The sequence below is a fragment of the Myxococcales bacterium genome, assembly GCA_022184915.1.
Lineage (GTDB): Bacteria > Myxococcota_A > Polyangia > Fen-1088 > Fen-1088 > JAGTJU01.
The window spans coordinates 1-115,343 of sequence record JAGTJU010000005.1; the positions used below are offsets into that span (position 1 = coordinate 1).

Genomic DNA, 115,343 nt, shown 5'->3' on the forward strand with positions numbered 1-115,343 from the left:
CGGCGCTGAGTGCGGGTGCTGCACGCATGCCCTGGCAGCGTTTTTTTCTCGCCTGCATCACGGGCGACGCGCTCTACGCCTTCGCCCTGGTCGCAAGTGGTGCGCACTTTTTGCCGAAGGGCGCTTGGGCCCCCGCAGTGCTCGCGCCGATCGGGATCCCCGTGGCCGGCACCCTGCTATGGCGGCGGTTTTCGCGGCGAAAAGCACCTCCTTCGCGCTTGGCCTCGGCAGCGGCAGGGCTAAACTCGAACGGTGGAGACGCTCAGCCCCGAAGCCATCACCGCCCTCGTGAACCGCTATGATCGGCCCGGGCCCCGCTACACGAGCTATCCCGCCGTCCCTGCCTGGAACGAAGGGTTTGGCCCCAGCGACTACGCGGCACGCCTCGATGACTGGGCAGCGGCACAGCGCCAGGGCGTAGCGGCGCCCCTGTCGCTCTACGTGCACTTGCCATTCTGCCGGCAGCGCTGCCTCTACTGCGGCTGCAACGTGGTCATCAGCAGCAAACACGAGATCGTCGTGCCCTACCTCGACACGCTCGAGCGGGAGATCGAGCTCGTGGCGCGCCACCTCGGCCCGTCTCGCAACGTCGTACAGCTTCACCTCGGGGGCGGCACGCCGACGTACCTTGCCCCCGCCGAGCTCGAACGGCTCGGCGAGGTCGTCGCGCGCACCTTCTCGTTCGCAGACGACGCCGAGCGATCGGTCGAAGTGGACCCGCGGGTCACCACACCGGAGCACCTCGGCACCCTGCGCGCCCTGGGCTTCGATCGGATCTCACTGGGCGTCCAGGATCTCGATCCCGACGTGCAAGAGGCCATCGGCAGAGTGCAGCCCGAGGAACAAACCGCGGCGTTCTTCGAGACCTGTCGCAAGGCAGGGTTCTCCTCGATCAACGTCGATCTCATCTACGGCCTGCCCCTGCAGACCGCCGAGAGCTTCGCCGCCACGATCGATGCGGTGGTGGCCTTGGGACCCGATCGCGTCGCACTGTTCAGCTACGCCCACGTCCCGCATCTGCGGCCCCATCAAGCCAAGATGCCCGTGGCCTTGCTTCCTGCACCGGCCCACAAGCTGGCGCTTTACGTGGAGGCCGCCCGCCGCTTCGAGGCAGCCGGATACACCTTCGTCGGCCTCGATCACTTCGCCAAGCCCGAGGACGAACTGGCGCGCGCCCACGAGCGGCACACGCTTCGTCGTAACTTCATGGGGTTCACCACGAAGCCCGAAACCGACGTGGTGGCGTTCGGCATGTCGGCCATCAGCGATGTGTCCCATGCCTATGCGCAAAACGACTCTCACCTGCCCGCGTACCGGCGCCGCATCGAGGCCGGTGAGCTGGCCACCACGCGCGGGGTGGTGCTGACCCCGGACGATCGCGTGCGGCGTGACATCATCATGTCGCTCATGTGCAACGGCCGCACCGACGCCCGCGCCCTGTCTGCCCGCCACGGCCTCGACTTCGCCACCGCCTTTGCCCCCGAGCTCGCCGCGCTGGCGCCGCTGGTGGACGACGGTCTTTTGACGATCGACGCCCACCATGACTTGGTGGTCACCGCGCGCGGGCGCTGGGTCATGCGGAACATCTGCATGGTCTTCGACGCCCATCTGCCCACTCTGCCCGCACAGGCCGCCCACGCCCCGGCGCGCTTTTCGCGCACGATCTGAGCGGCGCGGGGGTACCGGACGCGACCTGGAAAAAGCCGTGTCGCGACGGGGCTCTTCGAGATAGGCCCGCTTCAGGCTGCGCGAAACGCGCTATGGTTGGGGGTATGCCGTCGCGGCCTCGACACAAAGATTTCACTCTTGGACCCGTGCGCATGCCGCGCGCCGTCGCCCTGCTGATTGCACTCGTGCTGGTGGTGTCGGTGGCGGCCGCGGTGACCAGCCGCAACGCCAGCGTGTCGCTCGGGGCGCTCTTGGTGCTGCTGCCCTCGGCCGTTGTGCAGGGGCAGCTCTGGCGGCTCGTCACCTGGCCCTTTTTGGAAGGCGACCCGCTCGGCCTGCTGTTCTCCTGCTACGCGCTTTATTGGGTGGGACGCGACCTCACCGAACAGTGGGGGCAAAGTCGCTTTTTGCTGCGCGCGCTTGGGCTGACCCTGGTCACGGGCGTGCTCACCACAGGGCTGGCTTTGCTGTGGCCGGGGCTGGGCGCCGCAGGGGCGTGGCCGGTGCTGTCGGGGTTGATCGTGATGTGGGGCCTTGTGTTTCGCACCCGCTCCTTGCATTTTCTGGGCGGTTTTTCGCTGACAGGCCTTCGCGTGGCTCAAGTGGCCGTGGGCATTACCGTGCTCTACGCATTGTTCGTGGGGCTGGCCCCCTTCGTCCCCCACTTCATCGCGGAAGCGCTGGGGTTCGTGGTGATGAGCGGCTGGCGCCTGCGGCGGGGATCTCCGCCGGCGACGAAAAAACAACGAGGGCCCGCCCAGGTGTTCTCGTTCGCAGACTGGCACGCCGAAAACGAAAAGAACCGAAAGAACTGAACGAGGCCGCGCGTCGAAGCGGCCGTCACGCGCTCACATCACGGCGCCAAGGGGCCAGGGCGCAAACTCTGCCTCACCATAGCCGAGAAGCTCGCTCTTCGTCTTTTCGCCGCTCGCCACGCGGACGATCTGCTGGAAAATGCGTTCGCCGCAGGCCTCGAGGGTTTCGGTGCCGTCCACGATGCTCCCGCAGTTGATGTCCATGTCCTCTTCCATGTAGGTAAAAAGAGCGGTGTTCGTGGCCAGCTTCAACGAGGGCGTGGGCACGCAGCCATAGGCCGAGCCGCGCCCCGTGGTGAAGCACACCACGTTCGCACCCGAAGCCACTTCACCTGTGGACGAAACGGGATCGTAGCCGGGGCTGTCCATGAAGTTCAGCCCGGGTTTTTTCACGGATTCGGCGTACCTGAGCACGTCCACCAGGTTCGTGGTGCCCGCCTTGGCTGCCGCCCCCAGCGACTTTTCCAGGATGGTGGTGATGCCGCCGGTTTTGTTGCCCGGCGAAGGGTTGTTGTCGAGATCGCCGCCGTTGCGTTCCGCGTAGTCGCGCCACCAGGCCATGAGGTCGACCAGCTTCTGGCCCACCTCGGGCGATACGGCACGGCGGGTGAGCAGATGTTCGGCGCCATAGGTCTCGGGGGTCTCCGCCAAAATCACGCTGCCGCCGTGTTGCACCACCCGGTCCGAAGCCACACCCAGCGCCGGGTTGGCCGTGACGCCCGAAAGCCCGTCGGAGCCGCCACACTGCAGACCCACGGTCAGGTGCGACAGCGGCACGGGGCGGCGCCGGTGCTGGTTCGCCTCGGGCAAGAGTTCGCGCACGAGAGCCACCCCACGGGCCACCGACTTGCGGGTGCCCCCCTCCGCTTGAATCGTGAACACGGGCAAACGGGGCCTCACCTCCCCCACCTTGCCCACCCGTACCAGCTCGGGCGCCTGGTTGACCTCGCAGCCGAGCCCCACCACGATCACCGCCGCGAAGTTCGGGTGGCGCGCAAAGCCGGCGATCGTGCGCCGCAAGACATCCAGCCCTTCACCCGTGCCCATGCCGCACCCGAGTTTGTGCGTGAGCGCCACCACGCCATCCACGAACGGAAACGCCGCGAGCGGGTTGTCCCCACCCCGAGGCGCGGGCCGAAACTCATCGGCGATCATGCGGGCCACGGTGGCCGAACAATTGACGGAGGTGAGAATCCCCACGTAGTTCCGGGTGCCCACGCGGCCATCGGCGCGGACGAAGCCGTCGAAGGTGGCCCCGGCAGGGGCAAACGCGGTCGGCGCCACATCGACACCAAACGCGTGCTGCTGGTCGAGGTCACGAAAGCCCAAGTTGTGCAGGTGGACATGCTCACCAGGCTCGATGCGCTGGGTGGCAAAGCCAATCACTTGGCCGTACCGCCGGACGGGCCCTCCCGCAGGGATGGCGGCAGTGGCGAGCTTGTGTCCTGCCGGAACCTCGGTGGTGATACGAAGCACGGCCCCCCCCTCTTCGACCTCGGTCCCGGGCGGCAGCGTGCGCCGCGCAATCACGACCTGGTCTTCGGGGTGCAAACGCAAAACGGGACTGAGTGACGAAACCTTCATGCGTGTGCTGCACTCTAACAACGCGACAAGTGCGTGGCGAGCCACCGCCCACGCGTTATGATTTGGCCCCGAGGCGCCCCTTGCAAACGATCTTCGCGACTGCTCTGGTTCTGGGCCTGCTGATGGCACTCATGGCCATAGGCGTCATGCTCAAGGGCAAGGCGCTGCGTGGCTCGTGCGGTGGCTCCACGGGCGCCTGCGGGTGCAGCCCCGCCAAACAAGCCCGCTGTGCGGCCGAGGGCAAAGGCCCCCACCCTCACGAGGCGCTTGCGGCCGACGACGACCTCGACGAGCCCGGGACGGCCGCTGCGCCGGCCCGCGCACGCACCCACCTGCCCGTGCTCGACCCCCGGTCCGATTCCTGAGCGGCCCGCCGGCAGGCCCCGCTCTTTTTTGCGAAGAGGAGAGCCATGAACCCCACGTCCGTCCCTCCCGAGGGTGAGCCCTCCCCCGCCTCGCCTGCGCCTGACCCGGCACGAGCCCGGCGCCCCTTCGGAATCTACCCGAGCCCGCCGCTTCACTGGGTGGGGGACGGCTTTCGCGTGGCCGGATACTTTTCGCTCATCCCCGACGCCGCCCGCCGCCTCGACCCCTTCTTGATGCTCGATTATCACCCCCCCTACACCTACGAGCCTGCGGCGCGGGCCCGCGGTGTGGGCGTGCACCCGCACCGCGGCTTCGAAACGGTCACCCTGGCCTGGCAGGGACGAGTGGCCCACCACGACAGCAGCGGCGGCGGGGGTGTCATCGGCCCTGGCGACGTGCAGTGGATGACGGCAGCCTCGGGTGTGCTCCACAAGGAGTACCACGAGGAAAGCTTCGCGCGGCAAGGCGGCACCTTCCACATGGCCCAGCTCTGGGTGAACCTGCCCGCGAAGCACAAGATGGATCCTCCGCGCTACCAGGCCCTCACCGCCAGCCAGATGGGGCAGGTGGCGTTGCCGAACGCGGCCGGCCACGTACGCATCATCGCGGGCGAATATGCGGGCACGCGGGGCCCCGCCCTGACGTTTTCCCCCATGAGCGTGCTCGACGTTCACGTGAACGCAGCCGCCCCCTTCCACCTGCCGATCCCGCCGTCGTGGAACGCGGCAGCGCTCGTGATGAAAGGCGACGTCACGCTCCCCGGGGGGGAACGAGCGGCGCAAAACGACTTCATCGTCTTTGGCAAGGGGGGGGACCACATCGAGATGGAGGCCGGCACCGACACGCAGCTGCTCGTGCTGTGTGGCGAGCCCCTCGCCGAGCCCATCGTTCAGTACGGTCCCTTCGTGATGAACACGAAGCGCGAGATCGAACAGGCCTTCTTGGACCTGCAGCAGGGCAAGTTCGGCCAGCTCGAGGACTGAGAACGCCCCGCAGGGGCCAAGACCGTGCCCCTTTGCCCCTTACGAGCGGCCTCGGCTCGGATCTGCCAGCAGCGACATACGAAACAGCTTGCCCTTCACTTTGACCTTGCCCTGACCCGCCTTCAGCTTCGCCTGGAGCTCGGACGTGAACGCCGGCGCGAGGGAGATGTACGCACGTTCCTTGACCACATCGATCTTGCCCACGGCGTCCCCGGTCAGCGCGAACTCCGCCACGAAGGCTCCCAACAGATCGCCAGGACGCAGTTTGTCTTGGCGCCCGCCCTCGACGACCCAGGTGACCCGAGGGGCCGCGGGCGGGGTTCGGTTTTCCGGCAGCGGGGGCAAGGGCTCCCACGACAGAGCCTGCTTGTGCGGAAGAGCGATCGCCGCCGCACGGTCGCGCTCGCCAGGCGCACACAAAGCCAAAGCCAGCCCTTCCTGCCCCGCGCGCCCCGTGCGGCCGATGCGGTGCACGTGGATGTGGGGATCGAGGGGCAGCTCCCAGGAGATCACCAGGGGAAGCCCCTTGATGTCGAGACCGCGCGCCGCCACGTCGGTGGCCACCAAGATCGTGCAGCTTCGATGCGCAAAGCGCAGCAACACCTCATCGCGTTCACGCTGCTCGAGCTCACCATGAAGAGCCAGCGCCGCAAACCCATCGGCGCGCAGCGCGGCCGCGACCTCACGCGTGTCCTTGCGGGTATGGCAGAACACCAGCGCGGACTCTCCGGCAGCTGCCAGCAGCAACGAGCGCAAGGCCGTCAGGCGCTCTTCCGGTGAGACTTCATGAAACACCTGGCGAACGGCGGGGGCGGCTTCATGAGCAGCCACCGTGATCTCGGCGGGCTTCGTTTGAAAGCGCCGGCTGACCTGACGAACCTCGTCCGTATAGGTCGCCGAAAACAAGAAGGTTTGGCGTGTCCGCGGTGCGGCTTTGACCACGTCGTCGATGGCATCGAGAAAGCCCATGTCCAACATGCGATCCGCCTCATCCAAAACGAGAACCTGCAAACCTGACAAATCGAGGGTGTCGCGCCGGAGATGATCGAGGAGCCTGCCGGGGGTCCCCACCACGATCTGCGGGGCGGGCACGAGGGAGGGCGTTTGCGTGCGCACGGGCACACCCCCGCACAGGGTCACGAGCTTCACATTCGGAATGAACCTTGCCAAGCGGCGCAACTCGCCGCTGACTTGCTCGGCAAGCTCGCGCGTGGGGCACAACACCAGGGCCTGTACCCGTGCGTCTTCAGGCCGCACCCGTGCCAGCACACCCAAGCCAAACGCCACCGTTTTGCCGCTCCCGGTCGTGGCCTGCGCGATCACGTCCTGGCCGGCCAGCATCACGGGCACACTGTGCGCCTGGATGGGCGTCAAGGTATCGAAACCCAAAACGGTCGTGGCGCGGGCGAGAGGCTCGGGTAACCCCAGATCGGCAAAGCTAGGCATGCGCGCATAGCTAGCGCATTTGGCAGCCCTTGGAGCGGCGATCGTGTGATGGGCAGCGCCTGCCGGCGTTCCTACAGGACCACGATCGTCTCGCCGGGGCAGCCGAAGTAAACATCCAGAGTGTCTTTCGTGCTGGCACGGACCGCATCGCACGCGGCCCCCCAAAGCTCGATGGTCTTGCCGTCGGGCGAAAACGACCACCCGTTCGCTTGCTTGTCGTCGCGCGTGACGTCCTGGCCCCCGAACCGGACCAAAACGTTGCCCGCATCTGGCGGCAACGACGAAAGAGGAAACCGACAAGACATGGCCATGTTGGCGATCGAGCCAAAGCTCTCGGTGACCGCCAAACCCTTTTCGGGTGCGTAAAACTTCAAGCCGCTCGGCCGTGCCCGGCCGCCCGCTTCGGCCATCTGGTTGAAGAACTCGACGGCGGTATCATCAGGCCCGCCACCGTCCAACACGGCGGCCACGCCCATGACAAAGGTCTGGATCCCTTTCATTCGGGCCGCGAGCACAGCATCAACGGCCTCCTGCTTCACGATCGCACGGCTCTCGTAGTTGCCTTCGGTGTTCCGGCACGTAGGGGGCTGGGATGCCACCAGAATCATGAACTGATCCTGGGGCCCCTTTGCCTCGAGCAGAATGTTTGTACCGCGCGTGACCGCCAACGCGACGGGACGCCAGAAATCGCCGCCGTTGGGGACGGGATCCCCTCTCTTGACGCGTTCTACCTTCGCCAGGGCGTCGGCGAAGGCAACGCTATCGAGTGACCCCAGGGGAATGGCGGGTGTCGATGCCACCGACTCGGTGGCGCATCCCGACTGCAGGACGCCCGAGAGGGTGGCGGGGATCTCAGCGGACGTCACCGGATACACCAGTGCGCCCCACCGCAGGCCCACAGGCTGAGAGACGACCGTTTTCTGCAAGGCCGAGATCACTTCGTCCCAAAGGGGACGAAACGTGGGAGCGTCCGTATCTCCCCGCAGGTCAACGGATTCGCCGTCCGTCTTCGCCGAGAACATGAAATGGGAGCGATCGAGAACGACCAAGACGTCCGAGGCTTTTCGTGCGACGGCCTGTTTGACGACACCACAGTTATTGGACTCGTCAGGAGGCTTGGGGGCGTTGTCTCCCGAAGGCGGCGACAACGTGGGTGGAAGCTCGAAGTCGATGACCGGTGGGGAGGGGGCTCCACCCGCACCGTCTGGAGGCGGCAGCTTGCCTCCGGTGGGGCCGCAGCCCGCAAGCAACGTAAGCACCATCGCCGGCAGACGGAAACATCGCATGGTCTCGAAATTAGACCCGGCGCCCGCGGCATCGGCAAGCGCGGGCAACATCATCCTCGCCCTCCGTCTAGAATTGTGAAGGCATACCGCTTTTTCTTGTCAGGCCACCGCGGGCTGCCGTCACTAAGAAAAACGGCGCCGCTTGCCATACGCCGAAAACCCGCTGTTTTGCCGCCTCATGCGACCCCCGGCCGGGCGCACGACGGCTACGAGGCAGGTGATGCTTATCGTTCCGTCAGCGCCTGGCGTACGAGATCGGGAGCCACGCGTGTGGGGGGCACACGTCGGGCCCGACGATCGGAAGGGTCGCGGAACCAGGACCGAACGTCCGCATCGAAGCCCAGGCCATGCATGTAGTTGTAGAGGGCCTTGCGCAGCCCTCGGCCGAGAAAGTCGTGATCCGTCCCGGTCGGATCCACGAACGCCAGTTCGTTGCGTGCAAAACGAACCTCAGGCTGGGGATGCAGGCGAATGCCGAAGCGCTCGGGCGCAAGACCGATGGGGCTATGGGCCGTGGCAGCCAGGCGGTGCCAATACGCCGATTGAATGCACCCCTCCTCGAAGAGCTGGCGCACACGCTCGAGCGCATCGATGGTCTCCTGTTCGGTTTGGCTCGGGAACCCGTACATCAGGTAGGCGTGAACCATGACACCGGCCTCCGTGAACGCGCGCGTGACCCGCGCCACCTGCGCCACGGTCACCCCTTTTTGCATGAGCTTCAACAACCGGTCGGAGGCCACTTCAAGTCCACCGCTGACTGCCACGCAGCCCGAGCGCGCCAGAAGCTCGACCAGCTCGGGTGTGAACGTCTTTTCGAAGCGAATGTTGCCCCACCACGTGATCACCACCCGCCGCTCCAACAGCCGCTGCGCCAGCGCGCGTAAGCCTGCAGGCGGGGCGGCTTCGTCGACGAAGTGAAAACCCGTTTGTCCGGTTTCGTCGATCAAGGCCTCGATGCGATCCACGAGGACATCGGCGCTGGCGGGATCGTAGCGCCCGATGTAATCGAGCGAGATGTCACAGAAGCTGCACTTTTTCCAATAGCAGCCATGAGCCACCGTCAGCTTGTTCCAGCGGCCATCCGACCAGAGCCGGTGCATGGGGTTCAGCATCTCGAAGAGCGAAACGTACTCACGCAGGGGCAGGCCCTCGTAGGTGGGTGTGCCGATGTCGCGATGGGAAACGTCGTGCATCTCTTCGTTGCTTCGCAACACCACCTCGTTCCCTTCACGCGCGAACGTGCGAAACAGGGGTGGGCGCGGGGACGCAGCCGCCTGCAGATGAGCGATGAGCGCGAGCAAGGGCCGTTCTCCGTCATCGAGGGTGATGTAGTCGACGTAGTCGAAGACACGGGGCTCGCGAAGCGTGCGCAGCTCCGTGTTCACGTAGCCACCGCCCAGCACCACCCGAAGCTTGGGCATGAGGGCTTTCGCGGCCCGGGCGATGCGAAACGCACCATACACGTTTCCCGGAAAGGGCACGGTCAACCCCAAGAGCTCCGGCTCGTGTTCCGAAACGAGCGCGCGTGTGATTTCATCGAGCCACGTATCGATCAACGTGGGCGGCCCTTCGAGCGCCTGCCGCAGAGGCTCGAAGGTGGGGGTGCTATCCGCCAGGGATTCGGCGTAGCGAGACAGCTCGAACCTGGGATCGATGCCGGTGCGCATGACGTCGGCCAGGTCATCCACGAACAAGCTGGCAAGGTGCTTGGCCTGGTCGACGGTCCCCAAGGTTCCGAACGCCCACGCCAGTTGGTCATCACCTCCGCCTTCGAGCGCGCCAAAGCGCGGGCCTTCCGGCAAGAAGTCACGCCCGCCGATACGCAGAGCCAAGGTGGGATCGCGGCCTTGCAAGAACTTGATGGCGGCATCCACGGTGTCGATGTAGCGCTCGGCGTTCTCCAGGAAAAAGCTCACCGACGGCGAGGGGGGAGAGCTGCCGGCTTGGCGCTCGAGCTCTGCCCGCACAGCCGTCAGGCCTTGCCGGCTGAAGACACGCAAAAACAAAGCCAGCGCGGCATCAGCCTGCGCGACCACGACCCCGGGAACCTCACTCTGGTGACGCAGAAACCCCGTGAGGTACGCCGTGGCGGGATACGGCGTGTTCAGCTGAATCATGGGCGGGGTGATCAAGAGAATGCGCATGGGCTGCGGCAATTTACCACCTGCGGTCAAGCCAGCGTCGTCTTCGCCGCCGACTCCGGGCGGAGGTCACCACCCCCGAAGCCGCGCCGAGAGGCGATAGCGGGCCGTGACGACGGGGTAGGATTGCCCCAGCAGCGGCATGGACGCGGTGTGCGCGCCGGGCGCCCAGATGTTGATGACGGAGGGTGAAGCCCGCGCCCCCGACACGATGCCGACGTGATCGTAGGGCGAGCCATTGGCGATGCCCGTCTCGAAGAACACGATTTCGCCAGGCGCAAACGGAGTCTCTTCGAGCGGCACGGGTTCGGCGAAGCGATCGAAAAAGGTCACCAGGTTCTTCACGCGCCGATGATCGATCGACCAATCGGGAGCCCGGGTGCGCGGGTAGGCGGCGGCCCGCAGCAGACGATCCTCGTACACGAGCGCTTGCAGATCGAGCCCTGCCGCGCGCATCGCCCTCACGACGATGTCACTGCAGACGGCATGGTCTGGCGGAATGTCCCCCCCGGGATACGCAAGCCGCGCATAGCTCATGGCCCGCTCGGTGTAGAGCGCGGGTCGTGTCAGCTGCTCCCGGGCTCCCGCTTCGATCCGCGCCGCCAGGTGCGTTCGGGCCTCTTCGGCCGCTTGGCGTGAAGAAAAGACGTCAACCCGTGTGCCCTGCGCGGTCAGAGCAAACAGGCGTTTGACGTGCTCGTCCGAAAGCGCAATGCACCCCAAGGTCCAATCGGGACGGGAGCCACCGCCGTGGATTCGTATCGAACCCCCTAGACGCGTGGTCTGCTGTGGGGTGTGGCCCGCACGCAGCTGCGTCAGGATCCGCTTGTACGAGGGCACGTCGATGAGCCCCGCGCCCACGCCCTTGCGTGCATGGGAGGCCGCGGGATAGCTGAGCAGCATCGAACGCGCGCCGTAGCGCTCGGGTGAAGGGGCCTCTTCGCGCAGACTGATGAAGAAGCGCCCCTCGGGCGTCGCGCGGTCACCTCGTTGCGCTTTGTCGCCGGAAGGGGCGTCGGCCCCCAGCGCGATCGGAAAGCTCTCCACCACCGTGGTTCCCTTCAGCAAAACCGCGCGCCGCTCTGCCTTGTACACCTCGACGACCACGTCGGAGAGGACGTCCCGAGGAACGAAGCCACGCGCCTGGCCCACCTTCACCTCGGCCATCGGGGGCCCCACCCCGTCCCTGAGGTTCGGGTCAATCACCCACACGGTCTCGTTGGCGAAAAGACGGGCAACGACCGGCGCCCGCAGCGAGGGCGCCCGACGCACCTCCACGGGGGCGAGCGTGTAAAAGCGCGTGGCCAGGCTGTTTGCCTCTTGCGGCAGCGCTTCGCCTCGCGCGGCAGCCGCCCACGACAAAGCGGTGAACACGAGACCTGCGACAAAACCTGCAAAGCGCATCAAGGCGAGAGCCTCCGGCGAGCGTAAGGGCGGCCAAACCGAGCATAGCGCTCCTGATGACGCGGATCGCATGCGGTTGGCGCGGAAGGTGCCTTCCCCATTTCCTTAGGGGACCTCATCCTCGCGGCATGTACGCTTTACATGCTAGCATGTACAGATGGCGGACATAACAAAGGTATCCGAGCGCGGCCAGAGCGCCATTCCCGCGCGCTTGCGTCGCGAGCACGGGGTCTCGCCGGGAACCGAACTCGTGTGGGAGGCCGTTGGCCCCGACGAGTGGCGCGTCCGCATCCGGCGCGCGCCCCCGGCGTCCCCCAACCCCTCGGCGATGCGAGGATTCGCAAGGCGGTTTCGAGCGGTCAGAACGACCAAGAGTTGGATGGACGAGCTTCGCGAGGGTGAAGAGTAGTGCTGGTGGTTGATACCTGCGTTCTCATCGACATCGCCGATGACGATCCGACTTTCGGGGAGCGCTCGGCGCGGTGCTTGGAGGCGCACCTGGCGAGCGGCTTGCTGCTATCGCCCGTTTCGTTCATCGAACTCGCTCCGGTGTTCGACGGCTCCCTTCGCTTGCTCGATGAATTCCTCAGAGGCGTTGGCGTGACCGTGGCCGACGAGTTTGGTGAACAGGAGCGCCTGGCGGCTTTCAGGGGATGGGCGCACCACGTTTCGCAGAAGCGGACCGGCAACGTCAAACGTAGACCGGTGGCGGATGCCCTGATTGGCGCGCTGGCGCTGAGGCACGAGGGGATCATCACACGCAATCCTCGTGACTTCCGCTCGTTTTATCCCACCATCGCCGTCGTGGAGCCCTAGCCGCCACGCTGACGCGCCCACCACGTCGCCGGTGGCGATTGTGTTGGCGACGATAGCAACATCAAGGGGCGACCGTTTGCGAACGCCGTCAGGTTATGCCATGATGGTCATCATGCGATATCCGGCGGGGCATAAGGACGAAGTCCGGGCGCGCATTGTACGCGTCGCGTCGCGTGCGCTTCGCCGCCACGGCTTGAGCGGCGTCAGCATTCCGGACCTGATGAAAGACGCCGGCATGACCCACGGCGGCTTTTACACGCATTTCAAAGATCGCGACGACCTGCTGGCGGCGGCCGTACGCGCTGCCGCAGACGAGACCGCCACGGGCGTGCTTGCGGCCGATCATCCCCTTTCGGAGAGCCTCGGCCGCTATCTCTCGCAGGCGCACCTCGACCATCCCGAATCCGGCTGCGTCCTGGCCGCGCTTGGCACGGAGGCCGCCAAACAGCCCCCGCGCGTGCGTAAGGCCTTCGCGGAGATCGCGCGGGGCTTCGTCAGGCTGTGGGAGCGCCCGCGCGCCGCCCCCAAAGCCGCCACCCTCGAGGTGAGCGACGAGGCCTTGGTGCGCGCCGCCACCATCGTGGGCGCCGTGGTCCTCGGTCGGCTCTTCGACGAACGCTCTCTTTCCGAACGCTTGCTGAAAGCAGCGCACCAAGCGGTGACTCGCTAGGCGAGCGCACAAGAACCAGACACGAGCGTGAAGCCACACCCAAAGGAATGATGATCATCATGCAATGCCTTGAAGATACGAACGACGAAGTCAAATCGGCCCCGCGCATCAGGACGCGCGGATCCCTCGCCGTCTTGCTGGTCATGCTGGCCGCTTGTGCCAGCGTGCCCCCGGTCGGGCAAGGCGCGAACCAGATTGCCACGACGGACGATCCGGCAGAGATCCACTGGCCCCAGAGCTACCAGCCAGAGGACGCCACCTTCTTCGTTCACAACGAGACCGAGGTGCTGGCACCACCCGAGGTCGTCTGGGACATCCTCGTTCAAGCCGAGGCCTGGCCCACGTGGTACGAAGGCGCTCAGGACGTCAAGGTCCGCTCTTCCCGCGGGCGTTTGCATGAAGCCGCGTCCTTCACGTGGACGACGATGGGCCTCGACTTCACCTCCACCGTCGAAGAGTGGCATCCGCCCACGCGCCTGAGCTGGGAATCCCGCAAGCGCTCGATCAAGGGCTACCACGCCTGGCTTTTGGTGCCCACCGAGACCGGATGCCGTTTGGTCACGGACGAAGCGCAGTTTGGGTTCCTGGCCTTCATGCAGAAGATCTTCATTCCCAACAAACTGCACCGGCTCCATGACGTGTGGCTTGCCGAGATCAAAAGGAAAGCTGAAGCCGCCCACGCACGGGACGCGACCGGGCCGGGCAAGGCAGGCCCTCTTGCCGCCGGTCAGGAAGGAACGCCATGACGTCTCTGCAGCGGCGGCTCCGCGAACAGTACGGGCCCTGGGCCGTCGTGACAGGTGCCTCTGACGGCATCGGCCGGGCGTTTGCGCACAGCTTGGCATCGGCCGGCATGTCCTTGGTTCTCGTGGCCCGCCGCGAGCCGGTCCTTCAGGCCCTTGCTGAGGAGCTGTCACGGGAGCACCCGATTCAAACGCGGGTGCTGGCCGCGGACCTCGGGAGCCCCGCAGGCCTCGCCGCCGTGATTTCCGGCACCCAGGATCTGGACGTGGGTTTGCTCATCGCCGCGGCGGGGTTTGGGACGGGAGGTCCGTTTCTGGATGCCGATCTCGACAATGAGCTGAACATGCTCGCCGTCAACTGCCACGCGGTCACGGCGCTTTGCCACGCATTTGGTCGACGCTTCGTCACGCGGGGGCGGGGCGGCCTCGTGCTCATGAGCTCGCTGGTGGCGTTTCAGGGTGTACCCCGCGCCGCGCATTACGCAGCAACCAAGGCGTACGTGCAGTCACTCGCTGAAGGGCTGCGGCTGGAGCTCAGCCCCCGGGGCGTTGACGTCGTCGCCAGCGCCCCGGGCCCCGTCCACAGCGGCTTTGCGGCGCGGGCGCACATGACCATGGGGTTCGCACAAACACCAACCCAGGTGGCCGCTGGCACGCTTGCAGCGCTTGGGCGGCGGACCACGGTGCGCCCGGGGTGGCTGGCCAAGCTGCTCGAAGCGTCTTTGGCCCTCTTGCCGAGGTGGGGCCGCGTGCGGGTGATGGCGGCCGTGATGGCCTCGATGACCAAAACGCCCGAGGGTCAGCGGCCCCAATGAGAGCGCGCCGGCGTTGCGAAGCAAGCGCGCCGCACTATACACTCCGCCCATGGCACGCAAACGCAACGCACCCCTCCTGACGGGGCTTTGGGTCCTTGGATTCCTCGGCGCCGGGGCCTGTGGCGGCGATGATGAGCCCACCACAGCAAAAACCTTTGCGGCCACCTACGTGAACGACTGGGCAACCTACTGCACGCGCGTGGGGTTGTGCAGCGCCGAAGCGGGGCAGGTCTGTGCGGAAAGCATCCTCGAGCCCGCTGCGGTCGAAGCCGCCGTGGACGAGGTCAGTTGGACGAGCCGCGACATGGACACCTGTGCGCAGGCGCTGCGCACAGCTGACGATTGCCGGCTTGCGGGTTCGTGCGATCAGCTCCTGGGCACCCCACAAAGCGGCACCGCTTCCCTGTGCGGTGTGGGCGAGGACTTGGACTTTTGCTGCTTTGGGCCCGATGGCGAGGAGATCGACTGCACCCCTGCGCTCGTGCCCTGCCGGGAGGAACTGATCGCGGCAGCCAAAGCCTGCCAGAAGATAGAGTCCGTGCTGTTTGCAGGCGACGAATAGGAACGCCCGGCCCCTTCACGCCAACTGCGCGGCGTGATGCTGCAGGTGGTCTGCGATGAAGGTCTGAATGAAGAAGTAGCCGTGGTCGTAGCCCTCGTGGCGGCGCAACGTGAGCGCTTGGCCCACGTGCCGGGCGGCCGCCTCGAACACCTCCGGTTGCAGGCGATCGAGAAACGGATCTGCCAAGCCCTGGTCGATGAGGATGGGTGTGTTCACCGGTCCGTGTTTCAGCAGCAGCTCGGACGCGTCGTGCGCTCTCCAGATCGCGCGATCGTCGCCCAGATAGTGACTAAACGCCTTTTTGGACCACGCCGATTGGGAAGCCGCGCAGATCGGCGCCAGCGCCGAGAGCGACCTGAAGCGCCCCGCGTGTTTCAGGAACAAAGTCAGCGCGCCATGCCCCCCCATCGAGTGGCCACACAAGCCCATGCGGCCCTCGTCCACGGGAAAGTGCTGGATCAACAGCTGCGGCAGCTCGTGCACGATGTAGCTCTCCATGCGGTAGTTGCGCGCCCAGAGGGCAGCCGTTGCGTCCACGTAGAAGCTTGCGCCCATACCCAGGTCGCCGCCCGCGCCCGCGGGCACACCTTCCCCCCGGGGCGACGTATCGGGAGCCACCACGGTAAGGCCAAGCTCGGCCGCCATACGGTAGGCCCCCGCCTTCACGGTGAAGTTTTCCTCCGTGCAGGTGAGACCCGAAAGAAAAAACAACACGGGCCGTCGGGCCGCTTCATCGAGCGACGGCGGGACAAACACCGAAAAGCGCATGTCGCATGCGGTGCTGGTGGCGGCGTGCCGGTGATAGCTCAGCGTGCCGCCGAAGCATTTGTGACGTGACAGAGTCTCCATGGCGATCCTTTAGAACGTGACCACGCTACGGATGCTTTTTCCTGCGTGCATCAGGTCAAACGCCTCGTTGATCCTTGCGAGAGGCATCGTGTGCGTGATCAGGCTATCGATGTCGATTTTGCCGTTCATGTACCATTCGACGATCTTGGGCACGTCGGTCCGGCCTCGGGCGCCGCCGAAGGCAGAGCCCCGCCACACGCGCCCAGTGACCAACTGAAACGGCCGCGTGGAGATCTCCTTGCCCGCCCCCGCCACGCCGATGATCACGCTTTCGCCCCAGCCCTTGTGGCAACACTCCAGGGCCTGCCGCATGGTGGTGGTGTTGCCGATGCACTCGAAGCTGTAGTCGGCGCCGCCTCCCGTGAGCTCGATGATGGCGTCCACGATGTTGGGCACCTCGAGGGGGTTGAGGAAGTGGGTCATGCCGAAGGTCTTGGCGATGGCCATTCTTTCGGGGTTGATGTCGATCCCCACGATCTGGTCGGCGCCCACCATGCGTGCGCCTTGCACCACGTTGAGCCCGATGCCCCCAAGACCAAACACCACCACCTTCGAGCCTGGTTCCACCTTCGCGTCGAACACCACCGCCCCCACGCCCGTGGTGACGCCACACCCGATGTAACAAACCTTGTCGAAGGGCGCGTCGGGCCGAATCTTCGCCACCGCAATTTCTGGCAACACCGTGAAGTTCGAGAACGTGGAGCAGCCCATGTAGTGGAGCAGGGGCACACCGTCCAAGGAGAACCGGGAGGTGCCATCGGGCATGAGACCTTTGCCCTGGGTGCCTCGAATCTTTTGGCAGAGGTTGGTTTTAGGGTGAAGGCAATACTCACACTCCCGACACTCGGGCGTGTAAAGCGGAATGACGTGATCACCTGGCGCGAGCGACCTGACGCCGGGCCCCACGTCCACCACGACGCCTGCGCCTTCGTGGCCCAGGATCACGGGAAACGCGCCCTCCGGATCGTCTCCCGAAAGGGTGAAGGCATCCGTGTGACAAACGCCCGTGGCCTTGATCTCCAGCAGAACCTCACCCGCCTGCGGCCCCTGCAGGTCCACGTGTTCCACACTCAGGCCTTTGCCCGCCCCAAACGCAACCGCCGCTCTGGTCTTCATGCGGGGCAGTTTAGTCGAATCCCCGCTTCGGCGAGAGCCGCCCCGCCCCGAACAGGCAAACGAGCACACCCGGCCCCGTTCCGTTACCCTGATCCCGTGACCAAGGACGTTCGCACGTTCACACCAGGGCTGGGGCGTTACGTTTTCGTTGGGCTCGGGGCGCTCGTGGGGCTCGGGCTCGGCCCTGCCCCTGTGGCCGCGGCCACGGTGACCCCCACGGCGCCGGCGGCCCGCAACTACTTCGCGCCCCACCAAACCACCCGGCTACGACAGGAACTTGCTCAACAAATCCTGCGCGACCTGACGATTGCGGCCAAACAGCGAAACGCCCCCCCGCCCGAGGTGGACCTGCGCTTGATGCGTCTTTCGGCCGATCTGCTTCCGCACCTCGACCACAACCAGATGCCGAGCGTGGGGCTGCAGGAGTTTTTGATGAGCCACCACGGCATTGGTGAAATGCCGCCCCACCTGGTGGTGTTGAAGGTCGTGGCCCGTAACAGCCAGGTCCGCAAACGTCTGGTGGCCGAGCTGGCCGCGGAGCTGGGGCCCGGGCCCCCGGTTCGGGTGGGGGTGGCGGTTGACGACGGCATGTTCGAGACGGGCGCCGTGCTGGCGCTGTCGCGTCCCTCCGTGCAGATGCTGCCCGTGCCGCGCCAGCTCGCACCCGAGGCCAGCGCTCTCATCGCCGGTACCCTGTCGTCAGGTTTTGCGAGCCCCGAGGTGCACATCGCCACGCCGGACGGCCGGGTGCGCGCGCCCGAGGTGCGCGTGTTCAAAGCAAGCTTTCGCTCGCAGGTGGCGTGCGACGCCGGCGCGGGCGTTTACCGCGTGGAAGTGGCCGCGCGGGCCGCGCAAGGAAAGCAGATGCTGGCCAACTTTCCCGTTCACTGTGGCGTGTCCCCCCCGACGCAGCACGAGTTGGTGCTGGCAGGTCGCCCCGAAACCACGGACCCCGAAGCGGCGCAGGCCTTGGTTCTCGAGGCTGTCAACCAGGCGCGGGCCGCGTTCGGCAAGCCCCCGGTCACGCGCGACGGGCGTCTGGCGGGCGCCGCCCTGGAACACAGCCGCACCATGGCCCGCAGAGGGACCGTGCAGCACAGCCGCACCTCCACGAGCCGCGGGGTCGACGTGGCTGGCACGGGCGCCCTGGTCGTTCTCGAGAACGTGGCCAGCGGCCCCTCCCTGGCCGACATTCACGCCAGCCTGATGAGCAGCCCCGCCCACCGCGCCAACATCTTGGACGACCAGGTCACGCGCCTCGGGATTGGCGTCGTCACCGTCACCCAGCCCGATACGCGCGCGGTGCTTTACCTCACCCAGCTCTTCGCACGCTGACACACCCCTGGGTTCGCCGTTACCCCCGCGGCAAGCGTCGGGCCAGCTCCGCCTGCTGACGAACCACACGCGCGTTGCGCGCCGCCAGCGCGCGGAACGACGGCGAGATGGCGTCATGCCGCTCTACCGCGCGCCAGAAATCCTCGGCGGCTTCGCATACCGAGGCCCAGACAGCGCCATCATCGGGCCCCGGAAACACCGGTGCGAGAGGGGCAAGCTCCGGCAGTTCCGACTGCCGGGGCGCGTACCGAGCCGGGCTCATGTCGTAGGCGGGTGCGAGGGCGTGCACCTTCAGGGCCTGCATGAAGAACATCAAGTTGCCCGCGTGCATGTCCGTGTTGCCAATCAACTCCCCGAAACGCTGTCGCCAGCGAACGGTCAGCACCGCATCCGTTGGCACGACCCCCAAAACGGAGAGTCGCTCCGCGGTGGAGATCCATCCATCCAAGGCGCCAAGGAACTGAGCGTCGAGGGCGAACAGCGAGATGACACCCCGCCGGCCATGCCCTGGCAGGCGGTCGAAACGCTCGCTTTCGAGAAACGTTCGGCCGCCCGCAAACAGAAGCTCCGTGCGCGCGGCATCCTGTCCGTACGTGCGCATGCTCTCGAGGGCGAGGTGTTCGGCGACGAGCAGATCCGAAATGCGTTCGGCCAGCCCGTTGGTCGTGGGAGGAGAAAACTTCACGAGCGCGGCGCGTCCGTTTTGGGAACGCGCTACGAGGAACTTGGGTTGCTCACCTGCGGCCGACGATCCCGCCTGTCCCGTACCCAGCACATCATCGGCCATGCTCGGATAGCGGCGCATGCGCTCCCCATCTGCCACGTAGGCGACATCTGCCCGGGTGCTTTCCAAGAACTTCTTCCAGGCGGGCTCACCCAAGACCAGGTTCCCGGGAAGGTCCCAGCCCATGCGGCTACAGTAGGCCACCACGTTGTCCGCCGTCCAAAGCCCGATGTCGAGCGGAAAGCCGAGTTCAGGGTGCAGGCGGGGGATCAAGCGCCCGAGAAACCCGGCCGGACGCATTTCGTGCAACACGTAGGGCAGATCCTCGAAGTAGCCTTCCGATGCGGCCTGCGTGGACGCGAGCCAAAAAGCCCGCGGAAGAACGCCGTGCAGCACGGCCACCCGTAAAGACGTCCCGTCCGGCTGTATCTCGGTGACCGGCACCGCCTGTCCCGCATCAAGGATCTCGCGTACGCCCAGATACCGGGTGGCCCGGGCGCGCCCTGACACCAAGAGGCGGGAGGCCCAGGTGCGCGTGAGCCGCGAAAAGGTGGGGCGGCTCACATCGAGCACGCGCATCGCATCCGTGGGCCGACAGGGGCCCCGCATGAGGAGGGCTCGAAAGGCCCCCCAACGCGCCTCTTCCGCGTCATATGACATGATAATGAAACGATTTTCTACATTTACTTTTCTTTGAATATCAACTGCTTAATACGAAAATATAGCAGAGACTGAAACGATTCATGAAACGATAAAGAGCAAATACGAAGACTGACGCCCAGGGGCCAGTCGGGCCCACGCCCGCCCCCGGTCAGGCCTTCTTTTTGAAGAGGTCGCCCAGGGTGCCAAAGCGGCCGCCTGACGCGCTCTGGAACGCGGCCAGAGCGTCCGGATCCACCGCGTCCTCGCGCGTACCCGTGCCCAACGAAATGCGGCGCTTGTCCGCGTCCACGGCCAGCACCGTCAGCTCCAACACGTCGCCCACCTTCACGGCGTCGCGCGCGTGGCGCAGCGAACGGTCCCTACCCAGCTCGCTGATGTGAACGAGGCCCTCCACACCGGGCGCCACCTCTGCGAAAGCTCCGAAAGCCTCGAGCCGGGTGACCGTGCCCTGCACCCGCGCGCCCGGCTTCAGCACGGCTTCGTGAAAGGGATCCGGAGCCAGGGCCTTGAGAGACAACGACACCTTCTCGGGCCGCTTGCCGTCCCCCGTCTCCTCGACACGCAGCACCTGAACCTCGATCACCTGCCCCACCGCGAGCACGTCGGAGGGCTTGGTCCCCCGCTTGTACCCAATCTCCGAAGCCGGCAGCAGGCCGTCGATGCCGCCGAGATCCACGAAAGCCCCGAAGTCACGCAGCGACGTCACGGTGCCGGTCATCACGGCGCCTGGGGTCAGCTTGGCCCGGGTCTCCTTGGCGCGCTCCCGGTTTTCCACCTCGAGAAGCGCCCGCCGGGACAAGACCAAGTTCACGCCGCGCGCGTCGGTTTCGTACTTGCTGATCGCAAACCGCAGCTTTTGGCCCACGTAGGGCGTGGGATCTTCCACGTGGCGCAGCTCGAGCTGCGAGATCGGACAGAAGCCGCGCACGCCGGCCACCTGCACCTCCACGCCGCCCTTGTTGACGCCCGTGACGGTGCCGTCCACCGCCAACCCCAGCCGCGCCGCCTGCTGAAGCTCCGCCGAGCCCACGGCCCCCTTGGCCATCGAGCGGCGCAACACGGGGCAGCCGGTTTTTCCCTCGAGCTCCACCACGCGGGCCGACACCTCGTCGCCCACCTGCACGGTGAGATGCCCCGCTTCGTCGCGAATTTCGTCGTAGGGCAAGAGGGCCTCGGACAAACCCACCCCCATGTCCACGAACGCACCCGCAGGCCCCACGGAGACCACCCGCCCGGTGACCGTGTCACCCAGCTTCACGCGCCGGGGGCGCTTGTCCTGCTTGCGCTCGTCCGCAGCAAAGAGCGCCGCAAAATCCTCGTCCTCGCCTGCGCCCTTTTCGGGGCTGTCGTCGTGCTTCATGAAGAGCTGCCTGCTCTACCGCAACGGCAGCCTGGCGGCAACAACAGGTCGCGCAGCGCTCAGGGCGCTTGCAGGGGGGCCGCGTCGCTCGGCGCCTCCACGAGCGGAGACTCGACACGTCCCCGTACCGCGGCGTGCCCCCGCCAAAACGCCGGCAACACCAGCAGCACGGCGGCCACGGCGATCACCTCCCCCAGCACGGCGGCCCAGCCGAAGGTGCGCAGGGCCCCGGAGTGGGCCAGGAGCAACGATCCGTAGCCAACGATGGTGGTGAGCGAGCAGAGCAAGATCGCGCCGCCCATGCGCGCGCAGGCGCCGCGGGCGTCGAGCTTCAAGCTATCCATCGCCCCATAGAGGTTCAGCAAATAATCGGCGCCCACGCCGATCGTGATCGGCACGGCGGCGAAGTTCAACATGTTCACACGCACCCCTGCGGCCAGCACCATCGCCTGCGAGAGCAGCGCCACCGGCCCCACGATGGCCGCGGCCAGCAGCACCCGTCCCGGGCGCCGCCGGTAAAGCGGGATGAGTAAAGCCAAGACCAAAACGAACACCGCCAACACCACCCGCGGCGCTTCGGCGTGGACCAGCTCGAAGATGGACGCCATGAACAAAAACGGCCCGCCCACCAAGGCCCCTGCCGGCAACGGGACCTCGCGGATGTGACGTTCGAGCCAGATCATGTTGCGCCCGTCTCCGTAGTCGACGGTGGTGCTGGGGTAAAGCAACACGGTGCGGTCGTCCTGCCCCTGGCGCTCCCGCAGGTTGCGGAGCAGCGTGGCGGGGATCTCGTGCCGCGCGATGGGGGCCAAAGCCGCGGGGGCGAACCAGGTGTCGAGGTAGGGCTTGACCGCGCCTTCCACCGCATCGGGGGGCAAGGCCGCGATGCGCGTCTGCAGGTCGCGCAGACGTTCGAGGCGGCGCTGCTGCTCGGCCTCGGGAGGGAAAAACGATGCGATCGTCTCGACCCGATCGATGGCCGGGGGCTGCGTGGCCCCAAGATGCATGCGCAACGCCCGCGCCACGCCCTCCCGGTCTTCGGGCCGCTGCACCAAAGCCACGACGGGATTCACCCAGCTGCCGAAAAGCTCGGTCATCTTGGCTTCCCACGACGCGCTACCCGACGCGATCGAGCGCCGATCGCGGAGCACCTCGAGGTGCATCTCGTACACCCCTTCCTTGATGCCCCGGGCGATGCCCAGCCCCGCCCACCCGAGGCCCGCCACCAGGAACAAGGCGGCCACGACCTGGGGCGTGCGCCCCCGCGCGAAGTACCGCAGAAGCGCGCTTTGCACCCGGGTGGCTTCCAAGCCCCGGCGCGGGGGCGGCAGCCAGGCGACGGCCACCGGCATCGCCAAAAAGGCCCACAGCCACGTGGTCACCATGCCAAGCCCCCCCAGGTAGCCGAACTGGGAAAAGCCTCGGAAACTCGAGAGCGCAAGCCCCCCGTACGCCGCCGAGGCCGTGGCCGCCGCGCCCAGCGTGCCTGGCAACGCCGCCCAGGCCGCCTCCACGAGTGACGTCGAAAGGGGTTCGTCGGCACGCCGGGCCCGAAAATACGAGAGCAGGACGAGCGGATAGTTGATCCCGTTGCCCGCGATGATCGAGCCCAAAAACGCCGTGTTCGAGTTGAGGTGCCCCACGAGCAGGCTTCCCAGGCCGAAGGCAAAGAGCAGGCCCGGGGTCAACGCGGCCAGCACGACCACCACGCTGCGCAGCGACCGAAAATAAAGCGCGATCAACGCCGTCACCAGCACGAGCACCACGGCGGACGTCAGCGACAGATCCGCCAAAATCGCTTCGTGCTCCTCGATGAAGTTGGCCGCGTCGCCCGTGTACGCCACACCGAGCGCCGCGGGGAAGCTGGGGCGCAAGGCGCTGACCTCCGCTTTCACCACGGCCATCAGGCGCTTGGCCGCGTCGATGTCCACGTCCGAGTCCCGCATCCACACCACCGCCACCACCGTTTTTCCATCGGGCAGCTCCAAATAGCCACGCGGGAAACGATCGTGCGCGCCCACCTCACGGTCGAGCCGCGCTTCGAGCGCACGCCAGTCATCGTCGGCGGTGTCGCCGTCGAGCTCGACGAAGAGCGGGTTCGACTCGGCTTTTTTCCGTTCGATCAGGCGGGAGACGTCGTCGATGAGACCATCGAAGGTCGGCGCGGGCATGAGCAAGGGCGCCCGCTGCCGCAGCCAGGCACGCTCGGCACGCACGTCGGCCTGCACCCGCGCGATGAGCGGGGACGCCAGAGCCCGGAGCCGTTCAGCCAGCGCGTCGATGAAAGCGCGGTTCGCTGCGGGATCGTCGCCATGGGCCACCACGGTCAGGTGCCCCTGGCTGCCCAGCCGCTCGTGAATGCGGTCGAGCGCACGGGCAGCCTCCGAGTCCCGCGGCATCAGCTCCTGCAAGTCCGCCCGCACGTCACGGAACAGCTGCACGGTGAGGTAAACGGGGCCCAGGCAGGCGAGCAACAGCCACGCCAGGGCCAGGCCGCGTCGCCGGCAGACGAAAGCCACGTAACGGTCGTACGAGGTCCGCAAAAAAGTCACGGGGCGAACGGATATCACGATCGACCGGGCCAGCGAAGCCGCGATTTGGCAACGTCCTTCGGAGCGGCAGCGCGGCGCGGCGCGGGCGACCCGGGCCCTTTGCGCGGGCCCTTCGGCCTGGTAAAGCTGAAGGCCCTTGTCGAAGAAACTGGTCGAAGCCATTCGCCGCGCCACACCTTCCGGGGTGTGGTCGCGCGGGGTGAAGCTCGTGCGGGGCGAAGGCGTGGTGCTGGAGTCGCAGGACGAAGACGAGCTGGTCTTGCGGGTGCGGGTGAGCGGCATGGCCGTGGCCCCCACGGTGGTCCTGTATCCGGGTGAGCTCGAATGGGACTGCGACTGCGAAGGGCGCCAACGGCCCTGTGAACACATTGCGGCGGTGGCCATCGCGCTGTCGCAAGGCGAAGGCGATCCGGCAGAGCTCAAGGCAAGCGGGGCTGCGGGGGGCGCCATCGTGTACCGCTTCAAGAGCGCCGAACACGGGCTCCAGGTCGAGCGCTTCCTCTCCGGGGTGGAGGGCGAACGACCCCTCGTGAGCTCTTTGGCCGCCCTGCTCAGCCAGCCAGGCGAGGCGGCGAAGATTCATCCGGAAGAGCCCGACCTGCGCGCCGATCGTGTGCTGGAAAGCCGCAGCCGGGGCGTGCTTGCGGCCGACCAGCTGCGATCCCTCCTCACCATCCTCGTCGACTGCAAGCGCGCCTTTCTCGATGGCGTGCCGGTGCAGATCAGCGGGGAAGAGATCCTGCCTCACGCGCACCTTCGCGACGAAGGCCCTGACGTGGTGTTGACCCTCGCGGCCGATCCGCGCGTCACCCGGGCGGTGTCCGCGGGCGTCGTGCTCTGCGGCGATACTCTGGCCCGCCTCGGGGAAATCGAGCTTTGCGGCGCCTGGCTTCAGAACCTGCCGGCCACGCGGAGGTTTTCGCCGGGGGCGCTCGGGGAGCTCAAGACCCGCGTGCTGCCGGATCTGCAGACCCGCATGAAGGTGGTGGTGGAAAGCCAGAAGCTTCCCCGGGTCACGCGGGATCTGGCGCCCCGGATTCAGATTGAACTCAACCACATCGGCACGGGCCTTTCGGCCCTGGCCACCTTGGTGTACGGCGAGCCTCCCTGCGCGCGCATCGACGAGGGCCGCCTCGTGCACCTGTCCGGGCCGGTCCCCGTGCGCGACGAGGCCGCGGAACGCAAGCTGCTGCTGAAGCTGCGGGACGAGCTGGATCTGTTGCCAGGCCGCCGCGTGACCTACCAGGCCGACGACGCCACCCGCTTCGCCGGGCGCCTCGCCCGGTTCCGCGGCGAGCTCAGGGGGGATGCCGCCCGCGAGGTGGCCTCCCGCTACGCCCTCGTGCCGCGGCTCCTGGCGGCGGAGACAGCGGGCGCCAGCCCTGGGGGCCCGCTGCGCATGGGCTTCGAGTTCACCTTCGACGTGGTGGGCGCCGAACGCGGGGGGCCCACGGGTGCCACCGTGGAGGCCGGCGCCGTGCTGCGGGCCTGGGAATCTGGGCTGGGGCTCGTGCCCTTGCAGGGAGGCGGCTTTGCGCCCCTGCCGGTGGCCTTCCTCGAAAAGCATGGGCCGCGCCTGGCCGCGCTGCTGGCCGCGCGTGACGAACGGGGCCACCTGGCGGCCCACGCGCTTCCGGAGCTCGCCCGGCTCTGCGACGAGCTCGAGGCCCCCAAGCCCGCGGCACTCGCCCGCTTGAGCCCCGTTTTTCAAGCTTTCGAGAAGCTGCCTCCCCCCACTTTGCCCACCGACCTGCGCGCCACCTTGCGGCCCTACCAGCAGCAAGGCGTGGCCTGGCTCCAGTTCCTGCGCACGACGGGCATGGGAGGCCTGCTCGCCGACGACATGGGCCTTGGCAAAACGCTGCAGACCCTGTGCGCCTTGCCCGGCCAAGGGGCACGCAGCTTGATCGTGTGCCCCACATCGGTGGTGCACAACTGGCGCGCGGAATGCGAAAAATTCCGCCCCACCCTGAAGCTGAACGTGTACCACGGGCGGGACCGCAGCCTCGATCCGCAGGCCGACGTGACGGTGACGAGCTACGCCCTGCTGCGCCTGGATCTCGAACTCCTGCAGAGCCAAAGCTGGGATGCCCTGGTGCTGGACGAGGCGCAGGCCATCAAGAACCCCGACAGCCAAGCCGCGCGGGCCGCCTACGCGCTCGACGCAGGCTTTCGCTTGGCGCTCACGGGCACCCCGGTGGAAAACCGCCTCGACGAGCTGTGGAGCTTGATGCACTTTGCGAACCGAGGCCTGCTGGGCGGGCGCAGCGCTTTCGCCGAACAGGTCGAGCGCCCCCTGATAGCAGGAGACGCGGCCGCCGGGGCTCGGCTGCGCACACGCCTCAAACCTTTCGTGCTCCGCCGGCTCAAGCGGGACGTGGCCCCCGACCTTCCGCCTCGCACCGAAGCGGTTCTGCACGTCGAGCTCGACGAGGCGGAGCGCGCCATCTACGACACGGTCCGGGCCGTGGCCCAAAAAGACGTGCTTTCGCTCCTGGAAGGGGGACGCGGCGTCATGGCCGCGCTGGAGGCGCTCTTGCGGCTCCGCCAGGCGGCCTGCCACGGCGCGCTCGTGCCGGGGCAAACGTTGGCGCAGTCCTCCAAGGTCGAGCGGCTGGTGGATGCCGTCGGTACGGTGGCCGCCGAGGGAGGTCGCAGCTTGGTGTTTTCGCAGTGGACGTCGCTGCTCGACCTCATCGAACCCGCGCTGCGGGACGCGCAGATCCCGTTTTGCCGCCTGGACGGCAGCACCCGGGATCGCGACGCGGTGGTTTCGCGCTTTCAGGCCGCCGATGGTCCCCCGGTGATGTTGATCTCCCTCAAGGCGGGCGGCAGCGGCCTCAACCTCACCGCCGCGGACCACGTCTTCATCTGCGACCCCTGGTGGAACCCTGCCGTGGAAGCCCAGGCCGCGGACCGAGCCCACCGCATCGGGCAAGACAAACCCGTGTTCGTCTACCGGCTGGTCAGCGTCGACACCGTCGAGTCCCGCATTTTGGCCCTTCAAGAACGCAAACGGGCCCTCGCGGACGCGGCGCTCGCGGACGGTGGGGCCGCGGCGGCGCTGACGCGCGAGGACCTTTTGGCGTTGCTCGCCGGCTAATCAGGGCTCGACACCGAGGGGCGTGAGCGCGCGGGTCAAGTAACGCGCGATGCGCGCCTCCGCAGCGGGCGCCAGGCCCAGAAACTGAACCCCCATACCCAACTCTTCGTCGGGATCGATCGCAACGATTTTGCCGTCGACGGCGATGGCGTCCGCATCCCCCGGCAGGGTGAACCGCAAAAACACGTGGGTGCCCACGGGGATGGGTATGGTCTTGTCGAGGTGCAGGCCCCCCGCCGACAGGTTCCCCGCACGGCGAAACACGCGCTCGTCGTCGCCGATCTGCTCCACCCACATCTCCACGGGCACCCGTTGAGTACGGCGTCGCTCGACGCCACCCCGCCCGCTCGTGGTCTCATCCAGGTGAGCGCCGGAACCCTTGCTCATCGGTTCATGGTAACGGCTTTCCATCCAAGCCCACAAGGCGCGGCGCACGAGTCCCGTGAAAATCCGCGGGCGCCTGGCACCAAGCGGCTCTCGGGCGCATCAAAAAGAGCGGATCAAGAAGCGACGCACACATGGCAAAACCCGCAATCCCCTTGCTCTCGAGTTCGACCGTAGGCTCCTCCCACGTCCTGCCTGCGTTGACACCGCCGGAGGGGGCCCCTAACTTGGAACCCGGAAAGTCAATGGATATCGTGCGTTACTCGGAGGCGGATCTGCCCACGGTCCACGGGCCGTTTCGGCTGTACGTTTACCGGGAGGCCTCTACGAATGGCGTGCCGGCGCCGGGCTCTACCAGCCTCGAACACATGGCGATCGTGCGGGGCGACTTGAGGAATCAGGAAGCGGTGCTTTGCCGCATCCACTCGGAATGCTGGACCTCCGAGGTGATCGGCTCTCTCAAATGCGATTGCCGTGAACAGCTCGAGGTGGCCCTGGCGCGGGTGGCCGCCGAGGGCAGCGGCGTGGTGGTGTACCTGCGCCAGGAGGGCCGGGGCATCGGGCTAGGCAACAAGATCAAGGCCTATGCGCTTCAAAACGAGGGCGCCGATACGGTGGAAGCGAACATCGCCTTGGGATTCGAGGCCGACTCGCGGAACTATGATTTGGCCGGCGCGATTCTGGCGGATCTTGGCGTGAAGTCCGTGCGCTTGATGACGAACAACCCGCTCAAGATGGACGGGCTTCGTCGTGCAGGGGTCGAGATCGCCGGTCGTCAGGCGCACTGGGTGGCGGAGAACCGCTACAACGCACAATACCTCGCCGTCAAACGCCGCAAGATGGGACACCACGCCGACAATTCGCCCCGCCTGCTCGCGTTGCCAGGTGCTAAGAAGCCGTAACCGCCAGGGAGGTTACCGCCATTTCCAGCACCGACGAGATCCGAAGCGCGCTGTCACAGGTCATCGACCCAGGGCTTGGAACCGATTTGGTTTCCGCCTCCATGGTGAAGGACGTGACCTTCGCGGGCGGGCACGCCCGCATTCACATCGAGCTCACGACACCCGCTTGCCCCTCGCAAGCCACGATCGAGGCCGACATCACGCGCGCCGTGGCAGTCGTGCGCGGTGTGACTCAGGTGAGCGTGGCGTTCTCGGCCGACGTGGCGTCGCGCCCTTCGGCCACGGCCGGCGGCCCGATGCCCGGCGTGAAGAATGTCATTGCGGTGTCTTCGGGCAAGGGAGGGGTGGGCAAGTCCACCGTGACCACCAACCTCGCCGCCGCTCTTCACAGCCTGGGCGCGCGCGTGGGCATTCTCGATGCCGACATTTACGGGCCCTCGGTGCCCCAGATGATGGGCGATCCCGACGTCTTCGCCTCGGGCAACGAGCAGTCGAAGATCTCCCCCGCCGTTCACCACGGCATGAAGATCATTTCGATCGGCTTTTTCCTCGAGCGCGACAAGCCCGTGATTTGGCGCGGGCCCATGGTGCACAAGCTCTTGCAGCAGTTCATCGAAGACGTGCAGTGGGGCAATCTCGACTATCTGCTCATCGACCTGCCCCCGGGCACCGGCGACGCCCAGCTGTCTTTGTCGCAGCTGCTCCCGGTCACGGGCGCGGTGTTGGTCACCACGCCTCAGGAGGTGTCGGTGCTCGACGTCGAAAAAGCCCTGTCGATGTGGAAGAAGGTGGAGGTGCCGATCTTGGGCGTGGTGGAAAACATGAGCACCTTCGAGTGCCCACACTGCCACCACGTCGAGGAGATCTTCGCGCGCGGAGGCGGCAAAGCCCTCGCCGAGCGGGAAGGCCTGCCGCTGCTCGGCGAGGTGCCCATCCAGTCGGCCATTCGCCGCGCGGGCGATGGCGGAAAGCCCGTCGTGCTGGCCGAACCCGAATCGAAGGCGGCGGAGGTGTTCCGCGAGATGGCGAAAACCGTGGCTTGCGCGCTCTCGGTGCGCAACCGACCTGCTCCGGGTGCAGGCATCCGCAGCGGCAAACTCACGCTGATTCGCTAGGGACCTCCTTCGCAGGCTTGCGAGCGCCGGCAGGCAGGCCTCAGACCTGCCGCAGGTCACTTTGAAAGGGCGAGAGGTTGCCCTCGTTCGAGAGCCACAGCAGGACCGCGCGCACCTCGAGCCACTCGGCCATGCACACCTCGAGGAGGCTGCGCGGGAGGTCCGTGAGGTCGTGCCCTTCGAAGGCAAACGAGGCCACGTTTTGGGTCATCGCGCGCAAGCCCGACGTGGTGAGCTGGTCCCGCGTGCGCCAGGCCCGCTCGACCGCCAACGCGAGGGCCTCGGGGAAGCGGGGGTGCGGGGCGATCGTGTGCGGCCAGGCCGTGTCGTGCTGTCCCACCGCCCACGACAGCCAGCAGAGCGCGGCCCAGTCGGCGCGCGCCCGGCTCACGAGCGCTGAGACGCCCTCGGTGCCGGGCGGGATCCGTTCATCGATCTGCACTTTGGTGAGCTCGGGTTGGCCGTCTTCGCCCACGTCCTCGATCTCGGCCTCGTGACACGCAAGCTGCACGGGGCCCTCGGCCAAAAAGTCCTCGAGCACCGGCGGCGCCCATGCGGTGTGCTCGCAGCCGAACGGGGCCAGCGCGCGACGCACCAACAAAAGGCGCGTGGCGTACACCCGTGCGGCCGCGCGGACGCGGTCGAGGGGTTGCGACAGCTCGAGGGGGATGCGCTCGGCCGCGGCTTCGAGGTGTTCCTGGGCGGGACGAAACGCGTAAAGAGGCCGCAAGACGCGCAGCGAGGTCTCGAAGAACGCGGCGGCCTCGGGGGAGGCCTCGGCGAGGCGGACCCGATCCCGGGCGATGGTCTCGTCTTCGCCCCTCTCCAGGGCCACCAGCGCGCGTGTGAACGACATCGACGCCCGCTCCGGAGCCAGGCACACCGCCGCCTCCGCAAGCTCACGGGCGGCCCGGCTCCAGGGGGGTAAGCCAGCGGCCACCTGGCGCAGGGTCTCGGCGGGCTCGGCGCCCGCAACGAGGGCGTCGAGCAGAGCGTCCACCCCGCGGGGCTCGGGACTGCGGGCCAGCTCGGCCGCATCGGCAACGCCTCGAGGCAGTACGGCCGCAGAGACGAACGCATGAAAACGCGCGCACGTGCCCGAGGCCGCGAGCGTGCGGGCCGCGGCCACCAGGGCCTCGCGCACCCGCCCGGAGCCCTGCCACTCACGCGCCCGGTCTTCCCAGATCGCGGCCGAGGCCGACGTCTCGGAAAACGCGTCGGTGTCCGTGGCGATCGGGGGCAGCACGATCGGGCCCCCCAACGCGCGCTCCCACACGAGGCCCTCCTGGGTGTCCAGGGCCCGCCAGACGCCGGTGTGCTGGCCAGCCTCGAAGTGCCCGTACACCCAGGCAGGCGCACGCGCGGCGGGAACGCCCCACGTTGCGGCCTCGCTCGGGTCCACGCGCAAGCGCCAAGGGCCCTCTCGCACCTCGTCGTAGCCCTCGTGCCAGCGGTAGGTGACCGCCTCGCGAAGGCGACCTTGTTCGTCGAAGTGGCGCCGGGCCACACGCCGGCCGCGGTCGTACGTGGCCTCCTCGCTGAGCGTGGCATCCTGACGCCACCACGCCCACACGCCGGATGCCGAAGCGCCGGGGGCTTCTGGGGGGCCCGCACACCAGCGCGACGTGCCCTCCTCGAAGGCGGCGTGGTCCGGAACGCCCTCGGGCCGCGGGGGACGGCGCCGGCCATCGGAGCACAGGGCGAAGCCCTCTTCGTCGAAGAAGGTCTCGCTGAGCAAAGAGCCCGCCTGATAGCGGGCGGCCAGGCGCACGGCGCCCGGAGGCACGCAGCAGGCGCGCAAGGGCTCGGCGTCGTCCCGCGGGCTTGCGCAGGCGGTGACCTCCCCGTCGAGCTCACCCTGGGCGTAAGCGCCCTGCCGTGCCAGCGATCCATCGGCGTGGAAGTGCCGAAAAGGCCCCTCCAGCAGCCCGCCGGCGAAGGCGCCCTCGAAGAGCAACGAGCCGTCCTCGCGCCAGCGGCGCACGGGGCCCGCGCGCGGGCCATCGGGGGCGGGCGGCGCCGCTTCCCAGCACGCGCTGTCGGGCTCCCACACCGCGGTCTCGGGCACACCTGGCGGACGAACGGCTTGTCCGGGCATGGCTAGACTTTGCGCCGTCTCCGCGGCTTTGTCACCGGCGAGGCGCACTCGGCACGAGCCGAGGCGTGTGGCGCGTCCCGCGTGCAGGCGGCCGTCAGGGGGTGTTGCCGACCTGCGCGGGCTCGATGAGCTCAGCCGGAGGGGCCTCCGGAGGGGCGGCGACCGGCGCCTCGTCCTGGACGGGCTCGGACACCGTCGTCTCGGGCCGCCCCGTCTCGGGCGGCGGCGTCTCGGGCGGCGTCTGCTCCCCCGCACCTCGCTTCGCCTGACGCCTGAGGCTCAGGACGGCCGAAACGTCTCGGTCCGGTACGATCCGGTGCACGGCTTCCACGAAGCCCTCTTTTCGCAGGGTGATATCCACCGGCTCCTCCCCCCGCGGCAGCGCGACCACCAAGGGCGAAAGCCCGAGCAGCTGGCCTTTCGGCCCCAGGACCTCCGCACGGCGCGGCTGCGATTCGATGCGAAGCTCGATGGTGTCGGACACGGCGGCGACCGGTGCCGCAGGAGCGCGCGGGGCGGGGGCGGCGACGGCGGGGGCAGGGACGGCGTCGGCGGGGGCCGACGCCGGGGTGCGGACCAGGGCCCCAGGCGCGGGGGGCGCTGCGGGCCGCGCCACGACCAGGGCCACTGCAGCCGCCAGCGCCGCGCCGGTCAAGGCCCACAGCACGGGCCCGCGGGGCGAGGCCCGGCGCGTCCCCCGGGGGCGCGATCCCTCGACGGCAAGGGGCGGGACCGTGGCAAGGGGATGCGGGACCGCCTCATCGGCGGGCACGACGGGCAGGTCGCCCCACGATCGCAACAGATCGTCCTCGACCTGGGTCTCGAAGATGCCGGCGTCCACGCCGAACAGGTCGTCCAGCAGACGAGGGAGGGCTCCCGGTGCAAAGTGCGTTTCGGCGAGAAAGCCCTCGAGCGCGTCTGCCATCTCCAGGGCCGATGCATACCGACGGCTCAGGTCTCGCTCGAGGGCCCGCACCACGATGTAGTCGAGCGCGGTCGGAAGATCGGATCGCTGCATCGACGGTGGAATCACCGGCCGCTCGAGCACGTTCTTCATGGTGTTGTATTCGCTCTTCTCGAAAAAGAGCCTGCGGCCCGTCAGCATTTCCCACAGACAGACGCCCAGGGAAAACACGTCGGAGCGTGCGTCGATCGCGTCGCCACGGATCTGCTCGGGCGATAGATAACTCAGCTTGCCACGGATGAACCCATTGCCGCTGACGCCATCCACCTCCATGCGTTGGCTCTCGCCCACCTTGGCGATGCCGAAATCGAGCAACTTCACGCCTCCGGCACGCAGCAACATCACGTTCGACGGGCTCACATCCCGATGAACGATGTTGAGAGGCTTGCCGCCCGCGCCGTTGAGGCTGTGCGCATAGTGCAATCCGATGGCCACTTGCTGCGCGATGTAGGCCGCCACCGCAGGATCCAACTGCTTGTGCGTGGCCCGAAGCTGGCGCAGAACGGACAGCAGATCCTTGCCCCTCAGGTACTCCATCGTGATGAAGTAGCTGCCCCCGATCTGACCAAAATCGTAGATCTGAACGATGTTCGGGTGGTTTAGCAGCGCCGAGACGCGCGCCTCTGCCACGAACATGTCGATGAAGTCTTTGGACTCCGACTTCTCCTTCAAAATGCGCTTGATGACGAAGACACGCTGAAAGCCCTCCACGCCGTGAGCAACGGCGCGAAAGACCTCGGCCATGCCGCCCCGCCCGATGGGCTCGAGCAGGACGAACCGGCCAAACCGCTCACCGGCGGCCCTGTTCTTGGGCTCTGACACCTGTGCGTCCGACATCGTCCGGAAACACGAGGAGCTTGAGATGAACCGTAACGCAGAACACAAGCGAACCCCTGCCTGGGACTCGGGTCGTGTGGCCCCACCCCGTGCGCGAAGGTAGGGACGAACTGATTGTGGCCAACCTTGCCCTTCGTCGGGCATAAACTGTCTTTCATCATGAATCTTAGCTCTTTGCTTACCCGGGCCCCCCTGACGGCCTTGGCATGCTTCGCCCTCTTTTGCCTGCCTCTCGGCTGCGCCCTTTCGGAGACCGGTCTCGAAGGGCTCGAGGACCTCAGTCCCGACGCGAGCGCCGGAGGCAGCACGCCGCTACCGCCGGGCGGCTCGGGCGGGGGTGGCGGCTCGGGCGGGGGTGGCGGCTTGAGGAAGGCCGCGGGTGAGCTTTGCACGGGTCCCGCGGAGTGTCTCACGGGCTTTTGCGCCCAGGGAGTTTGCTGTGACAGCCCGTGCACCGCGGGGTGCGCTTCGTGCGCGTTGGCCGGACTTGGTGGCAAGTGTTCGCCGCTGTCCGCGGGGACAAAGCCCCTCATCGACGGAACGTGCCAGAGGGAGCAGCCTTCGACCTGCGGCTTCGATGGCACCTGCGACGGCAGCGGCGGATGCCAGCGGCATGTGGGAGGCACGCCTTGTTCCCAGGGCCTCTGCAGCGCAGGCACGGAAACCCCGGCGTCTCTTTGCAACGGCGCCGGTGTGTGCCTTGCCCAGCCAATGAAGTCCTGCGCGCCGTACTTGTGCGACACGCGCGCCTGCGCCGCCGAATGCCGCCGGAACGACGACTGCACGGGGGCCACCCGCTGCATCGAGCGCAAGTGCCAGCTGCTCGACGCACCCGACGTAAGGTTCACGCTCAACACCCCCATCGTCGACGGGCTCGAAGACGACGTTTGGAAGGCGGTCCCGTCCTTCCCGATCAAGAACTTGGTGGCAGGCGCGGTTGGCGGTCCGGAAGACCTCACCGCGGGATTCAAGGCCATGTGGACGGCTGAGGCCTTCTACGTGATCGTCGACGTCGTCGATAACTCACTCCGCAACGACTCTCCCGAGGTGTGGCAAGACGACGCCTTGCAGATCTTCTTCGATGCCGACTACAGCCGGGGGCAGACGTACGATGGCACCGATGACCTGCAGTACATCTTCGGGTGGAACGACCCTGCCTTCAAGGAAGCCAAGCTGAACCGTGCGCAAGGCGTGACCGTGTTCTCCCGGAACAAGCAGGGCAACCTGGGTTATGTCTTCGAGGCCCGGTTTCCCTGGGCAACCTTGGGGGCCATGTCTCCCAGCCCGGGCAAGCGGATCGGCTTTCAACTCGAGGTGGACGACGACGACCAAGGCCAAGGCACCGAACGCGAAGCCCTCGTCGTGTGGTTTGGAAAGTCGGGTGAAGCCTACTTGCGTCCCGCTTCTTTTGGTGAGCTCGTGCTGACCGGCAACTAGGATGCGGCGTGCGCCCTAGGGTTCGTCGTAAGCCTTGAGCGGCCGAATCCAGATGTTCCGAAACAACACGTGGTTTCCGTGGTCCTGCAGGCGCAGCGGCCCCTGCGCGTCCTCGGGCGTGTAGGGCGGGTTGCTCTTGTGGGCCGTCGGACCGAAAAAAGAAGCTCCCGCATGGGTGACGACCCCGTTGTGCAGGACGGTCACGATGGCGGGGCTTTCGAGCTTGTTGCCGTCCACGAATCGGGGCGCCCTGAAGACGATGTCGTAGGTCTGCCACCGCCCCGGGGGCAAGGCTGCATTCACCAGGGGCGGGACCTGTCCGTACAGCGCCGATGCCTGTCCGTCGGCGTAGGTCTCGTTCTCGAAACTGTCGAGCACCTGCACCTCGAATTTTCCTAGCAGGAACACGCCGCTGTTGCCCCGGGCCTGACCGTCACCCTTCACGTCTTTCGGGGTTGCCCACTCGACATGCAGCTGGAAGTCTCGATACACCTGCTTCGTCTGCAGAGCACCTCGGCCTGTTTGCAGCACCCCACCCTTCATGAGCCAGGTCGGAGCCGCCCCATCTTCGTGTTCCCACTTCGATAGGTCAGGGCGCTGCCCCAGGAGAACCTCGGCATCCGAAGGAGGCCTTCCCGGACCTTTATCGGTACCGCACTGCCCCGGAACAACCACCGGTGGTCGCGGGCGATGGGCGTCGTGGATGTGCCATGTCCCCTGGGCCTGGAGGGGGGTGCCCGTGAAGCCTGGCTTGGTTGGAGCTGCGGGCGGTGAATCGGCCTCAGCCTGCCCAAGGCGCATCGTCAGCACCAAGATCGCAACGACTCCGGGCAGCCCGTATGGCAAGCGCAGGGGATTCATGGCGCACTTCCGCTGTCAGAGCCGGTTCCACCGAGCGGCACGAGCTGAAGCTTTCGGAACTCCATTTCCGTTCCCTCCGCCTGCAGGGCTATCTGCCCCTCGCTGGCCGTGCTCCCCGAGCCTCGGTTGACCAACTGCCCGTTGACCCAGACGGTTATCGTCGTTCCCACGGCTTCAATCACGATCGCATTCCACTCCCCCAGAGGACGTTCGGCGCCATCGGTGAGGTTCAGAATGCGCCGCGCGTCCCCTCGCCGGCCTCCCCACGCGCTTCCCTGTTCACGGGGCCGACGGATCTCCATGTTTTCAACGGAGATGTCCTCGTGAATGCACCAAAAATCACCCGCGTCTCCGCTCTGCAGTTGCACTTCGATCGATTGCGGAAACATCTTGTACAGGACTCTCGGCGTCGACGCGTGGATCAACACCCCGCCGTTCCCTCCAGCGCCCACGAAGCGGTACTCGAAGGTCAGGCGGTAGTTTTTGTAACTTTGTTTCGTCAGCAGGTGGCCCCGCGGCGTCCCCAGGCTCACGAGCAGACCGTCACGCACCACGAAGCTGTCCGGCGCACCAGGGTTCTCGTCTTTTTCGGGCACGTCCACGACCCATCCCGACAAATCCTTGCCGTTGAAGAGCTCTACGGCCGCCTGCGCCTCAGTTCCCCTCACGGGTGTGGGCACCACGACGCCGGGTCCCGGAGGCGCATGGCTGCAACTGCCCAGCGTTGCCATCGCGGTCAGGTGCACCAAAGCCCAACGACAAAGACGTGATCGACTCACTTCGACTCCTCGATTTTCAGTTTGCGAAACACCTCGGCAAGGGGAGGCCCTATGTCATCGCCCTCGAACTCTGCCGCATAGGTGTTTCCGAGATACCCCAGGTCCTGATGAATGCCCACCGCCGAGGTGTAATAGGCCCAAGCCACGCGGGACTTGAGTTCCGAAAAGAAGGACAAGCGGGGATCGGCTGCCGGGGATTCGGACCAGCTGAGCACGAGGGCGTACTGTTGATCGGGTGTAAGGGCCATAAAGAGCCCACCGAAGCGGGCCTTTGCGTCTTTATCCATGCGCGCCAAACCCTGCCTCCACGTTGCACGCCTCTCGAGGTGTTCCGGGTTGCGGGGATAGAGCGCTGCGAGGTACTCGTCGATAGTCTGCGCAACTTCCGCCTCTTGGGCACCAGGGGAGTGTTCGTCCTGCGGGATGATCTGTTCGGCGAGGTGCTCGACCGTTTTCAACTGATGGGGCGAAAAGAACCCTCGTCGCACCTGGGAACCGTCAGAGGGAGCGGCATTCACCGTTGGAAGGCGCACGAACGGCAGGCCCGCCGCTGCCAAGGCCACCGCGCCCAGCTCGCGGCGCAGGGGACGAGGTGAGACAGGTTTGGGTTCGCTCACGCGTTCATCATCATCCGGGTAAAGACTCATAAATTCCCCTTTCGAAGCTCTTCGGCGAGGTGGTCACTTGCACGCCAGGCCAGGGCCATGATTGTCCACGTGGGGTTCTGAGACCCGGCGCTCACGAAGCCGGCGCCGTCCATGACAAAGAGGTTCTTGACGTCGTGGCTTTGGGAAAAGGGGTTGAGCACGGATGTCCTGGGGTCAGTGCCCATACGCGCCGTTCCCAGCTCGTGAATCGACCAACCTGCCGGTAGCAAACGATTCGAGCTCTCGAGAACGTCGATACCTGCCGCCTCGAACATGGCACGAGCCTCGGCTTCCATGTCTTTGGCCATGGCACGCTCGTTGTCTCCGAACTTCACGTTGAACTTGAGGACAGGTATGCCCCACTTGTCCTTGATGGCAGGGTCCAAGCTCACGCCGTTGTCGAAGCGGGGCAACACTTCGCCGAAGCCTCCCATCGTGACCACAGCGCCGGCGAAGTCGCGCACCTCCTTCTTGAAGCTTTTGCCGAAGCCTTTCGCCCAGAACATGGACCGAGGCAGCATGCTGGTACCGCTGTCGCCCTCGAAACCGTAGCCCCGCACGAACCCTTCGTGTTTTCGGTCCAAGCTGCGAAACCGAGGGACGTAAAACCCTCCGGGGCGCCCATCGTCACGGGTGCGCTCTTTCTTCGCCAGACTTCGCATCATGCCCGAGATCTTGGGCCCCATGAAGTGCTCGCAAAAATTGTGACCGACGTGCCCGCTCGAGTTTCCCATGCCATTCGGATGCTGCCGCGAGCGCGACAACAGCAAGAGCCTCGTCGACTCGAGCGTCGAGGCGGCAAGCACCACCACCCGTGCCCGGGCCTCGTAGGTTTTCCGGTTGCCCGCATCCACGAACGACACACCACGGGCCTTGCCTGAGTGCGGATCCACGGTGATCTCGTGAGCGATGGCGTTGCAGCGAATTGAAAGCCTTCCGGTCTCGAGCGCAGGGTACAAGTACCCCGTGGTCGCATCGAAAGCCGCATGAATGTCGCACCCTCCCTTGCGGTGACAAGCGCCCCGCCGCAAACACCGGCTGCGGTACTTGTTGTGGGCAAGCCCGTCGGTGGTCACGCCAGCCCGATACGGCGTGACCACCCGGCCCATGCGCGCCAACGTCGCCCGCAGGTGTAGCTCGGCTTTGGTGAGGCGCGGCGTGGTCTGGAACTGACCATCGGGCATGTAGGGCAAGCCCTCGGCATGACCGGCCACGCCCAAAAAGCGATCGACGCGGTCATAGTAGGGAGCGACGTCGTCGTATGACAAAGGCCAGTCCTCGCCATATCCGTCGTGACGGGCCGCTTTGAAGTCCAGGTCGGAAAGACGCAGCGCCAAACGTCCCCAAATGTTGGTCTTCCCCCCGAGCAGACGGGCACGCACCCAGGCAAACGGTGTTCCGGTATACGGATGTTCACGCTCATTCACCAGGAGCCGCGTGCGGTAGTCGCTTCCTCCGACGTAAGAGGTCACGCGCGGCTCCGCTAAGCTGGCTGCGTAGGGAGGGCGCTTCAAGTCGTATTCGTTACGGCCGAGACTGTGCTCCTCGTAGGGGGCCGCCCCTCGTCGAGGGTGTTCATACGGCCATTCGGTCGATCGCAGCTCTTCGTCGACGTTCATGCGACCGCCGGCCTCGAGCACCAGGACCCGGAGTCCGGCAGCCGTCAAGACGTAAGCTGCGGTCCCCCCAGCTGCGCCCGAGCCCACCACGATGGCATCGTAAATCTCCTTGGGATCGAAGGCGTCAAAGGCGGCGTCGAAAGGACCCTGCATGGAGCCCATCATGAGGAGAACGAGCGCCGCAGGGAAGGACCTCCGCGCGAGGAGGACTCCTCCAGCGCTTTTTTGGCGGGTGGTGAGTAAGCGCGGTCACGCTCAGGGCTTGCCCAGGAACTTGGCGAGGATCGTTTTGACACCCACCTGGGGAAAGCGCATCGTGACTTTCACGTCCCCACCGGCCGATTGCCAGCCCCGCACTTCCCCCACTCCGAACTTCGGATGGCGAAGCTTGGCACCTATGCGCATCCCGAGATCCGGAGAGAGATCGTCGTAATGAACGGTCAAGTCGTTCGAGGCGGGTGCACCCTTGGCCGGTGGCTGGGGCGCGCGCGGAGGTGCCGGCGGCAGATGCGAGAACTCCGCCCAGCGCCCGCGTGAGGGCGTCTCCATTTCGTCCTCGACCCACGACTTCGCGCGTTCGGGAGCCTCGCGGTTCCAGCGTCCCCCCCACGGGCCCTGCCCTTCGGTGTTGGCGCCGTAGTAGGAGGGCCGTGGCTGCACGAGCGACTCGGTGCACTCGAAGGGCACGTCGCGCAGAAAGCGGCTGGGGATCCCGCCGAGCGATTGCCCCGCCAGACGACGCCGGCGCACCCGGGACAGATAGAGCTGCTCCATGGCCCGCGTGACCGCCACGTAGCAAAGCCGGCGCTCTTCTTCGATGGCGGCGTCGTCGTCGATGCTCCGCTGATGCGGAAATACGCCCTCCTCGAGGCCTGTCACGAAGACATGAGGAAACTCGAGCCCCTTGGCGGTATGCACCGTCATGAGCGAGATCGCGCCGGACTCGGGGTCGATGGAATCCGCGTCCGCCACCAGCGCCACCCGTTCCAAAAACTCCGCCAGCTCGGGGGCTTCGGCCTCCGCTTCGTACTCGCGCATCTGCGCCACGAGCTCCATGAGGTTCTCGAGCCGCCCCTCCGCCTCGAGTGAGGCGTCCTGGGCCAAGGCGTCGCGATAGCCCGAGACGTCCAACACCTGCTCGGCGAGATCCGCCGGTGACATCCCTTCGTCCACCTTCTGGCGCAAGCCCAGCATCATCGTGCAGAAGGCCTCGAGCTTTTTGCGCGGTCCTGCGCCGAGGATGTCGGGTGCTTTGACCGCCAGGGCCAGGGCATGCCACAAACTCACGCCCTCCGCCGACGCGAGGTCCTCGCACTTGTCCAGCGTGCTTTGGCCGATGCCCCGGGCCGGCGTGTTGATGATCCGCCCGAGGCCCACGGAATCATCGGGGTTCAAGAGCACACGCAAGTAGGCCAGCAGATCCTTGACCTCGGCCCGGTCGTAAAACCGGGTGCCGCCCACGACCACGTAGGGAAGATCGAGCACGCGCAAGGCCTCTTCGATCACCCGCGACTGGCCGTTCGTTCGGTAGAACACCGCAAAATCTTTGGGGGCAGCGCCCCTCTGCAGGGCGTCCCGAATGCGACTGGCCACGAACTCGGCCTCATCGCGTTCGGTCTCTCCCTCGAAGGCCAAGATGGGCGCCCCCGCAGCGCTCGAGGTGAACAGACGCTTGTCGCGCCGCTCTGTGTTTTTCGCGATGATGGCGTTCGCCACCTTGAGCACGTTGCCCGTCGACCGATAGTTTTCTTCCAGCTTCACCGTGGCCGACCCCGGGTGGTCGCGCTCGAAGTCGAGGATGTTGCGGATGTCCGCACCCCGCCAGCCGTAGATGGATTGATCCTCGTCACCCACCACGGTGATGCTGTTCGTCGCCCGTGACAAGTACCGGACCAGCCTGTACTGCACGTGGTTGGTGTCCTGGAACTCGTCGACCAACACGTGATCGAAGCGGTGCATGAGCTCGTCCCCTGCGGGTGTACCCGGATGGCATAGCTTGAGCGCCTTGAGCAACAGGCCTCCAAAGTCGATCGCGTTGGCCGCCCGCAGCCTCTCTTCGTACACCCGATAGGCCTTCGCGATCGTGTCCTCGAAGAAGTCGGCCGGTTCGAATTTGTCGGCGTCAACGCCCTTGTTCTTCGCCCTATCGATGGCGCCCAGGACCTGACGCACCGGGAACTGCTTCTCTGGCACTTTGAGATCCGTGAGAACCCGCTGCATGAGGCGACGTTGATCGTCGGTGTCGTAGATGACGAAGTCTTTGCGCAGGCCAATCGCCTCGCCGTAGCGCCGCAAAAGCCGCGCGGAGAGACCGTGGAAGGTGCCCATCCACAGGCCCCGCACCAGATGCTCTCCGCCGCCCATCAGCTTGGCCACGCGCTCGCGCAGCTCGCCCGCCGCTTTGTTGGTGAAGGTCACCACGAAGATGCGGAAGGGATCTGCTCCCTCCGACAAGAGCCGCGCCAACCGGTAGGTGATGACGCGCGTCTTGCCAGAGCCTGCCCCCGCAACGACCAGAAGCGGGGCCGCGGGGTGCATGACAGCCTCGAGCTGGGGACCGTTCAGCGTGCGCCCCAACACCTCTCGCGAGAACCGCCCGGCGGCAGAAGAGGCCGAAGACGGCCGCGGCGCAAATAGGTCCAGCGAATCCACGCCCCCTTTATTACAAAGCACCGCCCCCAATTCCACCGGCATGTGGGAAATCGCGGTCTCGCCGGACAAGGACGAGCGGCCTCACGCACGCGGGCCGGCAGGGATTGACCCCGTGCACCGATAGGCCCAGGATGGCGCGTCCCGATCGGCTGCCGTGAACGAAAGCACCATGCGTAAGCCCACCGCCTTCGTGGCCCTGCTGGCACTCGGCTTGGTCTCCCCGGCCTACGCCGACCTGCCAGCCCCTGCAGCTCGGCCCCGCGCGCCCACGCTCGAGGGGCACCTGCCGCGCGACGTGGCGCTCACCTTGGGCTCTACGGGCGCCTGGCTCCTGGGCGCAACCGTGCTGAGCGCGCCGCTCGCTCCCAGCCGCTGCCGCTGGTGTACGCCCAACGCTTTCGACCGGGGCGTGCGCGACGCGCTCGTCTGGAACGATCGCGACGCCGCCGAACTCTTCAGCAACGTCGGGATCGCCGCCGCGTGGGTCAACGGACTCGGAGCGTTGGCCTTGGTGGCGCACGCGGACGGCCGCCTCCGAGACAGCGCGCACGACAGCCTCTACGTCGCCGAGGCGGTGGGCGTGACCATGTTCCTCACCACGGCCGTCAAGCTCATGGCAGCACGGGCGCGGCCCGCCGTGTACTTCCAGAGCCCCGGCTTCGAGGCGATTGCACGCGAGGAACGCAACCTCTCGTTCTTTTCGGGTCACAGCGCGCTTTCGTTTTCGCTGGCCACCGCGGCCGGCACGGTGGCGTCGCTGCGGGGCTATCGGCACGCCCCCTGGTTGTGGGCCACGGGATTGAGCATCGCGGGCTTCACGGCGTTCGCGCGCATCGCGGCCGATAAACATTACGCCTCGGACGTGCTGGTCGGCGCGGCCGTGGGTGCGGGCGTTGGGGCGGGACTTCCGCTTTGGTTGCACGGGCGCGTACGGGAGCCGTCCGGCCCCGCCGAGGCTGTGTCGTGGCGCGTCCTCGTCATGCCCATGGCGCAGGGAGGCACGCTCGTGGGACTCGGCGCGCGCCTGTGAGCGCCTGAAGACGAGCGAGGGCCCTCTTTCGAGAGGGCGCCTCCCAAATAACCTGAGCCGTGGGCCGAAGGTCGTGAGTCTCCCTACAGAGAAGCGTTGCGCTTCCCCACTCATGACGAATCCTGAACTGGACCGAGACCTCGCTTCGTTTTTCAGGACGAAGCGCGACACCGTGGCCCGCTGGGTGCGCCGGCACCTGCCAAGTCAAGTGGACGCCGACGATGTCGTGCAGGAGGTCTTCGCGTCGGCGTGGCAGTCGCTCGCGCATTTTCGCGCCGAAGGGCAGCTGTCGACCTGGCTGTTCGTGATCGCCCATCGCAAGGCGCGCTACGTGCGTCGTGCAGCGCTGCGGGAACGCGCGGAGCTCACGGGACATTTGGGCGTATTCGACGGCGTTCCCGACGAGGATCCCGGGGCCGACGAAAAATTCGAGTGGCAAGAGACGCTCAGCATTTTGGACGCGGCGTTCATTCGCCTGCGCGAGCCTCACCGTGAGGTCATCCTCAGGGTTTACATGGAGGGCGAATCGACCCAGGAGGTGGCTGACGCCCTCGGCATATCACCGACCAACGTGGGCGTTCGGCTGTTCCGGGCGCGGCGGGCGCTCGCCGAAGAGGTCTCGAGGACGGGCAAAAAGCGTACCTCTCGCCCCGCGCGGTGAGCCCCCGCGCTCACCAGGACGCAACGGCGCCCAGGCTCGTCGAAGGCATGACCCAGGCCGTAGTCTCGTTCGCGGTGGCCGAAAGGCGCACGCCCGGACGAGGCAGCAAGCTGGTGCCCGCCACGTCGAAGCGCACGTGCCAGTGCGCCGACAGCCGCATACCGACAGCCACCGAGAGCGTCGTCATCCCAGACCAGATGGTGCTCGTGTTGCCGCGGGCGGTCCCGTCAGTATCCCCCGCCACGAAGGTGCGTCCCACGCCGGCCTGCACAGCCACGCTCAACGTGGGGCCGCGAGCATGGCTCCAGTGGGCAGCGACTTCGGCGCCTCCCCAGGCCTGAGAAACCTCCGCCTGCGCCGACGCCGACTCTGCCGTGATTGACGGAAACGGAAGCGTAGCGCCAAGGCCTACCGAGCCCCGGCGCAGAAACCGACGCGACAAAAAGAGGCGAGCGATGGGTCGTGCGCGCGCGCCCATCAAACCAAAGCCGCCGCCGACGGAGGCGCCGCTCAGCCAGCGGCCTGCCACCGGACCGGGCACGACGCCCGTGGCAACCACCGCAGGGGGTAGGGAGGGGACCGCCCCGGACGCCGCCTCCGGGGGCGCGTCCTTGGGCGCAGGTGGAGGGGCCTCCATCACCTGCGGCGCCAGTACGTAAGCCGCCAGGCGTTCGGTGGTCCGCCAGGCAAGCTCGCTGTACGTGCTCACGGTATCCGTGGGTATTGCCTGCGACGGCAAACTGGCGGTCACGACGCTCAGAAGGTCTTCGCGGCCCCCGTGACGGCGAAGCTCGGCGACGAGCGCCGTGGCGCTTTGGCGAAGCGTGATCACGATCGACGCGTCCGTGGCCTCGTTGCTCGCGACCAAGTCGTACCCCGCGGTCAAGAGCTCTCCGCGCACGCGGGCGACCACCCCGGGCGGCACGTCCGGCGCCGCCAGCACCACCACGTAGTCGATCCTCGCCGACACCCCCGCGTTCGTCTCCTGCGCCTGTACCCGCGCGGGGCTGGTGGTCGCCCCGAGCGCCGCGACCACGCCCACGCCCAGCGCGACGGAACGCCAGACGCGAAGTCTTCGCTGAGTCAATGCGGAGGCGCGGGCCTGCATGAGGAGGTACTGCCGGGCGCGTCAGCGTTTCGCTAGGGCTTTTTTGCTCCCCGTCCCAGGATCTGCTCGGCCAAGGGTGCCCGGCTGCCGTGCGGGTGCTCGCGCAAGTAGCGTCGGGCCGCCTCTTTGGCCTGGCCTTCCTCGCCTTGGCGCGTGCGGGCCACCATCAACCGCGCCAGGGCTTCTTCGGCCAACGCCCCTTTGGGCGCCTCTTTCAGATAGTCGTGGTACCAGCGGGCAGCCTGCTCCGGAGTTCCCACGCCATCGTCCATCAGGCGCCCGAGCTCGAAGGCGGCGATCTGCGCCGCGGGCGACCGGGCAAAGCGCGCGCGGAGGGCCTCGAGCGCCCGGCGTGCCAGGTGCGGGCGGCGTGAATAGCGGCTCGCGTCAGCGAGGGCCTTGAGGTCGGATAGCGGCCGCGAAGCAAGCACGTCATCAAGCCCCAAACGCTCCGCCTCCGACACCACCAGGTCGTGTTCCCCCGCCACGAGCCTTTCCTCCCAGGTCGTGGTCGGCCGCGATCGCGGGGCGAAGCTGGGAGGCACGACCGCCGTCTCGGCCGGAGGCGGGCTCGTTTCGGGCGCGACCCGGGCCCCTTCGGGCCGCGCCTCCCGTGGTCTGTCGAGGGGCTTCGCGGCTTCCCACGAACCCGTCCACGTGGGAATTTCGGCGATGGCCGGCGGCGCCTCGCGTGGGGCCCGTGCCACCTGACGAGGCTGCGGGCCACTCGCCAAGCGGAGCCTCCGCGCGCCCTGCGACGAGGCCAGGGGCGGACGGTCCCCGCTGGCAGCAGGCGTGACCCGGGCGGCTTGCACCGTCTCGGCGTTCAGCGCCTCGATCGAGGGACTGCCCGCCTCGACCACCAGCCGGTGCCCCGCGCGCAGCGGCGTGCGCGCGGCCAGCCCCGGGCCCGAGACCCGCACGCTCCCGGAGCGGAGATCGACCCGAAAGTCGCCGGTCTCCTGTTGCCAGTGCACGTCGAAGACGGTGCCGGTCACCTCGACCAGGTAAGGCCCCGCCTCCACCCGCCATGCCGCGCGTGGGCGCTTCGTCACACGAAGGTTCAGCACGCCCTGCACCAGGGTCAAGGTGGCACCGTGCTGACCGAGCTGCGAGATCACAGCCCGGCTCTTGGCGCCCACGGCCGCGACCGTGCCCTCGGAGAAGGTCAAGGTGGTGCCTTCGGGCAACGTCTCACCGACCGAGGGTGCGGACACGGCAGGCCGGCTCACGGAGGGCATCGTCACGGGTTCGACCTTGCCCTGCGTCACCGTGAGGGCCTCGTCCCGCCGCCACGTCGACCACACGAACATGGCGAGCGCCGCGCAGCAAGCCCCCACCCCGAAGGCCGTCGCCCAGGCTCCGAAAGGCCGCCTGCGATCGCGCCGGGCTGCGAACGCCAAGGCGAACCTGCGTCGCTGTTCGTGGGCCTCCAGAAGTGAAGGCGGAGGGTTGCCCTCGCGAACCAGTGCCCCAAGCGCGTCGGCTGCGGACTCGCTCAAAGCGCCCGCAGAGAGGTTCTCACGCTCGTCCATCCTCCTTGTCATAGTCTTTCCTTCCCGACCACACCCGCTGATTCCAGGTAGGGGGCCAAAACGGGATCCTTGCCAACGAGGACCCAAAGCCGTTGTTTCGCCCGCGTCAGATACCTTTTGGTGCTCGCCAACGACCACCCCATGGCCGATGCCACCTCGGTAAGTTCCATCGCCTCGACGTGGCGCAAGCAGAAGGCGATCCGATCGTCGGGTTTGAGCATGTCCAGGGCCGCCTCGAGGCGTTTGAGCGCCAAACGCACCCCCACGTCCGACGGAGCCGTGGGGGGCTCGGGAAGCGTGCCTCCCTGGCTCTCCAGACCCCAAAGCCGACGCAGCCTCCGCTTCCGGAGCTCCGTACGAATGGTCGTCATGGTGATGGCCACGACGTAGCTTCGGATCGACTCGGCCTGCCTCAAGCTGGGCAGGCTCCGGAACACCTTGATGAAGACGTCTTGAACGCCGTCGTCCGCATCAGCCCGCGACCCGAGCCCCCTGGCCATCAAGCGCCGCACCAGAGGGGCGTAGCGGTCCCACAGCTCGAGGGCGTCGCGCGACGAGCCCTGTATGGCCGCGGCCACGATCTCCGCCTCGGGGCGCGTCTCGGGAGCAGGGAACGGTGCCCTCACGAGAGTCAGGGGGGGTGTATTCGATGAGCGCAAGCGGTCGTGCCTTTGGACGGGAGACGCCCCAGAGCCTACGCACGGCTCAGTTATCTTCGGCGGATTGAGGGACAGATGGAGCGCCCCTCGCTCCCACGAACGTGCCGCTATCCGGAAAAGACCACGCAGCGCATCTCCGCTGGCCCGCGGCGCGCGGCTCATCCGCCACTTTCCGTGCCGAACAGCAACCTGAGCGTCGCGTTGTCTTCGGGCTTGCAGAACACATAAACGTGGTCGCCGGGCAGAAGCGCAACGTTTCCGCGAGGCGCCACCAGCCCCCGTCCCCGGATGATCAGCATGGCCGCCGCCGCCGGGGGAAAGGGAATGTCGGCCAGCACGTGCCCGGCCACCGCCGAGGCCTTCCCGATGTAGAAGCTCAGGATATCTCCCTCGATGTCGTCCTTGGACGCGATCTCCAGGGAGGCGGCGGGCGCGGCCGGCCCCTGGGTGGCAAGCCCCAGGCGGCGGGTGACCCACCCCAGCGTCGATCCCGGGAGCACCACGTTCACGAGGACGATGAAGAACACCAGATGAAACAGCTCGCGGGCCCCTTCCACGCCGGTGAACACGGGATAGGTGGCGAGCACGATCGGCACCGCCCCCCGCAAGCCGACCCACCCGATGAACAGCGTGTCCTTCGCCGCAAATCGAAACGGGAGCAGGCACAAGGCCACGGCCAAGGGCCGCGCCACGAAGGCCAGCACGAGAGCCAAAGCAATGCCCGACCCCGCCACCCTCGGCAGCTCGGCGGGAAACACCAGCAAGCCCAGGATCAGGAACATGCCGACCTGCGCGAACCAGGCGATTGAATCGTGCACACGGATGAGCCCCGCCCTGTAGGGCAGCTTGCCGCCGCCCATGACCATCGCCGCCAAGTACACGGCGAGAAAACCGCTGCCCTGAAACAGCGTAGGAACGGCGAAGCCCACGAGGGCCACGGCGACCGACATGACCGGGTAAAGCCCCACCGCGCCAAGGCGCGCTCTGCGGAGAAGGACACGCCCCAGCAACCCCACCACCACACCGAAGCCCCCCCCCACCAAGATCTGCACGGGCACGTCCACGAGGACCTTCCACCCGAAAGGCGCGCCCGTCGCCAGCATCGACGTCAGGGACATCGTGAGAATCACGGCCATGGGATCGTTGAGGCCGGACTCGAGCTCGAGGGTCATGCCCAGCCGCTTCGTGAGCTGAACACCACTCGCGCGGAGCGCTGAAAACACGGCCGCGGCATCGGTCGAAGACACCACCGCGCCGAGCAGGGCCGCTTCCGTCCAGGGAAAGCCGAACGACCGCGCGGCAAGGGCCAAAACCGCGGCCGTGAGCAGCACGCCCAAAGTGGCAAGGACCGCGGCGGGCTTGTAATGGCTCGTGACGACGGCAAGTGTGGTGTTCAGGCCACCGTCGAACAAGATCAACGCAAGCGCGGCCGTACCCAAACGAAACGCCAGATGGAAGTCGTCGAAGGCAATCTTCCCTAGACCCTGCGACCCGGCAAGCATCCCGATGCCCAAGAACACGAGGGGCACGGGCAGGCCCGTCTTTCCGCTCACCCGGGTCCCCAGCGCGCTCAGCATGAGCAGCACGCCCGTGGCCAGCAACACGAGCGCCGTTGCGTTGGGTTCCGCCATGCCAAGCAAAGGCATAGCGACAGGCTCGCACAGCGGCAAGGCAGGCCCCCGCCGCGACCGCTCCCGTGTGACTCGCTAGCGCTTGATCGGCATGGGAATCGTAGATTGAGGATCGTTCTGTTTGGGCGGCTTCGTACAAGGGTCCCATCCCCACAACCAATTCGCGTATTCGCGGCTGAAGGTCTGAACGCTCAGCGCCGAGCTACCCTGGATCACCACGCCCATGCCGCCCTTCTTCCAGCGCGGATTCAACATGTTGCCCCGGTGCCCGCTATCGGTACCGCCAGAATTCCACCAGCCATTGATGAGACGATCCACGGCCGCCATGGCGTCGCTGGTGTAACCACCATGAGCGCCATAGTTCTCACCGATGAAGTTTCCGCCGGTGCCCTGCCCGCCGTTGGGCATCGGGTACCAGCTGAGGTTCATCGGGCTATGGCCACTGGGATCGCTCTCGGTGTATCCCTGTGAGAACTCTTGGAGGCAGTAGTCCGCCTCGAGCATGGGACGCGCACGGCCATCCTCGGCGGCCTGCAACGCCCGCACTTCGTTGACCCGAAACAGCATACGATGTTGTGCCGCGGTCAGGTTCACGGTGCGGCTCTCGGCGTCCACGAAGCTGCACGCTTCGGTGGGTGCAGGCGTCCACGCGCCCTTGTACACGGAGGGCGCGTTACCGGCCTGGGCGGCCGTGGCCTTCGGGGAGTCGCCACAGGGCCCCGCGACCGCCACGGGAGGACTCGGACCGCCACCTCCGCCCCCGGGGACCATGGGTGACCCTCCCGCGGAACCGGGTGGCGTTTCGCTCGAACCACCCGCCCCCCCCTGGGGCGTTCCGCTCGCCCCCCCACGGGGCACGGGCCGTCCACCACCGGCGTCTGCCCCGGCGCCCCCCCCCGACACGCCTCCCGTTGCGGGCTCGGAGCCGGTTTGCTCCTCGCCTCCACAGCCCAAAGACAGAGCGGCTCCCCCAAAGAGAAGCGACAGTGACACACACAAGGCTCGCAGCACGTTCACCCCCGCGTCCAACGTGGACCCCCGTGGGGGCGTCGCGTGCATCCGTTACGTCAAAAAAACGGATGCTGCAGCGTCGACAGGCACGTCACCCCGGCGGGGACCCCGACGGGGGGCGGCTTGATCGAGGTCGCGGCGCACCTTCGCCCACCGCGAACCGCCGGGATCAGCGAGCGGGGGCTTCCGCCACCGCGGGATCGGCGCGTCGTACGACCAGCGTTTGCAGCGACTGCACCTCGTTGGTCTCGCGTGCAAACACCTGAATCAGGTTGCTTCCCGGCCATAGCGGCACGTCGGCCGCGAAGGTGAGCTTGCGTGGGTCCCCGGAGTTGCGCAGGTAGTACACCTTGCGCGCGGGCATCTTCGCGTCGCGGTTCCACACGCTGATGAACACGTCGCGCACCTCGTTGTCGTCGGTGGCCTGCCCTTTCACGGTCACGCTCGGGTTCGAAACCGTGGTCGGTGCCATTGCGGTCAGCACGGGGGGCGTCACTTGCCAAACGGGTTCGTAAGTGGGCTTCGGTGGGCCCCCCGGCTGCAGATCCGCCGTAGACACGAAGGCGGGATGCCCCTCCTCCAAAGTCACCCGGGTGTAGGCACCAAGCCGGCCCGTCACCTGAAAAGCCGCCCCCTTGGGCGCACGGCCCACCACGAGCGCGCCTTCCATGGGCGCTTCCCTCAACGCTGCCGTGCTCTTCGCCACCGTGGCGGTGCCCGAAGCGGCCTCGGTGGCGCGCCCCTCGTTGGCCACCTTCACCTTGATTTTGTCACCGACGGATTCACCCAGGACGCGGTCCACCACCGACAGCTCCAACGTGTACTCTTTGCCCTGGAACTCCGGCCCCAGCTCGTAAGTGAACGACACGGGCCACTCTTCGCCCGGGGCCAGTTCTTTGTGTTCGAAGCGCCCCTTCGAGATCAAGACGCCGTTTTGACCAGGGCCATTCCGGATGATGGCCTGAGGACGCAAAGCGGCGCCGGCCCCGATGTTCTTCACCTTCACCAGCATGCGCAGCTTTTCTCCGGGCTGCACGCGGCCGTCCTGGTTGCTGCCTTCGCCGTCGTCGATGGTTTGATAGTTGTACGCAAAGAGCGGGCGAGCGCGGCCGGCAATGTCAACCGCCAGCTTGCCGGGCTCGGCCTCGATCGGCCCCTGCGCCGACAACTCCGTGCGAATCAGGTCCGTTCGGGTGGCCATGTGCTTGGGGATGCGCACGGACAGCTCGTAGGACTTGCTCTGCCCAGGTTCAAGCTTGCCGAACACCATCTCGTTTTCGTCGAAGAGCGAGTCGTCGCTCTTGAGCACGGTGCGCACGCGATACGCCGTGGTGGTGCCCACGTTCTTCACGGTTCCCCGGAACTTGATCTTGTCGCCCGCTTTCACCTTCGGGCCTCCCAACGCCTCGAGTGCGCTCGTCAAACGTGCCGTTGGCTGGTTCGACGGAGCTGCGCTCCAATCCACCCCCAGCTTCGAGAGGGCCTCGACCACTTTGGCGTCTTGCTCGGCCCGCACCTCTTCGAGGTAGCTCTTCGATTGCTGCACGAGCGGCGTACGTCGGGTCGACTTCGCCTGCGCCAGGAAGTCACGGGCGAAGGTGATGCTGAAGTCGAGGTTCAGCTTGCCGTAGATGTCCTCCTCTTCGTCTTCCCCTTCCGCATCTTCCGGGCCCTCGAGCGCGGCACTTTCCTCGTCGATGACGTCCTCTTCCGACTCGTCCAGATTGGGCGCTTCCTTACCGGGAGGCTGCTCGAAGAGGTAGGACACGTTCTCGAGTGGCGCCTCGGCCTTCGTGGCCGTGGGGTTCTCCAGGTGCCACTCGTAGTCGCTCTCCTGCCGGCGGTGTGACGAGGGCTGAAGGTAGATGCGGGATTCGTCCCCCGTTTTTTGGACGAAAAGGCGGTCGAGCTCGATGTCGGGCGTCACGCCCACGCCCTGGATAGAGATGTCGCCCGCAGTGAGGTACTGCGCCGTGGTGAGCTTGAGCCCAAGCTTGTCATCGCCGCCCTTGTTGTTGCCCAGCTTCACGGGTGCGTTGATGTCGAAGAGCATCTGCACAGAGCCCTTGCCGAAGGTGGTGTCGCCAATCACGACGCCGCGATCCAGGTGCTTGATGGCGCCCGCCACGATCTCGGAAGCCGACGCGGAGTTTTGGTTCACCAGCACCGCCAGGGGCACCTTCACATCGCCACCCCGAGACGCATGCTCATCGCGCCGCTGCGTACCGCCTACACCCACCATGGAGACCAACACACCCGATTCTATGAACGCATCGGCCACCTTTTGGGCCTGGTCGTAAAGCCCCCCGGGGTTCGAGCGCAGGTCGACCACGATGCCCTTGACCTTCTCGCTCTCGAACATTTCGAGCGCCTTTGAAAGATCTGCGTCCGTGTTCGCAGTGAAGCTCACGATCCGCACGTAGCCCACCTTGCCCCCGGGCCGTCCGTTTTTGGCAGGGGCGTTCAACACTTGCGGCGGAGGCTCGATCGAGGGCGGCCGGATGGCGTCACGCACGATCGTGAACTTTTTCGGGGTCTTGGCACCTGCCCGCTGGATGTAGACGTCGACCGGCGCGCCCACGTCCCCACGCAGGCGTTCCACCGCGTCGGTCAAGGTCATGTTGACGGTGGACTCGTCGTTGATGCGCATGATGTGATCCTTGGCCTTGAGGCCTGCGCGCATCGCCGGTGTGTTGGGCATGGGCTTGCGCACGATCACCCGGTTCTTCTTGTCCATGCCGATGACGATGCCCAGGCCTCCAAACTTGCCCTGCGTCGTCATGCGCATCTCTTTGAAGCTCTCGACGTCCAGCAGCACCGAGTGCGGATCCAGCGTGTAGAGCATGCCGTTGGTCGCGGCCGACTCAATCTCGACCAGCCGGGCTGCCTCTTCGCTGGGCGCCACGGGGTGCAGATTGGGCTGAATGAACTTGAAGATCTCCTGAAGCTTGCTGCGCAGGCTCCACGGTGCATCCACGCCTTCGAGGGAGAAGGCCTTCTCCTTGCCGTTGACCCGCACCGTGACCGTTTTGGGGTCGCGTTCGGGCTGCCGGTCGATGAGGATCTCGGGCACGTCCCTCTGCAGGAAATCGAGCGCCCCCACCAGCATGCGCTTGGGGTTGAGCCGATTTTTATCGAAGTAGCTCTCGCGCACGTGAAACAGCGTGCGGGTGAAGATGGGTAGCTGCGACAGGTCGTAAGCGGCGGACTGGCTGCTCACGGCGGCCCGCAGCGGGGGGTTGGCCCCCACCGTCAGGTCCTGTCCCCGGTTGTAGACGGAAATTACGAGGGCAAGTGCACAAGCCCCAACGAACACGACGAGCTTTCGGAAGCGGCGCATGAATGACTCCGGCTTGGGCGCTTGTGACGGATCGTCTGCCAAGTCCATGTAGGATTGAATCATAGCCCCGGGGCGCCTTCTTGGCATCCGGGAGGGTCACAGTATTTCGGTGGCTGTCCGTAAAGGTGGCCGGGAACCCCACCTTTGGTGTCAAATGAAGGTTCAATGCGGTTCGATCGTTCCCGGACGAGGGCATGTTTGCGTGTGGCGGCGGTGACCTTTCCCATGCTTCTGGCGGCGAAGCCCGTGAGGAATGCCCCCACCGTTGGATCACAACCCCCGCCCGCAATGGACCATTCCCCGCCTCCCCACGAGGTGAATCTCTGGGGCGGACATGGCGAGGGCCTCACCCTTGGCCGGCAGACCTGGCTCGACCTCGCGCGGGGGCAAATGGCAACGGGGCCCGCGGCGCCTGCGGCGGCTCGCGCAGGCGCGGGTCACGCGCGGGGCGTGGCCGCGGGGTTCACCATCGTGGGCAGCGTGGCGGTTCTGGAAGGCGACGAGCTCACGACCACCCCAAGTGGAACGGGCTTTGGCCTCAACAAGGACAACCTCGCCCAGATCAGCAGCCGCTTCATTGCCGCGTTCGGTGACGAATACGACCAGATCGCCGTATTCCTCGGCTTCACGGATCGCCTGTCCCAGCAGGCCCTGGCGTACCAGCAACCCGTCAAGAACGACATTCGCGGCCTTGGCCTCGGCTTTTGGGACGAGACCCGTCAATTTGGCTCGCCGAGCGGTCGCATGGAGTCGATGCTCAACATGAAGCGCATCAACGTCTATGGTCGCGACGCCGCCAACGACCCGGACAACGACCTGTATTCCGTGTGGGCCCAGGAAGCCGCCCATCGTTGGGCGCTTTACTTCAAATACCGGTTTCCCGACGACGCCGCCGACCGCACCGACCTGCTGCTGCGGCAAAACGCGCACTGGGCGCCCTGGGTGCAGTCGGAGGGCTCTTTCCTCGACGGACTCAACTGGAAAGACAACGGTGATGGCACGTTCACCGTGCTCGATGCCAACAAGCGCTACGGCACGGCGGATCAGTACGCCATGGGGTTACGCTCGGCCAGCGAGGTGCCTGCGTTCTTCCTTCTCGACGAGTTCCGGGATGAAACGGGTGGGTCCATCGATCGCAACGCGCGTTTCTCCCCGGGACGCCGGTACACGGCCAAGCGCACGAACGTGACGAGCGAAGACATCGTCCGCGCCCTGGGCCCGCGAGAGCCGGCCCGCAGCCCCGCGGCCGAGGACCTGAGGATGGGTGTGGTGTTCCTCACGCCGCCGGGATCGGGTCTCGGCCTTTCGCTGGGCGAAGCGTTTCGGGTCGAGACCACCCGTGCCCCCTGGGACGGCTTCTACAACGCCTCGGCCGGGGGGCGAGGCAAGGTCTGTACCGAGCTTTTGCGCCCCTGCCGAGGGCAAGCGTTTACCTTCGGCGCGCCCACCTTGGCCGCGGCGGGTCGCCCCGCAGGCGTGGTGGCCCCCGGAGACGAAGTGCAGGTGACGCTGCCCGTGACCAACGTGGGCACCGAGCCCGGTGTTGCGACCGTGTCCGCGCGGGGTGAAGACATCACCTTCTCGCCTTCCCCCGTGTCGACGCCGCCCCTGGCCCCAGGTCAAGCGACCGTGGTGAGCTTCACCGCGCAGCTCCCGGCCACGCTCGTGTGTGGAGCGCCCCACAAGATCGATTTCGAGGCGCCCGGGCGGCTAGGACCCTCCAAGGGCTTTTACGACGTGTCCGTGGGCCTTGCCAGGGGCGCGGGCTTCGACCTCGAAGACGCGGGCACGCCCGCCGCGTGGACGATCAACCCCGACGGCACTGACACGGCCCTCGTGGGGGCCTGGGAGTGGGGAACACCCGAGCGGACCGAAGCGTTCCAGTTCGTGCTGCAACCCGGCGGCGCCGTTTCCGGCACGCGGGCCTTCGTAACGGGGGCCGCGGCGGGCCCGCGGCCCGAGGCCAACGACCTCGACTTCGACACCACGGCCCCCCAGGTGGGGCGCACCACGCTGGAATCGCCGCCCATGCCGCTTGCGGGCCTCGGCAACCCGCGGCTCTCGTACCAGCTTCACTTCGTGGCCGCAGGCTTCGAGAGGGAGGTCTTGGTGCCCGGCGCCGGGGACGCTTTTTACGTGCAGGCGTCGTTCGACGGAGGGCCCTGGGTGGAGGTGGATCGCGTGCCTGCCACCTTGGCGCTCGGCTGGGAGAGCCGCTTGGCCCCGCTCGCGCCCGCGTTGGCGCTGGCCCCCGCAGCGTCCAGCGTGCGCTTTCGCTTCGTGGCGGAGGACAGCGATCTTTCGGAGACCGTGGTCGAGGCAGCACTCGACGACGTGTTTTTGATGGGTGAGCTGCCCGCATGCGGCGCCCCGGCACCGGGTGTCCCACCGGAAGTCAAACCCAACGACGGAGGCGGCTGCAGCCTCGCAGGCCCGCGCGGAGGGGCGGACGCCCCGTGGAGCCTCGCCGCGCTCGCTCTCTTGCTTGCCCGCGCGCGACGGTTCACACGGCGCGCCTGACGGGGGCGGCAAGCCGCGTGTAACGCGCCAAAAAGGCCTCGGCCGCCTCGAACAGCATCGTCTTTCTTTCCCCCGGCATGCCCGCGAGGTTTTGCAGCTGCACCTTGAGCCGCGGGTTGTTCGCGAAGGTCTCCTTCTGCTTGTCCACGAAGCGCCAATAGAGCCCGTCGACCACGTCGCACCAGTTGTGCGGCCCCCGCAAGCCCGTGGGGCGCTCGTAATCGGACATGCGCAAGAGGTAGTTGCTGCCGCAGACGTAGGGCTTCGTCGCAAACAGGCCTCCATCTGCAAACAACGCCATGCCGAACACGTTGGGCACCATGACCCAATCGCTCGAGTCCACGAACATCTCCATGAAGTAGCGGTACGCAGCGTGCGGCTCAATCTCGCAAAGGGTCATGAGATTCCCCAGCACCATGAGCCGTTCGATGTGGTGCGCCCAGCCCATCCGCTGCGCTTTGCGGATGACATCGTCGAGCGGAGGAATGCCGGTTCGCGCCTCCGTCCACGCAGGCGTGAGCTGGCGCTCGTGATGGAAGTGGTTTTGCGCCATCTCCCAGGCGCCGTGCCGGTGATAGACGGCACGCACGAACTCGCGCCAACCGATGACTTGGCGCACGAAGCCCTCCACGGCGTTGAGAGGCACACCGTTGCGCTGCGCGGCCGCCAGGCTCTCTTCGACCACCTCGGCGGGCGTCAAAAGCCCCGCGTTCAACAGGGGCGAGATCACGGCGTGAAACAACGTGGGCGAGCGCGACGACAGGGCGTCTTCGTAGTCGCCGAAACGGGGGAACCTCTCCTCCAAAAAGCGCTGTAGCCAGCTGAGCGCTTCGGGGCGCGTGACAGGTAGCCACCAGGTTCCTTCCGAGAGCTCACCCGGGTGCTGCGCGAAACGCTGGTTGACGAGCGGTATCAATTCACGCACGTGCTCCGTGGGCGAAACGCGCAACGGGGCCGGCAGCGCCAACTGTGGAGGCAGCGACTTGCGGTTGTCCTGGTCGAAGCTCCAGCGCCCTCCCACGGGAGCCCCCGCGCTCGTGATGAGCACGTCGAGGTTACGGCGCTGCCACCTGTAAAAGCTCGCCATGAGCGGCTTGCGCTGGCGCGACAGAAAGAGATCGGTCACCGGCCGCGCCGTCAAAAACATGGGGCTCGCCATGAACTGCAGCTCGAGCCTTTGGCGCCGCGCGAAGTCGACGAGGCGGCGTTCGAAGAAGCTATCTTCCACCTCGAACATGACGAGCCGGCGAACGCGCTGCCGCTCGACGAACGCCGCAAGCTTGTCTTCGTAGCTTCCCGGAGCGCCCTTCGGCTCACGGCCCAGGGCTTCGTAGTGCACGCGAAAGCCCACACGCCGCAGCCCCTCGGCGTAGTGCCGCATGGCCGCGAGGAAAAACACCAGCTTTTGTTTGTGATGCCGCACGTAGGTGCAAAGTCCCTCGTCCTCCGCCATGAAGACCTCGGCCCCCCGCAGGTTGGCCAAGTGACTGCGCGGGAAGAGCTGATTGCCCAGCACCACGAGGGCCGTATGCGCCTCACGAACCATGTCCTTTGGATGCCCTCCGCAGACCCTCCGCGACGGCCACAGAGAGAAACGTCCTTTCAAGTTCCTTCGGAAAGTTTACGAAAAGCAAACATCGGTTTAACCATCCTGTCACGACGGGCGTGGTATCACTAAAAGGGTAGAAGGATGGTTGTGTGAGGCCGTGTAGGGAGCCGGTAGCAAAGGAGTCAACGGTGTTTGGGTTCGACGTGAAGGACAGGGGTAAGGACATCAAGGGTGCGGAGGCCAAAGCTGAGGCCAACCGGGGCGCGACGGAGCCGCTGTGGGACGGTGGGTGGCGGGAGCGGCGGGAGCGGGCGGCGCGATTCCTGGCAAGCGTGGATGCTTCTCTCGCTGCCCGGCGGCGTCGCCGGAACAGCGGGGTGATGTGGTGAGCCAAGGCACCCGACGAACGCGTGAACGACCGAAAACATTGTAGAAAGTTCGACGAAGGGCGCCGCATTCCGTGAGGAGGCGGCGCCTTTCCTTTTCGGCCTCAGGCGAAGCGCCCCTGACGCAGGTTTGTTTCCAACACGCAACCCGGCCGCCGCCGAAACGAAGACGGCAGGGAGCATCCTGGGGACTGGAGGAGGGACCCTTTGCCCCAGTCCTTGATTCATCTTTCCGACCTGCACATAGGCCGCAGCGCCGCCGACGAACGGTGTGCCCAGGCCTTCGTTGACAGGGCGATGGTCGAACGCATCGACCACGTCGTGGTCACCGGCGACCTCACCAACAGAGGTCGCCGGGAAGAACTGTCACGCTTCCACGAAATCTTCGCCCCTTTGCATGCCGCGCGTCGGCTCACGCTCGTGCCCGGCAACCACGATCGCCTGGGCCACGACGTGGCGGGCGAGATCCAACAGGGCGCCCGCGTCGAAACGAAGTGCCTGCCGGGTCTATATTTGATCCGCTTCGATTCGACGGGCCCGCACAACCGCTCCTGGCTCGCGGGGCATGGAGCCATGTCGGGTGAGGACATCGAGGCGATCCTCGAAGCCGCCCACCACGCGCCGGCGGGGCACCTGGTGGTGCTGCTGCTCCACCACCACCCTCTGCCCCTTCCCGAGGACAACACGGCCGAGCTCCTGTCGTCGTGGCTTGGCTGGCGATGGACGGCCGAGCTGGAACTCGGGTGGACCCTGCTGAGATCTTTGGCGGGCCGCTGCGACCTGGTGCTTCACGGCCACCGGCACCGCCCCCGCTCGTTTTCGCTCTTCGAGGACACGCCGCGTCCGCTTCGGATCTTCAACGCGGGTAGCAGCACGGAGATGGGTGTGGCCCGGGTGTTCGCCCACGCGCAGGGACAGCTCGAGGGTCCCGCCGTGTGGTGGCGCCACACGCGGGTGAGTCGCCAGGCGCGGCACGTGGCGGCCGAAGCCGTTCACGTGGTGGCCTGAGGCGCGACGGGCGGGGGGCACACACGCCCCCTGCCGATGTCCTGCGCGAACGGTCAGCCCGCGAGGGCCACGGCCCGCCGATGCGCCAGGCTGGGGACCAGCACCGGCGTGGGGGGAAGCCAGCGGCTGATGACGTCGAGGGCCTGGCGGTTCCCCACAACCGACTCCGGAACGATGCGGCTGCGGAACAACGAAAGGTCGTCGAGAAAGGCCAACATGTCGCGCACGTGCACCTGCTGACCCAGCGCCCGACCGCCACCGCTTTGTTCGAGGAAGTGGCCGTTGATCGCCTGCTCGAAGTTGTGAGGCTCGGGGATCGCGAGTACGGGCTTTCGCAGATAGAGCGCCTCACCCACCAGTTGGTTGCCTGCCGTGCTCACCACGGCTTCGCAGCCCGCCAGATCGTCCATGAAGCGCTTTTCGTCCACCGCGAAGAAGCGCATGTTGCCTTCGGCGGGTCGGGCACCAAGTCCGTACACCTTCACGGGCAGGCCTGTGGCCGTGAGCGCATCGAAAAGTCCCGGGGCGGGGTGCCGGCGCATGTACACCAGGAGATAACCGTCGCGGCGGGGCCGCACCTTCAAGAGCTCGGGGCGCAAGAGCACACCGATCTGAGAGACGTTGTGCAGACCTGGCTTGAGTGCAGGGCGATAAAACGACGAAACCACCGTCTCCACCTGCCAGTTGTAAAGGGCGCGCACGACGGGGGCCGCCATCGCGGCCTTGTGCCGAAGGCCCAGGGGCAGCGAAGAGAGGTCGTTCACCACCAGGTAGTGCTGGTGGTCGAAGCTGACGAAGGGCACGCCTGCAAGCCGCGCCGCCCGCGGCAGCAAGGGCTCGAAGTCTGCGATGACGAGGTCGGGCTTTTCGCGCTCGAAGTGCGGAAGCAGCGCCGACACCCGCGGTGCCATTTGTCGCAGGTAGGAGACGTTCCGTGTCAGCGTGCCCAGCAGCCGCACACGGCCGTGCCGGTCGTAGGAAAACTGAAGGCCCTCGAGCTTTTCGACCCGCACGTCTGTGCCGCGAAACACCGGCTCGAGCAGCGCAAACGCCAGATCAGGCGCGAACACCACCACCTTGTGGCGCTTGCGCAAGCCCTCGACGAGCGTGCGTGCCCGTGTGGCGTGCCCCCGCCCCTCCCCCGATAATCCGTAAAAGATCGTAGCCATGTTGATGGTCCCTTGGGGTTGATATCTTCCCGGCAGTCCATGAACCTTCCGTGCGGCGCGCGTGACGATTCAGTCGCAACTCCGTTTCGGCTCGCGCGCGGCGTACAAAGGAGTGGGGCGTCCTTGGCCCGCGGGGGTTGGCGCTTCGAGCGCAAGGGGCGCACGCGCCGTATGCTTCGTCATCGTGTCGACTGAAGCAGCGTGGGTACTGTTGCGCGGCCTGGGGCGCGAAGCCTCTCACTGGGGCGAGCTGCCTTCCGAGCTCGCGGCGCGCTTTGCGGGATGGTCCATCTGCACGCCAGATCTTCCTGGCACAGGGGCCCGCCTTTCGGCGAAAAGCCCGGCTTCGATTCCCGAGATCGCCCAAGCGGTGCGCGCCTCACTGGACCCGGAGATCAGGGCGCGCCGCTTGTGGCTGGTGGGCCTGTCCTTGGGAAGCATGGTCGCGCTTTCCTGGGCCCTGCAGTTCCCCCAAGACGTGGCCGGGCTGGCTCTGCTGAGCGGAAGCGTGGGCAGCCTTTCGCCGCCGTGGCGACGCTTGCGGCCGGGCGCGCTCCGCACCTTCGTGCAAATTGCGCGGGCACGCTCGGCGGGCATGCGCGAGCAGCTCACCTTGGCAGTCACGTCGGCAAACCCGGCGGCTCAGAAGGCGGCGCTGCCGGCGTGGACCCAGGCCGCGGAAGCCCGCCCGGTGTCGCGGCACACCTTGGGGCGCCAACTGCTGGCGGCCCAGCGCTTTCGCCCGCTCGTCATGCCCCTGGCCATTCCCACGTTGGTGTTGGCAGGCGCACGGGACGCGCTCGTGCACCCCAGTTGCTCACAGCGACTTGCGCAGGCGCTGGGGTCTCCGATTTTCATCCACCCCGAGGCCGGACACGACCTGACGCTCGACGAGCCTGCGTGGGTGCTGGATCGCCTGGGCGCCTGGGCGGCTTCGGAAAATGTAACAATCAAGACTTGAAATTGTCGCTAAACTGTCATGTGTGCTCTTCAAAAAACGCCTCGTGGGTGACTACCCCTCGGCGGCCCGCTTTCAGGCGGGATGGCGCACCCTCGCACACCACCTGAACGGGGAAGAGTCGATCGCGGGGCACTCCGTAGAGGGCAGGCCCATTTACAGGTTCGACCTGGGCACCAAGGGCGCCCCCGTGGTGATGCTGAGCGCCCTCATCCACGGCATCGAGGTGATTGGGTCTGTGGCCCTTTACCAGGTGCTCCGGGACCTTGGCGCGTCGGACGCCGGCAAAAAGCTATTTGATGAGCTGCACCTCGTGGTGCTGCCCATCCTGAATCCTGATGCGTTCACGCGGAACATGAACCACCTGGATCGGGGCTGGCCGGCCCTGCGGCGCACGAACGCACGCGGGGTGGACCTGAACCGCAACTTTCCCCACGTGGCCCCGCTGGAAAAGCGCCACCTGTTTTCGGGTTCGACCTGGAAGGGCTCCCCGCACTACCAGGGCCCCAAGCCCTTCTCGGAGCCAGAGAGCCGGGCCGTGAGGAACGTGGTGGAGACCCTCGAGCCCCATCTGTCTCTGGGCTTTCACAGCTTCGGCAACATGATCCTCTACCCGTGGGCGTTTTCTCAGCAGCCAAACCGGCGCTACGCGGTGTACAGCGACCTGGCCAACGCGTTTGCGGCCGACATCCAGGGCGCGCGCTACGCCGTTCGGCAGGCCTCGCAGTTTTATCCCACGGTGGGTGACATGGATGATTGGCTCGATGATCAGCACGGCACGCTCGCCATGACGATCGAAGTGGGCGCCCTGAACCGTAGACTTTTTCACCCGCTGCGGCTGCTGAACCCGTTTTGCTGGATGAACCCACTGCGCATCGAAACCACCGTGGGGCATCTGGTGCCGGGCATGCGCGCGCTCTTGGATCGCGCGGCCCACATGAAGCTACCGGCGCTCACGCCGGCCTGAGCGCGGGGGCTGCCGTACGGGGGCAGGTAAGAACTCTGCCTTCGAAACGAAATCGGGAGGGCATCTCGGCCCCCCCGACTAAGCTCGTTTATGTGGAGTCTCGAAAGGGGGACTAGTCGGTGTGAACGACCAGACCCAGGACGCTCTGGAACCAGGTATCCGTGCCTTCACCGTCGCGATTTGCGAAGATCTGAGCGTCAGACTTCTCGAAGCGGTTGTCCAAGCGAATGACGAGATTGCCGGCCTCGTAAGGCTTGTACTCGAGGGTCACAGTGCCCGTGATGAGGTAGTTGTCCTCTGCACCCCAGATGAGGCCGTCCGGGTCGCCAAGATACTCACCACGCAGAGCCACGCCGAGCTGGTCCGTCAGACCAAGACCGCCGGCTAGGCTCGCGCCGTACCACGTGCCATCGTCGAGCGCGTTACCGGCGCTGTCGACGCGCTTGGTGTTCATGCCGTAGTCGGCGTTGAACACGAGGCTCAGGTTGCCAATTGCAGCCGTCGCCACCAAGTCCACGAAGTGATCGAAGAAGTCGGCTTCCGGGTCCAACGAACCCATGTACCCGAGGATCACGGCGACATCGCCCATGGCGTACGCGCCCTGGAGGGCCACAGAGGGCGTTTCATCGCCCGAGTCAACGATGTTGTTGGCGCCGTTGACCACCATACCGGTCAAGGTCAACTCGTCACTGACGGCGGCCGCGGCCCGAACGCCCGTGTGCCAGAAGGGCTGCATGGCGTAGTAGAGACCACCGCGCGTGTAGTTCAGGTTCTTCCAGCTTTCCGCAACCTCGGCGCCGAAGATGGTTCCAAACTGACCCACGTCGATCTTCAAGGAGCTCGTTGGCTTCCACGTACCGAAAGCCTGGAGGATGTTCTCAATCCCGAGCCCGAGCTGACCGGCTTCCGTCCCACGTCCGTAGAAGATCGGAACCGATGGGCCGAAGCGGAGCGAAGCGGTGGCGCCGAAGTGCTCGGTCTCGTAGACAGTGTCGATCCCGAGGAACGAGAGGGAAAAACCGTTTGCCGCCGAGTAGGCGCGGTGACCTGGCTGCGTCGCCGAGTTCTTCGACGTCGAGTAATTGTAGTAGGCGTCCGCGAACATCGAGATCTTGAGGCCGCTCGACGGGGCCGCCGGGGCCTCCGCGGTCTGCGCGAAGGCAGTGCCTCCAAGAAGCGTTGTCACGACAGCTGCTGAAAAGATACGAGTCATTTGCGCTTTCTCCCTATGGGTGTTGGTGTGTGCAAGTCGAAAGTAGTGAGCGCAACCCACGCTGTAAAGCACGCGAAAGCGTTCGGAAACAGAGTTAGCCACAGTGAAATCGCTAAGAAACGCGTCCGAAACAAGCGAGGTAGTGAAGAAGCAGCAATCGCACGTTTTGCGCCCCTAAACCCCTGCTTGCGCCTCACGCACCACGATCCAAGCGGGTGCCGTTTGAACACGGGAAGCGTGTGAAGGTCGATGCCTTTCTTTACCCCACATGGCAAATGGTACGTGGCGGACCTGTTGCGCTTACGTCACGGAATCCAACCGTTAACTTCCAGGAAATAGATAGCCAGATCGAGGGGAGATTCACGCGTTTCCGTGCCTCTTTGCCTCTCGAAAGCCGCCCGCGAACGCACACGAACGCCCTTGCGAGCCTCGCGCCCTGCCGCGCCCCGGACGGCCCCAGGCGCGGACGGTTCCCCTGCCCGAGACAGCGGGAGGCCCCCGTCGCGCCTCATCTCGCCAGGTATCCGGCAGTCTTGGTTACAATCGAGCCTCAGGTTTCAACCGCACACCTCGCGAACCGGCCACCGAGGCCGACCGCAGGTCGTGGGCTTGAAACAATCGTGCCGAAAGGCGCGCCTGGTGCGCGAGGCATGTCGGGGTAACAGCCCGTCTCGGAGAGGCCAACCGACTTTGGGGCTTGCCCGGGCAACGGGCTAGCCGATGCGATATGATCAAAAAATCGATATGTCCTCAAGGCGGATGATCACGACCCTGCACGCGCTCGTCGCCCTCGTGGTGGCGCTCGCGTCGTGTCTCGGCGTCTTCGCGCCGAACGAGGGAGCATTCCGCCCCACCGGCACGGTCGGCACGTCGAGCCCGCCTGCGTCCTCCCCGGCCGAGCGGACTGAACCGGAGCCCGCGGAGGCGCCTGCACCGGAATCCGGAGAGCCCGGAGAAGGCCCAGGCACGGAGGCCGCGCGGCTGGCCAAAGCCCCGGGTTCTGGAAAACGCCCGGCGTCCGTCCTCGTAAGGGCCGGCGCCGGGGTCCCCCTGGCCCGGGCCCCTCACGTCTTTGCCGGTTTGACCGTCCCGCGGTCTCAGCCCGCCCACATCGCGTACCAGCGCTTTTTGAGCTGAGCCCCTCTCCGGCCTCCCCTCGCTCCCGGGCCGAGGCGCGCGCCCAGGCTTCGCGACTGCGGGTTATGCCCGTCGCGCGGCCCTCGGCGGGCAGCCACGCAGCCCCGGCCTGCACTTCGCCTTCGATTTCCCATTCCGTTTCCCATTCCGAAAGACCGTCATGGGCCTCCGCTCCGAACTCAGTGACATCAAAACCAGCCTTCCCGCCGATCTCCTCGCGTCGTTCGTCGTTTTCCTCGTCGCTCTTCCTTTATGCATGGGTGTTGCCGTGGCCTCGGGGGTCCCTCCCGCCCTGGGGCTCATCACGGGCATCGTGGGCGGTCTGGTGGTTGGGGTGCTGGCCGGGTCGCCGCTTCAGGTGAGCGGGCCCGCTGCGGGGCTCACCGTGGTGGTCTGGGAACTGGTGGGCCGCTTCGGGCTCCAAGCGCTAGGACCGCTGCTGCTCATGGCCGGTCTCTTTCAGGTGCTGGCGGGTGCACTCAGAATGGGGCGCTGGTTTCGGGCCGTACCGCCCTCGATCATTCACGGCATGCTCGCAGGCATCGGCGTCCTCATCGTTGCCAGCCAGCTGCACGTGATGATCGATGAGGCACCCAAGGGCTCGCCGTTGCAGAACCTCATCGGCCTTCCCGGCGCCGCGTGGAAGGTCGTGTTCCCGCCCGAGGGCGCGACCCCTCACGTTGCGGCCGCGATGGGGCTCCTCACGATCGCCGTGCTGCTCCTCTGGAACAGGTTCGCACCGCGGGGGCTGCGCGCCTTGCCCGGCGCCCTCATGGGCGTGGTGGCCGCCACGTCCGCAGCGGCGGTGTTTGGCCTGCCTCTTGCGCGCGTGGCCGTTCCCGACAGCTTGGCGGGCGCGGCAAACGTGCCCAGCTGGATGGCCTTCGGGGTGCTCTCTTCGCCGGCCGCCTGGATGGCCGTGCTGGCGCTGGCGGTGATTGCCAGCGCCGAGACCCTGCTGTGCGCGACGGCACTTGATGGCATGCACGGCGGACCGCGCACGAAGTACGACAAAGAGCTGACGGCCCAGGGTATAGGCAACGCGATCTGTGGCCTGCTCGGCGCTCTGCCCATGACCGGTGTCATCGTGCGCTCGAGCGCCAACGTGCAGTCAGGGGCGAAGACGCGGGCTTCCGCCATCCTGCACGGCGCCTGGTTGCTCGCCCTCGTGGCCCTGGCCCCGCAGGTGCTGCGCTGGATCCCGGTGGCCAGCCTGGCCGCGGTGCTGGTGTATACGGGCTACAAGCTCATCGAACCCAAGCGCGTGCGTGAGCTGCGCGCGTACGGGCGGGGCGAGGTGCTCATCTTCTTCGCCACCGTGCTTGGCATCGTGGCCACGGACTTGCTCAAAGGAATCCTGATCGGCATCGCGCTTGCGATGGTGAAGCTGCTCTATCGGTTTACGCATATCCGCATCGAGGTCAGGCACGACCACGGTAACCAGCGCACCACGATTCACCTTTCGGGCTCCGCCACGTTCTTGCGGCTTCCCGAGCTCAGTCACGCGCTCGAATCGGTGCCGGCGGCGCACGAGCTCATCGTCGAACTCGAAGAGCTCGACTACATCGACCATGCCTCGCTCGCGCTGCTGACGAGCTGGGAAAAGCAACACCTCGCGCAGGGTGGACGCGCGTCCATCGGTTGGGAGCAGCTGCGCTTCCTTTGTCACAACCCCGCCACCACGATCAAGGAGGCACGTCGCCTGCATATCGTGAAGTCCAATGCGCCGCCACACGGTTCCCGAAGCCTTTCGGCACAGCCACAGGAGACGACATGAAGAAACTCGTTCAGGGCGTGCACCAATTCCAGGAGCACGCGTTCCAAGCCCACAAGCAGCTATTCGCCGGGCTCGCGGAAGGGCAGGCGCCGCACACCCTGTTCATCACGTGCTCCGATTCGCGCATCAATCCCAACCTTTTGACCCAGGCCGAACCTGGAGAGCTGTTCATTCTGCGGAACCCCGGAAACCTCGTTCCGCGCTACGGACAGTCCCACTCGGGGGAGGCTGCGGGCATCGAGTACGCCCTCACGGCTCTGTCCATCGAGCACATCGTGGTTTGCGGCCACTCCCACTGCGGCGCGATGAAAGGCCTCGTGTCCCCGACCGACCTCGACGTTTTGCCCGCCATGAAGGCCTGGCTGGGGCAAGCCGAGCGCACCCGGCGTGTGCTCTATGAAAACTACCCCGAGGCCAGTCAGGCCGACCTGCTCAACATCGCCATCCAGGAAAACGTGCTGGTGCAGCTCGAGAACCTGCGCAGCCACCCCCTGGTGGCCGAGCGGCTGCAGGCGAACCGGCTACAGCTTTACGGGTGGGTCTACAAACTGGAGACTGGGGAAGTCTTCGCTTACGACGCCACCTCGGGCCAGTTCGAGGGCGTCACCGAAAAGCTACACCTGGGTACCGCCTCCGAGTTGCCCCGCATATCCGCCTCGCTCTAAACTCACACAACGCTGCGCTCGGCTCCGGCCTGGCGCGGCGCTCAGCCAAAAACAAACGCCCGCCCAGCAGAGCCGGACGGGCGTTCCCCCCAATGAGCTTGATTCGTTACCGATACAGCGCAGCCCTAGCGGCTGGCCAGCGTGGATGCGCGCTGCTGAACTTCCTTGGCCGAAGGCACGTCAGGCGCCAGAATGACCACCACGAAGTGCTCACCCTCCTGCGAGACGGTGGCCTTCACGCCGGGTACCGCCAGCGGACCCGATTGCCCCTCCGCCAGCTGGCAGTTCACCACCCGCTGAAGGTAAGGCGTAGACATTCCTGGCTCCGCCCGGACGAAAAGCTGGGCGCCGGAGGGCTGCAGCACGACGGCGCGGCCGATGCGCCGCTCCCGCCTGAGTTCGTTGACACGTTCGACCTGCCCCAGATCAGCGCTGACGCCTGCGCAGACACCGCCGTTCGAGGCCTGGGCCTCCGCGGGGCCTGCACCGAAGGTGCCCCCGAGGGCAAGGGTAGAGGCAAAGGAAAGAAGGCTGGTTGCAACGATGGAGCCGAGCTTTTTCATGTTCATGTCCTCGTCGTTAGTTATGGGCCGGGCCGTGTAGGCGCCCCATGGGGCAAACACCCCAGAAGGCAGAGGGAAAAGTGCCTGCATCGCGTGGGCGGGTCCTCTTCCACCTGCCCCGCCGAGCGAGGGCTCCGTGGCTGACGTTCGCATCGCCCTCGTCGACGACCAGACCATCTTCCGCGAGCTGGTGGCTGAGCTCCTCACCGACGAGCGGCATCAGATCGTCGGCCAGTTCTCTTCGGGGCAGGATGCACTTTCGGCCCTGCCCGCGCTGGCCGTGGACCTCTTGGTCCTGGATGTGGTCCTGCCCGACATGAGCGGCCTCGAGATGCTGCGCCAGCTGGGCGCGCCCCTGCGCCGCACCCAAGTGCTCCTGCTGACCGGCAGCGAGCGCCCCGAGGTCGTGCAGCAGGCCGTGCGGCTGGGGGTGGACGGCATCGTGATGAAGGGCATGCCCTTGTCGGAGCTTCGCGAGGCCGTGCGGCGGGTCGAGGCCGGTGGCACCTTCTTTTGCGCCACATCGCAAACCCTGTTACGGCAGGTGACTCAAAACCCCGTATCCGAGAGCCTCACCCCTCGCGAGCGCCAGATCGTGCAGCTGGTGGCGCAAGGGCTGAGCAGCAAGGAGATCGCGTCCCGCCTGAGCGTGAGCGCCAAGACCGTGGCCAACCACCGCGTCAGCATCATGGCCAAGTTGGGCGTGCACAACGTGGCGGGAGTGACCCGGTACGCGATCGAGCAGGGACTCATCAACGCCGACCTGCCCGACGTGTGCTGATGCCCACTCGGTCGCGCATCCCACCGCCCCGCGCGGCCCGTGAGCCTGCCGCCCCCGCCGAAATTTTTCGCGCCATCGCCGACTACACCTACGACTGGGAAAGCTGGGTGGATGTCGACGGCACGACCCGCTGGATCAACCCTGCGGTCCAGCGCATCACCGGCTTCACGGTGGCCGAATGCCTCGCCATGCAAGACTACCCCCTGCCGCTGGTGCACCGGCGGGACCGGGCCCGCATCCGGCGCGCCTTGCGGACCGCGCACCAGGGGGGCAGCGGCAACGATCTCGAATTCCGTGTGCAGCGCAAGGATGGGACCGTGGGCTGGGGCGCCATCTCCTGGCAGTCGCTCTTCGATGTATCAGGGATCTGCCGGGGCTACCGGACGAGCGTGCGAGACATCAGCTCGCGCAAGCAGGCCGAAGATGAGTTGCGCCAGGCCAAGGTCACGGCCGAGCAGGCGAGCCGTGCCAAGGGCGAGTTCCTCGCGAACATGAGCCACGAGCTTCGCTCTCCGATCCAGTGCATCTCGGGCTACGCCGAGCTGCTCTCGAAGACGAAGCTCACACCCAAGCAGAAACGCTATCTCGCGGTGTTGGGGCAGCAAAACGAAGCGCTTCTCAAGGTGGTGGACGACATCCTGGATTTTTCGGCCTTGCAGGCGGTCATGCCGCGTTTCGAAGAGCTGCCGTTCGAGGTGTCCGACGTGGTGGCGCACGTGGTTGACGGCGCCCGCCCGCTCGCCCAGGCCAAGGGACTGACCCTCTCGGCCGAGATTGCGCCCGCGGCACGGCTTTGCGTGTCGGGCGACGCCCATCGCTTGCGGCAGATCTTGGCAAACCTCGTGAGCAACGCCCTCAAGTTCACGGAGCGCGGATCGGTCACACTGCACGTGGCCCGCGGGGGGCCCGAAGAGCGACGACGACGCCCGGGTCCACCTCTCGTTCGCGATTGCCGACACAGGGATCGGGATCTCACCCGACAGCTTGCGGCACCTGTTTCGCCCCTTCGCGCAGGGCGATACGTCCACGGCGCGCCGCTTTGGGGGCACCGGGCTGGGCCTGGCGATCAGCCGGCGGCTCTCCGAGCTCATGGGCGGTGAGCTGGTGGCCGAGAGCCGGGCGGGGCACGGCTCCGTCTTCACGCTGAGCTTGCCCTTCGTCGAGGCCACGCCCCCCCTAAAGGACACACGGCCGCAGCGGCGGGCAGCCGCTTTGCCGCCGCTCGCGATCCTGGTCGTGGAAGACAACCCCGTGGCCCTGGCGCTGGCCCTCGAGCTTCTGCGTGTGCTTGGGTACAAAGCGCAAGGGGCGCCGAGCGGTCCCGAGGCGCTCGCTCACCTCGAGCGTAAAGCCTACGATCTCGTGCTGATGGACGTGCAGATGCCCGTCATGGACGGCCTCACCCTGACCCGCACGATTCGGCAACGCCGCTTCGCTCACGGTGGAAAACCCACCATCGTGGCGCTCACCGCCAACGTTCTGGCAGATGATCGTCGCGCCTGCCTGGACGCCGGCATGGACGCCTTTTTGGGCAAACCGCTGCGCCTCGAGGTCCTGCGGGCGTACTTGGCAGGCCTGCGCACGGAAGCGCCTGCCCGCCGGGCGCCCCGCCCGCCCTCGCGGCCCGTTGCGCTCGACGAGCATGTGCGCGCAGATCTGGAGCGGCACGTCGACGCCTCCGGGCGATCGTTGCTGTCCCGCTACGCACCCCGGATCGTGGAAGATCTCCGTAAGCTCATCGCCGCGATCGAGGTCGCCGTGAACACCAACGTCGCCGAGACGGTGCTGGGGCTGGCTCACCAGGCCAAGGGGCACGCGAAGCTCGTGGGCGCCACGGAGACCGTGCTCGCCTGTGAGCGTCTGGAACGAGCAGCGCGGACGGGGAATGAGGAAAGCGTGCGGCGCCCCTGGCCCGCGTGCCGGCGCGCGCTCGTGCGCCTCATTGCCTCCTTGGAGCCGCTGGCGCCCGCTCGACGCTCGTCGGACCCGGGCTAGGTCGGGTCAGGGATCGCGCAGGGCCGGTTCGTCGTCTTGTGAAACCCCGCCGATGGCGGCCCGAAAATCGGCCTGGGCACGCAGCCAGCTGCCAAGCGCCTCGGCCTCCACGAGCGCCGCGCTGGCCGTGGCCTGCTCCCGCAGGTTCACGAAGAGCAGATTGCTTTCGCCAAGGTCGAAGCGCGTACGTTCCGCTTCCTCGAGCTTCACCGCCAAACGCAGCTGCTCCCGGGCCAAATCCACCCGCTGGCTGGCGGCATGCAACGCGGAGAGGGCGTCACGCACGTCGGCCGTGATGCGATCCCGCGCCATCTGCTCCTCGGCGGTCAGGCGCGCCAACGCCGCCTGCGCGGCCTGCAAACGCCCCTTGGCCACGCGACGCTGCAGGGGAACCTCGAAGAGAACGCCGCCCACCACCTCGGGCTCGTCGAGGTAGGTCCGGCCCGGCACCGTCGCGCCGACGTCTTTGGAGCCCACGAGGGACAGATCCAGCGAGGGCAGGACCTGATTCTTCGCAAGCTGCACGTCCACTTGGTTTTGTTTGCGCAGCGCCTGGATGCGCTTGAGCTCGGGTCTGCGCTCGAGCGCTCTTTCGATGGGATTCGGGTGTAGATGCTCCTGCGGATCCGGCAGCGCGGGCGGCAAGCGGGCGGGTGACACGAGCACGGGCGCTCCTTCTTCGTCGCGAAGGAACAGCGACAGCGCGATCGCCGCCTGCTCGAGCGTTCGTTCGGCCGCCACCACCCGCTCTTGGCGCTCGGCGATGGCCCGTTCGTTGTCCAGGCGATCGATGTCGGCCACGTCTCCCAGATCGCTGCGCCGGCGCACGGCCTCGTCGCGCACCTCGGCGATGGTGAGCAGGTCCTGTGCGATCCTGAGCCGGCGTCCGGCGATCACCCAATCCCAGTACCGGTAGGCGGCGCTGCGCTGAAGGTCGAGCACGAAGAGCCCGATGTCGCCTTCGGCCACCGTCCGCCCAAGCTCGGCCTTGCGGACGTCGGCACGGCGCTTGTCCACGGCCCCGTTGCGCAAGATCGGCACGGACACGCCCGCCCTGAGTTCACCGCCCTTGTTGGTCTCGAGATTGCCGTAGTACGGGGGAATGTCACCCCGCCCGAGGCGCCACCCTCCAAAGACTGTGGTGCCCCAAAGGGGCGTGGGTTGCTCGAGAAGCGAATCCACCGAGAGGTAGTCGTAGTACCCAAGACCCACGACCGAACCGCGGGTGCGCCAGTTGAGGTCGAAGCCACCGCGGGCCGAAAGAAGGTCGGCCTCGGCCACATCGCGACGAAGCAGCGCGGCCACGAGCAAGGGGTAAGAGCGCTCTGCCGACGCCAGAACCTCATCGAGGCCAAGCGGCGTCGTGGTGGCGTCGAGAGCCCCTGCCAGCGCCTCACCCGGTACCGGCAGTTTCGGCGCGGGATTTTCCACCGCCACCGGCGGCGGCGGCAGTCGCAGCTGCAGCGACGGAGGCGCAGCTTCCACCGCCGCCCCCACGCAGAGGAGCAGCAACACGAGCCCCGTGATGCGAACCACCTCTAACCCTCGTCCTTGCCGCCCTTGGAGCCGTCGTCCACGGGTTTACCGTCGTTGTTGTCCTTTTTGGCGGGAGCGTCTGCTTCGGGAAGGATCATCGGCGGGAAGCCGTTGAAGATACGCCACAGCTCGAAGCCCAAACGGACTTGTCCCAGCAAGACCCAGCCCCGCGCCCGCACGCCCTGGCGCAAGAAGCGGCCCTCGGGCCAGGGCTCGTCGGCCTCGTCGGGGACCACCACGATGCGGAAATCACCGCGGCCGTTGTCCGCAGCGTCCACGAACGCCACCGTGGCGCCAAACGTACCCACGGCCACCGAAGGCCATCCCGTGAACTGAATGGCCGGCCAGCCCTCGAACTGCAAGCGCACGTGCCGTCCCGCCGAGACCAAGGGAATGTCGTTGCCGTCGACCCACAGCTCGACCGCGCGCTGAACCGTGTCGGGCACCAGCACCATCAGGGGATCACCGGCCTTCACCATCTCGGCCCCCTCCCCCACGTGCAACCGCAACACGGTGCCGGGGCGGGGCGCATGCAAGACCTGGGAGCGCTGCCGGGACAGCCTCACTTCGATCCTGTTCAACTCGGCTTCGGCGTGGTGCACGTCCTCCTGGGCCTTGGCCCTGTCGGCACGCGCGGACTCGATCGCGGCGCCGATGTCGGTGCCCACCTTGCGCTGCTCGGAGCGGAGCGCCTGAAGCTCATTGCGAGCAGCGCTGAGCGCGGCCAGGGCCTTGTCCACGTCGGTGCTTCGCTGCGCGCCTTCCATCTGGGCAAGCTCCACCGCACGCTTCGACGCCAATCCCTCGTCCAGCAAACGTGACTGCCGCTCGAGGTTCAGCTGAGCCGCCACGTCGGCCGCACGCGCCGCGCTCAGCGTTTGTTCCGCCGCGCGCTGCCGGTCGACCGCCATCTGCACCCTGGATTCGGCGGCGTTGACGCCCAGCGAACGAGACTCGGTGAGCGAGCCGATGCGCTCGTCCACCGTCATGGCGCGCTCTTTCGAGCGCTCCAGCTTGTCGCGGATGGCGTTCGCCTCGGCTATCAGGCGGTCCAGGATCATGGGGTCGTTGTCGGTGATCTCGAGCAAGCGATCGCCCGTATTCACCCGTGAGCCCTCCTGCACCCACCACCTTACGATGCGTCCTTCGAGGGGCGCGGAGATGGTCTGCTGCCGCTCGAGGGGCGTGTACGCAATCACGCGGCCCATGCCCGAAGCCGACTGCTGCCAGGGCAAAAGCGCCAGCGCGAAGCCGAAGAGCAGGAACATCAACGCCATCCACTGCGCCACCCGTCGCGCCACGCGGGCCGAGCGCACCTGGCGAAGCGCTGGAAAATCGGCGATTTCGGGACGCACAAGCGGTGGCTGTTCCGTCTTTTGTGTCACGCGCTTCATGCCGCCCCTCCTTCGATCTCGGGGTTCCCCACCGCACTCGTGCCCGTGAGCCGTGCGAGGGCCGAGTTGACGCGCCTGCCGCCCCCGAGCTCAATCGCCCGATCGCAGGCGGCCACCACGTCTCGGTCGTGAGAGACCACGAGCACGGTCCACGGTGTCTGCCGTCCCAAAACCGCAGACAGCGCCAAGTCGCGGACGTCGGGCGCCAGCGTGTCGAGGGTTTCTCGAATGAGCAGCAGCCGCGGACGGGCCACGAGCGCGCGGGCCAACATCAACCGCCGCGCTTGACCGCCCGAAAGCGGTGAGCCGCCCGTCACCACGTGGGTGTTGAGCCCCTCGGGCAGCGCCAGCACGTCTTCCAGCAGCCCGACGCGTGACAGAGCCTCTCGGATCTCCGTCGAGCTGACGTCGGTTCGACCCATGCTGACGTTGTCAGCCACGGTGCCCTCGATGATCTCCACGCCGTTCAGCATCACCACGTCCTTGCGGAGGGCATCGATGCGCACGTCACGCACATCCAAGCCATCGACGAGCACGGCCCCGGAGGACGGGCGACGCAACCCGAACGCAAGGTCGAGCAGCGTTCCCTTGCCCGCGCCGCTGCCCCCGACGAGTGCCACGCGCTCCCCTGGCTTTAGCTCGAAGCTCACGTTCGACAGGGCAGGCCGCCCGTCCACATAGCAATAAGACACCGCGCGAAAGCTCACGGCAGCCGGGGTGCTCCTGGGTGGCAACGCTTCACCATGCACCTTCTCGAGAGGCAAATCGATGAGCACGCCCAGCTTGTCCACGGCGGCCACCAACTTGTAAAACGCATCCAGCGTTTTTCCCAGCTTCGTGAAGCCTGCCACCACGCTGGTGAGGATGAGCTCGGCCGCCACCAGCTGGCCCAAGGTCAGCTGCCGCTGGATCACCAGCCAGCCGCCCACGCCCAGCAAAACCGTGCTCGACACCGCTTGCAGCGTGAGGCCTCCCACGAGCTGGCGCATGACCACGCCGAATTGCTTCTTGCGGGCCAGGAGATACTCCTTTGCCAGCGCGTCGGCACGCCCGAGGGCCATGGAAAGCCCACCCGCGGTCTTGAAGCTCGCGGGGTGTCGCGCCAGCTCCTCGAGCCAAGCCGCCATGGCGTACTTCGCCTTCGATTCCTTGATGGCATAGGTGATGCCCCCGCGGCCCATGACGAAGATCACGAAGGCCAGCCCCGCGATGAGCAGGCCCGCGAACGCAAGCAGCACGGGGTGGTAAAAGGCCAGGAGCAGAAGCCCGGTCGACAGCTGCAGAAGCAGGCCCAGGCCCTCGATGAGCAGCTGCGCCGCGCTTTTTTGAACCGTGACCACGTCGAAGAAGCGGTTCACCAGCTCGGGCCCGTACTTGCCCTCGTAGGCGTCCAGTCGCACGCGCGGCAAGCGGTAGGCCAGGTCGGCCGCCGCCCGCACGAACACCCGCCGCTGGATCATCTCCACCACGTAGTACTGCAAAGAACGAAGCAGGGTCACGATGCCCAGACACGCCAGGAGGATCAGGGCCAAGACCACCAGGGGCTGCAGCAACGTGCCGAAGGCCACGGTGTTGACCAAAGACTGAACCGCGACCGGGGTGGCCAGGCTCATCACCCCAACCCCTACGGCGTACGCCACCACCACCCAAAGGTCGGCCCGCTCCGTCTTCAGCAACGAGCGCAGACGCGGCAGCGGCGGAGGCGGCGCGGCCGTGTCGTCGGCATGCCCGGCCTCGTCGTGGGCCCGCAGAGCTTCGAGCGGCGCCGCGAGCTCGGCGAACACCGCCCGCACGGAGGCGGCCGGTCCCCTCGCGTCGAGCAGCGCGCACAGATGCTCGGGGTCGAGCCACCTTTCGCTCCCGCCCCCCGCGGACGAGGCCACCTTGACTTTGCGGCCCGCGCGCTCGGTGATCGCGATCAGCTGCGGCTCGCCTTCGGCCTCGCACCACATCAGCAGGTGCGCGTCGCGGCTCACCACCGTCAACAGTTCGGCCACGGGTCGAGTCACCTCGGTCAGCGCCAGACCCGCGCTGGGGGCTGCCACCGCGAGCCGCTGATGCCACGTCTCGGCCAGCGGCCCGGGCAGGTCTCGCTGCGCCTCCAGCACCGCCGCCCTCATCTTGGAGGGCTCGTAGGAAGCACCATGGCAGTGGGCTAGGTGCTCCAGGCCCCACAGCAGAATTTCTTGTTCGACGGTGGCCTCGAACGCGGATTCGGCGCGGGTTCGTCCCCCGGAACCGTTGGAAGGGTCGTCGCTCATCTTTTGGATCGGCTTTCGAAGGCGGCCGCGTCACGGCCGGTGCGGGCTTACGAAAGCATCGGCGGGCGCGGGTTCAAAATTCACTCAAGGTGTACGCCCCGAAAGGACAGCGTCAAGCAAATGCGGACGCAGCAAAGTATAGAAAATACCGATGCGAGGGCCCCGCTTTCCCTGAAGAGCCCTCGCACCCCGCCCGTTGTGTCCCGGGCTCCCGAACGCACACGGGGACATGACCGCGCGCACGGGGCCGTCCCCGTGCGCACCGTGGTTCAGATGTCGTAGCGGAGTTCCACTTCGAGGTAGTGAGCCAGGTCGTCGGCCGGGAAGACCTGACCGCTCGGAGGCGGTGCGAAATCGGTACACGGCCATGAACAAGAATATGAAGTACTTTTTTCCCCCCGGCAGCGAAGGCGACAACGTCCGGAGCACGAACGCACGTGCCCCGCATCGAGATCGAAACAGAACCAGGCCCCTCCCGTCCGGTCAACGATCCCCGAGCGGGGGCTTGACGCCCTCGAGCTCGGCCTGCAGCCGCTCGGCTTCTGCCACCGCCTCTGCGTACTCCACGATCTTTCCCCGCCGCTGCAGTTGCATGGCCTCTTCCCACTTGGCGGCCACCCGCCGCGCGAGCTCCGCCGCGGGATCCCGTCGAAACCAGTCGAACAAACCCATGATGTACTTGGATGCCGGAACGGGCTTCGGTCCGGCACCGGCGCCTCACGTCCCTCGAAACTGGACGCGCGGTGCGAGGGTGACCTTCGTCGCGACCGAGTTTGCGATGAAGCATCCCTCATGCGCCTTTTCCACCAGCGCGAGGGCCTTCGCTTCGTCCGCGCCCGGGCGCAGGGTGATGGTGGGACGAAGCGTGACCGACGACATCCGCATCCTGCCATCGACCACACTCAAGGAGCCCTCCGCGTCGTCCACGTACGTCACCAACCCCACTGCGCTTCGCGCCGCGAGAAACAAGTACGTGAGCGCTTGGCACGACGAGAGCGAGGCCACGAAGAGCTGCTCGGGGTTGAGGCGCGTGGGGTCGCCCTTGTAGGCCGGTGCGGCGGACATCGGCAAGGTGGGCAGCCCCTCCCATTGCACGTCGAGGTCGCGGCTGTAGGCCGTACCCTCGAGCGGTCCACCGGTAGCTCCGGTCCATTCCAATCGACAACGAAACGTCTCAGGCATGACATGAGTTTGTCACGCAACAGGCCGGCTGGGGGAAAGAAGGCACGCGAGCGCAGACAAGCTGTCACCAAGCCGTCGCCCTCGTGCCTTTTGGCCCGCCTACCATCGAAGGCATGCAACCTGCTTCCGGGCCCCGCCGCCTCGTTGATGTTTCCGGCGCCTTCGACTCTGCGTTCAGTAAAAAACTATACTCGTTGGTGGGCTCGCCCTTCGAGAAGCTGCTGTCCCTGCATACCTTGAACCAGCTCTACAGCGACAACCTTCCTGGCGACGAAAGCTTCGCCGGTTTCTTCGCTGCGAGCCTCAAGGTCCTTTCCATCGAGTATCACTTGAGCGACGCGGATCGCGCCCGCATCCCGAAGGAAGGGCCTGTGATCATCGTGGCCAACCATCCGTTCGGTGCGGTGGAAGGGCTGATTCTCGGCGACCTCCTCACGGGGGTACGCCCCGATGTCCGGCTCATGGCCAACTACCTCCTGGGGCAGGTTCCGGAGATGCGCCCGTGGCTCATCTCGGTGGATCCCTTTGGCTCCCGCCAGAGCACGCATGCCAACCTCGCCCCTCTGCGCGCGGCGCTACGCTGGCTCCGCGAGGGCGGCATGCTGGTGACGTTTCCTTCAGGGACCGTCTCCCACTTGCACGTGCGGCAGCGCGCCGTGGTGGATCCCCCCTGGGCCCACGGCGTCGCCGCGCTCGCGCGGCGCTCGGGCGCCACGGTCGTCCCCGTCTTCTTCGAGGGCCGTAACAGCAACTGGTTTCAGCTGGCCGGTCTGCTGCACCCGCGCCTGCGCACGGCCCTTTTGCCGAAGGAGCTCCTGCGCCGCAGCCGGTCCACGATTTCGCTGCGCGTGGGCAAACCCATCGGGCCCGAGAAGATCGCGCGACGAAGAGACGACGCGGAGATCACGCAGTACCTGCGCTTCAAAACCTACGCCCTGGCGAACCGCGAAAGCGCGGTGCGCCCCCGCTTTCGTCCCCTGCCCGCCGCAAGCCCTGCAGTCGAGATCGCGCCCGCGGTCAACCCCGACGTGCTCAAGGCCGAAGTGACCAGGCTGCCCTCGGATGCCAAGTTGATCGAGCAGGGGCCTTACGCGGTTTATCTGGCGCGCGCCGCGCAAATCCCCGCTGTCATGCGCGAGATCGGGCACCTGAGGGAGACGACCTTCCGGGCCGTGGGAGAGGGCACCGGGTTGGCACTGGATCTCGACTCCTTCGACAAGACGTACCTGCATCTGTTCATGTGGAACCACGAGTCGAACGAGCTCGTCGGCAGCTATCGCCTGGGCGTGGCGGACGAGCTGCTCGAAAAAGAGGGGCTCGAGGGCCTTTACACCAGCACGCTCTTCAAGTTCAAACCCGGTTTCCTCGATCGACTGAACCCGGCCATCGAGCTCGGCCGTTCGTTCATCCGCGCCGAGTACCAGCGCAAGCCCCTGTCACTCGCGCTCCTGTGGCGCGGTATCGGCGAGTTTCTCGTAAGAAACCCCCAGTACAAGACCCTCTTTGGTCCCGTGAGCATCAGCCGCGACTACGAGAGCACGTCGCGCCGCCTGATGGTCGAGTTCCTGGCCCAGGCTGCCTCGGGCGACGAACAGCTCAAAGCGTTGGTCAAGCCCAAGAACCCGCCACGGGCCCGCATCGGTGAAGACGAGCGCGCGGTTCTGCAGGGTGCCCGCGACGTCGAGGATCTTTCCAACCTCATCGCCGATCTCGAGAAGGACGACAAGGGCCTTCCGGTGCTGCTCAAGCACTACCTCAAGCTGAACGCGCGGCTTTATGGGTTCAACGTCGATCCCGCCTTTGGCAACTGCCTCGACGGCCTCATCGTGGTGGACCTGCGCACGACGAATCCGAAGGTGCTCAAGCGCTTCATGGGAGAAGCGGGGTACGCTTTCTACGCCAGCGTCGCCTAGCGCCCTCGCGCCTTTGCCTCTGTCACACGACTGTCGCACAGTTGTTTCTGCGGCACGGTTGCTGTCGTTGCGAAATTGTCACACCATGAAAGACCGTGCTCTTGATTCGCGTGACACGATGGCTGGTTGGGTTCGTGGCGTTGGCCACGGTCTCCGACTGGTCAGCGTGGCGTAGCCGGACAGAGCCGATATCAGCCTCGGCCGTCTCCCTCGAGATTGACACCTCCGCCGTGCAGGCCGAGGTGGACGAGCGCTTCCTCTCCGTGGCGGTCGACATCGCGAATGTGGTGGGTGGTGCGTTCTGGGATCCCGACCGCAATGCGGGCGCCATGGCCACGGCCCAAGTACCTCCTTACGACTTTTCGCGCCCAGCGCTCCGCAGCCTGGCCGAGGCCCTGGCGCCCGCCTACCTGCGCGTGGGTGGAACCGATGCAGACCGCACGGTCTACGAAGCCGCGGGAGCGCCCGCCGACGTGGGCGCGGGCCGGTGGCGCCTCAGCCGGAAGACCTGGCAGAACGTGAGCCGCTTCGCGCAGGACGTGGGCTTTCGCCTGATCTTCACCCTCAACGCCGGCGAGGCCGCGCGAGACGCCTCCGGGCGGTGGGATCCCGCCAGCGCGCGTGGGCTCATCGAAGAAGCCGTGGCGGCAGGTGATCCGGTGGACGTTTGGGAGTTCGGCAACGAGCTCAACGTCTTCCCGCTCCTGCATCACCGCTGGCTCTCGCCCCGTGCCTACGCAGACGATCTCCAGCTGGTGCGCTGGCTCCTGCGCGACACGGCACCCAAAGCGCAGTTGGCGGGTCCCGCGGTGGCGTTCTGGCCCCTGCTCGGAGAAGGCCTGCCCTTTTACGGACGCTTCATGCGGGCCGGGGGTGATCTGCTCGACATCGTCACGTGGCACTATTACCCCTCTCAGTCGTACCGCTGTCCGGTGGCCACACAACGTGCGAAAGCGGGTGAGGTGCTGCGGCCCCGGCAGCTGGCCGAAATTGATCGGTGGGCCGCTTTCGTCGAAGACACACGGGATCAGCACGGTCCCCAGGCCGCCGTGTGGTTGGGCGAAACCGGCGGCGCCCAGTGCGGCGGGGAGCCCGGGGCGTCCGATCGTTTTGCCAGCAGCCTGTGGTGGGTGGACCAGCTCGGGCGGATCGCCCGGCGGGGGCAGCCCATCGTGGTGCGGCAGACTCTGTCAGGAGGTGACTACGGCTTGATCGACGACGAAACGCTGGCGCCCAACCCGGATTACTGGGCTTCGCTGCTGTGGCGTCGGCTGATGGGAACGAGGGTCCTTCCCACGCAGCTGCGGACGGGCCTGGGCCCCGTGTCCGCCTACGCGCACTGCACACGAGGCGAAGCGGCCCCCGGATCGGTGACGCTGGCCCTCGTCAACGTGCACCCCACCCGTCCTATCGACGTCGACCTGCCTGACCTGGGCCCCGAGGCGAGGCTCTACCTCGTGCAGGCCTCCAGCCCCGAAGCACACCGTGTGACCCTCAACGGCAAGCCTCTCGCGCTCACGGCCGAGGGCGCCGTGCCGCCCACCGAGGGCGTGCATGTGCACCATCCCCAGCTCCTGAGCCTGCCCCCGCACGCCTTCGCCTTCGTCACCTTCCCCCAGGCGGCGGCCTCCGCCTGTCGCTGAGCTGAGCCGCCCGCCACCCTCAAGGCGTGAACAGGTGCGTGGCGGCGCGGCGTCCGAGCGCCGCCATGGGCAACGTATGAACGCAGCGCTCGAGGTGGCTTTTGATGCCTTCGGGCACCCGCTTGGCCTCCCAATGCTCGAAGGCCTGGGCCAGCTCGGCCTGCTCTTCGGGCGTGAACAAGCGCTCGGCGGCAGCCACCAGCATCGCGTCTTCCTTCAGCTCGTGAGCCCGGACCACCTGCACCATGTGCAACACCTGCCGCACCCACTCCTTTTCGGCCCCCGGCACCTTTGCACCCATACCATCCGTGGCGTCCGCCACAGCCTCGAGGATTTCAGCCATGCGTGCGTGTTCCTCCTCGATTCGGGCCAGGGGCAGCCCCGCCAGAGAGACGCCCTTACGCGCCAGTCGCGGGTAGAGCACCTCGACCTCCTTGGCGTTGTGGTTGCGCTCGACGAAGCGGTGGAAAAAGTCCCAGACGCCGTCGAGCACGGGCCCATCGACCTCCCGCCCTTGAGCCACCCGCTCGGCCAGAGCCGCCGCCGCGTCGAGCATATCGGCGATCACCTGGTGCTCTCGCCGGATACGGTCGGTGCCCACCGTCATGCTCGTCGGTTGAGTTCCAGTCCCTAGAGTTGCCATGACACCCCTCCTGTCCAGGCTCGCAGCCCTGCCCGACCCCGCCGCAAAGGCCCTTGGAACGAACTCCAAAGGTCCCGAGGGCCACCTTTGTTTCCAGCAAATTTCAGGCCGTGCCGGTCACCATGTCTTTTCAGGGGTCTAGGGTCGATCCGCGCGGGGCTTGGCCGCAAACCCTGCACCAGTTGCCCCCCACCCCCGAACGTCATGCGTGTTCGGGGCCGGGGGCTACCAGGTCAAGAGCGCCCCGAACGGGGTCCGCCCAGAGCGGCGAAGGGGTTGTTGAAGGGTTGCTGCGGCTGACGTGGCGGTGTCGACACGCGCGGTCCGCGCTCGGATCCTCCGCGCTGCGGCGGGCGGCCGGGCGCACGGGCTTCGGACGGTGCGGGCCGCGTTTTGCCCACGGCCGCCTCGCCGTCCGAGCGCATGGTGAGCGCGATGCGCTTTTTGTCGAGGTCGATCTCGACCACGCGCACGTTCACGCGATCGCCGGGACTAACCACCTCGCGCGGATCCTTGACGAACCGGTCCGCCAGCTGGGAAATGTGCACCAGGCCGTCCTGGTGTACACCCACATCGACGAACGCACCGAAGTTGGTCACGTTCGTCACGATGCCCGGGCAGACCATCCCGGGCTTCAAGTCCGAAAGCTCGTGAACGTCGGCGCGGTAGGCGAAAGCCACGAATGAGTCGCGGGGATCGCGGCCGGGCTTTTCCAGCTCGGCCACCACGTCCGAGAAGGTGAACGTGCCGAGTTCCTCCGAGAGATCTTTCGACTGCTTCACCGCGCTCACGCCGGAACCCAGAAGTCCGGCCACCCCCAGGCCCATCCGCGAGGCGAGCCGCTCGAGGGCGCCGTAGCGCTCCGGGTGCACGCCCGTGTTGTCGAGCGGGTTCTCCCCACCCGGGATGCGGAGAAAGCCCGCGGCCTGCTCGAAGGTCTTCTGCGAGAACCTCGGCACCTCCAGCAGCTCCTGTCGGTTCTTGAATAGGCCCTGCTTGGCCCTGTAGGCCACGATGGCCTTCGCAAGGCCCGGCCCGATGCCCGAGACGTGCTGGAGCAAGTGCATGCTGGCCGTGTTCAGATTGACGCCCACCTGGTTCACGCAGGAATCCACCACGGCGTCCAGGCTCTTCTTGAGCGCGTTGGGAGACACATCGTGCTGATACTGGCCCACGCCGATGCTCTTCGGATCCACCTTCACCAGCTCGGCCAAGGGGTCCTGCAAGCGACGGGCAATGGAGATCGCGCCGCGCACCGTCAGATCCAGGTCGGGGAACTCTTCTCGCGCCACGTCGCTCGCGCTGTAGATGCTCGCGCCCGATTCGCTCACCATCACCACGGGTGTATGGCTGCCCGCTTCCTTGAGCGCCTGCTGCACGAAAGCCTCCGTTTCCCGCCCCGCCGTGCCGTTGCCTACGGCCACGGCTTGCACGCCCCCCTGCTCGACGAGCTTCGCCAGCAGCATCTTGGCTTCCTGACGGCCCCGCTCGGACTCGAGGTGCATGAGGGCATTGCCCACGTAGGCCCCGGAGCTATCCACCATGGCCAGCTTGCACCCGGTGCGAATGCCGGGATCGACGCCCAACACCGCCTTGGCCCCAAAGGGCGCTGCCAGCAGGAGCTTGCGCACGTTCTCCGCGAACACGTTGATCGCGGCTTCATCGGCCACGTCCCGCAACGCCTTGTGCACTTCGTTTTCGATGGCGGGGATGACGTGGGCGCGCGCGGCCAGGCGGGCGGCCGTTTTGAGCAGGCTCGCCCCCGCGAAATCGGGCACCGTGAGGGCTGCCGCCTCGAAACGCGCCACCACGGAGTCCACGAGGGGGTCGGGCGTGCGCAGACGCGCAAGCGCATCTTCGCTTTCGGCCGGATCCACCGGGGGCAATGGCCCGCCGAGCGACAACACCAACTCTTCTTCCATCCATCCCCGCCGCATCGCCAGGTACCGATGCGAGCTTTCGGGCTTCATGAGCGAGGGCACCGGCTCCTGGTGATCGAAATACAGCTCGAACTTGCTGTGCGGCTTGGCCTTCGCGCCCTTGCGGCTACGGGCGAGGGATTCGCTGAAGTACTGTTGCCGCACCTCTTGGCGCAAGCCCGCGTCCTCGGACAGGCGCTCGGTCAAAATGTCCGTGGCGCCGGCCAACGCTTTTTGCGCGCTGTCGATCTCCTTTTCCGCGTTGAGGAAAGCCGCCGCCTTTGCCTCGGGCGTCTCCGTGGCGGTCACCCGCCCGTGGGCCGCGTCCCAGAGCCAATCAGCCAGCGGCTCGAGTCCCGCCTCGCGCGCGAGGGCGGCCTTGGTTTTGCGCTTCTGCTTGTAGGGCAGGTACAGATCCTCGAGCGCCACCAGATCGTAGGTGGAGAGAATCTTCTCTTTGAGCGCATCGGTCAGCTTCTTCTGCCTGTCGATCTCCTCGACGATGAACGACTGGCGCTTCACGATCTCGTCCCAGCGCTCCTTGAGGTCCAGCACCTGGCGCACACCTACCTCGTCGAGGTTGCCGGTTTGCTCCTTGCGGTACCTCGCGATGAAGGGCACCGTGCCCCCATCCTCGGCCAGCTTCAGGACGGCTGCAGCCGAGCGTGCGGGGATCTGCGGCGCCTGTTCGGCGAACCAGCTCTCGAAGGTCTTGGGCGTGTGCATGCCCCCGCAGCATACGCAAACCTGGGCACGCGAATAAGGGCTTGTGGATAACGAAACAGCTGCCAGCCCGGCCCGCGGGCGCGAGGGCCCGCGGGGCCCCCCAAGCGCCCGCCGCTTGCGCCTAGCCGAGGATGGCGGCGGCCACGATCTCTCCCGCCTCTTGCACGATGCGCGCGAGATGGGCGTCGTCGCGGAAGCTCTCGGCGTAGATCTTGTAAATAGCCTCGGTGCCCGAAGGGCGCGCGGCGAACCAGCCGCTCTCGGTGGTGACCTTCAAGCCCCCGATCGCCGCCCCGTTGCCGGCCGCGGAGGTCAACTTCGCCAAGATGGGCTCGCCGGCCAGCGTCGTGCTCTTGACAGCCTCCGGCGACAGCTTCTTGAGCGCCTTGCGGACGTGGTCATCCGCAGGGCGATCGAGCCGAACGTAATGGGGCGTACCCAGACGCCGCGTCAGCGCCTTGTAGTGTTCGTAGGGGTCCTGACCGGTGGTGGCCGTAATCTCTGCGGCGAGCAACGCCAGCAGGATGCCGTCCTTGTCGGTGGTCCACACCCGTCCGTCCCGACGCAGGAAACTGGCGCCCGCGCTCTCCTCGCCGCCAAACACCAGCGTGCCGTCGAGCAGGCCGGGAACGAACCACTTGAAGCCCACCGGAACCTCGACGAGCTTGCGCCCGCGCACCTGCACCACGCGATCGATGAGTCCGCTCGACACCAAGGTCTTGCCCACACCGGAGGCCTCGGGCCATGCGGGCCGATGGGTGCAGAGGTAGTCGATGGCCACGGCCAAGAAGTGATTGGGGTTGAGCAGCCCGCCCGTGGGCGTCACGATGCCGTGCCGGTCGGCGTCGGCATCGTTGCCGAACGCCACGGCGTAGTCGTCCTTGAGGGCGATGAGCCCCGCCATCGCCGCGGGACTCGAACAATCCATGCGGATCTTGCCGTCGTGGTCCACGGTCATGAACCCAAACTGCGGATCGACCTTGTCGTTGACCACCGTGAGGTTGAGGCCCAGCCGCTCCGCGATCACCTGCCAGTACTGCACGGAGGCCCCACCCAGCGGATCGGCGCCCACCCGAATGCCCGCGCTGCGGATCGCATCGATGTCGACGACATTCGGGAGATCCATCACGTAGGGACCCATCAGGTCACGCTCGTGCGTGCTGGCGGCCGCGCGAGCTTTTTCGTAGGGCACGCGAAGTACGCCTCGATTTCCCTCGCGCAGCAGCTCGTTGGCGCGCTTTTCAATCCAGCCCGTGGCGTCGGTGTCCGCGGGGCCCCCATGCGGCGGGTTGTACTTGAAGCCGCCGTCTTCGGGCGGGTTGTGTGACGGCGTCACCACGATGCCATCGGCCGCGGGACGCCCCGTACCGCGGTTCCAGGCCAAGATCGCGTGAGAGATGGCCGGCGTGGGCGTGAAGCCCGATGCGGCCATGCCCACCTCGACGCCGTTGGCGGCCAGCACCTCCAGGGCGCTTTGCTCGGCGGGCCCGGAGAGCGCGTGGGTGTCCTTGCCCAGGAAGAGCGGACCCGAGGTGCCCTGGGCCTTGCGGTACTCGCAGATGGCCTGTGTGGTCGCCAGGATGTGCGCCTCGTTGAAGGTACCCTTCAAGGACGAGCCCCGGTGACCACTCGTGCCGAAGCTCACCGCCTGCGCCGGATCGGCCGGGTCGGGGCTACGATCGAAGTACGCGGCCAAGAGCGCGTCGACGTCGACCAGAATGTCTTTTGGAGCCGGCTTTCCGGCTAGGGGGTGTCGTTTTTGGTCCATGTTGTCCCGGTGAAGGTGCGGCGCCTGCCCCGTGCCCAGGCGATGAAACCGCGACACCTGTTCCCGGGGTCCCAAAGGACGCTCAGTTTTCAATCTCGATTTCGATGTCGGGATTGTATGACGGCAGGCTACCTTCTTCATCCACCGAGATGCCGACTTTCGTCGCTTTTCCCTCGGGCAAGGACAAAGCAAAGCTTTGCTCCGAAACATAACCCAAGGCGGCTTGATCTCGGGAGCGCACCTCCAGCCGCACGCTCAGCACGTGCGCGCCGGGGGCCACGGGGCGCTCGGCCAGGGTGATCGGCGCCTCGGTCACGGGCCGCAGGGAGGCGTCCCACAAGCGCGTGCCGTCAAGCCGCACCTCGGCCTTTTCGAGCACGTAGTGGCGGTTGGCCTCCCAGGTCAAGGAGAGGCTCACTTTCGTCGAGAAAAGCACCTTTTCGACCACTTCGCGCCGCGCACGCGCGCGGAACACATCATCACGAAGCTGATCGTAACGGGCACGTAGCGCCTCGGCCGACAAGACCGGGGACCGAGCGCCGGCGCCAGGCTCCGGAGCGGGCGCCGGCGTTTCGGGCGCCGGAACCCCTGCCGACGGCGTGGGGGGGACCGGACGTGCCGGGGCCTCGGGTTCGGCGTCCGCCGCAGGCGCGGGAGGGTCTCCCGGCTCCTCACTCGTGGCGGCGGTGGGGGGTGGCGGCTTGCGGGCGCGTGCCTTGCCCGCGGCCTTGGCCCCTCGTGCTGAGGGCGGCGCCGCCTCGGCGAAGGCAACGCCCCCAAAGAGGCAAAGTCCCGTTGCCAGCAGCAGCCAGCGCCCCCCGCCGAGGCGCGCGGGCACTGGTGCGATGAATTTCGGTGACGAAGGCGACTGAACTCGTATGCGCATGGACTCACTCACGCCAAGGAAAGAACACACTCACCCCCAAGGTGGCGCTGAGATCGTTGGCCCACACTTTCCGGGCCAAGAGCTGTTGTCGATAGACGTAGTCCCGCAGGTCGAAGCGCAGGGCAACGTGGGGCCCGGTAAAGAACACGAAGCCCACGCCCACGTTGCCTGCGACCCCGCTCGACAGAGCAGAATCCACCACGCCGGCGCCCGCGGTCACTTGGACGTCGAAACGCACGATGCTGCCGCCCACCTGTAGCTTGGCGTAGATCGGCGAGGCCACCAAGTTGGTCGCAAACAACAAAGAGTCGCGTGGCTTGCCTTCCAGCAACGAAAACGTGCGCTCGAGTCCCAGTCCGCTCGCGGAGCGAATGCGCGTATACGCCCCGCTGGCCTCCACGGCGAACGCCTCGGTCAAGTGGTACGTGTACGCGCCGCCCACCACGGCCGAACCATCGAAGACGTCCGAGACGTAGTAGCCACCTCGCACGCTCACCTCGTGCCTGTTCGTCTTTTGGTAAAGGCGGGCCTTGACGAAACGCCGCCGCCTTTTGGCATCGAGATCCGCCTCGAGCGTTTCGTCCAGACAAACTTCGGCGTCCTCCGCCGCGGTGACGACGGCGACGAACGGCAAGGTCAAGGCCGCCCAAGCCCACAGCCCAGCCACAACCAGGTGCCGAACGCGCAGGTGAGGGCCCCTCACGGCAACCACACCCCCACACCGAAGGTCAGGGCCACGTTGTTGGCGATCCGCGCGGACCCCAGCACCTCTTGCGGCGTCACGAAGTCGCGCACCTCGAGTCGCAAAGCGACGAGGTCACCCAGGAAAAGACGAGCCCCGAGGCCTGCCGCCCAGGTCACACCGAGGACCGAATCGTGAAAGGTCCGGCCGGCGCCGGCCACGACGAAAACGTCTGCGGGTACGATGGTGTCTTCGCCAAACCTGAACTTGGCCTGCATCGGCACGAACAGGAGCGAGAGGATCGCTTGGTTCGCACGCCCGGGCTCGAAGCGCCGCTCCCGATCGAAGGCGGAGAAAGGCTCCTCGAGCTGATAGCGGACCGGCGCATGGGTGACGAGCAGCTCGAGCCCGAGATCCTCGGAAGGGTAAAAGCCCACCGCCCCACCGAACGTGTACGTGGAAGACAAAACATCCGAGGCGTGGAGCCCGCCGAGCGCCGTGACCTCGAAGCGTTTGTCTTTGAGGAAAGGCCTGACCTGCACGCCCTTGCGGGACGCCCCGTCGGCCGAGAGGTCTTCCAAACACGGGATGCGCAGCGCCTGGTCCCCGGGAGGCGCAGCTTCGTCCTTTTGCCCGGGCTCTTCGGGGTCCGGTCCTTCGACATAGGACGGCTGCGCCTGCGCCCCATTGACCTGGACGCCCAGCAGCACTTGCAGCAGCGTGAAGCGCACGAGCCCAGACGCACGCCACGGCAGGACGATTGGTGAAGCTCGCCGCATGGAGGCCTTTCGAGGGTAACCCGCGTCGCCCCGTGCCACAAGCGCACGCCCACCGCAGTCCCCGAAGGTTCTGGGCGTGTGGGTGCTAGACTCCCGCAGTCTCACAACGCACTTCCACACACAGGAGAAACGACATGGGTCTTCACATCGGCAGCATTGCCCCCGACTTCGAGCAGGACTCCACCGAAGGCGTCATCAAATTTCACGAGTGGATTGGCGACCAGTGGTGCGTGTTGTTTTCGCACCCTGCCGACTTCACGCCCGTCTGCACCACCGAGCTTGGCCGTGTGGCGCAGCTCAAAGGCGCCTTCGAGGCCCGCAACTGCAAGGTCATCGCTCTGTCCGTGGATCCCGTCGATTCACACCGAGGCTGGGTGGGAGACATCGCTGAAACCCAGGGCACGAAGGTGAACTTTCCCATCCTGGCGGATGCGGATCGGAAAGTGGCGAAGCTCTACGACATGATTCACCCCGAGGCGAACGACACGTTTACCGTGCGTTCGGTCTTCGTGATCGATCCGAAGAAGAAGATTCGGCTCGTCATCACCTACCCGGCAAGCACCGGCCGCAACTTCCAGGAGATCTTGCGTGTCATCGATTCTCTGCAGCTCACGGACAGCCACATGGTGGCCACGCCCGTCGACTGGGTGGACGGTCAAGACTGCGTGATCGTGCCTTCGCTCAAGGACCCCGCGCTCATGAAGCAAAAGTTCCCGAAGGGCTGGAAAGAGCTCAAGCCCTACCTGCGCATGACGCCGCAGCCAAACAAGGACTGATGCGCACGCACCCCCGGGGGTGGCGAGCCGCCACACCCGCGGGGCACGCAGCCCCTATACTGCCCCGGTGCCCCCGCTTCCCATCACGCCCACGCTTTGCCTTCCGGAGGACGAACTGGCCTGGAGCTTCGTCCGCGCCTCGGGCCCCGGGGGGCAAAACGTGAACAAAGTCGCCACGCAGGTCGAGCTGCGGTGGTCCGTGACCCGCTCGCGGGCGCTGCGGCCCTCGGACAGGGAGTGGTTACTCCTGCGCCTGGCCGCCCAGCTGACGCTCGAGGGCGAGCTCATCGTGACCTCCAGCCTCACCCGCAGCCAGGCCCGCAACCGCCAAGACGCCGGGGAGAAGCTGGCCACCATCGTACGCGAGGCGCTGGTGCGCCCCAAACGACGACGGGCCACCCGCCCCGGCCGCGGCGCCGTGGAGCGGCGGCTCACTGAGAAGAAAAAACAAGGCGAGCGCAAGCGGCAGCGCCAAAGCCACGAGTAGCGTGCTGACGGCAGCCGAACGCGCCCTCGGGCTCACGCCTGGGGCGCCGCGGCCACCCCGGTGCGGTCAAGCACCATGCGGGCCAAGCCTTTGACCCAGGTGGGATGTGCGTTGAGGGAAGGCACGAGCATCAGATCCTCGCCCCCGAGCGACTTCCATTGCTCGTGCGCGCGGATGCCGATCTCCTCCACGGTCTCCAAACAATCGGCCACGAAGGCCGGGGAGAACACCGCCAACCGCCTGACCCCACGGCGGGCCAGCTCGGGCAAGACCTCGTCCGTGTAGGGCTTGATCCACGGCGTCCGGCCAAGCCGCGACTGGAAGCTGAAGGTGTAGCCGCCCGTGGGCAAGGCCAGCGCGCGGGCCAACGCCTCGGTGGTGGCCACGCAGTGAGCCCGATAGCAGTATCGGTTCGCGGCGGTGATCTTTGCGCAGCAGTCGGGAGACGCCAGGCAGTGGTGGCCGCCTGTCCTGTCACTGCGCTTGATTTGGCGCTCGGGCAGCCCGTGGTAGCTGAACAGGACGTGGTCGGGGGCGAAGGGGCCCAAGAGCGGGGCCGCCACGTCACGAAAGCCGTCGATGAAGGCAGGTGCGTCGTAGAAGGCGTCGAAGGTGTCGATCGGGGGTACGTTCCAGGCCGTCTTGACCGCCTCGAACACGCGTTCGAGCGCCGAGCCCGAGGCCGCCCCCGAGTATTGCGGGAAGAGCGGGAGCACCACGAGGCGCTCGAGATCCTGCGCCAGCATCTCGGCGAGCACATCGGGGATCGCGGGTTTTCCGTACCGCATGGCCAGCTTCACGACGAAACGTCCCGGAGACGCCCCGTCCAGCGCCGCTTGCACGCCTTCGGCCAACGCGCGGCCGTGCACCAAGAGCGGCGACCCGCCCGGCGTCCAGATCGCGCGGTACGCTGCGGCCGACTTGGCCGGACGAAACGGCAGAATCACCAGGTTCAAGAGCAACCAGCGGCCAAGCGGGTTGATGTCGATGACCCGCGGATCGCTCAGGAACTCTGCCAGGTACCGGCGCACGTCGGGCGTGGTGGGCGCATCGGGGGTACCCAGGTTCACGAGCAGCACCCCAATGGGGCGAGGGGCAGAGGTCAAGGGGGGAGAAGCGCCGACCTGATTCATCGGGGGGAATCATGGCGGAACCCGGGCGGCTGTCGAGCGGTTCTGGGCCCCCCTGCGGCTGACGGCGTCGGGCAATTTGGATAAAGTGCGCTTGTGTCGGACCACAAACACGCCATGGTGACCGGGGCCAGCGAGGGCATCGGGCGCGCGTTCGCCCGCGCCCTTGCGGAGCGGGGCTATGCGGTCACCCTGGTCGCGCGGCGAGAGGCGGCGCTGGCCGAGGTGCTACGGCAGATGAACGGCGAAGGGCACGGCCTTTTGGCCGCTGATTTGTCCACGGCAGACGGTCTCGCGGCCACGCGGGCGCGCCTGGCCGACCGGCATGTGCACCTGCTGGTGAACAACGCGGGCGTCGGCGCCTTTGGTCCCTTCGGGGCCCTCCCCCTCGAAACGCACCTCGAGGTGTGCCGCCTGAACATGCAGGCGCTCGTGGCCCTCTCCCACGCGTTCTGTCAGCAGGCGCAACCGGAGGACGCGCTCGTCAACGTCTCGTCGATTCTGGGCTTTGCCCCGCAGCCCTCCCAGCCCATCTACGCGGCCACCAAGGCCTTCGTGACCTCCCTCACCGAGTCGCTGTGGCTCGAGCAAAAAGCGCGAGGCGTGCACGTCATGGGCCTTCACCCCGGCGCCACGTCCACCCGTTTCGGTGAGCATGCCGGCCGGCCCATGGGCTTTCGCCGTCCCGTCTGGATGTCGCAGTCGCCCGAGCAAGTGGTCGACGTCGCGTTGCGGGCCCTGGACCGCAAAAAGGGCCCCTCGGTGGCCTGCGGGCTGGTGGGCCGTATCTTCGTGACCGGAGCCCGCTGGCTGCCCCGTAGCTGGCTGGTCCGCCTGATGCGCGCGGCCGGCTGAGCGGGGCGTCTCCCTTCGGCGGCGGCCCTGGTTCCGGTTAAGCTTCTCGCTCATGACACCCGCCGGCGACGCGTCCCCCCCTCGCGCCCCCCAAAACCGCCTCGAGCGGCTGGTCAGGGTCTACGAGCACGAAATCTACCCGCTCTTCGACCGCTGGTTCACCGCCCCCCTGCTGGCGCGCCTGCGCGTGCGCCCCGTAGGTCCCGTCGATACCGTGCTCGACCTCGGCGCGGCGTCGGGGCACCTCGCCGAGGCGCTCGGCGCCCAAGGCCCGCGGACCCTCGTCTGCGGCGATCCCTCGGGCGCCATGCTCGCCCTCTTGCGTGCCCGCGTGCCCGTGGGGCGCTCCGCCGCGCTCGTCCGGGGCGGAACGGCGGACGGCCTGCCCTTCCGAACGGCGAGCTTCGACCGCGTCTTCGCACGGGGACGGGCCGACGAGGCGCTCGCGCCGCTCGCACTCCTGCCCGAGCTGGTGCGGGTCTGCCGTCCCGGCGGCGAGCTGGCCTTCACCGTGGCGATGCAAGGCACCTGGGCCGAGCCCCTCGACCTACTGGACGAGGCGCTCGAGCGGCGCGGCTTCACTGAGGCACGGAACGCCCTTTTCGCTTACCGGGCGCAGGCCGTCACCGCCGAAGATTTGGAGGCCGCCCTCACGGCCGCGGGGGTCGCCGCGGCAGACGTAACGATCGAGGAAAAACAGGTGCTATTTCGCAGCGGTCGCGAGTTTTTCTTTTCGGCTTTGGTGGAGCTTGGGCCCCTGCGCCGCTGGAAAGCCCTCACCGGTCGGGGCGAAACGCTGCAATCGGCATTCGCAGCGATGAAGACGGCGATCGACACCTACTATCGGGGGCGCACGTTTTCGGTCACCCTCCGCGTGGCGACCGTGCTAGGCCAAAGGCCCCGCGCCTCATGACCGAAGATTCGCAGACACGGTATCTGGAGCTCGTCGCTGACCTCAACGACCACGATCGGCGCTACTACGTCGAGATGAGCCCGACGATCACGGATCAGGAATATGATCGGCGCTATCAGGAGCTGAAAAGGCTCGAGGCAAACCACCCCGCGTGGGTCGTGCGCGAGTCGCCCACGCAACGGGTGGCGCCAAGTCCGCTTTCGGACTTTCCGAAGATCGTGCGGGACACGCCCATGCTGTCGCTCGACAACACCTATAGCCTCGACGATCTGCGCGCGTTTTGCGACCGCGTCGACAAGGGCTTGCACGGCGAGAGCGCCGTCTACGTGGTGGAGCCCAAGATCGACGGCATCGGCATCGAGCTCACGTACGTCGACGGCCTTTTCGTGCTGGGCGCCACACGGGGTGATGGCCGCATCGGCGAGGATGTCACGAGCAACCTGCGCACGATCCGCTCCCTGCCCCAGCGCCTGTCAATGCCCGTGTCCTTGACCGTGCGGGGCGAGGTCTACATTTCAAAGGCGGACTTTCGGGCCGTGAACGCGGACCGCGAGGCCGCGGGCGAAGAGTTGTGGAAAAACGCCCGCAACGCCGCGGGCGGTTCGCTCAAGTTGCTCGATGCCCGCGCGGCCGCCAAGCGCCCGCTGCGCGTGCTGCTCTACGAAGTCGTCGATGGCGAGCGCCTTTGTGCCCGGCACTTCGACGGCCTGGCCTATCTGCGTGAGCTCGGCCTTCCCACGTCGCCCGATACCGACCTGGCATCCGGGTGGCCTGCACTCGAAGCCGCCGTGGCCGCCTGGGCCCTGCGTAGGCCCGCGTTGCCCTACGAAGCGGACGGCCTCGTCATCAAGGTGGATGCGTTCGCGCAGCGACGCCTGCTGGGTGCCACGGCCAAGTTTCCGCGCTGGGCGGTGGCCTACAAGTTCGCCGCCGAACAGGCCCGCACGCGCCTCGAAGGCGTACAGGTCAACGTGGGCCGCACCGGGGCCGTCACCCCCGTGGCGATGCTCGCCCCCGTGGAGCTGTCGGGCACCACGGTCAAACGCGCGTCGCTCTTCAACTGGGACGAGGTGGCCCGCCTCGACGTGCGCGTCGGGGACACCGTGGTGGTGGAGAAGGCCGGCGAGATCATCCCGCAGGTCATCGAGGTTCTCAAAGACGATCGTCGGGGGGACGAGGCGCCAATCGCCGTTCCCACCCACTGCCCCAGCTGTGGGTCGCAGCTCGTGCGCCGCGAGAGCGAAGTGGCGCTGCGCTGTGAAAACCGCGCCTGCCCCGAGCAGCGCTGGAAGGCGATTCAGTTCTTCGCGCACCGAGGAGCGATGAACGTTGATGGCCTCGGCGAATCGCTCGCCGCGGAGCTCGTTGCCAAAGGGCTGGTGGCGGACCCGGCCGATCTCTTCGACCTCACCGTGGACAAGCTGGTCCCGCCCAAAGGCGTACCCGGGCCTCGGGTGGAGCGTATGGCCCAAAAATCGGCTAAAAACCTCGTCACGGCGATCGGGCGGGCCCGCGACGGTGCCACGCTCTCCCGCCTTTTGACCGGACTTGGCATCCCGCACGTGGGCACGGTGGCCGCTCGAGCCATCGCCAAGCGCTTCGGCGCCCTGGATGCGATGGCGTCTCTTTCGGCCGAAGCCCGTCGGGAGGCCGTGGCCAGCATCGACGGGGTGGGCGCGGTCATTGCCGACGCCATCGCCCGCTGGTGGGACGAACCCGAAAACGCCGCCTTGGTAGAGAAGCTACGCGCCCGCGGCGTACGTCCGAGCGAACCCGAAGACAAGCGCCTCGAAGGGCCATTGGCCGGCCTTCGCATCTGCGTGACGGGCACGCTGTCGCGACCGCGCAGCGAAATTCAACGAGACATCGAGGCGGCCGGGGGCACGTTCGCCACGTCGGTCGGCAAGACCACGGACGTGCTGGTGGCTGGCGCTGACGTCGGCAAGTCCAAGCTCGATGCGGCCAAGAAGTTCGGTACGCGCGTGGTCGACGAGGAGGGGCTTTCGCGCCTGCTTGCCGGTGAAGGGGGGCTTTGAGCCGCGTCCCACCAGACGTCAGGCTCCCGTCCCCGTGCCACGAGATTTTGAGTCCACCGCGACAAGACTGTCGCAATCGGTCGCGCCGCTCGACGACAGCGCACGCTCATAGGCCCTGGCACGAGGGCTGCTTGAAACGCCTGGCTTCCATGTTGCCCCCCGCCCCCCCTCATCTCGACGAAGCGCCCCCCAGCCGCTGGCGGCGCGTGCGCGCACACCTGCGCGAGGCGGCGGTGCTCGACCTGCGCGCCCTGGCCCTCGGCCGCATCGGCTTGGCCTTGCTCCTCCTTTACGACCTTGCCCTGCGGGCGACGGATCTCGAAGCCCACTACACGGACGCGGGCGTGGAGCCGCGCAGCGAGGTGGGGCGCCCCGAGCTGCCCCTTTTCCGACTGTACTTTCTTTCGGGCGAGGCCTCCGTCACGCGCACGCTTTTCGTGATGGCGGCCACGGCTGCCACTGCCCTGCTGCTCGGTTACCGCACGCGGCTCGCCACGGGGCTGTCGTGGATCTTCGTCGCCTCGCTCCAGGCCCGCAACGGCCACATCTTGCAGGGCGGCGACAACCTGTTGCAGATGTTCCTGCTTTGGGGGCTGTTCCTTCCGCTTGCGGGGGTGTGGTCGCTCGACGCGCGCACCCGCCCGCCCCCGACCTGCACGCGCATCACGGGGGCCGCCAACTTCGCGTTCTGCGGCCAGCTGTTCATGCTGTATTTCATCACTGGCACGCTCAAGGCCAACCTGCCCCATTGGCGCCTGGGTGACGGGGTCTGGGACGCCTTGAACGCGGACGAGTTCGTCACCCGCTTCGGCCTGTGGCTTCACCCTCACCGGGGGATCCTCAAGCTTTTGGGCTGGGGCACCCTCGTGCTCGAGATCTTGGGCCCCTTCGTGATGCTGGTGCCCCCTCGTCGTTGGCGGGTTCGCCTGGCCCTGGTGCTGTCCTTCATCGGACTTCACCTCGGCATCACGGCCAGCATGCGCATCGGCATGTTTTCCTTCGTGAGCATCGTCGGTTGGTTGTTTCTCCTGCCGCCGGGGCTCTTCGATCGTCTGCACGTAAGACCCATCCGCGAGGGCGTGGCACCGAGTGGCTCACGCTGGGCCTCGCGCGCGGCCGGCGTGATCTTCGCCTACCTGGTTCTCGCCGCGATGGTCTCGGACCGCATGCCTCATGGCCGCGTCCGCGACGGGCTGCTCAAGCCGGCCCGGCTCCTCGATCTGCAGGAGCACTGGGGTATGTTCGTCAAACCGCGCGCCCACTCGGGGTTCCTCGTGCTCGAAGGCACGCTTCGCAACGGCGGGGCCATCGATCTGCTGCGGGGTGGGGCCCCGGTCTCGTTCTCCCCACCGCCGCTGGTGATCGATCTGTTCCCGAACCAGCGTTGGCGCAAGTGGCTCACCGGACTCACCAAGGACAAAGACGCAGAAAGGCAGCGCGCCGAGCGCTTCGCCGCGTGGCTCTGTCGCAAGGAAAACTCCACGCGGCCTTCCGAGACCGCGCTCACGAACGTGCGCGTCGTCTACGTCAAACACCCCGTGGACGCGCGGGGTGACGACAGCCGCGCCGAACGCGTGACCGTAGCCTCGAAAGCCTGTCGCCCCGAAGGGTAGAGTGCCTGCACGGCCCATCGCGGCAGCCCAACAGCTAAAAGCCAGACACGCAGCGCGCTGGCCGGGCCCTGGAACGGGCCCCTTGAAGGCTCTTGTTCGGTGAAGGAACCGCGCGTAGTCTCGCGTCCAATCCAGAGCCCCCCTCAGGGACACCTTATCCAATTACGGGAGTTACCATGATCCGAACACGTCTTCGACAAGGAATGAATTTCGGCCTCGCGACGGCGCTCTTCGTGGCGTCCGGTGCAGGATGCGCCACCAAACAGCAAACGGGAACGCTCATCGGCGCGGGCGCAGGCCTCGGCGCGGGCGCCGGCATCGGAGCCGCCGTGGGCGGAAAAAAGGGCGCCATCATCGGTGGCACCGTGGGCGCCATCGGAGGCGCGGCGGCAGGCAACCTCATCGGCCGCTACATGGACAAGCAAGAAGAGAAGCTCAAGCAGGTCGAAGGGGCCAAGGTCGAACGTGCGGGTGACCAGCTCGTGGTCAAGTTCGACTCCGCCATCCTGTTCGACACGGGCAAGTCGACCCTCAAGCCTCAGTCCGAAAAAGACCTGGAAGCCTTCTCGAAGGTCTTGACCGAGTTCGAGGAAACCAACCTGGTCATCGAAGGCCACACCGACAGCACGGGCGGCAAGAAGGTCAACCAGCAGCTCTCGGAAAAGCGCGCCGAGGCCGTCATCGCATACCTCGAGTCCCACGGCGTCAAGCGTGCACGTATGACCGGCAAGGGCATGGCCGATGGCGAGCCCGTAGGCGACAACACCACCAACGAAGGCCGCCAGCTGAACCGCCGCGTCGAGGTTGAGATCGCGGCCAACGAGGACCTCAAGAAGAAGGCCGACGAGGAAGCGGCCGCTTCCGAGACCGCCCCGAACACGGCCGCCAAGTAGATCGCGCAGGGCCGAGCAGGGACCGCGGAGGTCCGAGCGCTCGCGGGCGCTGCCCCGCTTGCCCCGAATCCCCAAAAAACAGGCCGCTTGCCTCTGGCTCGCGGCCTGTTTCGTTGTCGGCTCCGCGGACGCGTTACTGCACGACGACCTTCACCAGCGTGCCCTTTTGCACCTTGTCCTCGAGGCTCATACCGTTGAGAACCCCGAGATTCACTTTCTCCGTTTGTGCCAAAGCAGGCAGGGGATAAGGCTTCACGATCTCCGCCAGCGTGGCGTCCGCGTTGGCCGTAACCACCTTGATCTTCATCGGGCGAACCGTCTTCGCGGCCGCATCAGCAAGCGGAGCGAAGCTATCGGCGATCGATACCAGGTTTGGGAGCTGAGCCGCGAAGTCAGGCTCCTGCGCGAGGCCCACGAACGCGTAGACCTTCCCGCCCCTCTCGATGAAGGTCGTCACGGCCATGGTGGCGACCGGCTGGTTGGCCACGGTGATGCGGCTCTTCGCGCGCACGGCCGGCATACCATTCACCGTGAGGGTCTGCCGCTCGAGCTCCTGGACTGCGTCCTCTTTCGCCAGCGCATCGGCGGCCGCTGCGGCGCTGGCCCCTTCCGCCAGCGTCAACGTGGCGGTGCTCTTGCGGTCTTGAGGAGCCAGGACCACCTTGGACTTCGAGTTCTGCAACAGCCATCCCGGCGGGACCACGAACTGAAAATCGAGGTCGGGGTGCTTGAACCAGCCGGCGTCCTCGAAGCCCTCTCGCGGGTTTTTCCCAAAGACGATGCCGTCGACGGCGCGCAGGTATTTTTCGCGGTCCACGTTGAAGCGCGTGGCCAAGCCTGCCTGTGCCTGTTCCGAAAGTTTGTTGACCGTCTCGAAGCGCTCGCCGGGGTCGGGGTGAGAACTCGTCCACGCCGGCAAACGCCCCGCACCCCCGTTGAGAAGTGAAAGCGTACGGAAAAAGTCGGCCATTTCGCGCGTGTCGTAGCCCGCCTTGGTGGCGTACTCCACGCCCAACTTGTCGCTCTGGCGCTCGTCGTCCCGTCCGTACTTGAGCAGCGTGAGTTGCCCCGCGGCCCCAAGGAGCTGCTCACCGAGGTCACCCGACAAGGCCCCGCCCACGGCAACCCCAAGCCCCAAAAACACCTGTTTGGTGTACCGGTCCGCTCCGTGTCGCGCCATCACGTGGCCGACCTCGTGCCCCAAAACGCCCGCCATGGCAGCTTCGTTGTTGAGATAGGCCAAAATGCCCCGGGTCAGGTACACATAGCCACCCGGCAGCGCGAACGCGTTCACGGTGGGATCGTCCATCAGGCGGAACGTAAACGCCGCGCCTGGCTCATGGCTCTTCGCGAGCACCGCCTGTCCCACGTCACGCACGTAGCCCGCCAGCGCAGGCGCATTGACCTCGCCCATCTCGGCCAAGACGGCTTGGTCGTTCTGGGCACCGACCTCTTTTTCCTGCGACTTGGACAGCAGCGAGAACTCCCGGCGCCCGGTCACGGGGTTGACCGCGCAGCTCGAGACCACCAACATCGACGAGGCCCACAGGCAAGCCAAAGAACCCACGTCGACCAACGACTTACGAGAGGAGCGTTTCACGTTCATCGCCCCGAAAGATACTCCCGGGGCGGAAGGCGCGCAGGGGACGACGAGACGATTTTCTCCGGCGAGGCAGGTCGGGCGCGCGCCCCGTCCCCCAGGGCCGTCGAGCAGGATTGGCCCCCCTTCGCCGTAACTCCCGGGCGCCAGGCCCGGAAAATTCGGGCAAAATGTCACCCCCATGCGCCCCACGTCTGCCCCCTCGCCGTCCCCGCGGCGTCCCTTCGTCTCTCCCCTCGCCGTCTCGGCGCTTTGCTTGGCTGCCTTTTCGGGCTGCCCGCTCTTGGCCCATCTCCCCGTGCAAGCGCCCTCACTGGTCGAGCTGCTCAAACCCGTCGTATCGTTCCAGGATGCCGTGCTCGTTCGCGCGCCTTCCCGCCAGCAACTCGCCGCGCATTATTGTCCCCGTGTGGTGGACCCGCCGTTCGGGCTGCGATCAGGCCTCGAGGCGCTGTGTGAGGGCTTCTTCGGTCCGCCTCCCAGCGCCGAAGACATGAAGGTCGGGTTCGACCTGCAGTTTCACATCGACAACCCCAACCAGTTCCCGCTGCCGATGGGTTCGGCGCTCACGGCCATCGACACCTTCGCCAACCGGGCCGGTGGTGCGGTCTCGTTGGGTGCCGTCTGCGTCCAGTTCTGCCCCGAAGGTGTGACTTGTAGCGGGCAAGCTGCAGAGGGTGCCTGCCGAGCCAGCGAACGCGATGTACGCTCCCTGTCGGATTTCGGGCAGGCCGCGACCAACCTCATCATCGGCTTGGGGGCTGGACTGGCTCGCGGCGAAAAGCCGGCCTTCACCCTGCCTCCCATTGCCTCGGGCGGCTCGGCCGACGTGTTCGTTCGTTACGCTTTCGGACCCGAAAAGCTTTGGCCCCTCATGCAGAACCTGGCGGCCGATGCCAAGGAAGAGCTCGCCAAGGGACGGATGCCCGAGTTTCGAATCCCCTACAAGCTCGAAGGCACGTTGTTCTTCGACGCCGGCAGCATCGGCCGCGCGGCGGTTGGATTTGGGCCAAGGGACGGCACATGGCCCCTGCCCACTGAACCCCTGCGGGACGCAGCCCTCGGCGCAGCCGCCCGCCTGTGAGCAGGCCCTCGGCGCAGGGGCTCACCCCCCGAAAAAGCGCGCGTCGAGCAGGCGCCCAAGCCCCGCGAACACCGCCCACACCCCGCAGGGCGCGAGGAGCATACCCACGTAGGCCAGGGGCCGAGGCCGACCCAGGGCGATGCGCACCCCTTGGACACAGGCCAAGCCCCCCCCGGCCAGCAGGAACAAACCCCAGATCACGGCGCGGGCCGCCTCGCGCCTTCGGCCATCCCGTTGCGGTTCATGCCGCCATTTCACGTCGCATGAGGGGCGGACGCAACTTTGGCGGGGAAAGCGGCGCGGCTTCGGAGTCTCCGGGCTAGATTAGCGAGCCATGTCGGAAAGCTTCGCGTTGATTTTGGCCGGCGGGGGGGGCACCCGCCTCTGGCCTTCGAGCCGCCGCGCACGCCCCAAGCAGCTCCTGACCCTGGGGGGCGACGAAACGCTCTTGGCCGCCACGTACCGCCGGGCCAGCGCCCTCGTGGGCCCGGCGAACACGCTGGTGGTCACCGCCGCGGATCAAGCGGAGGCCGTGAAGGCCGCGCTTCCCGGACTGCCGGCCGACAACTTGGTGTCCGAGCCGGCCCCCCGCAACACCGCTGCGGCCGTGGCTCTGGGTGCCGTGGCGGCCACCCGCCGTGCGGGAGAGGGTGCGCGCCTGGCCGTCCTTCCTTCGGACGCGTACATCGGTGACGAGCAGGGCTTTTTGGCGACGGCGCGGCGTGCGCTTGCGTATGCGGACACGGCCATCGTCACCATCGGCATCAAGCCCACAGCCCCCGAAACGGGTTACGGCTACGTGCGCCCCGCCGCCACCGTCGACGACCAGGGGGTTCGCCGCGTCGATGCGTTCGTCGAAAAGCCCAATCTGGAGACAGCCCAGCGGTACCTGGCCGAAGGCTACTTCTGGAACGCCGGCATGTTCTTCATGACCGCCGGCCACTTGTTTCGCGAGGTCGACGCCCATCTGCCCGCCTTGGGGCGGATCGTGGCCGAGCTGCGCGGCGCCCCCCTCTTCGCGGCGACGGCCCAAACCCACTACCCAAACGCCCCCGCCATCTCCATCGACGTCGGGATCATGGAGAAAGCCGCCGGCCTCCTCGTGGTTCCCGGGGATTTCGGCTGGAACGACGTGGGCAGCTGGGCGGCCTTGTCAGCGGTCCGCGCCCCCGATGCCCACGGCAACGTGGTCGTAGGCACGCACCTTGCCTTGAACGCGCACGGCAACGTCGTCTTCTCCGACGGAAACGGCCCCCTGGTGGCACTCGCCGACGTGGACGACCTGGTGGTGGTGGTGACCCCCGAAGCCGTGCTGGTAACGCGACGCGATAAAGCGCAAAACGTAAAGGCCGTCGTCGACGCGCTCGCGGCGCACGGCCGCACGGATCTGCTCTAGGCCAAAGCCCGGCTTCGCTTGGTGAGCGGCGCGACAGGCTGCTAACCTGGCGAGGTTTTCCGCCCATCGACTTGCTTTTTTCGACGCGCCTTTTCGACATGACCAGCACCATGAACCCCCGTGTTTTCCGCGAATACGACATTCGCGGCGTCGCCGAACGCGACTTCCCCGACGCGTTCGTCTTTCAGCTCGGCAACGCCCTGGGCGCCCACTTCCGCGCGCAGGGAGCACGAACCGTGACGTTGGGCCGCGACGCCCGCCTCTCCTCACCCCGCATTCACGCCACACTCAGGGAGCGGCTGCTCGCCGCGGGACTCGACGTGGTGGACGTGGGGATCGTTCACACGCCGGGCCTTTACTTCTCCGTGTTTCACCTCGAAGCCGACGGGGGCGTGATGATCACGGCGAGTCACAATCCGGGCGACGACAACGGATTCAAGATCGTCCGGGGCCGCAGCACGATCTACGGTGACGAGATCCAGGAGCTCAAGCGGCGCATCATCGAGCAGCGCTTCCCCGAACTGGAAGGGGCGACCCCCGGCAAGGTTCGGGAGCTGGACATCCTCACCCCCTACGTCGCGTACATCGCCGACAACCTGCAGCTGGGTGCCAAGCGCCCCAAGGTGGTGGTGGACGCGGGCAACGGAACGGGTGGCCTCTCGTGCGTACCCCTGCTCGAGCAGCTCGGCTTCCCCGTCGAACCCCTGTTCTGCGAACCCGACGGTCGCTACCCCAACCATCACCCCGATCCCACCGTGGCCGAGAACATGGCCGCCCTCATCGAACGGGTGAGCGCCACCGGGGCCGAGGTGGGCATCGCGCTCGACGGCGATGCAGACCGCATCGGTGTGGTGGACGCCCGTGGGCGCATCGTGTGGGGGGACCAGCTCATGATCCTGTTCGCCCGGGCCATCTTGAAAGAGCACCCCGGCGCCACGTTCGTGAGCGAAGTGAAATGCAGCCAGGCGCTTTACGACGAAATCGAGCGTCTCGGCGGACGGGCCATCATGTGGAAGGTGGGCCACTCCCTCATCAAGGTGAAGATGAAGGAAGAGGGCGCGCTGCTGGCCGGCGAGATGTCGGGCCACATGTTTTTCCGCCACCGCTACTTCGGCTTCGACGACGCCGTGTATGCGGCGGCGCGGCTCATGGAGCTCCTGTCGAACGACGCAGGCACGCTCACGGACTTGGTGGACACCTTGCCGGTGCTCTACAACACGCCCGAGATTCGTATCGACTGCCCGGACGACCACAAAGCCGAGGTCGTTCGCCAAGCAGCCGCCCACTTCCGGGCACACTACGCCGTCAACGAGATCGACGGCGTTCGCATCCAGTTTCCCGGCGGTTGGGGCCTGGTGCGGGCCTCGAACACGGGCCCGGTCCTGGTCATGCGCTGCGAAGCCGGCAGCGACGCGCGCTGCGCGGAGATCCGCACCGAGATCGAAACGGTGCTCTCGGGGATCCGGCGCGCGCTCGAGAGCGCGGCTTGAAGCCCCGAGGCTCTGGCCGCGTTCAGCCGAACCAGGCCAAGACCAGCGGAGCGACAAGGTCGAACAGCAGCAGGTAAGCCACAGCGCTGGCCGCCAGGAAGGGACCAAAGGGAACCTGGACGTAGCGCAGTGAGTCGTCTTCGTCCGCGTCGTCTTCGGCCGCAGGTGCCGGTGGCGCCACGGGTGTTTCGACCCGAGGTGTCCGCCGTGCCCGCAGGAGCAGGGGCAGGCTGACCGCCACGCCCAGAAGGGACGCAGAAAACACGACGACAGGCAGCGCCTTCCACCCCAGCAGCGCACCGATCATGGAGAGCAACTTACCATCGCCCAACCCAAGGCCTTCGCGTCCCCGCGTGTAGTAATAGAGGTCAGCGATGAGGCGCACCGCCACATACCCCGCCACGAGGCCGATGGCCCGATCCGTCCACGGGGCGAACTGAGCACCGAACCCGGCGAGGAAGAACACCACCGTGCCCGGCAGAGTCACCGCGTCGGGCAAGCGCTGCGTGTCGAGGTCGATGAACGAAAGCACCAGCAACGCGCCCGTGAAGGCGAAAAAGACCGCGAAACGGGCCAGGCGGATCGGAAGCGGCACGCTGTGCGCTTCCATGACGAACGACCAGAACAAAAGCCCACTCAACGCCGCCATCAACCCCTCCACCAGCACGTAGCGGGCCGAAAAACGGACCCCGCAGGCGCGACACCGGCCCCGCAGCCACAGGTACGAGAGCATCGGCACGTTGTCGTAAGCCTTCACCGGCTGGCCACAGGCGAAGCAATGCGACCCCGGCTTGACCACGGAAAGCCCCCTCGGAAGCCGGGCGATACAAACGTTGAAGAAGCTGCCCCAGAGCGCACCGAAGACCACGGCGAAGACCAAGGCGGGCCAGGTACGAACGAAGGCGGCGAGCGCCTCGACGAAGGAGGGATCCACGTGCCGCCAAGGGTAGCACCGTCGCGCGCGAGACCGAAATCGGCAGGCCCGCCGGACCCGGTCTCGAGCGCCTGCCCGCGCCCCGCCCCCGCTTGGAGTCTGCCCCGACATGCTGCTAAAACGGCGCCCATGTTCACTCGCGTCCTACCGAGGCCGCTGGCCGTCTTGGCGCTCCTCGTGGCCAGCGCCGCCTGCGGCCCCCGCGGGCCCCGCGCCCAGGCGCCCACCGGGACCTTCGACGTAGCCCAGGTGCTTGCGCCCCAGGCGCTCGCCGAGGCACTCGTGGCCCAAGGCGGCGGGCGCGTGGAGGCGCAGACCTCGTTCCGCCTCACCCCCACAGGGACGGGCACGCGAGGCCCACAGGCCGTGACCACCGGCACGCGCCTCGACGTCGACGCCCAGGGACACTACGAGCTCGACGAAGAGAACGACGCCGATGGCGGGCGCCTGGTGGTGTTTACCGGGCCCGAGATCGCCGTGAAGCTGCGCTATGGCAAGCTCATCAAGCGGGACGTGCGCCCGCCCGAGCCGAGCCGCGTGCGCGATCAAGCCCTCGGGGGACCGATGGCGCTGTGGGAAGTGCTGGGTAGCCATGCCCAGGTGGAGGTGAGCGAAAGCACCCGCGCCCGCCACCCTGCCGGGTTCGACACGTTGACCGCGCGGGTCACCTTTTCACCCACCGCCACCGGGCGGCAGGGGGCACCCGTGGCTGCCAGCCCGCTTTCGGCCTGGCGGCAGACGGCCCGCCCCCTGGCCCTCGAAGGCCGACTCGTGTTCGCTCCGGGGCACAACGGACGCGGCCCCTTTTTGCTGGAAGCCAAACTGGAGGGTCGCTTCTCAGCGGCGCCCTCCGGCGGGCCGCAGCTCCAAGGCGAGCTACGCGTTCAGCTGAAAGTCGAAAAATTGGGCCAAGTCCCGCCCATCGTCATGCCCGAGGAGGCCGAACCTCTGCGGATCGGCCAACGCACCGTCCTGGAAGAGCGCGCCCTACTCCCCGACCGACCCTAACCGCGCGGGGCGCGTCCCGTGCGCTAAGCTCTCCGAAGAGGCGACAACGGCAGGCCCACGGCCGCCCCCACGGAAGGCGATTCATGAGCGACACGCACCCCCCCGAAGTGGTTACGGCCGAACCCGTTCACAACCAGCTGGCCCCGGGCCGCTACGCACATCTCACGGAAAACCGCGGCCTCATCATCCGCCGCGCGCTGCTCTCCACCGCGCTGAGCGGCGCCGTGCCGCTTCCGGTGTTGGACGATCTCGTGGCGGTACGCGTGCGGGCGGGGCTCTTCATGCGCGTGGCCGATCGCCGCCGCGTGGGCTTGCCGGCCGGAGCGGCCGAGGTGCTCGCCGAGGCCAAAGATGGCTCGCGTTGGCGCCACATCACCGTGACGGCCGCCACCTTGGTGGCGATCAAGCTGGCGTGGCGCAAGTTCTTCGCGCTGCTCGCCATCGGCCGCGGTGCCGACGATGCCGCCAGCAACTTTCAAGCAGGGTTGCTCTTCGATCACTACTGCGCCCGCCTGCACGTAGGCCCGGCCCTCGATCGCACCCGCGCGGCCGCGCTTCGCAAGGCCATCCACGAAGCGGTCGGACAAACCCACCGCGACACATTCGTATCGATCTTCAAGGACGGCACGCGCACTCTCGGGCGCTCGCTTTTGCAAGCCCCGCGTTGGGCGGGTGAACGGCTCACCGCCCTCGCGCAGCGCTGGGTGATGACCCGTGGCAACACGGAAGCCACTTTCGAAGACGTCGATGTGGAGCTCGGCGAGGCCGCGGAGAGGCGCTGGCTCGACAAAGCGGCCGAAGCCGTGGAAGCCCAGATCGCCGCGCTCGGCAATGGATACCTGGATGTTCTGATTCCCCGCTTCGAGACCGCCTGGCAAAAAGCTGCCGCCAAGCTGGAGGGCCCCGAGCCCGGTGCGGAGTCCTCCCCACCGGACGCCCCGAAGCCGGACGGACCGGGGAATTGAGTGAGCCTGTGGGGTCTGGTAGCATGGGCCGGGAGTGACCACGAAATCCGCCAAGAAAAGCCCCTCGTCTCGAACATCGGCCCGCGGCGCCGGAGCCACAAAGTCCGAAGGGCGCGTCAAGCTACAAACCTCGGCCACGGCCCGGGCTGCGGCGGGCGCCGCCGGCAAAGGCAAAACCAGGAGCAAGAGCGGGGCAGGCAAAGCCAGCGCTTCCAAGGTCAGCGTTTCCAAGGCGGCAAAGCCCATCAAGGGCGCGACGGCCTCGAAGGCGAAGCGTAAAGAGCCTGCCGGCAACGGCAAAGCCGCGAAGCCCGCCCGGGCAGCGGCCGCGGTCACGGAGCTGGCCACCGAGAGCGAACGCGACCGCGAGCGCCGTGCCCTCGCGCGGGTCGGCGCGGAGCTCGCGATTGAGTCGGCGCTGGACAAAAAGGCGCTCGGGCCCGTGCTCATCGACGTATCCAGCCAGGCAAGCTACACGGACTACATCGGCGTGGTGAGCGGGCGCAGCGACCGGCAAGTCGAAGCCATCGCCGACCACGTCTGCCAGGTCATGAAAAAGAACGGCTACACGTTGGTGGGCCGCGAGGGCACGAGCAACGGGCGGTGGACCCTGCTCGATTTCGGCGACATGATCCTCCACATCTTCTACCACCCCATCCGTGAGGTCTACGACATCGAAGGCCTGTGGGTGGGCGCCCCGCGCGTCACCTTGAAGAACGTGCCTCCCGAAGCGATGAACTTCCAGGCCGACGCGCTCTACGTCCAGCCGTGAAGATCCTCGTTCGCGCGGTCGGCAAAATGCGCGACCGTCGCATGGAGGACCTGTGCCGCGAGTACCTCGAGCGGGTGAAGCGGCATCTGCCCGTGGAGGTCCAGGAGGTCGCGGACGATGCCGCGCTGGCCGCCAGCGTGGGGCCCGGCAGCGAAATCATCGCCCTGGATCCGTCCGGTGAAGGATGGACCACCGAGGTATTCACCAAGTATCTCGAAAAGCACATGCTGCACGGCACGCGGGCGCTGGTGTTTCTCATCGGGGGCGCCGAGGGTCTCGGCGACGCCACGCGGGCGGCCGCGCACCGGCGGGTGTCCCTCTCGCCCTTGACCCTGCCCCATCGGCTGGCCCGCGTGCTGCTTTGTGAGCAGCTCTACCGCTGCGTCTCCCGCCTGCGCGGGGAACCTTACGACAAGTGACGACCTCGGCGGCCGCGCCCTGGGGGGCACCTCGGGCGTATACGCCGGTCACGGTTTCGCGGCGGCGACCTGGGAAGCCAAGCCACGGGCGATGATCTCCACCTGTTCGTCGGTGGTACAGGCCGGCGGCCACGCGTAAAGCACGTCGCCCATCGGCCGCAGCAAAACGCCCTGAGCCTCGGCGGCGCGGCGGAGGCGCAGCGCACGCGCGGCGCCTTGCCCGGACGGCTCGGGTGCAAGCTCGATGGCGACCACGCCCCCGATACGCCGCACGTCTTCAACGTGTGCCTCCGCAGCCAACGAGGACACGGCTTCGTAAATCCTGTGCCCGATGTGTTCGAGCCGGCCCACGACATCGTCGTCAGCCATGAGCTGCAGTGAAGCGGACGCCACCGCGCAGGCGATCGGGTTTGCGGTCATCGTGTGTCCGTGGGGAAAAAAGCGCAGGGGCTCCACCTGGGCGAACGCGCGGAACATTTGCTCGGTGGTCAAAGTGGCCGCCAGCGACGCCATGCCGTTCGTCAGGGCCTTGGCCACGCAGAGAAAGTCGGGCCGCAAGCCTGCTTTGTCGCACGCAAACATCGCACCGGTGCGGCCGAACCCCGTGGCCACCTCGTCGGCGATCAAAAAGATGCCGGCTTGATCGCACAGCGCCCGTGCCGCCTGGAGGAAGGCCGGAGGATGAATGTGAAACCCTCCCGCGGCCTGAAGCAAGGGCTCCACGATGAGAGCCGCCACGCGGTCACCCAGCGCCTCCAGCACGCCCGCAAGCGCCCCCGCCTCGGGCGCCACCCGATGTACCTCGAAGAGCAAAGGACCGTAAGCGTCGAAGTAGGGCATCGGATCGCCCACGGACATCGCCCCGAAGGTGTCACCATGATACGCATTCGTGAGCGCCACGAAGACCTTGCGGTGGGGTTGACCCCGCAGCAGCCAGGCATGGTAGGCCATCTTCAACGCCACCTCGACGGCGGTCGAGCCGTCGTCGGAGAAAAACACGCGGGAAAGCCCGGAGGGGGCCAGGCCCACGAGCCGCTGCGCCAACTCCACGGCGGGGGGGTGGGTGGCGCCCGCGAACAGCACGTGGTCGAGGATGCGCGCCTGCTTCTGCAGGGCGGCGATCAGCGCGGGGTGGCCGTGGCCGTGCACACTGGCCCACCACGAAGAAATGCCGTCGATCAACCGTCGGCCGTCCGCAAGGTGCAGGATCGCGCCGTCCGCGGCCACGACGGCAAGCGGTTCGGTGTCGATGCCGTGGCGGGTGTAGGGATGCCATACGCACGAGGCATCGCCAGCAAGCAGGGCGGCGGCAGACGGTTTCGGAAGGCTCATGCGGGCCAAGCGTACCTTCCCCGCTTGCCCCTCGCAGCCGGGAGTGACCCCAGTCCGAAAGATGCAGGCGGGCAGCCTTGCCGCTAGACTCGCTGGGCTCATGTCCATCGGACGTCGCCTGTTCGACCTCGCCCGCACCGAGCTCAATTCACTGCTCGACAAAGCCGCTCGCCTCGGCGAAGACGACGAAGCGGACGACGAACGCTCCCGGCAACGGGCCTCCTCGGCAAGCGACGATGGTCTCGACGCGTTTTCCGAGGCCGAGCTCGAAGCGGAGCTCGACCGGCGCCGGTTGGAGCGCGAGATCGAGGATCGAGCCCGCCAGGCCAGCGCCAGGGCCCGAGCCAGCGCCCCGCCCCCCCCGCGCCCCGAGACAGGCAGCGCGCGGAGTGCGTCGCATGGCAAGACCCCCGACGCCGTCGCAGTGGCCCGCGCCTATGCCGCGCTCGAGCTCAAGCCCGGCACCGATTTCACGCAGGTCAAACAGCAATACCGCAAGATGATGCGCAAGTATCATCCCGACCGGCACGCGGGCTCTCCCGAAAAAGAGAAGGCGGCCCACCAGTTGGCGCAGAAGCTCACCGACGCGTACAAAACGCTGGAAACACGGCTGCGGCCCCGGACCTGAGCCCCTGTGACCCACGACAGCGAGGCGCCGCCGCGAGGGCTCCCCACGAGGTCCGTCCAGGCATTCGGCCGGGGGAACAGGGTTGGTCGGGGCGCCGGCTTGCGCCGGACCCCTGAACTGCGTAGTTTTCGGGACCGATGAGAACTCACGTGGCAGCGCTGCAGGCCGACCCGACCGCACAACGCCTAGCGGGGTTGTTGAAGGCCATCGTGGCGAACCCGGCCCTGCACGCGCGCATGCTCAACACCTTGGCGCGGCTCGAATACGTGGGCGTGCGAAAGATGCTGAAGAGCCGCCGCGCGGAGCTGTTGGATCTGGACGGGGTGCAGCACATCGTGGACGAGTCCATTCACGTGCTGCGGCTCAAAAAAGCGGCGGTGGCCCTCGCCAAGGCAGGAGGGGCGGCCGTGACCACCTTCTCCGGCACCGAAACGTTGGCAGGCGACGACGCCGAACGCTACTTCCAGGAGGTCGACCACGTGGCGGAGCGCCTCCTTGGCACCCTACCGGACGCCGAGCGCGCCGAGAGCAACTACATCCTGACGAGCGCCGTCATCGAAGTCCGCGCCCAGGCCTTCTACCCTCTTTACGAAGCCGAGCTGCGGGCGGCGAACTCGCCCGTGAGCGTGGCGCCCATCATGCGCGACGAAGACCGGCACCTCGAAGAGATGCAGGCGGCCCTCAGCGCCAAGCTGCCCGACGCCGACCTGCGCCTGCGCGCGGCACTGGATGCCGAGGGTGCCTGCTTCGCGCGCTTTGTGGACGCACTCGAAGCGGCAGTGCAGGCCGCCCCCTACTAGCGCAAGCAGAGCGCGCCTCACGCCGCGCACGCCAGGGCGGCGGAGACACACGCGAGACCAACAAAAACGCCGGGCGCCCGCAGCACGGGTCCCGGCGTGTGAGAGGAAGCTCAGCCGCTTACTTGGCTTTGCCCTGGTTTGCCACGGCTTCCATCGCCTTGGCGATCGCGTCCTGGTCACCCAGGTAGTAGCGCTTGAGCGGGCGCAGGTCCTTGTCGAGTTCGTAGACCAGCGGCGTCGCCGTGGGGATGTTCAGGCCCACGATCGCTTCCTCCGACATCTTGTCGAGGTGCTTGACCAGGGCCCGCAAGCTGTTGCCGTGGGCAGCGATGAGGACGCGCTTGCCCGAACGAATCGTGGGCGCGATGGTCTCGTACCAGTAAGGCAGCACGCGATCCACGGTGTCCTTCAGGCACTCCGTGAGCGGGAGCTGCTCTGGCAGCAAGCTCGCATAACGCGGGTCCTGGCCGGGCGCACGCGGGTCGTCGGCCTCGAGAGGCGGTGGCGGCACGTCGTAGCTGCGTCGCCAAACCTTGACCTGCTCATCGCCGAACTGGGCGGCCATTTCGGCCTTGTTCAGGCCCTGCAGGTTTCCGTAGTGGCGTTCGTTCAAGCGGAACGAGCGATGCACGGGCAACCACATCTGGTCCATCTCGTCGAGAGCCAGCCACAGCGTGCGAATGGCGCGCTTGAGCACCGAGGTGAAGGCGACGTCGAAGGCGTAGCCCTCTTTTTTGAAGAGGCGTCCGGCCGCGCGGGCCTCCTCGAGGCCTTTTTCCGAAAGATCCACGTCGGTCCACCCGGTGAATCGGTTTTCGTTGTTCCACGTGCTTTCGCCGTGACGCAGCAGCACCAGCTTGTACATGAGTGAGCGTTCCTTCCTCGAGTGAAGCTCCGGACTTAGCACGACCACCGACCGGGATGAAGCCGCCCGCGCGCATTTTCCTGCGCGGCCCCGGCCCCGGGGCCCCCCCCTCAGGGCCGAGCCAGCCAGTCGCGCACGGCAGCGAGAAACGCAGCGCCCTCGTCGGGAACGACAACGAGCGGCTTGCCACGCCGCCGGGCGAGCTGCGCCCCTGGGGCCGCCTTCACCCGGGCCGTGTACAACCAGTAAACGCCCGTTCCCCCGGAAGCCCAGAAGAGCCCGAAGCTGCCGAAGAAACCACCCACCCCGGCTACCCGAAGACCCAGGCGGCGGGGCGCCTCGGAGGCGGATGTGAAAGACGCTCGCGGGAACCGCTTCGGCCGCATAGCGCGCCGGCGGATCAGCAAATCGGTTGGCGACAAAACGGCCGCCACGGGCGCCATGGCCCACGACAACACCAAGGCGGCCACCACCACCACAGTGCTGGCCGTCACGGCAACGTGAAGGCGCTCCGCCTGGGGAAAAGCGAAAAAGAAGAACCACAGCGGCGCCAGAGCCACGACCAAAAGCACGAGCACGGCGGCGGTCATGGCCCGCGCCGGCTGGTCCATCGTCATCGCGAACTCCCGCGCGCCGCCCGCGTTCACGTGCCGGAGCCCGGAAGCACGTCGATCATGCCCTTGTGAATCGACTCGCCCGCGAGCACCACGACCCGGTCGGGCCAGCGCTCGATCTGCAGGAAAACGTCACCGGCAGCCCTGTAGCGCCACAGCTCACAGGCCCCCGTGGAACGCCCCGGCACCCGGCCTTCCAGCGCCACCGTGGCTGCGCCCGAAAAACGCGGCACGTAACTTTTGCCCTGATACGAGATGGTCTGCGGGGGCGGCGTTTCCGTATCGAGGTCATCCACCTCGGCCATCATCAGCACGCGGTCGTCCAGGTCGTCGAGCAGCGGCTCCACGAAGCGAACGGCCGAGCCGTCCGCCACCCGGGCGAGCGGCAGCGTTCGGTTCCCCAGCTTGTACGTCAAAATGCCTTCCACCACCCAGTCGCGCCCCGCATGGCTCACGATGTCCCGGACTTGCAGTTTCATGTGCGATGTCATCCTCGATCCCTAGTCTCCTGCCGTCGTTCGCGCCGCCGATCAAGCCAAATCGATCATCGTGCGGCGCGGGACGAGAGCAACGCGGCAGGGTTCGGCCTCAGAGGGGTCGCCCGGCGCAGAGCGGGCGGCTACAATGCCCGGGTGAAGCTTCCCCTCCGACAGGTCTTGGACGACGACGGTCAGCCCCTTGGGCCGCTGCCCGAGATCCCGGATGCGGATCTGAAGCGCCTCTACGAGGGCATGCTGAACGTGCGCCTGGTGGACGAACGTCTACTCAAATTCCAGCGCCAGGGCCGCATCGGGTTTTACCTGACCGCTACCGGGGAAGAGGCCACCCACATCGGGCCGACCTATGCGCTGCGGGACGCGGACTGGATCTATCCCTGCTATCGCGAGGTGGGGGCTGCCTTCTTCCGCGGCTACCCGCTGCGCACGTTTCTCTGCCAGCTGTTCGGGAACGCGGAAGATCCCGTCCGCGGCCGGCAGATGCCCGTTCACCACAGCATTCGGGCGCTGAATTACGTCTCGATCAGCTCGCCCGTGGGCACGCAGATTCCTCAGGCCGTGGGGATCGCCATGGGCGCCCGCCGGCTCGGCCGCGACGACGTTTCCCTCGTATACTTCGGCGATGGCGCCACCTCCACGGGCGCGTTTCACGTAGCTTGCAACATGGCGGCCGTGGACAAGGCCCCCGTGCTGTTCTTGTGCCGGAACAACGGCTGGGCCATTTCCACCCCCCGACAGGGGCAAACCGCCACCCCCACGCTGGCCCAAAAGGCAGTGGCCTACGGCATGCCTGGCGTCTTGGTGGATGGCAATGACGTGCTGGCTCTCGTGGCAGTCACCCGCGAGGCGGCGGACCGGGCGCGGGCGGGCTTGGGTCCCACGCTCATCGAGGCGCGCACCTACCGCATGGGCGCCCACAGCACCTCGGACGATCCCAGCGCCTACCGCGACCCCGACGAGCCCCGCGCCTGGACCCAACACGACCCCATCGTGCGGTTTCGCAAGTTCCTGGAATCGCGGCATTTGTGGTCGGAGAGCCAGGATCGTGCGTTCCGGGACGCCTTCGAGCGTCGCTTTGCCGAGGCGCTGGCCGAGGCCGAAGCGGTCCCCGCGCGCCCGCCCCTCGGAAGCCTCTTCGAGGATGTGTTTGCCACGGTCCCCTGGCATCTGGAAGAGCAACGGGCGGACCTCGAAGGTGAGGTGGCGCGTCACGGCCCGCGGGGCGGTCACTGACCCAAGCCCCGCCAGCGAGCGCCGCTCCCCGATGACCACAGGGCGGCATGGACCTAGGATCGGCCCCGAATCCGTAGTACGCTCGCAAGTCCTACGATGGCTGATCGCACCCTCCTCTGTGTAGAGCCCGACGAAGCGACTCTGGCGACCATCCGGGAAGCTCTCGCATCCCACGGGTTCCAGATCACGAACATCACCAACGGCGAAGAGGCCGTGGCTTGGGGCCGCCAGCACCAGCCCAGCCTCGTCATCGTTTCGGTGGAACCACGCAAGGTGGGCTATGCCATCTGCAACAAGTTCAAGCGAAGTCCGGAGCTGAAGGACATTCCCCTCATCCTGATCTCGGGCGAAGAGACGCCTCAACAGCTCGAGCAGCACCGCAAGCTGAAGGTGAAAGCGAACGAGTACCTCGTGAAACCGTTTTCGCCCCAGGAGCTGGTCGACAAGGTGTCGGAGGTGTTCGCGTTGGACGAGGCGGGCGGATTCGGCAAGAGCGACGTCGTGGCCATGGGCGAGGGTGACGACGACGATCTGCTGCTCTCATCGGACGTGCTCGAGGAGATCCCCATCGGCGACGGAGACATCGTGGAAGACGATCCCGAAGGCAACACGGCCGAGGTTGTGATGGAGGCCGAAGACTACGAAGGCGGAGACTTTTCGCCAGGTGCTACGCGGGCGCTGGATGCCGGCGCCCTCGATGTCTTCGACGCCGAAACGGACGCAGCATTCGCCGCCATTCAACGGGAAGCCTCGGCAGCGGCGCCCGGTCCCGCGCCCTGGGGCAGTGGCGGCGCTTCGTCGTGGAACGCGCAACCTGAACCCGAAGACGACTTGCGGGAGGACGAAGTCGAGGACGCCCTGGCGAAGCTCTCCGAGTCCGCGACCCGCGCGGGCGGCGCACTCGATGGCGGAAATCTCTTCGCAGCCACCCAAATGCCCACACGGGCCTTGGGCCCTGACGAGGTCGACGTAGGCGCCGAGGCCGAGTTTTCGGGTTTCGAGGGATCGTCCGTGGATGCGGCGAGCCGGGTGCCCACGTCGCGGCCTGCCACGCCTCTGCCCCCCTCCCTCCCCCGTCCTCCGTCGCCCTTCGACGACGACGACGACGAACCCACGGGCGGACCCATCCTGGCGATGGAGGCCGCCCCGGGCGAGGCAAGCCCCGCGTACCCCGCCTTCGAGCTGCCAGGCTTTGCGTTGTCAGACTCCCAGGGCGCCGACCCCGGCCCCGCCGCGGCGGACGAGTCCGGAGGCGAACTTGCCCCGATCTTCCCGGACGCGCCGCTCGGGTACGTCCCCCAAACCTCCGAGCTCGCCTCCTCGGACGAAGCGGCGCGTCTGCGGGACGAGCTTGCAGCGCTCGAACCTCTTCGCCAGCAATGGGAGCCCCTCCGGAACCAGCTGGCTGCCGCCGAGAGCGAGCTCGAAGCGCTCCGGGAGGAGCGCGCGGCTCACGAGGCGGTCAAGGCGGAGCTTCACGAGCTGCGCCTCGATCGTGATCGCGTGATCGCGGAGCGCGACCAACTCTCGCGCGAGGTGGACGACATCAAGAGCCGTCCACAAGCCCCCGGTTCGGCACGCGACCGCGAGATCCTGAGCCTGCGCGAGGTGATCAACAAAAAAGAGCGCGACCTGCTCGACCTGCGCGATCAACTCGACGGCAAAGAGCGGCAGATCCTCGACCACAAGGATCGCATCCGGGAAAACGAACGCGCCCGGCGCGACATGGAGGACAAGAATCTCGCCCTCGAGCGAGCCTTGATGGAGGCCAACGAGCGGGTCGAAGCGGTCACCTCTGACAAACAAAAAGGGGTCGAGCGCGAAAAGGCCCTCAAGGCACGGCTCGACGATGCCCACGTCGAGATTCAAAAGGCCCACGACGAAGTCGAAACGCTGAAAAAGCGCGGCGCCGCCACCGAAGAGCGGCTCCGGACCGAGATGGATCGGCTTCGCGGAGAACTCGAGGGCCGGATCCTCGAGATGGAGGACACGCACCGCAACGAGCTCGCTCAGGCAGCCGAAGAGCGGGCTCATGCCGAGGGCGCCCTCGAGCAAGAGCACCACGACGCCCTCAGCCGCATGCGGGTGGCCCACGCGGCCGAGCTGGAGAGCACGCAGCGTAAGGCGGCTGATGACCTCGCTGCGCTCGACGATCGCCTGCAGGGCGAGCTCGTCCGCCTGCGCAAGGACCACGACAAGTCCGTGGCGTCCCTCAAGGAAGAGCACACGCTGCAGCTCGCCGCCGAGCGGGAGGCCCACCAGACCGCACTCGACGCCAAAGAGCGCGACCACCGCAACGAGATCCTCGGCATGCGGCGCCGCCAGGAAGACGAGCTGCGTGCTGCCGAGGAGCGCCGCCAACGAGAGCTCGCGGACGCGGACATGCGATTCAAGGTCGAGCTGGATGCGGCAGAAAACCGCCGCCGCGGCGACCTTCAGATTCGCGACGAGCAGCACAATTCCCAGGTGGCGGAGATGGACCGCCGCCACTTCGAGCAAAAGACCCAAGCCGCCGAACGCCACCGGGCGGAGATGGACGATGCCCTCGCCCGCGTGGCCCGGGCCGAGGGAGACTTGGCAGCTCGCACGGAAGAGCTTTCAGAGGCACACCGGCGCATGGGAGGTCTCGAAGCCGACCTCGACGCCGCCCGCGCCGACCTCCGCGATCGCGAGGTCAAGCTCTCTCAGGCCAACCTCAAGCTGCTCGAGGTGGAAAACAAGAACACGCAATACGAAGAGCAGATCATGCGCTCGTACCAGCGCATGCGCAGCGACGACAAGACCATCGACAAGGCCAAACGAGCCCTGGCCGTGGCCTTGTCTCTGCTCGAAGAGCGCGGACTGGCCCAGGGGGCAGTCTCCTCGGTCGTTTCGCCCGTGCAGGAGCACAGCACGGCCACGGGTCTCGAAGCGGTGGGGCAAGAGCCCGTTGAACCCGAAGACGTCGAAACACCCATCATCATCGACGCCACAGGGGAAGGGGGCGCGAGCTGAGTCGCGAAAGCGCTCGCGGTCTTACCGGGCATCTCGCGGGCCTCAAGGCCAGCGAACTCGGCGCCCTCGAACGAATCTACCGTCGCCACATTCCTCCCCACGAGGTTGTCACCGATGAGCTTGCGGGCTATGTCTGCAAGCTGTCCCGTGACATGCAGCGGCAGGTGGGCTTGCTGGCCAACCGCCGCGGCGACATCGAACACGTCTTCGTGGGCGATGCCTCGAAGCTGATGCTGCCCGACTTCGGGCGTCTCCGCGCGGGACGGGGCCGGTTCCGGGGCTTGCGCCTCGTTCACACACACCTGCGCAACGAACCGCTTTCACGCGACGACTTGGTGGACTTGGCCCTTCTGCGCCTGGACCTCGTGGCCGCCATCGGCGTGACCAACGACGGACGTCCCGCCGACCTGCATCTGGCACACCTTCTGCCCCCCACCGAGGCCGATCAGACCCCCTGGCAGGTGTTACCGGCCACCCCCTTCCATCGCACCCAGATCGACGCCGAAGCGCTCGTCACCGCGCTGGAAAGCGAATTCGAGCGCGTCGCGCCCAGCAGCCGCAGCACCACGGGCCAGGATCGGGCGTTGCTCGTCATCGTGGAGGCTGGCCGCAAGCTTCACCGCGACGGGTCCAGCATGACCCTGTCTCAGCGCCAAGCCGAGCTGGAAGAACTCTGTCGTACGGCGGGCGTGGAGGTGCGGGGCGTGGTGACGCAGCGGCGTGCCGAAGCCGATCCCAAGTACCTCGTGGGCCGAGGCAAGCTGGAAGACGTTCTCGTCCGTGGCATGCAAGTCGATGCAAGCGTGCTCGTCTTCGATCCCGAGCTGACCCCCGGTCAGGCCCACGCCATCGGTGCCTTCACGGACATCAAGGTCATCGATCGCACCATGCTCATCCTCGACATCTTCGCCCAGCGCGCGAAGAGCCGGGACGGCAAGCTCCAGGTCGAGCTCGCGCAGCTCAAGTACATGCTGCCTCGCCTCCAGGAGAAGGACACCATGATGAGCCGCCTCACGGGCGGGATCGGTGGCCGCGGTCCGGGCGAAACGAAGCTCGAGATCAACCGGCGGCGTGCACGCGAGCGCATTCACCGCCTGGAACAAGAGATCGACAAGTACGGCCAGCAGCGCATCGCGCGGCGGCAGGTACGCACGGAGCGTGGGCTGCCCGTCGTGGCAATCGTGGGGTACACCAACGCGGGCAAGTCCACCCTTCTCAACGCGCTCACGCAAAGCGACGTGTTGGCTGAAGACAAGCTCTTCGCCACCCTCGATCCCACCACGCGGCGGCTGCGCTTCCCCCGGGAGCGTGAGATCATCATCGCGGATACCGTGGGGTTCATTCGCGACTTGCCCCAGGATCTCGCCCGCGCCTTTCGCGCCACGCTGGAGGAGCTCGCCGAGGCCGATCTCTTGCTTCATGTGGTCGACGCCTCCGACGACAAGCGAGAGCAGCAAATCGCCGCGGTCGAGCGCATTCTGGGAGAGCTCGGCTACGGGGAAACACCAAGGCTCATGGTGTTCAACAAGCGGGATCGGCTTACACCGGAGGCGCGGGACGTGGTGTCGCAGCTGACAGGCGTCGTCGGGATCTCGGCGCTCGAGCCCGAGACGGCACGCCCCCTGCTCGAGGCCATCGAGGCCAAGCTCTGGGCGGGTGCGATGGCCCAAGCGGTGCCGCCGCCGCCTTGATCTCGCTTACTCCTCGTCCGCGGGCCG

General features: G+C 66.9%; 97 protein-coding genes and 1 pseudogene (1 of these 98 running past the window's edge). 50 read left to right on the forward strand and 48 right to left on the reverse strand.

Annotated elements, in window-relative coordinates; all coding sequences use genetic code 11:
* The 3 genes from KA712_18490 to KA712_18500 form a co-directional block, all read left to right on the forward strand.
* Positions 1–302, forward strand: a 302-nt coding sequence (locus KA712_18490; protein MCG5054957.1) for a hypothetical protein, incomplete at its 5' end; no start/stop codon positions are given.
* The gene (gene hemN, locus KA712_18495; GenBank protein ID MCG5054958.1) at positions 253–1,668 is read left to right on the forward strand and encodes an oxygen-independent coproporphyrinogen III oxidase; all 1,416 of its coding nucleotides are present in this window, start codon (positions 253–255) and stop codon (positions 1,666–1,668) included. The genes KA712_18490 and hemN, both read left to right, overlap by 50 nt.
* Positions 1,669–1,814: 146 nt before the next feature.
* Positions 1,815–2,483 carry a rhomboid family intramembrane serine protease gene (locus KA712_18500; protein MCG5054959.1) on the forward strand — a complete coding sequence of 223 codons (669 nt, stop codon included), beginning with the start codon at positions 1,815–1,817 and terminating at the stop codon, positions 2,481–2,483.
* Between the two features lie 33 nt (positions 2,484–2,516).
* Here the strand turns inward: KA712_18500 and KA712_18505 are convergent, their stop codons facing one another.
* Positions 2,517–4,067 (reverse strand): altronate dehydratase family protein, encoded by a 1,551-nt coding sequence (locus KA712_18505; GenBank protein ID MCG5054960.1) that lies wholly within the window; start codon positions 4,065–4,067, stop codon positions 2,517–2,519.
* Positions 4,068–4,147: 80 nt separating this feature from the next.
* On the opposite strand from KA712_18505, the gene KA712_18510 reads away from it, so the two are divergent.
* Both KA712_18510 and KA712_18515 read left to right on the forward strand, forming a co-directional pair.
* On the forward strand, positions 4,148–4,432 hold the full coding sequence (locus KA712_18510) for a hypothetical protein (GenBank protein MCG5054961.1): 285 nt from the start codon (positions 4,148–4,150) through the stop codon (positions 4,430–4,432).
* A 159-nt stretch (positions 4,433–4,591) separates the two neighbouring features.
* On the forward strand, positions 4,592–5,416 hold the full coding sequence (locus KA712_18515; protein MCG5054962.1) for a pirin family protein: 825 nt from the start codon (positions 4,592–4,594) through the stop codon (positions 5,414–5,416).
* A 39-nt stretch (positions 5,417–5,455) separates the two neighbouring features.
* Here the strand turns inward: KA712_18515 and dbpA are convergent, their stop codons facing one another.
* The 4 genes from dbpA to KA712_18535 form a co-directional block, all read right to left on the reverse strand.
* On the reverse strand, positions 5,456–6,862 hold the full coding sequence (gene dbpA, locus KA712_18520; GenBank protein ID MCG5054963.1) for an ATP-dependent RNA helicase DbpA: 1,407 nt from the start codon (positions 6,860–6,862) through the stop codon (positions 5,456–5,458).
* Positions 6,863–6,933: 71 nt separating this feature from the next.
* The gene (locus KA712_18525; GenBank protein MCG5054964.1) at positions 6,934–8,202 is read right to left on the reverse strand and encodes a hypothetical protein; all 1,269 of its coding nucleotides are present in this window, start codon (positions 8,200–8,202) and stop codon (positions 6,934–6,936) included.
* A 170-nt stretch (positions 8,203–8,372) separates the two neighbouring features.
* The gene (locus KA712_18530) at positions 8,373–10,292 is read right to left on the reverse strand and encodes a radical SAM protein (GenBank protein MCG5054965.1); all 1,920 of its coding nucleotides are present in this window, start codon (positions 10,290–10,292) and stop codon (positions 8,373–8,375) included.
* Between the two features lie 66 nt (positions 10,293–10,358).
* Entirely contained in the window at positions 10,359–11,693 is a 1,335-nt protein-coding gene (locus KA712_18535) for a DUF1287 domain-containing protein (GenBank protein ID MCG5054966.1), read from the reverse strand.
* 157 nt (positions 11,694–11,850) lie between these two features.
* Between KA712_18535 and KA712_18540 the strand changes: the two genes are divergently transcribed.
* From KA712_18540 to KA712_18565, 6 genes are all read left to right on the forward strand, one after another.
* A complete protein-coding gene (locus KA712_18540; GenBank protein ID MCG5054967.1) occupies positions 11,851–12,102 on the forward strand; it encodes an AbrB/MazE/SpoVT family DNA-binding domain-containing protein in 252 nt (83 codons plus the stop codon).
* On the forward strand, positions 12,102–12,509 hold the full coding sequence (locus KA712_18545) for a hypothetical protein (protein MCG5054968.1): 408 nt from the start codon (positions 12,102–12,104) through the stop codon (positions 12,507–12,509). Before KA712_18540 ends, KA712_18545 begins: the two co-directional genes overlap by 1 nt.
* 112 nt (positions 12,510–12,621) lie before the next feature.
* Positions 12,622–13,179, forward strand: coding sequence for a TetR/AcrR family transcriptional regulator (locus KA712_18550; protein MCG5054969.1), 558 nt, complete (start codon positions 12,622–12,624; stop codon positions 13,177–13,179).
* Between the two features lie 59 nt (positions 13,180–13,238).
* Positions 13,239–13,925, forward strand: a complete 687-nt coding sequence (locus KA712_18555; GenBank protein ID MCG5054970.1) for an SRPBCC domain-containing protein — start codon at positions 13,239–13,241, stop codon at positions 13,923–13,925.
* A complete protein-coding gene (locus KA712_18560) occupies positions 13,922–14,737 on the forward strand; it encodes an SDR family NAD(P)-dependent oxidoreductase (protein ID MCG5054971.1) in 816 nt (271 codons plus the stop codon). Before KA712_18555 ends, KA712_18560 begins: the two co-directional genes overlap by 4 nt.
* Positions 14,738–14,786: 49 nt before the next feature.
* Positions 14,787–15,299 carry a hypothetical protein gene (locus tag KA712_18565; protein ID MCG5054972.1) on the forward strand — a complete coding sequence of 171 codons (513 nt, stop codon included), beginning with the start codon at positions 14,787–14,789 and terminating at the stop codon, positions 15,297–15,299.
* 15 nt (positions 15,300–15,314) lie between these two features.
* On the opposite strand, the gene fghA is transcribed toward KA712_18565, so the two are convergent.
* Together fghA and KA712_18575 are read right to left on the reverse strand one after the other, a co-directional pair.
* Positions 15,315–16,148, reverse strand: a complete 834-nt coding sequence (fghA, locus tag KA712_18570; protein ID MCG5054973.1) for an S-formylglutathione hydrolase — start codon at positions 16,146–16,148, stop codon at positions 15,315–15,317.
* Positions 16,149–16,157: 9 nt separating this feature from the next.
* Positions 16,158–17,264 (reverse strand): S-(hydroxymethyl)glutathione dehydrogenase/class III alcohol dehydrogenase, encoded by a 1,107-nt coding sequence (locus KA712_18575; protein MCG5054974.1) that lies wholly within the window; start codon positions 17,262–17,264, stop codon positions 16,158–16,160.
* Positions 17,265–17,360: 96 nt separating this feature from the next.
* Here KA712_18575 and KA712_18580 point away from each other — a divergent pair, with 96 nt between their 5' ends.
* Entirely contained in the window at positions 17,361–18,599 is a 1,239-nt protein-coding gene (locus KA712_18580; protein MCG5054975.1) for a CAP domain-containing protein, read from the forward strand.
* A 19-nt stretch (positions 18,600–18,618) separates the two neighbouring features.
* Here the strand turns inward: KA712_18580 and KA712_18585 are convergent, their stop codons facing one another.
* The 3 genes from KA712_18585 to KA712_18595 form a co-directional block, all read right to left on the reverse strand.
* The gene (locus KA712_18585; GenBank protein MCG5054976.1) at positions 18,619–19,932 is read right to left on the reverse strand and encodes a HipA domain-containing protein; all 1,314 of its coding nucleotides are present in this window, start codon (positions 19,930–19,932) and stop codon (positions 18,619–18,621) included.
* 202 nt (positions 19,933–20,134) lie between these two features.
* Positions 20,135–21,346: a S1 RNA-binding domain-containing protein gene (locus tag KA712_18590; protein ID MCG5054977.1), complete on the reverse strand. Its 1,212-nt coding sequence runs from the start codon at positions 21,344–21,346 to the stop codon at positions 20,135–20,137.
* Positions 21,347–21,405: 59 nt separating this feature from the next.
* Positions 21,406–24,060 (reverse strand): MMPL family transporter, encoded by a 2,655-nt coding sequence (locus tag KA712_18595; protein ID MCG5054978.1) that lies wholly within the window; start codon positions 24,058–24,060, stop codon positions 21,406–21,408.
* On the opposite strand from KA712_18595, the gene KA712_18600 reads away from it, so the two are divergent.
* The gene (locus tag KA712_18600) at positions 24,035–27,001 is read left to right on the forward strand and encodes a DEAD/DEAH box helicase (protein MCG5054979.1); all 2,967 of its coding nucleotides are present in this window, start codon (positions 24,035–24,037) and stop codon (positions 26,999–27,001) included. The two genes, KA712_18595 and KA712_18600, sit on opposite strands and share 26 nt — an antisense overlap.
* Here KA712_18600 and KA712_18605 read toward each other — a convergent pair whose 3' ends face one another.
* Entirely contained in the window at positions 27,002–27,388 is a 387-nt protein-coding gene (locus KA712_18605) for a PilZ domain-containing protein (protein ID MCG5054980.1), read from the reverse strand. It lies immediately after the preceding gene.
* A gap of 242 nt (positions 27,389–27,630) precedes the next feature.
* Between KA712_18605 and ribA the strand changes: the two genes are divergently transcribed.
* Positions 27,631–28,287, forward strand: coding sequence for a GTP cyclohydrolase II (gene ribA / locus KA712_18610; protein MCG5054981.1), 657 nt, complete (start codon positions 27,631–27,633; stop codon positions 28,285–28,287).
* A 47-nt stretch (positions 28,288–28,334) separates the two neighbouring features.
* Positions 28,335–29,402, forward strand: a pseudogene (locus tag KA712_18615) (Mrp/NBP35 family ATP-binding protein).
* Between the two features lie 40 nt (positions 29,403–29,442).
* On the opposite strand, the gene KA712_18620 reads toward KA712_18615, so the two are convergent.
* Positions 29,443–31,500: a hypothetical protein gene (locus tag KA712_18620; protein ID MCG5054982.1), complete on the reverse strand. Its 2,058-nt coding sequence runs from the start codon at positions 31,498–31,500 to the stop codon at positions 29,443–29,445.
* 94 nt (positions 31,501–31,594) lie between these two features.
* Complete coding sequence (locus tag KA712_18625; protein ID MCG5054983.1) at positions 31,595–33,301, reverse strand: serine/threonine protein kinase; 1,707 nt, start codon at positions 33,299–33,301, stop codon at positions 31,595–31,597.
* Between the two features lie 159 nt (positions 33,302–33,460).
* On the opposite strand from KA712_18625, the gene KA712_18630 reads away from it, so the two are divergent.
* Positions 33,461–34,738, forward strand: a complete 1,278-nt coding sequence (locus KA712_18630) for a CBM9 family sugar-binding protein (protein MCG5054984.1) — start codon at positions 33,461–33,463, stop codon at positions 34,736–34,738.
* A gap of 15 nt (positions 34,739–34,753) precedes the next feature.
* Here the strand turns inward: KA712_18630 and KA712_18635 are convergent, their stop codons facing one another.
* From KA712_18635 to KA712_18655, 5 genes are all read right to left on the reverse strand, one after another.
* The gene (locus tag KA712_18635) at positions 34,754–35,599 is read right to left on the reverse strand and encodes a DUF1080 domain-containing protein (protein MCG5054985.1); all 846 of its coding nucleotides are present in this window, start codon (positions 35,597–35,599) and stop codon (positions 34,754–34,756) included.
* Positions 35,596–36,378: a DUF1080 domain-containing protein gene (locus KA712_18640; protein ID MCG5054986.1), complete on the reverse strand. Its 783-nt coding sequence runs from the start codon at positions 36,376–36,378 to the stop codon at positions 35,596–35,598. The genes KA712_18635 and KA712_18640 overlap by 4 nt, the downstream gene beginning before the upstream one ends.
* Positions 36,375–36,995: a gluconate 2-dehydrogenase subunit 3 family protein gene (locus KA712_18645; protein ID MCG5054987.1), complete on the reverse strand. Its 621-nt coding sequence runs from the start codon at positions 36,993–36,995 to the stop codon at positions 36,375–36,377. The genes KA712_18640 and KA712_18645 overlap by 4 nt, the downstream gene beginning before the upstream one ends.
* Before the next feature lie 26 nt (positions 36,996–37,021).
* Positions 37,022–38,797, reverse strand: coding sequence for a GMC family oxidoreductase (locus KA712_18650; protein ID MCG5054988.1), 1,776 nt, complete (start codon positions 38,795–38,797; stop codon positions 37,022–37,024).
* 102 nt (positions 38,798–38,899) lie between these two features.
* On the reverse strand, positions 38,900–41,365 hold the full coding sequence (locus tag KA712_18655; protein ID MCG5054989.1) for a UvrD-helicase domain-containing protein: 2,466 nt from the start codon (positions 41,363–41,365) through the stop codon (positions 38,900–38,902).
* 100 nt (positions 41,366–41,465) lie between these two features.
* Between KA712_18655 and KA712_18660 the strand changes: the two genes are divergently transcribed.
* Both KA712_18660 and KA712_18665 read left to right on the forward strand, forming a co-directional pair.
* Complete coding sequence (locus tag KA712_18660) at positions 41,466–42,326, forward strand: phosphatase PAP2 family protein (GenBank protein MCG5054990.1); 861 nt, start codon at positions 41,466–41,468, stop codon at positions 42,324–42,326.
* A gap of 112 nt (positions 42,327–42,438) precedes the next feature.
* Positions 42,439–42,987 carry a sigma-70 family RNA polymerase sigma factor gene (locus KA712_18665; GenBank protein ID MCG5054991.1) on the forward strand — a complete coding sequence of 183 codons (549 nt, stop codon included), beginning with the start codon at positions 42,439–42,441 and terminating at the stop codon, positions 42,985–42,987.
* A gap of 10 nt (positions 42,988–42,997) precedes the next feature.
* Here the strand turns inward: KA712_18665 and KA712_18670 are convergent, their stop codons facing one another.
* The 6 genes from KA712_18670 to KA712_18695 form a co-directional block, all read right to left on the reverse strand.
* On the reverse strand, positions 42,998–44,095 hold the full coding sequence (locus tag KA712_18670; protein MCG5054992.1) for a hypothetical protein: 1,098 nt from the start codon (positions 44,093–44,095) through the stop codon (positions 42,998–43,000).
* A 32-nt stretch (positions 44,096–44,127) separates the two neighbouring features.
* Positions 44,128–45,630 carry a FecR domain-containing protein gene (locus KA712_18675; protein ID MCG5054993.1) on the reverse strand — a complete coding sequence of 501 codons (1,503 nt, stop codon included), beginning with the start codon at positions 45,628–45,630 and terminating at the stop codon, positions 44,128–44,130.
* A gap of 8 nt (positions 45,631–45,638) precedes the next feature.
* Positions 45,639–46,256, reverse strand: coding sequence for an RNA polymerase sigma factor (locus KA712_18680; GenBank protein MCG5054994.1), 618 nt, complete (start codon positions 46,254–46,256; stop codon positions 45,639–45,641).
* A 191-nt stretch (positions 46,257–46,447) separates the two neighbouring features.
* A complete protein-coding gene (locus KA712_18685) occupies positions 46,448–47,920 on the reverse strand; it encodes a potassium/proton antiporter (GenBank protein ID MCG5054995.1) in 1,473 nt (490 codons plus the stop codon).
* 75 nt (positions 47,921–47,995) lie between these two features.
* Positions 47,996–48,979, reverse strand: a complete 984-nt coding sequence (locus KA712_18690) for a hypothetical protein (GenBank protein MCG5054996.1) — start codon at positions 48,977–48,979, stop codon at positions 47,996–47,998.
* 121 nt (positions 48,980–49,100) lie between these two features.
* Entirely contained in the window at positions 49,101–52,319 is a 3,219-nt protein-coding gene (locus tag KA712_18695) for a PDZ domain-containing protein (GenBank protein ID MCG5054997.1), read from the reverse strand.
* 240 nt (positions 52,320–52,559) lie between these two features.
* Between KA712_18695 and KA712_18700 the strand changes: the two genes are divergently transcribed.
* Positions 52,560–54,791, forward strand: a complete 2,232-nt coding sequence (locus tag KA712_18700; protein ID MCG5054998.1) for a hypothetical protein — start codon at positions 52,560–52,562, stop codon at positions 54,789–54,791.
* Here KA712_18700 and KA712_18705 read toward each other — a convergent pair.
* Entirely contained in the window at positions 54,775–56,337 is a 1,563-nt protein-coding gene (locus KA712_18705; protein MCG5054999.1) for a cryptochrome/photolyase family protein, read from the reverse strand. The two genes, KA712_18700 and KA712_18705, sit on opposite strands and share 17 nt — an antisense overlap.
* 191 nt (positions 56,338–56,528) lie before the next feature.
* Here KA712_18705 and KA712_18710 point away from each other — a divergent pair, with 191 nt between their 5' ends.
* Together KA712_18710 and KA712_18715 are read left to right on the forward strand one after the other, a co-directional pair.
* On the forward strand, positions 56,529–56,729 hold the full coding sequence (locus tag KA712_18710) for a hypothetical protein (GenBank protein ID MCG5055000.1): 201 nt from the start codon (positions 56,529–56,531) through the stop codon (positions 56,727–56,729).
* A gap of 204 nt (positions 56,730–56,933) precedes the next feature.
* Positions 56,934–57,734 (forward strand): metallophosphoesterase, encoded by an 801-nt coding sequence (locus KA712_18715; GenBank protein MCG5055001.1) that lies wholly within the window; start codon positions 56,934–56,936, stop codon positions 57,732–57,734.
* 53 nt (positions 57,735–57,787) lie between these two features.
* Here KA712_18715 and KA712_18720 read toward each other — a convergent pair whose 3' ends face one another.
* Positions 57,788–58,903: a glycosyltransferase gene (locus KA712_18720; protein MCG5055002.1), complete on the reverse strand. Its 1,116-nt coding sequence runs from the start codon at positions 58,901–58,903 to the stop codon at positions 57,788–57,790.
* 184 nt (positions 58,904–59,087) lie between these two features.
* On the opposite strand from KA712_18720, the gene KA712_18725 reads away from it, so the two are divergent.
* On the forward strand, positions 59,088–59,864 hold the full coding sequence (locus KA712_18725) for an alpha/beta hydrolase (protein ID MCG5055003.1): 777 nt from the start codon (positions 59,088–59,090) through the stop codon (positions 59,862–59,864).
* A gap of 22 nt (positions 59,865–59,886) precedes the next feature.
* Positions 59,887–60,828: a succinylglutamate desuccinylase/aspartoacylase family protein gene (locus tag KA712_18730; protein ID MCG5055004.1), complete on the forward strand. Its 942-nt coding sequence runs from the start codon at positions 59,887–59,889 to the stop codon at positions 60,826–60,828.
* Between the two features lie 112 nt (positions 60,829–60,940).
* Here the strand turns inward: KA712_18730 and KA712_18735 are convergent, their stop codons facing one another.
* Positions 60,941–62,014, reverse strand: coding sequence for a porin (locus KA712_18735; protein ID MCG5055005.1), 1,074 nt, complete (start codon positions 62,012–62,014; stop codon positions 60,941–60,943).
* A gap of 786 nt (positions 62,015–62,800) precedes the next feature.
* On the opposite strand from KA712_18735, the gene KA712_18740 reads away from it, so the two are divergent.
* The 3 genes from KA712_18740 to KA712_18750 all read left to right on the forward strand — a co-directional run bounded on the left by KA712_18740 (position 62,801) and on the right by KA712_18750 (position 65,620).
* Complete coding sequence (locus KA712_18740) at positions 62,801–63,178, forward strand: hypothetical protein (GenBank protein MCG5055006.1); 378 nt, start codon at positions 62,801–62,803, stop codon at positions 63,176–63,178.
* A 160-nt stretch (positions 63,179–63,338) separates the two neighbouring features.
* On the forward strand, positions 63,339–64,955 hold the full coding sequence (locus tag KA712_18745) for a SulP family inorganic anion transporter (protein ID MCG5055007.1): 1,617 nt from the start codon (positions 63,339–63,341) through the stop codon (positions 64,953–64,955).
* Positions 64,952–65,620: a carbonic anhydrase gene (locus tag KA712_18750; protein MCG5055008.1), complete on the forward strand. Its 669-nt coding sequence runs from the start codon at positions 64,952–64,954 to the stop codon at positions 65,618–65,620. Before KA712_18745 ends, KA712_18750 begins: the two co-directional genes overlap by 4 nt.
* 125 nt (positions 65,621–65,745) lie before the next feature.
* Here KA712_18750 and KA712_18755 read toward each other — a convergent pair whose 3' ends face one another.
* Positions 65,746–66,183, reverse strand: a complete 438-nt coding sequence (locus tag KA712_18755) for a hypothetical protein (GenBank protein MCG5055009.1) — start codon at positions 66,181–66,183, stop codon at positions 65,746–65,748.
* 136 nt (positions 66,184–66,319) lie between these two features.
* Here KA712_18755 and KA712_18760 point away from each other — a divergent pair, with 136 nt between their 5' ends.
* From KA712_18760 to KA712_18770, 3 genes are read left to right on the forward strand one after another with little or no spacing between them, the layout of a single operon-like run.
* On the forward strand, positions 66,320–66,964 hold the full coding sequence (locus KA712_18760) for a response regulator transcription factor (GenBank protein MCG5055010.1): 645 nt from the start codon (positions 66,320–66,322) through the stop codon (positions 66,962–66,964).
* Positions 66,964–68,064, forward strand: a complete 1,101-nt coding sequence (locus KA712_18765) for a PAS domain S-box protein (GenBank protein ID MCG5055011.1) — start codon at positions 66,964–66,966, stop codon at positions 68,062–68,064. Before KA712_18760 ends, KA712_18765 begins: the two co-directional genes overlap by 1 nt.
* Positions 68,054–68,959 carry a response regulator gene (locus tag KA712_18770; GenBank protein MCG5055012.1) on the forward strand — a complete coding sequence of 302 codons (906 nt, stop codon included), beginning with the start codon at positions 68,054–68,056 and terminating at the stop codon, positions 68,957–68,959. The genes KA712_18765 and KA712_18770 overlap by 11 nt, the downstream gene beginning before the upstream one ends.
* A 6-nt stretch (positions 68,960–68,965) precedes the next feature.
* On the opposite strand, the gene KA712_18775 is transcribed toward KA712_18770, so the two are convergent.
* The 5 genes from KA712_18775 to KA712_18795 form a co-directional block, all read right to left on the reverse strand.
* Positions 68,966–70,495, reverse strand: a complete 1,530-nt coding sequence (locus KA712_18775; protein ID MCG5055013.1) for a TolC family protein — start codon at positions 70,493–70,495, stop codon at positions 68,966–68,968.
* Between the two features lie 2 nt (positions 70,496–70,497).
* The gene (locus tag KA712_18780; GenBank protein ID MCG5055014.1) at positions 70,498–71,889 is read right to left on the reverse strand and encodes an HlyD family secretion protein; all 1,392 of its coding nucleotides are present in this window, start codon (positions 71,887–71,889) and stop codon (positions 70,498–70,500) included.
* Positions 71,886–74,150, reverse strand: a complete 2,265-nt coding sequence (locus KA712_18785; GenBank protein MCG5055015.1) for an ABC transporter ATP-binding protein/permease — start codon at positions 74,148–74,150, stop codon at positions 71,886–71,888. Before KA712_18785 ends, KA712_18780 begins: the two co-directional genes overlap by 4 nt.
* A gap of 483 nt (positions 74,151–74,633) precedes the next feature.
* On the reverse strand, positions 74,634–74,822 hold the full coding sequence (locus KA712_18790) for a hypothetical protein (protein MCG5055016.1): 189 nt from the start codon (positions 74,820–74,822) through the stop codon (positions 74,634–74,636).
* Between the two features lie 45 nt (positions 74,823–74,867).
* Positions 74,868–75,332 carry an OsmC family protein gene (locus tag KA712_18795; protein MCG5055017.1) on the reverse strand — a complete coding sequence of 155 codons (465 nt, stop codon included), beginning with the start codon at positions 75,330–75,332 and terminating at the stop codon, positions 74,868–74,870.
* A gap of 113 nt (positions 75,333–75,445) precedes the next feature.
* Between KA712_18795 and KA712_18800 the strand changes: the two genes are divergently transcribed.
* Both KA712_18800 and KA712_18805 read left to right on the forward strand, forming a co-directional pair.
* Positions 75,446–77,245: a lysophospholipid acyltransferase family protein gene (locus KA712_18800; GenBank protein ID MCG5055018.1), complete on the forward strand. Its 1,800-nt coding sequence runs from the start codon at positions 75,446–75,448 to the stop codon at positions 77,243–77,245.
* A 101-nt stretch (positions 77,246–77,346) separates the two neighbouring features.
* Positions 77,347–78,888 carry a hypothetical protein gene (locus tag KA712_18805; GenBank protein MCG5055019.1) on the forward strand — a complete coding sequence of 514 codons (1,542 nt, stop codon included), beginning with the start codon at positions 77,347–77,349 and terminating at the stop codon, positions 78,886–78,888.
* A gap of 19 nt (positions 78,889–78,907) precedes the next feature.
* Here KA712_18805 and KA712_18810 read toward each other — a convergent pair whose 3' ends face one another.
* From KA712_18810 to KA712_18835, 6 genes are all read right to left on the reverse strand, one after another.
* On the reverse strand, positions 78,908–79,531 hold the full coding sequence (locus KA712_18810) for a hemerythrin domain-containing protein (GenBank protein ID MCG5055020.1): 624 nt from the start codon (positions 79,529–79,531) through the stop codon (positions 78,908–78,910).
* 233 nt (positions 79,532–79,764) lie between these two features.
* On the reverse strand, positions 79,765–82,176 hold the full coding sequence (locus tag KA712_18815) for an RNA-binding transcriptional accessory protein (protein MCG5055021.1): 2,412 nt from the start codon (positions 82,174–82,176) through the stop codon (positions 79,765–79,767).
* Between the two features lie 121 nt (positions 82,177–82,297).
* Positions 82,298–83,944 carry a phosphoglucomutase (alpha-D-glucose-1,6-bisphosphate-dependent) gene (gene pgm, locus KA712_18820; GenBank protein MCG5055022.1) on the reverse strand — a complete coding sequence of 549 codons (1,647 nt, stop codon included), beginning with the start codon at positions 83,942–83,944 and terminating at the stop codon, positions 82,298–82,300.
* Positions 83,945–84,026: 82 nt separating this feature from the next.
* Entirely contained in the window at positions 84,027–84,830 is an 804-nt protein-coding gene (locus KA712_18825; GenBank protein MCG5055023.1) for a hypothetical protein, read from the reverse strand.
* Positions 84,831–84,834: 4 nt separating this feature from the next.
* Positions 84,835–85,533 (reverse strand): outer membrane beta-barrel domain-containing protein, encoded by a 699-nt coding sequence (locus KA712_18830; protein ID MCG5055024.1) that lies wholly within the window; start codon positions 85,531–85,533, stop codon positions 84,835–84,837.
* Complete coding sequence (locus KA712_18835; GenBank protein ID MCG5055025.1) at positions 85,530–86,291, reverse strand: outer membrane beta-barrel domain-containing protein; 762 nt, start codon at positions 86,289–86,291, stop codon at positions 85,530–85,532. The genes KA712_18830 and KA712_18835 overlap by 4 nt, the downstream gene beginning before the upstream one ends.
* A 134-nt stretch (positions 86,292–86,425) precedes the next feature.
* Here KA712_18835 and KA712_18840 point away from each other — a divergent pair, with 134 nt between their 5' ends.
* Together KA712_18840 and arfB are read left to right on the forward strand one after the other, a co-directional pair.
* Entirely contained in the window at positions 86,426–87,067 is a 642-nt protein-coding gene (locus KA712_18840; protein MCG5055026.1) for a peroxiredoxin, read from the forward strand.
* 67 nt (positions 87,068–87,134) lie between these two features.
* Positions 87,135–87,554: an aminoacyl-tRNA hydrolase gene (gene arfB, locus KA712_18845; GenBank protein ID MCG5055027.1), complete on the forward strand. Its 420-nt coding sequence runs from the start codon at positions 87,135–87,137 to the stop codon at positions 87,552–87,554.
* Positions 87,555–87,586: 32 nt separating this feature from the next.
* On the opposite strand, the gene hemH is transcribed toward arfB, so the two are convergent.
* Positions 87,587–88,687, reverse strand: a complete 1,101-nt coding sequence (hemH, locus tag KA712_18850; GenBank protein MCG5055028.1) for a ferrochelatase — start codon at positions 88,685–88,687, stop codon at positions 87,587–87,589.
* A gap of 93 nt (positions 88,688–88,780) precedes the next feature.
* On the opposite strand from hemH, the gene KA712_18855 reads away from it, so the two are divergent.
* The 5 genes from KA712_18855 to KA712_18875 all read left to right on the forward strand — a co-directional run bounded on the left by KA712_18855 (position 88,781) and on the right by KA712_18875 (position 94,994).
* Positions 88,781–89,539: an SDR family NAD(P)-dependent oxidoreductase gene (locus KA712_18855; GenBank protein MCG5055029.1), complete on the forward strand. Its 759-nt coding sequence runs from the start codon at positions 88,781–88,783 to the stop codon at positions 89,537–89,539.
* Positions 89,540–89,591: 52 nt separating this feature from the next.
* Entirely contained in the window at positions 89,592–90,452 is an 861-nt protein-coding gene (locus KA712_18860; GenBank protein MCG5055030.1) for a class I SAM-dependent methyltransferase, read from the forward strand.
* The gene (gene ligA, locus KA712_18865; protein MCG5055031.1) at positions 90,449–92,488 is read left to right on the forward strand and encodes an NAD-dependent DNA ligase LigA; all 2,040 of its coding nucleotides are present in this window, start codon (positions 90,449–90,451) and stop codon (positions 92,486–92,488) included. Before KA712_18860 ends, ligA begins: the two co-directional genes overlap by 4 nt.
* Positions 92,489–92,637: 149 nt before the next feature.
* Positions 92,638–94,101: an HTTM domain-containing protein gene (locus KA712_18870; GenBank protein MCG5055032.1), complete on the forward strand. Its 1,464-nt coding sequence runs from the start codon at positions 92,638–92,640 to the stop codon at positions 94,099–94,101.
* Between the two features lie 176 nt (positions 94,102–94,277).
* Complete coding sequence (locus tag KA712_18875; protein MCG5055033.1) at positions 94,278–94,994, forward strand: OmpA family protein; 717 nt, start codon at positions 94,278–94,280, stop codon at positions 94,992–94,994.
* Positions 94,995–95,127: 133 nt separating this feature from the next.
* Here the strand turns inward: KA712_18875 and KA712_18880 are convergent, their stop codons facing one another.
* Complete coding sequence (locus tag KA712_18880) at positions 95,128–96,600, reverse strand: M48 family metalloprotease (GenBank protein MCG5055034.1); 1,473 nt, start codon at positions 96,598–96,600, stop codon at positions 95,128–95,130.
* Between the two features lie 175 nt (positions 96,601–96,775).
* Between KA712_18880 and KA712_18885 the strand changes: the two genes are divergently transcribed.
* Complete coding sequence (locus KA712_18885) at positions 96,776–97,678, forward strand: hypothetical protein (protein ID MCG5055035.1); 903 nt, start codon at positions 96,776–96,778, stop codon at positions 97,676–97,678.
* A 21-nt stretch (positions 97,679–97,699) separates the two neighbouring features.
* On the opposite strand, the gene KA712_18890 is transcribed toward KA712_18885, so the two are convergent.
* On the reverse strand, positions 97,700–97,936 hold the full coding sequence (locus tag KA712_18890) for a hypothetical protein (GenBank protein MCG5055036.1): 237 nt from the start codon (positions 97,934–97,936) through the stop codon (positions 97,700–97,702).
* A 76-nt stretch (positions 97,937–98,012) separates the two neighbouring features.
* Between KA712_18890 and KA712_18895 the strand changes: the two genes are divergently transcribed.
* Positions 98,013–99,074 (forward strand): NTP transferase domain-containing protein, encoded by a 1,062-nt coding sequence (locus tag KA712_18895; protein MCG5055037.1) that lies wholly within the window; start codon positions 98,013–98,015, stop codon positions 99,072–99,074.
* Between the two features lie 110 nt (positions 99,075–99,184).
* Positions 99,185–100,564 carry a phosphomannomutase/phosphoglucomutase gene (locus tag KA712_18900; protein MCG5055038.1) on the forward strand — a complete coding sequence of 460 codons (1,380 nt, stop codon included), beginning with the start codon at positions 99,185–99,187 and terminating at the stop codon, positions 100,562–100,564.
* A gap of 22 nt (positions 100,565–100,586) precedes the next feature.
* Here KA712_18900 and KA712_18905 read toward each other — a convergent pair whose 3' ends face one another.
* A complete protein-coding gene (locus tag KA712_18905) occupies positions 100,587–101,498 on the reverse strand; it encodes a prepilin peptidase (GenBank protein ID MCG5055039.1) in 912 nt (303 codons plus the stop codon).
* A 129-nt stretch (positions 101,499–101,627) separates the two neighbouring features.
* Between KA712_18905 and KA712_18910 the strand changes: the two genes are divergently transcribed.
* From KA712_18910 to KA712_18925, 4 genes are all read left to right on the forward strand, one after another.
* The gene (locus tag KA712_18910; protein ID MCG5055040.1) at positions 101,628–102,506 is read left to right on the forward strand and encodes a hypothetical protein; all 879 of its coding nucleotides are present in this window, start codon (positions 101,628–101,630) and stop codon (positions 102,504–102,506) included.
* A gap of 83 nt (positions 102,507–102,589) precedes the next feature.
* On the forward strand, positions 102,590–103,471 hold the full coding sequence (locus KA712_18915; protein ID MCG5055041.1) for a hypothetical protein: 882 nt from the start codon (positions 102,590–102,592) through the stop codon (positions 103,469–103,471).
* Positions 103,472–103,505: 34 nt separating this feature from the next.
* Positions 103,506–104,243 carry a ribosome silencing factor gene (gene rsfS / locus KA712_18920; protein MCG5055042.1) on the forward strand — a complete coding sequence of 246 codons (738 nt, stop codon included), beginning with the start codon at positions 103,506–103,508 and terminating at the stop codon, positions 104,241–104,243.
* The gene (locus KA712_18925; GenBank protein ID MCG5055043.1) at positions 104,240–104,662 is read left to right on the forward strand and encodes a 23S rRNA (pseudouridine(1915)-N(3))-methyltransferase RlmH; all 423 of its coding nucleotides are present in this window, start codon (positions 104,240–104,242) and stop codon (positions 104,660–104,662) included. Before rsfS ends, KA712_18925 begins: the two co-directional genes overlap by 4 nt.
* 48 nt (positions 104,663–104,710) lie before the next feature.
* Here KA712_18925 and bioA read toward each other — a convergent pair whose 3' ends face one another.
* Positions 104,711–105,994, reverse strand: a complete 1,284-nt coding sequence (bioA, locus tag KA712_18930) for an adenosylmethionine--8-amino-7-oxononanoate transaminase (protein ID MCG5055044.1) — start codon at positions 105,992–105,994, stop codon at positions 104,711–104,713.
* 100 nt (positions 105,995–106,094) lie between these two features.
* Here bioA and KA712_18935 point away from each other — a divergent pair, with 100 nt between their 5' ends.
* Together KA712_18935 and KA712_18940 are read left to right on the forward strand one after the other, a co-directional pair.
* On the forward strand, positions 106,095–106,622 hold the full coding sequence (locus KA712_18935) for a J domain-containing protein (GenBank protein MCG5055045.1): 528 nt from the start codon (positions 106,095–106,097) through the stop codon (positions 106,620–106,622).
* Between the two features lie 149 nt (positions 106,623–106,771).
* Positions 106,772–107,422 (forward strand): hypothetical protein, encoded by a 651-nt coding sequence (locus tag KA712_18940; GenBank protein MCG5055046.1) that lies wholly within the window; start codon positions 106,772–106,774, stop codon positions 107,420–107,422.
* Positions 107,423–107,540: 118 nt separating this feature from the next.
* Here the strand turns inward: KA712_18940 and gpmA are convergent, their stop codons facing one another.
* The 3 genes from gpmA to KA712_18955 all read right to left on the reverse strand — a co-directional run bounded on the left by gpmA (position 107,541) and on the right by KA712_18955 (position 109,380).
* On the reverse strand, positions 107,541–108,287 hold the full coding sequence (gene gpmA, locus KA712_18945; GenBank protein MCG5055047.1) for a 2,3-diphosphoglycerate-dependent phosphoglycerate mutase: 747 nt from the start codon (positions 108,285–108,287) through the stop codon (positions 107,541–107,543).
* Between the two features lie 110 nt (positions 108,288–108,397).
* Positions 108,398–108,934 carry a hypothetical protein gene (locus KA712_18950; protein ID MCG5055048.1) on the reverse strand — a complete coding sequence of 179 codons (537 nt, stop codon included), beginning with the start codon at positions 108,932–108,934 and terminating at the stop codon, positions 108,398–108,400.
* Entirely contained in the window at positions 108,931–109,380 is a 450-nt protein-coding gene (locus KA712_18955) for a DUF4178 domain-containing protein (GenBank protein MCG5055049.1), read from the reverse strand. The genes KA712_18950 and KA712_18955 overlap by 4 nt, the downstream gene beginning before the upstream one ends.
* 252 nt (positions 109,381–109,632) lie before the next feature.
* Between KA712_18955 and KA712_18960 the strand changes: the two genes are divergently transcribed.
* From KA712_18960 to hflX, 3 genes are all read left to right on the forward strand, one after another.
* Complete coding sequence (locus KA712_18960) at positions 109,633–110,631, forward strand: 3-methyl-2-oxobutanoate dehydrogenase (protein ID MCG5055050.1); 999 nt, start codon at positions 109,633–109,635, stop codon at positions 110,629–110,631.
* Positions 110,632–110,727: 96 nt separating this feature from the next.
* Positions 110,728–113,625: a response regulator gene (locus KA712_18965; protein ID MCG5055051.1), complete on the forward strand. Its 2,898-nt coding sequence runs from the start codon at positions 110,728–110,730 to the stop codon at positions 113,623–113,625.
* Complete coding sequence (gene hflX, locus KA712_18970; protein ID MCG5055052.1) at positions 113,622–115,316, forward strand: GTPase HflX; 1,695 nt, start codon at positions 113,622–113,624, stop codon at positions 115,314–115,316. The genes KA712_18965 and hflX overlap by 4 nt, the downstream gene beginning before the upstream one ends.
* Positions 115,317–115,322: 6 nt before the next feature.
* On the opposite strand, the gene KA712_18975 is transcribed toward hflX, so the two are convergent.
* Positions 115,323–115,343: the final stretch of a hypothetical protein gene (locus KA712_18975; GenBank protein MCG5055053.1), read on the reverse strand. The gene runs 705 nt beyond the window's last position; 21 of the gene's 726 nt are visible here — the last part of the coding sequence; its start codon lies off the right edge, out of view; its stop codon occupies positions 115,323–115,325.

Bases quoted from the DNA above. Each gene is read 5' to 3' on its own strand.
- KA712_18505 (MCG5054960.1), bottom strand. From the start codon at position 4,067: ATGAAGGTTTCGTCACTCAGTCCCGTTTTGCGTTTGCACCCCGAAGAC.
- dbpA (MCG5054963.1), bottom strand. From the start codon at position 6,862: ATGCCTAGCTTTGCCGATCTGGGGTTACCCGAGCCTCTCGCCCGCGCC.
- KA712_18525 (MCG5054964.1), bottom strand. From the start codon at position 8,202: ATGATGTTGCCCGCGCTTGCCGATGCCGCGGGCGCCGGGTCTAATTTC.
- KA712_18530 (MCG5054965.1), bottom strand. From the start codon at position 10,292: ATGCGCATTCTCTTGATCACCCCGCCCATGATTCAGCTGAACACGCCG.
- KA712_18535 (MCG5054966.1), bottom strand. From the start codon at position 11,693: ATGCGCTTTGCAGGTTTTGTCGCAGGTCTCGTGTTCACCGCTTTGTCG.
- KA712_18540 (MCG5054967.1), top strand. From the start codon at position 11,851: ATGGCGGACATAACAAAGGTATCCGAGCGCGGCCAGAGCGCCATTCCC.
- KA712_18550 (MCG5054969.1), top strand. From the start codon at position 12,622: ATGCGATATCCGGCGGGGCATAAGGACGAAGTCCGGGCGCGCATTGTA.
- KA712_18555 (MCG5054970.1), top strand. From the start codon at position 13,239: ATGCAATGCCTTGAAGATACGAACGACGAAGTCAAATCGGCCCCGCGC.
- KA712_18560 (MCG5054971.1), top strand. From the start codon at position 13,922: ATGACGTCTCTGCAGCGGCGGCTCCGCGAACAGTACGGGCCCTGGGCC.
- KA712_18565 (MCG5054972.1), top strand. From the start codon at position 14,787: ATGGCACGCAAACGCAACGCACCCCTCCTGACGGGGCTTTGGGTCCTT.
- fghA (MCG5054973.1), bottom strand. From the start codon at position 16,148: ATGGAGACTCTGTCACGTCACAAATGCTTCGGCGGCACGCTGAGCTAT.
- KA712_18575 (MCG5054974.1), bottom strand. From the start codon at position 17,264: ATGAAGACCAGAGCGGCGGTTGCGTTTGGGGCGGGCAAAGGCCTGAGT.
- KA712_18585 (MCG5054976.1), bottom strand. From the start codon at position 19,932: ATGCGGGGCCCCTGTCGGCCCACGGATGCGATGCGCGTGCTCGATGTG.
- KA712_18590 (MCG5054977.1), bottom strand. From the start codon at position 21,346: ATGAAGCACGACGACAGCCCCGAAAAGGGCGCAGGCGAGGACGAGGAT.
- KA712_18595 (MCG5054978.1), bottom strand. From the start codon at position 24,060: ATGGCTTCGACCAGTTTCTTCGACAAGGGCCTTCAGCTTTACCAGGCC.
- KA712_18605 (MCG5054980.1), bottom strand. From the start codon at position 27,388: ATGAGCAAGGGTTCCGGCGCTCACCTGGATGAGACCACGAGCGGGCGG.
- ribA (MCG5054981.1), top strand. From the start codon at position 27,631: ATGGATATCGTGCGTTACTCGGAGGCGGATCTGCCCACGGTCCACGGG.
- KA712_18620 (MCG5054982.1), bottom strand. From the start codon at position 31,500: ATGCCCGGACAAGCCGTTCGTCCGCCAGGTGTGCCCGAGACCGCGGTG.
- KA712_18625 (MCG5054983.1), bottom strand. From the start codon at position 33,301: ATGTCGGACGCACAGGTGTCAGAGCCCAAGAACAGGGCCGCCGGTGAG.
- KA712_18630 (MCG5054984.1), top strand. From the start codon at position 33,461: ATGAATCTTAGCTCTTTGCTTACCCGGGCCCCCCTGACGGCCTTGGCA.
- KA712_18635 (MCG5054985.1), bottom strand. From the start codon at position 35,599: ATGAATCCCCTGCGCTTGCCATACGGGCTGCCCGGAGTCGTTGCGATC.
- KA712_18650 (MCG5054988.1), bottom strand. From the start codon at position 38,797: ATGCAGGGTCCTTTCGACGCCGCCTTTGACGCCTTCGATCCCAAGGAG.
- KA712_18660 (MCG5054990.1), top strand. From the start codon at position 41,466: ATGCGTAAGCCCACCGCCTTCGTGGCCCTGCTGGCACTCGGCTTGGTC.
- KA712_18665 (MCG5054991.1), top strand. From the start codon at position 42,439: ATGACGAATCCTGAACTGGACCGAGACCTCGCTTCGTTTTTCAGGACG.
- KA712_18670 (MCG5054992.1), bottom strand. From the start codon at position 44,095: ATGCAGGCCCGCGCCTCCGCATTGACTCAGCGAAGACTTCGCGTCTGG.
- KA712_18675 (MCG5054993.1), bottom strand. From the start codon at position 45,630: ATGGACGAGCGTGAGAACCTCTCTGCGGGCGCTTTGAGCGAGTCCGCA.
- KA712_18685 (MCG5054995.1), bottom strand. From the start codon at position 47,920: ATGGCGGAACCCAACGCAACGGCGCTCGTGTTGCTGGCCACGGGCGTG.
- KA712_18690 (MCG5054996.1), bottom strand. From the start codon at position 48,979: ATGCACGCGACGCCCCCACGGGGGTCCACGTTGGACGCGGGGGTGAAC.
- KA712_18695 (MCG5054997.1), bottom strand. From the start codon at position 52,319: ATGGACTTGGCAGACGATCCGTCACAAGCGCCCAAGCCGGAGTCATTC.
- KA712_18700 (MCG5054998.1), top strand. From the start codon at position 52,560: ATGGACCATTCCCCGCCTCCCCACGAGGTGAATCTCTGGGGCGGACAT.
- KA712_18705 (MCG5054999.1), bottom strand. From the start codon at position 56,337: ATGGTTCGTGAGGCGCATACGGCCCTCGTGGTGCTGGGCAATCAGCTC.
- KA712_18720 (MCG5055002.1), bottom strand. From the start codon at position 58,903: ATGGCTACGATCTTTTACGGATTATCGGGGGAGGGGCGGGGGCACGCC.
- KA712_18740 (MCG5055006.1), top strand. From the start codon at position 62,801: ATGATCACGACCCTGCACGCGCTCGTCGCCCTCGTGGTGGCGCTCGCG.
- KA712_18745 (MCG5055007.1), top strand. From the start codon at position 63,339: ATGGGCCTCCGCTCCGAACTCAGTGACATCAAAACCAGCCTTCCCGCC.
- KA712_18750 (MCG5055008.1), top strand. From the start codon at position 64,952: ATGAAGAAACTCGTTCAGGGCGTGCACCAATTCCAGGAGCACGCGTTC.
- KA712_18755 (MCG5055009.1), bottom strand. From the start codon at position 66,183: ATGAAAAAGCTCGGCTCCATCGTTGCAACCAGCCTTCTTTCCTTTGCC.
- KA712_18765 (MCG5055011.1), top strand. From the start codon at position 66,964: ATGCCCACTCGGTCGCGCATCCCACCGCCCCGCGCGGCCCGTGAGCCT.
- KA712_18770 (MCG5055012.1), top strand. From the start codon at position 68,054: ATGGGCGGTGAGCTGGTGGCCGAGAGCCGGGCGGGGCACGGCTCCGTC.
- KA712_18780 (MCG5055014.1), bottom strand. From the start codon at position 71,889: ATGAAGCGCGTGACACAAAAGACGGAACAGCCACCGCTTGTGCGTCCC.
- KA712_18785 (MCG5055015.1), bottom strand. From the start codon at position 74,150: ATGAGCGACGACCCTTCCAACGGTTCCGGGGGACGAACCCGCGCCGAA.
- KA712_18790 (MCG5055016.1), bottom strand. From the start codon at position 74,822: ATGGGTTTGTTCGACTGGTTTCGACGGGATCCCGCGGCGGAGCTCGCG.
- KA712_18795 (MCG5055017.1), bottom strand. From the start codon at position 75,332: ATGCCTGAGACGTTTCGTTGTCGATTGGAATGGACCGGAGCTACCGGT.
- KA712_18800 (MCG5055018.1), top strand. From the start codon at position 75,446: ATGCAACCTGCTTCCGGGCCCCGCCGCCTCGTTGATGTTTCCGGCGCC.
- KA712_18810 (MCG5055020.1), bottom strand. From the start codon at position 79,531: ATGGCAACTCTAGGGACTGGAACTCAACCGACGAGCATGACGGTGGGC.
- KA712_18815 (MCG5055021.1), bottom strand. From the start codon at position 82,176: ATGCACACGCCCAAGACCTTCGAGAGCTGGTTCGCCGAACAGGCGCCG.
- pgm (MCG5055022.1), bottom strand. From the start codon at position 83,944: ATGGACCAAAAACGACACCCCCTAGCCGGAAAGCCGGCTCCAAAAGAC.
- KA712_18825 (MCG5055023.1), bottom strand. From the start codon at position 84,830: ATGCGCATACGAGTTCAGTCGCCTTCGTCACCGAAATTCATCGCACCA.
- KA712_18835 (MCG5055025.1), bottom strand. From the start codon at position 86,291: ATGCGGCGAGCTTCACCAATCGTCCTGCCGTGGCGTGCGTCTGGGCTC.
- KA712_18840 (MCG5055026.1), top strand. From the start codon at position 86,426: ATGGGTCTTCACATCGGCAGCATTGCCCCCGACTTCGAGCAGGACTCC.
- hemH (MCG5055028.1), bottom strand. From the start codon at position 88,687: ATGAATCAGGTCGGCGCTTCTCCCCCCTTGACCTCTGCCCCTCGCCCC.
- KA712_18860 (MCG5055030.1), top strand. From the start codon at position 89,592: ATGACACCCGCCGGCGACGCGTCCCCCCCTCGCGCCCCCCAAAACCGC.
- ligA (MCG5055031.1), top strand. From the start codon at position 90,449: ATGACCGAAGATTCGCAGACACGGTATCTGGAGCTCGTCGCTGACCTC.
- KA712_18870 (MCG5055032.1), top strand. From the start codon at position 92,638: ATGTTGCCCCCCGCCCCCCCTCATCTCGACGAAGCGCCCCCCAGCCGC.
- KA712_18875 (MCG5055033.1), top strand. From the start codon at position 94,278: ATGATCCGAACACGTCTTCGACAAGGAATGAATTTCGGCCTCGCGACG.
- KA712_18880 (MCG5055034.1), bottom strand. From the start codon at position 96,600: ATGAACGTGAAACGCTCCTCTCGTAAGTCGTTGGTCGACGTGGGTTCT.
- KA712_18885 (MCG5055035.1), top strand. From the start codon at position 96,776: ATGCGCCCCACGTCTGCCCCCTCGCCGTCCCCGCGGCGTCCCTTCGTC.
- KA712_18895 (MCG5055037.1), top strand. From the start codon at position 98,013: ATGTCGGAAAGCTTCGCGTTGATTTTGGCCGGCGGGGGGGGCACCCGC.
- KA712_18900 (MCG5055038.1), top strand. From the start codon at position 99,185: ATGAACCCCCGTGTTTTCCGCGAATACGACATTCGCGGCGTCGCCGAA.
- KA712_18910 (MCG5055040.1), top strand. From the start codon at position 101,628: ATGTTCACTCGCGTCCTACCGAGGCCGCTGGCCGTCTTGGCGCTCCTC.
- KA712_18915 (MCG5055041.1), top strand. From the start codon at position 102,590: ATGAGCGACACGCACCCCCCCGAAGTGGTTACGGCCGAACCCGTTCAC.
- bioA (MCG5055044.1), bottom strand. From the start codon at position 105,994: ATGAGCCTTCCGAAACCGTCTGCCGCCGCCCTGCTTGCTGGCGATGCC.
- KA712_18935 (MCG5055045.1), top strand. From the start codon at position 106,095: ATGTCCATCGGACGTCGCCTGTTCGACCTCGCCCGCACCGAGCTCAAT.
- gpmA (MCG5055047.1), bottom strand. From the start codon at position 108,287: ATGTACAAGCTGGTGCTGCTGCGTCACGGCGAAAGCACGTGGAACAAC.
- KA712_18955 (MCG5055049.1), bottom strand. From the start codon at position 109,380: ATGAAACTGCAAGTCCGGGACATCGTGAGCCATGCGGGGCGCGACTGG.
- KA712_18960 (MCG5055050.1), top strand. From the start codon at position 109,633: ATGCTGAACGTGCGCCTGGTGGACGAACGTCTACTCAAATTCCAGCGC.
- KA712_18965 (MCG5055051.1), top strand. From the start codon at position 110,728: ATGGCTGATCGCACCCTCCTCTGTGTAGAGCCCGACGAAGCGACTCTG.